The following is a 110624-nucleotide window of genomic DNA, read 5'->3' as shown; positions in this document are numbered from 1 at the left end:
ATGGGTCGAAGCGAAGTCCGACAAGACGGTGGACGTCATCAACCCCGCCACCGAGGCCGTCGCCGGCCGGGTGACCCTGGGTTCGGTGGAGGACGTGGACCTGGCCGTCCGCGCCGCCCGCAAGGCCTTCGCCAGCTTCTCCCAGACCAGCCGCGAAGAGCGCATCGACCTGCTCGAGCGGATCATCGCCGAGTACCAGAAGCGCTTCGAGGACATGGCGAAAGCCATCACCGAGGAGATGGGCGCCCCCGCGTGGCTGGCCCAGCGCGCCCAGGCGGCCATGGGCGTCGCCCACGTCCAGACCGCGCTGCAGGTGCTGAAGGACTACAGGTTCGAGGAAGATCGCGGCACCACGCGTCTCGTGAAGGAGCCGATCGGCGTCTGCGCCTTCATCACGCCGTGGAACTGGCCGGTGAACCAGATCGCCTGCAAGGTCGCGCCCGCCCTGGCCGTCGGCTGCACCATGGTGCTGAAGCCCTCGGAGATCGCGCCGTTCTCGGCCTGGGTGTGGACCGAGATCCTGGAAGCCGCCGGCGTGCCGGCCGGCGTCTTCAACCTGGTCAACGGCGACGGCCCGACCGTCGGCGCGGCCCTGTCCAGCCATCCTGAAGTCGATATGGTGTCGTTCACCGGCTCCACCCGCGCCGGCATCGAGGTGGCCAGGAACGCCGCCCCCACCGTCAAGCGCGTGCACCAGGAACTGGGCGGCAAGAGCCCCAACATCATCCTCGACGACGCCGACTTCCAGCGCGCGGTCGGCGGCGGCGTGGCCTCGGTGATGATGAACTCGGGCCAGTCGTGCAACGCCCCCACCCGCATGCTGGTCCCGGCCAAGCGCATGGACGAGGTGATCGCCATCGCCAAGGCCGCCGCCGAGGCCCACACGGTCGGCGACCCCAGCGGCAATTCCAAGCTGGGTCCGGTGGTGTCCGAAGTGCAGTGGACCAAGATCCAGGGCCTGATCCAGAAGGGCGTCGACGAGGGCGCGACCCTGGTCGCCGGCGGTCCGGGCAAGCCGGAAGGGCTGGAGACCGGCTACTACGTCAAGCCGACCGTCTTCGCCAACGTCACCCCCGACATGACCATCGCCAAGGAAGAGATCTTCGGCCCGGTTCTGTCGATCCTCGGCTACGACAGCGTCGACCAGGCCGTCGAGATCGGCAACGACACCGAATACGGCCTGGCGGCCTACGTCTCGGGCGGCGATCCGGAGGGTGTCCGCAAGGTCGCCTCCAAGCTCCGCGCCGGTCAGGTCAACCTCAATGGCGCCAGCCCCGACCTGATGGCGCCCTTCGGCGGCTACAAGATGAGCGGCAACGGCCGCGAATGGGGCGACCACGCCTTCGGGGAATTCCTCGAAACCAAGGCCATCCTGGGTTACGCGCCGAAGCAGGCGGCGGAGTAGTCCTTCTCCCTCTGAGCTCCCCTTCTCCCATAGGGAGAAGGAGGGGCCCAAGCCGCAGGCTTGGGAGGATGAGGGGTTACGAGGCCGGCCGGCGTGCCGGCACGATCTAGGGTAATGCGGTGAGGGCGTACCCCCTCACCCTCCCACCGCTGCGCGGCGGGCCCCTCCCTCTCCCCATGGGAGAGGTTTTCCGAAACGGATCACCACTTCACACTCGCCCGGGTCAGCACCAGGGTCTTGTCCGACAGGCCCCAGGCCATCAGCCCGTCGGGCTTGGCCCCCGGCGACGGCGTGGCGCGGGGCCAGCCTTCGCGGACCTCCAGGGCGGCGGCCTCGACGTGGCCGGAGCCGTTCAGGCGGCTGAAGCTGAGGGTCACGCCGCTGGGGTCGGGGGCGTGGTAGGTCAGGCTGGTCCACTCGCCGCGCTTGGTGACCAGAGGCACGGGGCGGCCGTTGAGGCGGGCGCCGGCCAGCATGCCGTCCGGCCTGATCCGCACCGTGACGTATTCGGCGCCGGGACCGGGGATCACCCGCACCAGCAGCCGCTCGCCGGCCTGTTCGAGCACCAGTTGCGGCGGATCCAGCGGCACGGGGCGGGCGTCGGCCAGCCAGGCCTTGGACTTGAAGAACGGAACCAGTTCCTGCTGCACGGGCGTGCCGCCCTGGGCGGTGAGGGCCGCGCGCGACCAGGCGTCCAGCCGCGGCAGGGTCGAGATCCGGTAGGCGCGGCCGGTCGACAGGTCCGACAGGTGGGCGGCCTCGGTCAGCTCCGGCCGCGTGGCGCTGGCCCCGGCCAGCACGGCGTAGGCGACGAGCGCTGCGCCCAGGCCGGCGACCAGGGTGGCGGGGATGGCCGCCAGCTTCAGGGCCGAGAAGTCGTGGGCCAGGGGGATCAGGGCGGGCAGGGCCAGCAGGCCGAACGCCGCCAGGATCGCCGGCAGCTCGACGCCGAGGCCGGCGAAGGTCCAGCCGCCCCAGGCGCCGACCTGGGCCACCACGGCCACGGCCGCCAGCGCCACGAAGAAGGTCAGGGCCAGGGCCACGCGCTTGTTGCGGGTGCCGCCCTTGGCCAGCACCAGCACCGCCGCCAGGGCCGCGACCAGCAGCGGCCAGGTGGTCATCACCGAGCCGCCGGGCAGCAGCACCATGGTCGCGATCGCTATGGCCAGCAGGCCGAACAGCGCCCCGATCCAGGCCCCCAGCACGCCCACCGGCTTGCCCAGGGAGGCCCAGACCAGCACGGCGGCGGCGACGCCCAATCCGAAACCGATCGGATCCAGCGCCGGCGGGCCACCGATCAGGCAAGTCAGGCCGCCGGCGGCCAGGGCCAGCAGGCTGGGCCAGATCCGCGCCGCGCCCTTGGCCTGGCCGATCACCACGGCCAGGGCCGTGCCGACCAGCAAGGCCGTGGCGCCCAGCAGCAGCGGGTTGAACCGGCCCAGCAGGGCGTAGTGCCCCTGCAAATCGACGATGCCCAGCAGCTTGCCGGCCAGATGCAGCACCAGGCCGCCCGAGACGCCCACCAGCAGGAAGCCGCAAAGGCCCTTCAGCAGCTCGACGACGCTGGTCCCCTTGATCATCAGGCCGCGCACCAGGGCGTAGAGCACCAGCGCGCCGGCCAGGGCCAGCAGGCCCCAGGCGACTTCGACCGGATAGCTGACCATCACCAGGCCGAAGAGGTCCGAATAGACCGCGTTGGGGGCCTTGGCCGGCAGGTCGGCGGCGGTCGCCAGGGCGCGCACCGTGGGCAGCACCTGGTCGCCCAGGTGTTGCAGGCTGCCCTGGTCCAGGTGGTCGGCGCGGGCCAGGGGCGTGTGATAGGCTAGCTGGTCGTCGATGAACGCGAAGTTCAGCCCCGGCAGGCCGGCCTTCACCGCGTGGGTGAAGTCGGTGTCGTTGGGCATCTTCTCGTAGACCGCCGCGGCCAGGGAATTGGCCGCCGGCCGGCGGGCCTCGCGGGCGAAGAGGTGCATCAGGGCGCCGTTGCCGGGGCCGGTCTGGAACATGGCCGCGCGGCCGGAATCGCCGCGCGCCTCCATGTTGATCACCAGGCCCACCCGCTCGCGCAGCGGGTCGCGGGCGAAGAAAGCGTCGGCGCCCAGCAGGCCCTGCTCCTCGCCGTCGGTGAACAGGAAGATCACGTCGCGGGCCGGTTTGGGTCCCGCCTTCAGCGCGCGGGCCACCTCGAGGGCGGCGGCCACGCCGGCCGCGTCGTCGGCCGCGCCGGGCGAGTTGGCCACCGAGTCGTAGTGGCTCATCACCAGCACGGCGGGCTTGCTGCGATCCGCCCCCGGCAGCACGCCGATGACGTTCTGCACCGCCCCGGCGGCGAGCGACCGGCCTTCGTTGCGGGCCGGCGCATAGCCCTCGTCGGCGCGCACGGCCAGCTCCAGTCCCAGCGACGAGATCCGGCTCATCAGGTGCTCGCGCACCCGCACGATGTCGGTCGAGCCGGTGGGGTGGGGACGCAGGGCGATGGTCCGTACGTCGGCCATAGCGCGGGTGGCGGAGAAGGCGTCGGGCGGGGCGGTGGCGGGCAGGGGTGGCGGCGCGCGCTGGGCCAGGGCGGCCAGGGCCAGGCCCAGCAGCAGGCAGATCCAGAACCCCAGGAGTCTGATCGCTTTCATTCGCGCCTCGCCCTCGCGTCCTTCCGGCGGTTCGCCCCGCTTCGAGGGTGGGGGTGTTCGCGCGATGGGGAAACGGGAAAAGGCGGGCGTGCGGAGCGAAAATGCCGTGGCCGACCCACCGCCTTTCGTTGGGCGTCCGCCGCGACGGCGCTATTGGGTTACGATGGGACGTTCGTGGACGAAAGCAAGTCGGCGGCCATCGGCGCTGTCGCTCCGGATGCTTCCGATTTCACCCGCATCCACTCGTTTCGCAGTAGCGCTTGAGCCTTCGTGATCAAGCGCTGCATGGCGTCCTTGTGCGCCTGGTCCCTGGCCGTTGAGACAGCGACGACTTCGTTCCAGAGGTCGACATGCGACGACTTTTTGGGGTTCAGGCGAAGTTGTATGCGGCGGTAATAGGTACGGCGCGTGATCGAGGCCTGGGCCACTACTTCTTGCCGCTTTCCCGTTTCGAGGCGCGTTATGGAATTCTCTTCCCCGGAGATGTCATTGACGAGAACGGTGTCCGCGGCAATGAATTCGGCCAGATCTTCCCTGAGGGCGTCTACCCACTTTTGTCGGTTCGTAGAGACGACGCTGGCCCACGACGCCCTTGCGGCCAGTTCCCTCTGAAGGCTTTGAGCCCTTTCAGCGATGTCGCGTTGCGTATTCAGCTGATCGATCAAATTTTCTCTATTGGCCTTGATGCTGCGTATCACGAAGCGGCCCGCGATGATCGAGGCGACGATTGCGGCGAAGCCCGTAAAGAACGGCGCGTAGGTTGCGATGTCTGGAGCCTTGGGGAGCACGCCGACGGTTGCAGTCGCCGTTGCGGCGCTTTGGTCCGGGTGTGGTGTGGCTACGGTCGCGGTAGCCGTTATCGGATTGGCCATGGTGCGCAATCGCACCTAAGGTAAAGCTTCGCAAGCGCAATCAACCAGTAATAGGATTTTGGCTCGGGCGGAAAGTTGTGTCGCCGTCTAGCCGAAAGCCAAAAAGGGCGGCCCGCGAAGGCCGCCCTTTCCGTGTTTCCCCAGGTCGATCGGGGCCGTCGTCGGGCCCCGGCCGACCGTCGATCAGAACTTCGCCCGCAGGGTCACGCCGTAGGTGCGCGGCGCGCCGAGGAAGGCGTCGTAGGTGATGGTGTCCTTGGAGGCCGCGTAGGTCGGCGAGGTCGCCGACAGGCCCGACGAGCCTTGCAGCGGCCCGTTGAACACCACCTGGTAGTACTCTTCGTCGAACAGGTTCTGGGCCCACAGTTCGGCGGTCCACTTGTCGTCCGCGTCGCCGATGCCGATGCGGGCGTTGACCACCGTGTAGGCGTCCTGGTGCTTCAGCGGGAACAGGTCCGAGCCGGTGTTGTAGTCCGACACGTACTTGGCGCCGATGTTGTACTTGGCCTTCAGGGTCGCGCCGACCGGGTGGCTGTAGCTGATCGAGGCCGAACCCGACCATTCCGGCGCGAACGACACCTGGCTGCCGGGCAGCAGCGACAGGGCGTTGTTCGGGTCGTTCGGGATCGCCTGGTCGCCGTACTCGGTCTTGGCGTAGGTCAGGCCGCTCTGGATGGTCAGGCCGCGCAGCGGGGTGAACCACAGGAAGTCGGCGTCGACGCCCTTGGAGGTCACTTCCGGCACCGAGCGCACCGCGAACGAGGTGCCCAGGAAGGTGTTCAGCTGGAAGTCGGTGAACTTCTGGTAGAAGCCCGTGAAGTTCAGCAGCACCGAGCGGTTGAACAGGGTGTTCTTGACGCCGATTTCATAGCTGTCGACGAACTCGGCCGGGAACGAGGTGTCGTAGATCGGCACCACGCCGTTGCCGCCGCTCTGCGTGCCGTTCGACGACTGGGTGCGGTCGAGGTTGTAACCGCCGCCCTTGTAGCCGCGGGCCGCCGAGGCATAGGCGAACACCGACGGGTTGAAGCGGTAGGAGGCCTTGATCGTGCCGGTCCACTCGCGGTCGGTGCGGCTTTGCTGGGTGCCGCGGCCGTTGAAGGCCGGGTTGGCCCAGGGCAGGCACATGTTGCCGACGACGGTCGAGACCAGGGTGGTGCCGGTCGAGGTGGCGAACAGGGCCGCGGGCACGCCGCGGGCGACCAGCTGCTGGGCGACGCGGGTCTGGCCGGCGGTGGTCAGCAGGGCCGCGCAGCCCGGCGCGAAGCCGGTCTGGTAGGTGTCCAGGTCCTTGCTCTCGGCGGTGTAGCGCAGGCCCAGGGTGATATCGAAGGCGTCGGTGACCTTCAGGGTGTTGTTGGTGAACAGCGCCACGGTCTTGGAGCGCTGGTTGTAGGTGTCGTGCAGGCCGGTGCCGGTCGGGAACGACGAACCGTAGGTCAGGGCCGTCACCTGCGAGGCGAACAGCGCGCTGTTGGCCTGGTTGACGGTGATCCCGGCGGTGGCCAGTGAGCTGGCGATGCCCGACAGGATGATCGTCGACATGTAGGCTTCGTAGTCGGCCCCGAACTTGAAGTTGGCTTCGTTGTCGAGGCGCTCGTCGGCCAGGAAGGCGCCGACCAGCCAGTTCAGGCGCTCGGTGTTCCCCGCCAGGCGCAGTTCCTGGGTGTAGGTGGTGAACTCGGCGTAGTTGGTGCCGTCGTTGGCGCGGTAGGTGATGTCGGCGGCGGTGAAGTCGCTGTCCTGGCCGGTGTCGGTGCGCCAGTTACGAATGGCGCTGATCGAGGTCAGGGTGCCGATCGGCAGGTCGATGTCGGCCTGCAGCGAGATGCCCTTGTCTTCCACTTCCTGCGGCGAGCCGCGGTTGGAATAGGCCACGCGCTTGAACGGGTCGGCCGGATTGGCGATGCCCGTGCCGGTGCTGAGCGCGTTGACCACGGCGTAGGTCGGGCCGGTGCGGATCTGCACGGCGCCGCAGCAGTTCTCGTCGCGCTTGGTGTAGTCGGCGATCAGCTTGAAGGTGGCGTTGTCGTCCGGCACGAACAGCAGCTGGCCGCGCACGGTGTAGAAGTTCTGGTCGGCGTCTTCCTTCTCGGTGCTGGGGCCCTCGCCCGTCACCACCGTGTTGAAGCCGTCGCGCTTGCGGGCGGCGGCGTACAGGCGCCCGGCCCACTTGTCGCTGCCGAACAGGGGACCGGTGATCGAACCGGCCAGGCCCTTGGCGTCGTAGTTGCCGACCGTGGCCTCGACATTGGCCCCGAAGCCGAACTCCGGCTCCTTGGTGATGATGTTGATGACGCCGGCCGAGGTGTTCTTGCCGAACAGGGTGCCTTGCGGGCCCTTCAGCACCTCGATGCGCTCCATTTCGCCCAGGTCGCCGAACGACACGCCGTTGCGGGGGCGATAGACGCCGTCGATCACCACGCCGACCGAGCTTTCCAGGCCGGGGTTGTCGCCGACCGTGCCGACGCCGCGGATGCGGGCGGTGGTCGAGGCTTCCGACGTGGTCGAGGTCACGGTCAGGCCCGGGGTCAGGATCGTCAGGTCCTTGATGTCCTTGACGCCGGTGTCCTGCAGCAGCTTGGCGCCGACCGCGGTGACCACCACCGGGGTGTCCTGCAGGTTCTGCTCGCGCTTCTGGGCGGTGACGATGATGCTGTCGACGGTGAGGGTTTCGGGCTCCTGGGCGGCCGCCGCGGCCGTGTCCTGAGCATGGGCGACGCCGATCGCGGCGACGCCCGCGAGCACGACGGCGGAGGCCGTGCCGCGAAGCACCTGGGTAAAGCGCATTTCCTACCTCGGTTCGTTATGACGAGAGCGCTTGCACCGCCCCCGCCGGCTTTTTGATTGGCCTACACCCGAACGATTGTTCGAATGGACAGCCAATGGTTATGGGCGGTCCGGATGCTCGGCAAGCGAAATCCTTGCTGGAACACGGATCGGGAGTTGCTGTTGCGAAACTGCGACAGCGTTATGTGAACATCCGCGCTTTCTTAAAACCGCGCGACGAGGGCGGACTTCTTGCGCGCAGGCGGCGCCGGGCGCATCTGGCGCAGATGCCGGTCTTAGAACGCTATCGCCCCGATCCCCGATTCGCCGACCTCGTCGCGCAGGCGGGCGAGTTCGCAGACCCCGTCGCCCCGGCCGACTTTCCTGAAACGATCCTGCGCTTCCGCAACGATCGCGCCGCCGCCACCGTGGGCCTCGCGGGCCTGACCGACGCCGAGTGGATCGCCCACTTCGCAAGATTCCAGGCCCTGCCGGACAACCAGTCCCGGCCCCTGGCCATGCGCTATCACGGCCACCAGTTCCGCTCGTACAATCCCGAGCTCGGCGACGGTCGCGGCTTCCTGTTCGCGCAGCTTAGGGAGGCGGGGACCGACCGCCTGCTCGACCTGGCCACCAAGGGCTCGGGCCAGACGCCCTGGTCGCGCCACGGCGACGGCCGGCTGACGCTGAAGGGCGGGGTGCGCGAGATCCTGGCCGCCGGCCTGCTGGAGGCCCTGGGCGTGCCCACCTCGCGCGCCTTCTCCCTGGTCGAGACCGGCGAGGCCCTGACCCGCGGCGACGAGCCCAGCCCCACCCGCTCGGCGGTGCTGACCAGGCTCTCGCACAGCCACATCCGCTTCGGCACCTTCCAGCGCCTGGCCTATTTCGAGCGCGCCGACCTGATCTCGGCGATGGTCGACCACGTGGTCGAGACCTATTTCCCGCACCTGATCGACGCCCCCGACCGACCGACGGCGATGTTCCAGGAGGTGGTGACCCGCACCGCCCGCCTGGTCGCCCGCTGGATGGCCGCCGGCTTCGTGCACGGGGTGCTCAACACCGACAACATGGTCGTCACCGGCGAGAGCTTCGACTACGGCCCCTGGCGCTTCCTGCCAGGCAACGATCCCAACTTCACGGCCGCCTATTTCGACCATTCGGGCCTCTACAGCTTCGGCCGCCAGCCGGAGGCGGGCTTCTGGAATCTGCAGCAGCTCGCCGCCTGCCTCGTTTTGATCTGTCCCGACCAGTCGGGCCTGATCGCCGCCCTCAACGGTTTCTCGGCCGCCTATCGCGAGGGCCTGCGCGAAGCGATGGTCGCCCGTCTGGCCGTGAAGAGCCGGGGCGAGGAGGCCGACGTCGAGCTGGTCAACGCCGCCTTCAAGGCCCTGGCGGAAGGGACCAAGCTCGCCGGCGGCGAGGCCCTGCGCTGGGAGCCGTTCTTCTTCGACTGGTTCGGCGGCGAGGCCTCGGAGCGGCGCGCCCTGGAGGGGCCGCGCGGCGCGCTCTACCAGGACCCGGTCTTCGCCGACTTCCGCGCCCGCCTCTCCGGCTTCGAGCCGGATCGTCCGGAGCGCCTGGAAAACCCCGTGTTCGGACGAACCGAGCCCGAGGAGCTGCTGATCGACGAGGTCGAGGCCCTGTGGGCCCCGATCGCCGAGGCCGACGACTGGGCGCCGCTGAACGACAAACTCGCGCGGATCGAGACCTCGAGGCTGGCCTACAACCTCGACCAGTGACATAAGTTTGAGGCAATTATGCCGCATGCTGAGTTTTCCGGCGAGCCGGCCGGAACAAACGTCACGCTAGCGGTTTAAGCGTCCTGGACGGCGGTCTATCAACCCCGCGGCCGACCCCCGGCGGGCGAGGCGGGCTCAGAGGTGGAGAAAAACGCATGCGCATCTTCCAACCGATCATGCTGGTCTGCGCCGTGGCCCTGTCGTTCATCGGCGCCCTCGGCATCCCCGGCTGCGCCCGCGCCATCGGCGAAGCGCTCTCGGACGGCCCGGAACTGGCTTGAGCGCCAGGATGCTCCCCCTGAAGGGGGAGCTGTCGCGAAGCGACTGAGGGGGAAGTCGCTGTTGAATCAGCGACACCGCGACGTCTGCATGTGCTTCCCCCTCCGGCCCTTCGGGCCACCTCCCCCTTCAGGGGGAGGATCTTGTCATCGACCCCTCACCCGACCCCGCGCCGCGGGGCCACCCTCTCCCGCAAGGGGAGAGGGACAAATTTACCACACCGCCCGCAACTTCCGCGCGCGCCGCTCGCGCGGCCTCTGGCGCGGGTTCGCATAACCCTGTAATCGCCCGCCTCCCGATGAGGACTTCGAAGACCATGGCGCGCAAAGCCCCAGTCATGACCGTCAGCTACCAACTGGACCGCCAGGTCGAGGGTAATGACGCGCGCGTGTCGGAGGGGAAGACGGCCTAGGTCCAAGCGGACTTCGGGAAGTACGGAAAAACCCCTCCTGGCCTTGGCCGGAGGGGTTTTTCGTTTTGCGCGGAAATTCCTCCGACCATGACGCCGGGAGGGGCGGATTGGAAAGGAGAAGCCCATGAGCGGCTTCACGCACATCGAAAGCGAAGGCGCGCCGATCAAGGCGTGGACCCAAGGCGTGCCGATCGAGGAGTCGGCGCTCAAGCAGCTGCGCAACGTCGCCAGCCTGCCGTTCATCCACAAGCACGTGGCGGTGATGCCTGACGTGCACTGGGGGATGGGGGCCACCGTCGGCTCGGTGATCCCGACCTACAAGGCGATCATCCCGGCCGCCGTGGGCGTCGACATCGGCTGCGGCATGATGGCGGTGCGCACCTCGATCCGCGCCGAGCACCTGCCCGACAACCTGTTCGGCGTGCGCTCGGCCATCGAGGCCGCCGTGCCGCACGGCCGCACCGACAACGGCGGGCGCAACGACAAGGGCGCCTGGCAGACCGAGCCCCCGGCGATCGCCGCGGCGAAGTGGGCGGAGCTGAAGGAGGGCTACGACGACGTCGTCGCGCGCAACCCCAAGGCCGGCCACCCGCGCGGCTACGGGCACCTCGGCACGCTGGGCACGGGCAACCACTTCGTCGAGCTCTGCCTCGACGAGGCTGGCGACGTCTGGGTGATGCTGCACTCGGGCTCGCGCGGGGTGGGCAACCGCTTCGGCACGTTCTTCATCGAGCGGGCCAAGCACGAGATGCGCCGCTGGTTCGTCAACCTGCCCGACGAGGACCTGGCCTACTTCGCCGAGGGCTCCGACGGCTTTGTCGACTACGTGCGGGCCGTGGCTTGGGCCCAGAAGTACGCCCGGGCCAACCGCGAGGTGATGATGCATGAGGTGCTGGGGGTGCTGCGCGCGCACTTCCCGGACCTGGTGGTGACGGAGGAAGCGGTGAACTGCCACCACAACTACGTCAGTAAAGAGAAGCACTTCGGCAAGGAGGTCTACCTCACCCGCAAGGGCGCGGTGTCGGCCAAGGCCGGGGAGCTGGGCATCATCCCCGGCTCGATGGGCGCCAAGTCGTTCATCGTGCGCGGCAAGGGCAACCCGGACTCGTTCTGCACCTGCTCCCACGGGGCCGGGCGGGCGATGAGCCGCAACGAAGCCAAGCGCCGGTTCACCGTGGCCGACCACATGGCCGCCACGGCCGGCGTGGAATGCCGCAAGGACGAAGGCGTGATCGACGAAACCCCGATGGCCTACAAGGACATCGACGCCGTCATGGCCGCCCAGAGCGACCTGGTGGAAATCGTCCACACCCTGCGCCAGGTGGTGTGCGTGAAGGGCTGAGCGCGTGACGGCCGAAAGTGTTCGCGGTTTCGGCGCTCGTCACGCGCCCTTGCAAGAGACGCCCGCTCGCGGGCGTTGACGCCGTCCGGTCGAGAGACCGGGCGGCGTTTCTGCGTGGGGAACCAGGCTCCCGCGGCTGGACCTGGGCGACGCCGCCGTCGACGGCGACGTCCGCGCCTTCATCGCCCATCCTGCTCCAGCGGATGTTGCCAAGTCGAGCTCAACCTTGTTTAGATCCGGCCCAGAGTTTTCTTGTGTAGGTTGGGGGTTTGAGTGGCCGTTATTTCGGGTGCGGAGAGCGCCGATCAGCTGACAGGGACGGCTGCGGCCGACACCATCAACGGTCAGGGCGGCGATGATTTCATAATCGGCCTGCAGGGTGACGACACCCTGTACGGCGGCGCCGGGAATGACACCCTGCACGGCGAGAACGTGTTCGGGGATCCGCTGCTAGGCCCGTCCAACGACATTCTGGACGGCGGTGACGGCGACGACGTCCTGGCCGGCGGCCAGGGCGACGACGTGCTGATCGGCGGGGCGGGCGACGACAAGCTGTTCTCCGGCCGGACCACGTTTGTCGGCGGTTCCTGGGGCGGCGCTTCGGGCACAACGGCGGGCGGCTACGACACCTTCGACGGCGGCGCGGGCGTCGACATGGGCTTTCTGGCCCTCGCCGACGAGACCGGAAATCTGTTCTTCACGGCCTCCAACCAGAGCCTCGTGCAGAACTACACCGTCAATGGCGTCGTGGTGGGATCGGTGACCGGGCTGGAGTCCGTCCAGGTCTTCGCCGGCTCCGGAAACGACGAAATCATCGGCAGCGGCGGCGACGACTACCTCTCCGGCGGGCGCGGTTCCAACCGCCTGGTCGGGGGCGGCGGCAATGACACGCTCGACGGCAAGGACGGCTTCAGCGTCATGGACGGCGGCGACGGCGACGACGTCTTCTTCATCGGCGCCCTTGGCGGCGAGGTGGACGGCGGCGCCGGCGTCGACACGCTGCGTCTTACGACCCTGTCCAGTGTGGTCACCGTGGATCTGCGTGACCAGACCCTGACGAGCGCGGCCGTGGCCTCGCTGACGCTGCGCGGGATCGAGAACGCCGAAGGGGCCGACGGCAGGGACATTCTGCGCGGCTCCGACGGGGTCAACCTCCTGCGGGGCTGGGGCGGAAACGACCTTCTGGAGGGTCGCGGCGGCGCCGATGAACTCGACGGCGGCGATGGCGACGATGTCCTGGACGGTGGTGACGGCGACGACAACCTGTACGCCGGCGCGGGCGCGGACACCCTCATCGGCGGTAACGGCGACGACACCCTGGACGGCGGCTGGGACGCGGATGTTCTGACCGGAGGGCTCGGCGACGACACCTATGTCATCGGCCGGGAGATTTTTTACGACCGCGCCGTCGTCGCCGACACGCTGGTGGAGCGCGCTGGCGAGGGCGTCGATACGGTCCGGACCTATGTCGACTACACCCTGCTCGACAATTTCGAGCGACTGGAGTTGCTGGTCGGCGGTGATCCCTCGGCCGGGCTGGGCGCGCGCAACGGCGTCGGTAACGCCGCGAACAACACGCTCATCGGCAACGTCTACGACAATCACCTGCGGGGCCTGGGCGGCGACGACACGCTGGCGGGCGGCCTGGGCGCCGACATCCTGGAGGGCGGGGCGGGCGCCGACACCTACCAGGGCCGGGCCGACGAGCTCGACGGCGACACCATCGTCGGGTTCACCCGCGATGACCGCATTCATATTTCAGGCGCGGATCTCGCGACGTTCAGCTTCACCTACGAGGATGGCGTCCTGACCTATGGCGCGGGTTCGCGCCTGGAGATCCAACAAAGCGATTCGAATCGTATCGTCGCCGTCCAGGCCGTGAACGGCGTGGACCTGATCCTCGCGCCGCGTGCGGCCGCCAACGACTTCAATGGCGACGGCGCCAGCGATCTCTTGTGGCGTGGAGGATCGACGTTCGCCACCTGGAGCCTGTCGCTGCCTTCGGTCGAACGGGACAGCTACGTGAACGGCGGCGTCAGCCAGGACTGGAAGTTGACGGCGACCGCCGATTTCAACGGCGACGGGGCGACCGATCTTCTCTGGCGCCATGCGAGCGGCGTGTTCACGGTGTGGCGCGCCAACGGCGACTCCTTCACGCCGAACGTCGTGGTGAACGGCAGCGTGTCGAACGCCTGGGCGCTCGCCGCCACGGGCGATTTCAACGGCGACGGGGCCGCGGACCTGATCTGGCGACATGCCAGTGGTACGATCACGGAATGGCGCGCAGCCGGCGACGGCTTCGTTCAAAACGTCCTTGTCACCAACAAGGACCCGGCGGCGAACCTTCTCGGCTCGGGAGATTTCAACGGCGATGGTCGTGACGACCTGATCTGGCGAGACGCCGATGGCGCGCTGTCGGTCTGGATTTCGGACCAGGCGGGCTTCACCGCGCGTGCGCCGACCGATCGGGTGAGTTCGGCCTGGAGCGTGGGCGCGCTCGCCGACTTCAACGGCGACGGCATGACCGATGTGCTCTGGCGCCATGAGGGCGGCACGTTCAGCATCTGGCAGGCCACGGGGTCCGGTTTCCAGCAGAACGTCTATGTCGACGGATCGGTCTCTTCGAGCTGGCGAATTCAGGGCTCGGGCGACTATGACGGCGACGGGCTGGCCGACCTGCTCTGGCGCAATGAACAGGGTGTTTTCACCATCTGGAGCTCGACGGGCCACGGGTTCACCCAGAACGTGCTGGTCGACGGCACGGTCGGTTCGCAACTGACCTTGTCCCCGACGGACTTCTTCCTCTGAACGACCGGCGCGGGGGCCTTCAGGGGCCTTCCGCGCGGTTGACCCGCCCCTCCCAGTCCGCCGTGGCCCCCGCGCGCGCCAGGTTCCCCAGCAGGCGCTGCAGATTGCTCTGGTTGGCGCGGGCCAGTTCCGCCAGCCGGGGGCGCAGGGCGTCGGGGACGGTCACGGCGACGCCGTCCTTGTCGCGCCGGCAGAAGCCCAGGGTCTCCAGCGTCGCCAGGTGGCGGCGGGCGGTTTCGCGCGGCAGGTTGAGGGCGGCAGCCAGGGTGGCGGCGCGGACAGGGCGGCCGACCAGCGCGCCGCCCTGGGCGACCAGGGCCTCGGTCGACAGCGGCCGGGCGCTGGCCAGGGCCAGTTCCATCAGCACGCGGCTGGTCACGACGTCGCCGGTCAGGGCGATCAGGTCGGCGCAGGCGCGCAGGGTGTATTCGGAGAGCGCCCAGTTGGCGGCGCGCACCGGCGGCTCGGCTCCAGGCGCGGCCACGGCTTCGAAGGCGGGCAGGGCGCCCAGGGCCTTCAGGGTCTCGTAGAAGCGCCGGGCGCGGTCGTAGCGCGCCCGCTGGTCGGCGACATAGGACGGCGAGGTGGTCAGGCTGTGGGGCGCGACCATGCCCTGCGGGCCGATCACGCAGAGGCCGGCCTTGGCGAGCCTGCGCACCCGCCGGCGGACGGTCTCGAACGGCAGGTTCAGCGACTGGGCCACGGCGTTGACGCTGACCGGCCGGCGCAGGTCGTCCGGGGCCGAGACGCTGGGGCCGCCATAGGCCTGGCGCAGGTCGGGCGCGCGCTTGACCGGGGCCATGTTGGCGTCCAGCGCGGCGGTCAGGATCAGGGCGTCGAGCAGCTCGTGGTCGCCGCGGGTGATCTCGACCGTGTCGCGCACATGCTCGAGGCTGGCGCGGGCGACGGCCCAGAAGCGGTGGTCGTCGAGCGGCAGGACGGCGGTCGCGGGCGGGGAAGCGGACATCTGACGCTGAACGGGGGTGGGGCTGAGCGGGGGGGGGCTGGCCGGAGTAATACCCATTTTGGGTCGCGGCCACTTACAGATTTTACGGGTATTGCTAAACCCGCCCTTCGGGGTTGATCGGGGAGGCGCGCCATGGCCCAGGAAATCCTGTTTCCGGACGAGCCGTTCTTCATCGTCTCCAGTCTCGACCATACCGGCCTGGCGCTGTCGCTGGACAAGGCGGGCAAGCTGGTTCTGGCGCCGCTGCTGGGCGCACCCGGCCAGCGCTGGGTCGCCGAGCGCGATCGGCGCGGCGGCGCCCTGCTGCGCCACGTGGCCAGCGGCCTGGCCCTGACCTGCAAGGTCCGGCGCGGCGGGCCGAGCGGCCTGGACGTCGCCATCGACGGTCCCGAGGCGCTGATCTTCGCCGCGCCGCCCGGCCAGCCGGACCTCGCCCAGCGCTGGCGGGCCGAGACCCTGGGCTTCTGGACCTGCCTCAACAGCCAGATGGACTGGGAATACAAGCTCAACGTCTTCGGCGGCGACAAGACGGGCCGGATCGGCGTGCGTCGCTGGGAGAACGGCGCGCCCCAGGAATGCTGGCTCCTGCCGACCGAGGCCGGTGTGATCGCGCTGCAGTACGTTCGCTACGACCTCGACCGGGCCGTGGCCGAGCACCTGCCGCCGACCCCGGCGGACCCGGCCCTGATCGTCGACAATCGCGCCGGCGCGGAACCGCTGGAGAAGCGCATCGTCCTTATCCGCACCTGCCTCTCCGAGCGCGGTTGCAGGCTGGAGCCGGCCGATCGCGAGCGCCTGGCCGGCGCGACGATCCATGAAGACGAGGTCTCGGTCGGCGTGGTGCTCACCGACCAGGGGGACTGCGTCGAGCGCGAGATGGCGCCGACCCGGCTGGACGATCCGGATCCGCATCAGACGGTGTCGGAGGAGCGGGTCGAGGTCGCGGTCCATGTGCCGCCCGGCAGGGTCTACAGCTACCAGGCGCTGGTTCGCCACGCGAGGGTGCGGGCGCCGTTCACGGCTCGCCTGTTGTTCCACGGGCAGGGAGTGGGCGTGGAGTCGCGCGCATTCGAGGTGGCGGGCGTCTTCACCGGCGTCAATCCGGTGGAGACCAGGATCCAGGTCCGCGACCTCACCCCCAAGGACGGAGACATGCGAGCGGTGGAGCAGGGCGAGGAACCGCCGGTGATCGCGGAACTGTCGCCGGCCTGACCGGCGCTTTCCGCAACGAGCTCGTCGACGCGCGTGGGGGCGCGCGTCCGGGAGAGGGGGAGGCCTGACCCGCCGTCAGGCTTCCCCCTTGCTCCCGCCCGAGCGCTGGAAGAGCTGCAGGGTGCGCAGCATCGCCAGCCGGGCGCTGTCGGCATGGTGGCCGCTGGGGGCCACGAAGGCGTGGCCGGCCTCGTACTGGAAGATCGGCAGGTCCGGATGGGTCCCGGCGATGGCCTCGACGTCGGCCAGGGGGATCATCTCGTCGGTCTTGCCGAAGTGCAGGATGGTCGGGACCTTCGGCGTCTCGTCGCGATACCTGACGATGTCGCCGCCGTAGAAGGCCGAGACCGCCGTGACCCCGGTCGCCCGCGTGGCCGCCAGCCAGGCGGTGGTGCCGCCGAAGCAGAAGCCGATCACGAACACCGGCCCACCCTCCAGGGCGTCGATCGCGGCCTGCACGCGCGGCAGGCAGGCCGCGCCCCAGCCGGCTTGTTCGCCGAGAGACATCCGCTCGTCGAGGATGGCCGGCTCGGTGTTGACCTCCGGCCAGGCGCCGTCGGCGGCGTCCAGCAGGTCGGGGGCGATCACCTCGTAGCCGTGCTCGGCCAGGCTTTCGCTGAATTCGCGGATGTGCGGGGTGATCCCCCAGATGGCGTGCAGCACCACCACGCCCCCGCGCCGCGCCTCGCCGGGCGGCACGCGCCAGGCGCTGAACGGGCCGCCCTCGCGATCGGCCAGGGCGATGCGGGTTCCGGCGGTGGTCATGCGCCGGCTCCATTCGCCTCAAACAGCGCGACCGTGCGCTCGCGGGCCAGTTCGGCGTCGGAAAGGTCGCTGTCGGGGCGGCCGTCGTTGTTGAAGCCGTGGCCGCTGTTTTCATAGACGTAGACGGGCAGGTCCGGATGCGACGTCCAGACGGCCGCCTTGACGGCCTCGGCGTCGATATGGCCGTCCTTGGCCCCCAGGTGGACGATTACCGGGCAGTTCAGCGGCAGGGCCGCGTTGGCCCCCACCTGGCTGCCGTAATAGCTGGAGCCGGCCGCCAGGCCTTCCAGCTTCGAGGCCGCCACCCATACCAGCGAGCCGCCCATGCAGTAGCCGACGGCGAACACCGGGCCCTTGTCCTTAAGGGCGTCGATGCAGGCCTGGATGTCCGAGAGCATGGCGGGAAAGCCCACCTGGCCGACGGCGGCGATCCCGCTCTGGAAGCCCTCCGGATCGTGCTCGGCCACGTAGCCCGGGGTGACGCGATCGAACAGCGAGGGCGCGATCGTCTCGTAGCCGCGCGCGGCCCAGCGCGCGACGTCGGCCTGGACGTATTGGTCGATGCCGAAGATCTCCTGGATCACCACCACCCCGCCCTTGCGCGGCCCCTGCGGCGCGGCGTGCAGGGCGGAGAACGCGAAGCCGTCGACGGCGGAGGTCAGGGTGATGGTGTCGGACATGGGCGGCTCCCGGCTCGGTTTGGCGCGCATCCAGACCCGCGCCGCCCTTCCGGTCAAGGCGCTCAGTCGTCGAACTCGATCAGCGAGACGTGCGGGGCGATCGCCCGGACGATGTCGGGCAGGTCCTGGCCCCACGGGCTCTGGCCGCTCAGCGAGATCGAGGCCCGCACGCTCTCGGGTCCCGTGATGTCCAGCTCCAGCCAGCCGGTGTCGTGATGGCGAAGGTCGGCGCGGTAGCCGACGCTGCGCAACTGGCTCCACGGGGTGAAGCGCAGGGGCTTGCCGGGGTTGGTCCGCCAATGCAGGCCGTCATGGTCGAGCACCAGGCGGGGCCGGCGATCGAGCATGCCCACGAGGCTGACGAGCGCCACGATCACGAGGAACGTTCCCCCCAGCAGCATGGCGGCCGGCTTCAGGGTCTCCGAGCCGACCAGGAACATGCCCACGATGAAGACGACGGCGAACCCGAAACCGATCCAGGGCTTCAGCAGCGACGGCCGGACGGCGAGCGGCAGGCGCGGGGCCTCGATCGTCTCGCTCATCGCCCGCGCCGCGCGGCTGGCGCGAAGAGGTGCGGTGCGCGCCGGTGGATCTCGGCCTTCAGGTCGCGGGTCTCGATGTCGAGATGATCGAGATCGATGTCGACGGGCGCGGACCCGTACCAGTCGGAGGCGACCCGCTCCAGGGCGGGGGGCTCCCCCAGGATCAGGCGCAGGCTCTCGCCCTCCTCTTCGTGCGACCGGACGACGGCCGAGGCGATCCTTGTCCAGGGCAGGAAGTAGAGCGGTCCGTCGCGGCCCTCGCGCCAGCGGATGCCGTCGAAGGCGACGATCAGGCGGGGCGTCTTGTCGCGCAGGACGAAGGGCAGCCGTCCGATCAGGACGGCGGCGATCGCCAGGGGCAGCAGCGAAAACCAGGCCGTCTCCGAGATCGGCCACGACCACGCCTTCGCGACCCAGGCCTTCCAGGACCAGATCGCATCGGCGTCGAACGCCTGCGTCCAGGCCGCCACGCCGGCGAAGGCGGCCAGCATCACCGCGAGCGCGGCGTGCATGGCCACGATGCGCTTCAGGTCGGGGCGGATCACGACGGAGGAGGTGTCGATCGTCTGGCTCACGGCGTGATCCTCACCGCCGCGCCGTCGCGCACCAGCGTCCAGACGTCTTCTATCTCGGGATCGGTGACGGCTATGCAGCCGTCGGTCCAGTCGCGGCCCGCGTAGAGCGCCGACAGGGCGCCGCGGCCGTTGGGCAGGCCGTGGATCATGATGTCGCCGCCGGGCGAGACGCCGGCAGCCCGGGCCGCGGCGACCTGGGCCGGGGTCGGATAGCCGATGCGCAGGGACAGGTGATAGCGGCTGTTCGGGTTGCGGCCGGTGATCCGGTAGTCGCCCTCGGGCGTGCGCCGGTCGCCTTCGCGGGTCTTGGGCGCCAGGCCGCCGGCCCCCAGAGAGACCTTATAGGTGCGCACCAGCCGCTGGCCCGCATAGAGGCTCATGCGGTGGGCGGCCTTCTCGATCACGATCCGGTCGACCGAGCCTTGGACCGCTGGCGGCTGGGCCGTGGCCGTGCCGCAAGCTGTCAGCGCCGGGGCGGTCAGCAGCAGGAGCGCGAGGGTGATGTCCGGGCGTCGCATCACTCAGAATCCCGGCTGGGCGGTCGCGGGGGGCGGCGTGACGATATCGACCTCGGCCGCGTCGGGCCGGCCCGGCACGGGCCGCAGTCGCATTCGGCCGTCCAGGGCCAGCAGCGTCGCCGCGCCGTCCGCGCCCGGCATCAGGATGCGCCGCTCGATCGCCGCCGGTCCGTCTCCGGCGTCGAGCGTGACATCGACCTTGGCGCCCTCGGCCGTCCAGCCGGCGAAGGTGAAGGCCAGGCGCAGCGGCGGCAGGCCTTCGATCGGGCCAGGCTCGACGAGGACCTGCGCGACCATCGGCGTCTTGGGCGTCAGGGTCGGGATTTTCGGATAGATCCAGGGCGAGGCGGGGACCCAGCGCTGGAGGCCTCCGATGATCGGCATGCAGGTCGTCTCGCGACGCTGGCGATCGCGGGGCGCGGCCACGCACCATGTGGTCTGGTTGCCGCCCGGCTGCACCTCGCCGTACACGCCCCGGCGACGCTGGTCCTTGGTCTGCGTCACGCGGACGAACGCGTTGCGGATGCCGAAGACGCGGGTTCCGGCCGGCAGAACGGTGCGGCCGTCGCGCTGGACGTCCAGGGTCAGGACGCCGGTCAGGGCGTGGCGGACGGGCAGGGCGAGCAGAACATCGCCGGCGACCGCGCGGCTCGCGGGGCGAACCTCCGGCGGGCCGTCGCTCTTCAGGGCATGGACGGCTTCACCGCCGGTCGGCCGCGGGACGGGCGCCAGGATCTCCTGGCCCAGGGCCGGGAACGATTGAAGCGCGAGCGCCAGGGCGCCCAACAAAATCCGCGATCTCACGCCCGGTCGAACTCCGCCTGAACGCGGCGAAGCTCGGCCATGGCGAGATTTATTTCAAGCCTGCGATCAGACGTTGAAGCGGAAGTGCATCACGTCGCCGTCCTTGACGACGTAATCCTTGCCCTCGGCCCGCATCTTGCCGGCTTCCTTGGCGCCGTTTTCGCCGCCCAGCTTGACGAAGTCCTCGAAGGCGATGGTCTCGGCGCGGATGTAGCCCTTCTCGAAGTCGGTGTGGATGACGCCGGCCGCCTGCGGGCCGGTGTCGCCGACATGGATGGTCCAGGCGCGGGCTTCCTTGGGGCCGACCGTGAAATAGGTCTGCAGGTCGAGCAGCTTGTAGGCTTCGCGGATCAGGCGGTTGAGGCCCGGCTCCTCGAGGCCCAGGGTCTCCAGGAACTCGGCGCGCTCCTCGGCGTCGAGCAGGGCGATCTCGCTCTCGATCTGGGCCGAGATGACCACGCTCTTGGCGTTGTCCTTGGCGGCGCGTTCGGTCACCAGGTCGCTGTACTTGTTGCCCTTGTCGGCGCTGCCTTCGTCGACGTTGCAGACATAGAGGGCCGGCAGCGAGGTCAGCAGCTGCAGCATGTGCCAGGCCTTCTCGTCGTCGGCGTCGATCTTGGCGGCGCGGGCCGGGCGGCCTTCGCGCAGCAGGGCCAGCGCGACATTGGCCAGGCGCAGGGTGTTGGCGCTTTCCTTGTCGGCGCCGACCTTGGCGCGCTTCTCCAGGGCGGGAACGCGCTTTTCCAGGCTCTCCAGGTCGGCCAGCATCAGCTCCATCTCGATGATCTCGAGATCGCTGAGCGGGTCGATGCGGCCTTCCACGTGGACGATGTCGCCGTCCTCGAAGCAGCGGGCCACGAAGGCCACGGCGTCGCAGTCGCGGATGTTGGCCAGGAACTGGTTGCCCAGGCCCTCGCCCTTCGAAGCGCCGCGCACCAGGCCGGCGATGTCGACGAAGGTGATCCGGGCCGGGATGATCTCCTTGGAGCCGGCGATCTTGGCCAGGGCGTCCAGGCGAGGCTCCGGCACGGCGACTTCGCCGGTGTTGGGCTCGATCGTGCAGAACGGATAGTTGGCGGCCTGGGCCGACGCCGTCTGGGTCAGGGCGTTGAACAGGGTGGACTTGCCGACGTTGGGCAGGCCGACGATGGCGACTTTCAGGGCCATGGAACTCTCGTGAATTTCGTTGGCCGGGCGCTTAGCACGGATCGCGCGGGAAGTCGCGGGGCGCTGGGGCGGGGCGGCCGCCTGATCCGACGCGACCGTTCCTGTCGCAGCCGCGATGCAATCTGCGGATGCCGACGCGACGGCCCGATCGGGCGGCGGCGGATTTTTTCAGATCCTTTATTTCAAGGCATTTCCAATGATCATCAACGTCAAGAACGCGCCCTACAACGCCGTCGGCGACGGCGTGACCGACGACACGGCCGCCATCCAGGCCGCCATCAACGCGTCGGGCGTCAATCAGGTCTACCTGCCCTCGGGCACCTACCGCACCACGGCCACCCTGGTGATCGAAAAGCACGGCGTCACGCTGTGCGGCGACTCCCAGTGCGGCTATCCGTTCGTCTCGACCTCGCAGAGCGGGATCTACGGCTCGGTCATCTCGCCCGACCCGGACGTCGTGGTCGGCCTGCGCATCGGCGGGGCGAGCATCAGCCCCAGCTTCGTGACCCTGCGCGACCTGGCCGTCATCCGCGCCAAGACCACCTCGGCGCCGATCCGCACCGACAGCATCGGCATCCTGTGGCAGAGCTTCAACTACGGCCGCGAGCAGCGCGTGCTGTCCAGCCGCCACGCCTTCGGCCGGGTGATCACCGGCACGAGCGCCTCGGCGATCTCGATCGGCTATGAGGCGACCAACATCTCCACCTCGGTCTGCCCGCTGGCCTACATGCGGATCGAGGAGGCGGCCGGGATCAAGGTCGCCCAGAGCGACTTCGGCCTCAACGGCGGCGAGGAGGGCGTGATCCCCAACGTGCTCGTCCAGATCGGCGGTTCGGCCAACGACGTCAGCTTCGTCGACGTCAACGCCTTCCCGACCGCGGCCGGGGCCGGCGACACCGCCACGGTCCTCGGCTTCTTCAACCTGGCCAGCGCGACGGGGATCTACACCTTCGTCAACTGGAACTCCGAGAACGTGAGGTCGGCGATCATCGACAGCGGCACGTCCGAGATCGTCGCCCTGTCGATCATCGGCGGCCGCTGGACGGGCGCGAGCACGGGCGACTTCTTCACCCAGGGCGCGGCCACCCGCTACAAGGCTCTGTCGATGAGCGGGATCAATGTCGGCGGCTTCACCGGCTTCACGCTCCACAACCCTACCTGGAGCAAGATCACCGGCGGCTTCTTCGGCGTCCCGGTGTCGCTGGTGGCGGGCACGGACGCCGACATGGCCTTCGTCGGCAATGTCGTGGCCGACGCCGCCTACCTGACGGGCGACTGGCGCTCGCTCGCGGTGACGGGCAACTGCCTCCTGAACGGGGGCGGCAAGAACGTCACCGGCGCCGTCGCCATCAGCGCCAACACCCCGTTCAACTTCTGACGGGGGAAGAAGGAGGGCGGCCGTCGGCCGTCCTCCACGTCTTCGTTTTCGTTTTCGGCGAGCCGCGCCGTTCGCCTCAGAACGCCAGGCTCAGCAGCACCTCCGCCGTTCCCGAGCGGAACGACCCGTCCAGCGAGTCGCGATAGGCGTAGTAGGCGTTGAGGAACCCCCACCGGCCGGTGCGCACATAGGCGCCGAGCTTGGCGTAGGCCAGCGGCGGATCCGAAGCGGGGCCTGGCGCGGTGTCGCGGAACGGCGCCTCGCCGCCCAGCTCGACGAAGGGGGCGATGCGGCCGGGGCGCAGCTCGTCCTTCTGCAGGCGGGCGCTGACCATCACCTCGCCGTAGTCCTGGGCCCCGCCGGCCTCGAACACGCCCAGGCTGTTGACCGAGTCGGCCACGTCCTTGCGCTGGAAGATCAGCCGCCCGGCCGGGCGCAGGCTCCAGCCCTCGGGCGCCACGGTCCAGTCCCTGTTCTGCACCAGGCCGAGAACGCCCAGCTGCACATAGGTGCGCGGAGCGTCGGCCTTGTCGGTCAGCGCCAGGCCGCCGCCCAGGGGGATGGTCGCGGTCGAGGTCCCGTTCGTCCACAGCACTTTGGCGGCGAAGCCGGCGTGGGCGCCCAGGCGTTGGAGCAGGTCGAAGCGCAGGCCCGCGCCCGGCGCCTCGATCCGGCCGCCGCCCTCCAGGTCGACCTTGGCCTTCTCGTAGGTGACGCCCAGGCCGATCAGCGTGCCCGGCCGGGGCCGGTAGTGCAGCTGGGCCAGGGCCGACTGCGTGGCCGAGCGCGACAGGCGCTCCCCGTGCGAGCTGGCCTCGGCGTCGATGTCGGAGGCGGCCAGCTTGACGAACCAGCGGGCGTCCTGCGTCAGGGCGAAGGTGGCGTTCACCGGAACCACGGTGTTGGTCAGCCGCAGCGCCGGGTCGGTGTCGCCGGCGTCGAGCGCCGTATAGGCCCCGACCCGCGCCTGCACCGCGCCGAAATACTCCTCGCTGTTCAGCTCGGCGGTCAGGCCGACGGCCCCGAACTCGCGGGCCAGGACCTGGGTGGGCGAGGGCGCGTCCTCGGCCCGGGCGAAATGGGGCGCCGCGAACGCCGCGGCCGTCCCCAGGAGGGCGCAAAGGCGCCCCCGAAGCTTACCTGAACGAATGGTCCTCTACCTACGCTTTGGCCGTCGGCCTGTTGTCGTTAGGCTTTCGGCTACAAGCGCGATTTGGGCGCACAATGACGGGCTCAGGCGTTTGAAGCGGCCGCGCCGCCGAATCTATCGCCTGGGAGATCCCCCGGGATGCGGCCGGGCGGCGGCGCCCGCGAAACGATCGTTCAGGCTTCGAGGATGGCCCGCAGTTCGGGGAGCATTCCGCCCGACGAACCGTCGCCGATCCGGTCCAGGGCCAATTGGGCGAAATCACGCGCAGCTTCAAGATGACCATCCGCCTGACGCATCTGGGCGAGGGTGTAGGCCAGCCCCGTTCCCAGAACCCAGAAGCCGTGCAGGTCGTACGCGCCTTCGGCAAGGCTCGCCGCCGTCATCGTGTGCAGCGGCGTCGCCGGGCCGATGAAGGGCGCAAACATCTGCCGGCCGCGCACGGCATAGACGGCCGCGGCGTCGGCGACGGCGGCGTCCATGCTGGCTTGGCTGGAGTCATGGGGCCACCACTGGTCGCCGCCATCGAGGCTGAGGCGCCGGCGGAGCATGCAGTCGGCCTCCGTCATCTTGCGGGGATCGGGGCAGGCATCCATCGGGACGCTGACCGGATGGACGCCGAGATTGACCGCGAACTGGCCGCCATAGCTCGACCCCTGCACTCGGACGACGTGAGCTATCCCGTCGCCGAACCGGCGAAACGTCCGTCCCGAGCCGGTGAAGCCGTCCTCGCGGAGCAAAGGCGCGAGATGGGCGCGGATCGACTTCTCCAGCGTGTGCGGGGGCTGGACCTTGTCGTCCACAGCGATGGGTGGCTGGGGCTTCCCCAGAAGTTTCGAAAGCCAGTTCATCGCCTCACCACATCGGATCCACTTCCGCCCCATGCAGCGCCTCGGCGATGCGCTGGCGGGTGGCGGCGGTGACGTCGTCGGGCAGGGCGTCGGGGTGATGCCAGGCGATCTCGTGGATCTCGCCCTGGGCCGAGGCCTCGCAGGGCTCCCAGGCGTGGACGCGGTAGACCAGCACGTGGTCGCCCGGATGGCGCGGTTCATTGCTGTGCACCGACAGCAGGGTGGGGCGGCCCAGCACCCGAACGCCCGCTTCCTCCTGAAGCTCGCGCGCCAGGGCGGTCTCGGCCGTCTCGCGCCGCTCCACCCCGCCGCCAGGCAGGTACCAGCCGGGCACGTAGGTGTGCTGGATCATCAGCACCCGGCCTTGCGCGTCGGTCACCAAGCCGCGCACGCCCAGGGTCAGGCCCCGGCTCCAGCGGAACCAGGCGAAGATGAAGGGGCGGGCGAACGGTTCGACCTTGCGGCGCCAGAGCATGGCTGCGAGCCTAGAGCGTTTCGAGGGATCGTGGCAGAGCCTTGCTCCATCGAACATTGACCGCTAAAGCCGCTGACAGAGGAAACTACAGAACAACAAGCGGAGATACGCCCATGCTCGCGATCCTGATCATCGCCATCTTCCTGGGCGTCATCGTTGGCCTCAACGCCTTCGAATTCGGCCGCATCGACTAAGCCTATTCCCTCTCTCTGAGAGAGAGGGAGGGACTTGAAGGCTGCTTCCCACCCTTCGTGGACTCTCGATGCATCCGCTAGCAGGCGAGTGTCGTTAGCGGTGAAGGCCCCCGCCACAAGGGCGGGAATGACGGGCGAAGGGGGAGAGAGGGCGTTTCTCCCTAACCCTCCCCCAGCCGCGCCATCAGCCGCCGGCCGCCGGCGCGCATCAGCCAGCGGGTCTCGGCGTTGGCCGGGATGCGGGGATCGTCCCACAGCGCCAGTTGCAGCCAGGCCTCGACGCGCAGGCGGCGGGTGAGGCCGCGCGCCGTCTCGAAGGCGTCGCCCAGCTCGCGCACCGTGCGGGCCTCGACCGCCTGGGCCACGGCCTCGCCGTCGCTCAGCATTGGGTCGGCATGCGCCAGAACCCAGTCGCGGACGTCCTCACGGGCCTCGATGGGCGGGGCCAGGTCGCGGGCGAAGAACAGCGGCCAGTGGGCCAGCGGGCGGCGGCCGGCCTCCAGGTCCTGCGCCGCCAGTTCCAGGGCGCGGCTGAGCAGCTGGTCGCGGGCCAGGGGCGAGCTGGCCAGCTCCTCGGCGTGCAGCGACAGGCGCACGACCGCCTCGCGGGCCGGCTTGCGGGTCCAGGCGTCCTCGACCACGTCGGCCGCCGCGATCAGGGCCGCCGCCGCGGCGGTGGACAGGCCCTGGCCGGGGCTGGGGCACGGTCCGGGATCGTCGAGGTCGAGCGTTACGACATCTGGAGGCATGACGTCTGGGGGAGGGGCGTCACGCGTCATTGCGCACCGCCAGGATCTCGATGGTCCGCGCGCGGCCGTCGGCCTGGGTCCATGAGAACCGCTGGCCGGGCGACAGGCCCAGCAGCGCCGCCCCGATCGGAGCGGTGACTGACACGCTCCCCTCGTCATGGGCGGCGTGGGGCAGGGCCAGGACCACGGTGCGCACGCGGTCGCGGTCGAGGTCACGATAGGTCGCCTGCGAGCCCAGCCGCACGCGGTCGGCGGCCGGCGCGCCCTCGACCAGGGCGGCGCGTTCGAGCTCGGCGGCCAGCAGAGCGTGGCCCGGCGCGGCGTGCGGGCCGCCGGCCACCAGCAGGGCCAGGCGGTCGTAGTCCTCGCCGCAGACGGCGATCGGCGGGCGGTCTTCAGGCTCGCGGGCGGGGATGGGCGCAGGCATGGGCGCTCCTTTGCGGACGCGCGGCCGCGGCCCTCCCGGCGGCCATGCGTCATCGCATGGCGCGGCCCTGGATCAGGTCGCGACGCAGTAATCGGATGAAAGGCGCAAGATCGCGAAGCCTCGAACAGCGATGCTCGAAGTCTTGCGCAACGAAAATGTCGCGTTGATTTTCGTCCCGAGCCCGACGTCTAGCCGTCGATAGGGGCTCGGGACTAGGCTCCTGCGATGAGGTGGCCCGCCCGATGCTGGTCGCGATTGAACAATTCGATCCGATACATGGCGAGAAGCATCATAGGCGCGGCAGCGCTGCTGTCAAATCGATCAACAGGCGCCGGCTTTTCGAGCGCCGTTCGGTGAGAGGGCGCCGAGAGGCGTTGCGACGGCGCGCGGCTCGGCTAAACCGATGCGTTCACCAGCCGTGCGTCTCGCCCAAGGAGTTGCATGATGTTCCGCCGCCTCTTCGCCCTCGCATCGGCCGCCCTCGTGTCAGGCGCCCTGCTGGCCGGTCCGGCCCTGGCCCAGGATCCCGCCGCCCCGCCGCCGACCGAGGCCCACTACGCCACGGCCCGGGCGCTGATCGCCGACCGCCAGAAGATCGTGACCCCCAACGGCATCCAGGTCGCCGAGCAGGTGACGCTCAACGGCCTGCCGCAGTGGATCAGCATCCGCGGCGCCGACCGCGCCAATCCGGTGATCATCTATGTGCACGGCGGCCCGGGCGCGACCGAGATGGGTCGCAGCTGGCCCTACCAGCAGGGCTGGGAGGACTGGTTCACCGTCGTTCAGTGGGACCAGCCGGGCGCCGGCAAGACCCTGCGCTCGGCCGGCGAGGCGGCCAACCGCGCCCACCTCTCCCGCGCCCAGATGACCAGCGACCTGCTGGCGCTGATCGACAATGTGCGCGGCCGCGTCGGGGCGCGGAAGGTCATCCTGCTCGGCCACTCCTGGGGCAATGTCATCGCCATGGACGCGGCCATGGCCCGGCCCGACCTGGTGGCGGCCTATGTCGGCGTCGGCCCGCTGTTCTCGCTGCGCGCCAACGAGGCGGCCCAGTACCAGGCGCTGCTGAAGATGGCCGCCGAGCGCAAGGACGAGACGGCCCTGGCCGAGCTGAAGGCCCTGGCCCCCTATCCCGGCGACGGCGACATCCCGTTCGACAAGGTCAATGTGGTGCGCAAGTGGGTGAAGGCCTACGGGGGTCTCGCCGCCTATCGCGACAACGCCGACTTCTATTTCCGCGCCGCCCGGCTTTCGCCGCTCTACGACTACGCCGACCGCCTGGCCATCGACCAGGGCGGCCAGCTGTCGGTGCCGGCCCTGCTGCCCGACATGGCGGCGGTGGACCACACCAGGATCGCCGCGACCAAGTTCCCGGTCTTCATGTTCCTGGGCCGCCACGACATCACCACCCCCTCGTCGGTCATCGAGCCCTGGCTCACCCGCCTGAAGGCCCCGAAGAAGGAGCTGGTCTGGTTCGAAAACTCCGCCCACCTGCCGCCGCACGAGGAGCCGGGCAAGTTCCTGGTCGCCCTGGTCGAGAAGGTGCGGCCGCTGGCGGTGGAGAAGAAGTAGACGCACTCCCGCGTCCATCGCAAAGGATCGCATCCGGCGCTATGAACGCCGTCCGTCCCAGGCTGTCCCGAGACCCGCATGCCAACGCCTTCCTCCCCCCCATCCCCCCGCGGCGGCGCGCTGGTCACCGGCGCGGGGCGTCGGATCGGGCGGGTGTTGGCGCTGGAGGCGGCGCGGGCGGGGTATGATGTGGCCGTGCACTACCGCTCGGCGCGGGACGAGGCCGACGAGGTCGTGGCCGAGATCGCCGCCCTGGGCCGCCGGGCCGTCGCCGTGCAGGGGGAGCTGTCGGATCCCGAGATCGGCGCGGCCCTGGTCGGGGCGGCTTCCGAAGCGATCGGGCCGCTGACCCTGCTGGTCAATTCCGCCTCGACCTTCGAGGACGACCGCATCGGCGCTGTCACCGCCGACAGCTGGGACCGCCACATGGACGCCAACCTGCGCGCGCCGGTGCTGCTGGCTCAGGCCTTCGCGGGCGCCTTGCCGGCGGGCGTCAAGGGCCTGGTGGTCAATCTGGTCGACCAGAGGGTGCTGAAACCCAACCCGCAGTTCTTCAGCTACACCGTCTCGAAAGCGGGCCTCTGGTGGGCGACCCAGACCCTGGCCCAGGCCCTGGCGCCGGCCGTGCGGGTCAATGCGATCGGGCCTGGACCGGTGCTGGCCTCGGTGCATCAGGCCCCCGGCGAGTTCGAGGCCGAGGCCGCAGCCACCCCCCTGGGCGCGGCCGTCGATCCGGCCGAACTGGCCGCCGCCATGCGCTATCTCATTGACGCGGCTTCGGTCACGGGCCAGATGATCGCGGTCGACGGCGGCCAGCACCTGGCCTGGCGCACGCCCGACGTCCTCGGTTCCTGAAGGCCCCCGCCGTGTCCGTCTCCCCCCTCTCCGACAAGCCGTTCGCGGCTTCCGCCCCCGCCCCCGTGGTCAAGGTCATCGTGACCAAGGTCTTCGTGCGCGGCCTCAAGGTCGAGGCCGAGATCGGCGTCTACGACCACGAGCACGGCCGCGTGCAGCCGCTGGTCATCGACGTCGAGCTCGACGTCGCCGCCGTGCACTGCGAGCAACTGGGCGACACGGTGAACTACGAGACCATCCGCAACGCCGCCCAGGACATCGCCGCCGCCGGCCATATCGACCTGGTCGAGACCTTCGCCGAGCGCCTGGCCCAGGCCTCCTTCGACGACCATCGCGTCACCCGCGCCCGGGTGCGGGTGGAAAAGCCCCTGGCCCTGGCCCCGCACGCCGCCGCCGCCGGCGTCGAGATCACCGCCGTCCGCGGGTGAAAGGGCCGACACACAGCGCTCGCCTCGCCCCGTTCCAGCCCGAGACGGCCTGGAGCCTGGAGGGCGGCACGCTGGTGGAACGGCGCGGCGGCCGCGAACGCCGCTTCGACCTCGAGCACCTGACCCGCTACCGCCTGGCCATGCCGCGCGGCGGCGGTCGCCAGCGCGCCCTGATCCTCAGCTTCGGCCGTCGCAAGCTGGCAATCGCCTCGCAGAGCTGGCGCGGCCCCGGCCGCTTCGACGACCGGCTGGAGAGCTTCTCGCTGCTGGCCCGCGCGCTCGCCGCCGTCGGCGCCGACCTTTCGCCCCGCGCCCGCTTCGAGACCGCCGGCTTCAAGCTGGCCGACGCCGTGAGCCTGGTGGCCGGCCTGCTGGCGATCGGCACCATCGCCCTGCTGCTGCTGGCCGTGTCGTCCTCGATGCGCGGCATGGCCATCGACGTCGCCGCCCGCATGGCCTTCCTGCTCCTGCTGCTGTTCGCCGCGGTCCCGTGGCTGCCGAAGGGCGAGACGCTGGATCCGCACGACCTGCCGGCGCGGTGGTTGCCTTAAGAAGGCGAGCGCGGCGGACTCTTCTTATCCGCCGCAAATATTCATCGTCATCCCGGCCGCAGCGAAGCGGAGAGCCGGGACCCAGGGGCCGCCGCAGTGCAGTGGCCCCTGGGTCCCGGGTCTGCGGTCCGCTGCGCGGCCCTTCGCCCGGGATGACGAACTGATTTGATCAACCGAGATCGTGGCTCTCGCCTCATCCCAGGCCACCTCTCCGAACCTTCATTTGCATCGCCGCGCGTTTTTGGCGAGCATCCGGAAAACATCGCTTTTCAACGAAGGACGCCCGTGACCGATCCCGTGCAAGACCAAACCGTCCCGCCCGCCCTGCAGGACGACAAGACCATGGCGATCGTCGTCTACGCCTGCTACCTGGCCGGCTGGGTGACGGGCTTCTCGCCGATCGTCGGCCTGGTGCTGGCCTATGTCTCGAAGGGTTCGGCGCCGGAATGGCTGCAGAGCCACTACGTCTTTTCCATCCGCACCTTCTGGCTGTCGCTGCTGTTCGCGGTGATCGGCGTCCTGACCCTGATCATCGGCGTCGGCGCCCTGATCCTGGTGGCTGTCGGCATCTGGGTGACGGTGCGCGCCGCCGTCGGCCTGTCGTGGCTGCTGAAGGGCCAGGCCTATCCCACGCCGCGCAACTGGATGCTGTGAGCCGATGAGCGACTTCATCCAGGCCGACCTCGATCCGGGCGCGGAGCGTCACTCGGAAGACAAGATCCTGCCGGGGGTGGTCTACGGCCTCTACCTGCTGGGCTTCACCAACGGCCTGACCTTCTTCATCGGCCTGATCGTCGCCTATGTGCAGCGCGGGTCGGCCGGGCCGGTCAACGAGAGCCACTATACCTTCGCGATCCGCACCTTCTGGCTGTCGATCGCCTGGTTCCTCGTGGGCCTGGGGCTGGTGCTGTTCGGCATTCCGCTGTCGCTGGTGCTGATCGGCATCCCGATGCTGATCGCCGGGGTGGTGATCCTGTCGGCGATCAGCCTGTGGTTCGTGGTCCGCTGCATCGCCGGCATCGCCTATCTGGTGAGGGGCGAGGCCTATCCGCGTCCGCGCGCGTGGCTGATTTAGAGGCAGACGGCGCCGTGGGCGCCTGCACGGGCGTCGTACAGGTTATCGGTGTTCCCCTGACAGGCGAGCAGGCTCGACGCGCCCCCCTCGCTCCTATGACTTTCCGCCCCTGGCGGACGGACGTCGTGGAGGGGGCGACATGCTGGCTCGCATCGTAGGGATCATCTTGGGGCTGATCCTGACGACGTCGGGATACGTGATTGCAGGTCTGGGCGCGCTGGGGACGTGGGCCGCGGACTGGGATCTCGGCCCGTTCGAGCCGCACCGGCCGTTCGCCGGTTGGGCGGCGATGACGATAGGGGGGATCCTTCTCGTCGCCGCCCTAACTCCGCGAAAGGGTGCGAGCCGCGCCAAGTCGCGGACCAAGAGGAGCGCCCGTGGGGACGGGCGCTCCTCGGCCGGTCCGGCCGTGCTGGATCTGGGGGAGCCGGTCGCGACCCCGGCCGTGGCCGTCGAGCCGGCGCCGGCCGCGACCCCGGTCGTGCAAGCCGAACCCGCCATCGAGCCTGAGTCCGTTCAGCCCGAGCCGGTCCAGCCCGAGCCCGTCGCGGTCGTCGCGCCGGCGCCGCCTGTCGCGCCTGCGCCGACGCCGGTCGTCCTGCCCCCCGCCGAAGCCGACTTCGAGACCCTGCGCGCCGAGCTTCTGAGCCTCACCGCCGCCGAATCCTGGAACCCGGCCGCCCGCGTGCTGGCCCGGATGGTCCGCGTCGCCCGCACCGACCGCGAGCGCGCCGTCGCCCATCGTGACCTGGGCGACTTCGCCGCCGGCCAGGGCCGCCACGACGACGCCGCCGAGGCCTATGAGGAAGCCGTCTCCTACGCCCGTTCGGTCCGCAAGGCCTCGCCGGGCGATCCGTCGGCGGACGAACTGCTGGCCGGCGCCCTGGCCGGGATCGGCGACGTCGCCGAGGCCGAGGGCCGCCTGAACGAGGCCTTGTCGGCCTTCGAGGAAGCCCTGGCCCTGCGTCGCTCGCCCGGCGGCCGCGAAGCCGCCGACCCCGGCGCCCAGCGCGCCCTGTCGGTGGCGCTGGAGCGCCTGGCCGACCTGCGCGAGGACCGCGGCCACCGCATGCGCGCGCTCGACCTCTATCGCGAAAGCTACGACGTCACCGCCCGCCTCGCCGCCGCCGACCCGGCCCGCTTCGGCCTCGACCTCGCCGCCACCCGCGCGAGGCTGGCCGAGATCGAGGCCAAGGTGGCGGGCTGAGAGTTTCCCTCTCTCTGTGAGAGAGGGAGGGGCCCACGCCGCAGGCGTGGGAGGGTGAGAGGTAACAAACTCTCCGATATCCCCACTATCGTCATCCCGGCCGCACGCCCGCGAAGGCGGGCGGAAGAGCCGGGACCCAGGAGACTGGGCGCGGCGTCTGGGTTCTCGGTCCGGCGTTGGCCGACGCATGGCCGGCGGCCCCTGGGTCCCGGCTCTACGGTCCGCTTCGCGAACCTTCGGCCGGGATGACGAGGAAAGAGCATCAAGGTTTTTCGGCCGCCGGTGAAACCTCTCACCCTCCCACCGCTTCGCGGCGGGCCCCTCCCTCTCTCAAAGAGAGAGGGAATATCATTGCGGCTCCGCACGCGTGGCGACGTCTAACCCTGGTCTGGTAAACTCCCGGGGGAAATCGCGATGGTCTACATGCGCTGGCGACGGTTCGTCGAAATGGCGTCGCTGGACCGCCCGTGGCTGGGCGACCTGATGGAGAAGCGCAAGGGCGAGGCCTTTCGCGCAGCGCCCGTCGAGCGCTGGGACCAGGAATATCGCGACGGCGTCTACGACCGCCTGCACCGCTCCGACCAGCGCCACCATCACCGCCTGCTGGCCGCCATGATCGCCGACCGCTGGCCGGGGGCGCGGGTGCTCGAGATCGGGGCCGGCGAGGGGGTGTTCTTCGAGGCCCTGCGCGCCCACGGCCCGGCCCGCTATGTCGGCGTCGACTTCTCCGCTCCCGCCGTGGCCAAGGGCGTCGAGCGCCTCTCGGCCGAGATCGCCGCCGGCCAAGTCGAACTGCTGCTGGGCGACGGCCGCAGCTTCGAGATCGACGAACAGTTCGACGTGGTGGTGTTCTCCGAGTGCATCGAGCACCTGGGCGAGGTCGAGCCGCTGATCGCCCACTACCGCCCGATGCTGGTCCCCGGTGGCGCGGTGGGCCTGACCATGTGGCTGTCGCTCAAGCCGCTTCGCCTGTGGCGGCGGTTGAAGGCCCTGGGCGCGGTGCTGGACGAGGCGGTGGTCAACACGCCCTGGGGCGGCGGTTGGCTGGTGGCGACGGTGGGGGTGAGGGGCTGAGGTAAGGAACCTCCCCCCTCTGGGGGAGGCGATCGCGCAGCGATCGGTGGGGGGGAGTGATAGCGAAGCCGGCCGACGTCTCGGAAGCTGAAAACGGCCCCCCACCGGCCTTCGGCCGCCTCCCCCAGAGGGGGAGGTTTCAAAGAAAAACCCCGGAGCATCGCCCCGGGGTCTCTCGATCTCAAAGCTCGAAGCCCAGCCCTTACGCCGGCACGACCTCTTCGCGACGCACGAGGGCCGCATAGGCGTCCATCAGGCTCAGCGACAGCTTGCCGGGCGTGAAGGTGAACTCGCCGATCTCGGCGACCGGGGTCACCTCGGCGGCGGTGCCGACGATGAAGCATTCGGTGAAGCCCGAGAGCTCCTGCTTCTCGATGTGGCGCTCGACCACCTCGATTCCCTTGCCCTTGGCGATCTCGATCACCGTGCGGCGGGTGATGCCGTCCAGGAAGCAGTCGGGCTTGGGCGTGTGCAGCATGCCGTCCTTGACGAAGAACACGTTGGCGCCGGTCGCCTCGGCCACATAGCCGCGGTAGTCCAGCATCATCGCGTCGGTGTAGCCGTCCTTCTCCGCGGCGTGCTTGGAGATGGTGCAGATCATGTAGAGGCCGGCGGCCTTGGCGGCGACGGGGGCCGTCTTCGGATCGGGGCGGTTGTACTTGGCCCAGGTCAGACGGATGCCCTTGGCCTTCAGCGCCGGGTCGAAGTAGCTGGGCCAGTCCCACACGGCGATGGCCACGTGGATCTTGGTCTGCTGCGCCGAGACGCCGATCATCTCGCTGCCTCGCCAGGCGATCGGGCGCACATAGCAGTCCGACAGGCCGTTCTTGGCGGCCGTCGCCTTGCAGGCCTCGTCGATCTCGGCCACCGTGTAGGGGATTTCGAAGTCGAGGATTTCGGCCGACTTGAACAGGCGCTCGGTATGCTCGGTCAGCTTGAAGATCTCGCCGCCGTACATGCGTTCGCCCTCGAACACCGACGAGGCGTAGTGCAGGCCGTGCGTCAATACGTGCACCTTCGCCTCGCGCCAGGGAACGAACTGGCCGTCCAGCCAGATCCATCCGTCGCGATCATCGAAGGGAACGAGAGACATCGGTCCAAGACCTCCTTATTTGGAACCCGGTCCTTAGACGCCCGAGGAGCCGGAAGGTCAAACAAAATGGACGCGCCCGCATGACGCCGCACGCCGATCCCCGCCTGATCCTGCGCGAGGAGGAGCTCGATGGAGGCCTGGAGTTGATTCTCCTGGCCGAGGCGGCGCTGTGGGCGGCGGTCGACGGGGTGCTGGAGACCGAAGGGCCGGGCCTGGGGCGCTCGCACTGGCGCGCGGCCTTCCTGCTGCGCCGGCGCCCTGGCATCGGGGTGCAGGACCTTTCGAAGCTGACCAGCCTGTCGAAACAGGCCGCCAGCAAGACCCTTTCGGACCTGCAGAAGCTGGGCCTGGCCGAGAAGGCCGCCGGCGATCTCGACGCCCGTCGCCGGCCCGCCGTGCTGACCGAGGCCGGGCGCGCCTTCGAGGCCCGGGTCAGCGAGCGCCTGCGCGCCTTGCTCGGCCGCGCCTATCGCACCGGCGGCCTCGACGGCGTGCCCGGCGCGCGGCGGATCCTGGCGGCCCTGGCCGGTCCGCGCCAGGGCGTCGGCGTCAATCGGAGGGAGGCGCTGTGAGCCCCGAGGAAAGACGCGAACGTCATCTCCTGGTGGTCGACGACGACGACCGCATCCGCGACCTGCTCAAGCAGTTCCTCAGCCGCGCCGGCTTCCGGGTCAGCGCCGCGGCCGACGCCGCCCATGCCGACCGGCTGGTGGCGGTGATGGACTTTGATCTGCTGGTGCTCGACGTGATGATGCCCGGCGAGGACGGGTTCTCGTTCACCAAGCGCCTGCGGGCCAAGGGCGGCGAGGTCGGCAAGGTGCCGATCCTGATGCTGACCGCCCGCGACCAGACCGGCGACCGCATCGAAGGCCTGACCCACGGCGCCGACGACTACCTGGCCAAGCCGTTCGAGCCGCAGGAACTGTTGCTGCGCATCGAGTCGATCCTGCGCCGGGCCGCGCCCAAGCCGATCGGCCCGCGCGAGATCGTCATGGGGGACTGCGCCTTCGCCCCCGATCGCGGCGAGTTGACCCGCGCGGGCGTCCCGGTGCGCCTGACCGAGGCCGAGGTCGCCCTGCTGCGGCGCCTCGCCCGCGCCCTGCACGAACCCGTCGACCGCCTGGAACTGGCCCGCGACACCGCCGACGCCACCGGCCGCGCGGTCGACGTCCAGGTCACCCGCCTGCGCCGCAAGATCGAACCGGACCCCAAGAACCCCCGCTACCTGCAGACCGTGCGCGGGGTGGGCTATCGGCTGGCGCCGGATTGATGGCTAGGCATCAGGGAACCTCCCCCCCTGGGGGAGGCGGCCGTAGGCCGGTGGGGGGGCGTTTTCAGCTTCCGCCGCGCTTGGCCGATCTCGCAAGAACTCCCCCCACCGATCGCTGCGCGATCGCCTCCCCCATGGGGGGAGGTTCCTTGCTCAAGATCCTCCCCCTGAAGGGGGAGGTGGCGCGAAGCGCCGGAGGGGGAAGTGTCTGCGGAGCCGGGGAAGTCACTTCCCCCTCCGTCGGCGGAGTTTATCCTCGGGCCGGCCAGAGGCCGGACCCGGGGGCGGCCACCTCCCCCTTCAGGGGGAGGGTCTAGGTCATGCGCCTGCGCACCCGCCTGTTCATTCCGCGCCAGATCAAGCGCTGGCTGCCGACCTCGCTGTTCGGCCGGTCGCTGCTGATCATCGTCCTGCCGGTGGCGGTGATGCAGATCGCCGTCACCTGGGGGTTCTTCGACGCCCACTGGGAGACGGTAAACAGCCGCCTGTCCGAAGGGCTGGCCGGCGACATCGCCTGGGCCGTGGCCACCTACCAGGACGATCCCAGCCCCGACGCCGTGGCCCGCATGGCCGATCGCGCCGAGCAGACCATGGACCTGTCCATCGCCCTGCTGAAGGGCCGCGAACTGCCCACGGGCAAGCGGCCGGCGATGTTCGCCTCGCTCGACCGCTCGATGCAGCGGGCGCTGGAGGAGCGGCTGGACGAGCCCTTCTGGTTCGACGCCTCCAACCGCTACGCCGCCCACGTCGAGATCCGGGTGAAGGTCAAGGAAGGCACCTTGCGGATCTTCGCCCCGCGCGACCGCGCCTTCGCCACGCAAGGCCACATCTTCATCCTGTGGATGGTGGTGGCGACCATGCTGCTGACGGCGATCGCCATCCTGTTCATCCGAAACCAGGTGCGGGCCATCGAGCGCCTGGCCGACGCCGCCGACGCCTTCGGGCGCGGGGCCGAGCACGAGTTCAAGCCGCACGGCGCGCGCGAGGTGCGCCAGGCGGCCCAGGCCTTCCTGTCCATGAAGGCCCGCATCCAGCGCCACATCGAGCAGCGCACGGCCCTGCTGGCCAGCGTCAGCCACGACCTGCGCACCCCGCTCACCCGGCTGAAGCTGGAGATGGCCCTGGCCGAGCCCGGCCCGCAGGTCGAGGCCATCAAGCGCGATCTCTCCGAAATGGAGCACATGATCGACGAGTACCTGGCCTTCGCCCGGGGGGAGGGCGGCGAGGCCCTTCAGGCCGTCGAGCTGGCGCCGCTGATCGCCGGGGTCTGCGCCGGGGCCGAGCGCGGCGGGGCCAGCGTCGAGACGGTGCTGGAGCAGGGGCTGAGCGCCAACCTGCGCCCCAGCGCCTTCAAGCGGGCCCTGGCCAACCTCGTGGACAACGCCGCCGCCCATGGCGACACCGTCCGCGTCACCCTGGAGCCGCGCCTGACCGGCGGGGTGCTGATCATGGTCGACGACGACGGCCCCGGCATTCCCGAGGACCGCTACGAAGAGGCCTTCAAGCCCTTCAACCGCCTCGACGAGTCGCGGAACCAGAACGAGAAGGGCGTGGGCCTCGGTTTGGCCCTGGCCCGCGACATGGCCCGGGGCCTGGGCGGCGACCTGGTGCTGGAGCGCTCGCCCATGGGCGGACTGCGGGCCGTGATGCGCCTGCCGGGGTAGACCCGGTCAGTGGCCCAGGGCTATCGCATATGGATTTTGGACGTGGGTTAGGTTCCAAAGAAACCGCTTTCCTGGGCCTTGTGCCCAGGATCCATGGTTCAGCTCTCGTTGAATTTGGCTTGGCCCTCGGACTTTCGGCTTCGCGAGACGTCAAAATCACAGCCTGCCGCCGATATGGATCCTGGGCACAAGGCCCAGGAAGGCAGCTTCAATTTCATATGCGTAGCCCTGCCTAGTGGCCGAAGCCGGCCCGCCAGGTGATCGGCAGGGTGATCCAGCGGCCATCGACCGGCTTGCCGTCGCGGTCCACGGGCTTCATCCTGAACAGCCGCGACAGCTTCAGGGCCGCGTCGCCGACGCCCTTGTCGACCGGGGTCTCGCTGGTCACCGTGCAGGACGAGAGGGCGCCGGCCGCGTCGAGCTGGCACTCCAGCACGCCCTTGGCGACCGCGCCGTGCAGGGCCTTGGGATAGAGGCGGGTCATGTCGTCGACGCTCGGCGTGCGCACCCAGACCGGCTTGGCCACATAGTCGCGCGCCTGCGCCGCGGCCTGCCCACCGATCGCCAGCGTCGCGACCGCCAGCAGCGCGCCGCACCCCAGACCCGTCCAAATCTTCATTTCGAATCCCCGACCATATTGCGCCGCGACTATGGAGCGCCCGGCGCGGGGTTTTCAACCACAGGGCGGCCTGGCCGGGGCGCGACCGCTTCCGACGCAGCGGTGATGTAAGGATTGCGGGCAATCCGTGAAATACACTCCATGATTGACTCGTGGCGCGGCTTGTCGTTCGGATAACACCGCTACGCGACGGAGTTGCGGTCATGAAAATCAAGGACATACAGCAGCAGCTGGCGGCGCGCGGCTATACGCCCGGGCCGATCGACGGGGTGTGGGGACGGGCCACGGTGGCCGCCGTCCGCCGCTTCCAGCTCAAGCACGGGCTCGAGCCCGACGGGGTGGTCGGCCCCCTGACCCTGGCGGCCCTGTTCCAGGGCGCCCCGGCGGTCAACGCCCCCACGCCCCTGACCCTGGCCGATTTCGACGACCCGGGCCTCGTCTGGTTCCAGGAGGCCCGCCGGCTGATCGGCACCCGCGAGAAGCCTGGCCGGGGCGATAATCCCGAGATCATCGACTGGGCCTCCGACCAGGGGCTCAAGAGCATCTACACCGGCGACGACGTGCCCTGGTGCGGCCTCTTCGTGGGTCACTGCGTCTCGGCCACCCTCGACCGCGAGCCGACCCCGGCCGGCCTGCTGTCGGCCCGCGCCTGGGAGCGTTTCGGCATCCCCACCGCCCCGACGCCGGGCGCGGTGATGGTGTTCTGGCGCGACGGCCGTGGCAGCGGCAAGGGCCATGTCGGCTTCTACGCCGGCGAGGACGACGGGGCCTATCGCATCCTCGGCGGCAACCAGTCCGACAGCGTCTCCCTGGCCTGGCTGACCAAGGAACGCTTCGTCGCCGCCCGCTGGCCCGCCACCGTGCCCCCGCCCGTCGCCCGCGCGATCAAGGTGGCCCGCAACAGCAGCCTGTCGTGGAACGAGGCTTAGGGGGAACGAGGCTTAGGCCTGATCGTCATTCACCAGCCTGAGCTCATTTTTCACCGAGCATCCCCGCGAAGGCGGGGATCCAAGCCGAGGTGGCGGTTGATCCACGGCCGAGCCTCATCCTGAAATCCAGCTTGGATCCCCGCCTTCGCGGGGAGAGGCGGATTTGAAGGTCGCGAACAGCTGAATGTCGATACGGCTTAAGCCGCGACCAGCGGCTTGATCGCTTCCAGGTCGGCGCGGCGCTCGATCACCGTCCGGGACAGGTCGTGCTGGGCCTGCAGGTTCATCCAGAACCGGGCGTCCATGGAAAACACCCGCTCCAGCCGCAGAGCCGTGTCGGGCGTCACGGGCTGGGCCTCGCGGGCCAGGCGCTCGATCCGCGTTCGGTCCTTCAGCCCCATCGCCTTGGCCAGCGCGCCCGCCGTCAGGCCCATCGGCGCCATGAAGTCTTCGCGCAGGATCTCGCCGGGGTGCGGCAGCGGCGAGACGAAGTCGAGATCGAGGAAGGTGTCGCTCATCGTCCGTGTCCTTTGCATCCATGCGCTCAGTGATAGTCGCCGAACCAGACGTCTTCCGGTCCGTCGTCGCCCCACCGGAAGGTGATCCGGAACTGGTCGTTCACGCTGACCGACCACTCGCCGGCCCGATCCCCGTCCAGGGCGTGCAGGCGATTGCCGGGCGGTATGCGCATCTGCGCCGCCTCGGTGACCGCGTTCAGCTGGGTCAGCACTCGACGGGCTCGCCGCACGAGATTGGCGGGAAAGCCCTTGGGCGAATGTCCCAGGAATACGGCTTTGGCGGCGTCGCTCTTCCAGCTTTGGATCATCAATGTCCGCCATCATGTGTAGCGTATCGCGCTACGAATGTCGAGCGGAATGTAGCGCAGTGCGCTACGGTCGCTCGCCGACGATCAAACTTAACCTTGGCGGGAGTTTATGGGCAATGACGCGCCTATAGATTGCGCCCCCTAGAACCCCGCGCCCACCTTGCCCAGCTGCTCGGCCATCTGCTTCAGGCGCTTGTCGAGTTCGGCCATGGTGCGGTTCAGGGCGCCTTCGTCGTCGCGCCAGACCTGCAGGGCGCGAGCCCAGACGGCGGTCATGGCCGCAAGGCGCACGGGCGTGGCCTCGACGCTCGCCGCCTCCAGGATCGCCCGGGCGGTCTTGGGGAAGCGGGCGGCCGAGCGGGGCAGGCCTTCGGACTTGGCGATCGCGATCAGGGCGTGGCGGTGCGGCTCCATGGCCTCGATGCGGGCCATGGCGGCGTCGAACAGGCGGTCGTGGGCGGCCGCGCCCTCGCCGGCGTCGGCGTTCAGCGCCGCCTGGTCGAAGCGGCGCGACAGGTGGCTGAGCACCTTGGCCTTGCTGTCGGCCTTCACATAGAGCTCGGCGAACGGCGCGCCCGCCGCCACGGCGATGTCGCGCAGGGCGATCTGCGGCCAGGGACGGTCGGCGGCCAGCGACAGGGCCGCGGCGGCCGCGCGGTCGAGCAGGTCTTCGGCGGGCGTGGTCATGATCAAAGAGATGGCCGTGCGGAGGAGGCATGGCAAGGGCGGGCCTTGCCCCGCGCGGCGCGGCGGGGGAAAGGAGCGGCCATGAGCCTTTCCCACTACCGCTGCGACTGGACCCACGACCACGCCGACGAGCCCGTCACCCTGTTCTACGAGGTCGACGAGGACGGCCGCGTGCTGCGCATGGTCGACGTCTTCCGCGACGGCCGCCGCGAGCGCGACAGCGTCGCCAACTATTTCGGCCCCGAGGCCGACAACCTGACCGACGGCGACTTCTACGAGAGCACCGAGAACCTGCGGGCCGGCTACGAGGCCGTCGAGGGCGACGAGCGGATGTCGCTGGTCCAGGTCGAGGCGGCCGCGTTCGAGGCCGCCTGGCGGCCGGACGCCTGAGGGGGTCTTTCTCAGCGCCCTTTCACCGTCATCCCGGAAAGCGCGCAGCGCTTATCCGGGACCCAGGGGACTGGGCTCGGCGCCTTGTCTGGCCGCCAGGGGTGTTGGCCGCCGCATTGCCGCCCGCCCCTGGGTCCCGGCTCTTCGCTTCGCTGCGGCCGGGATGACGGGCTTGGGAGGGGGCGAGCCCTACCCCATCAGCCACCGCAGCCCGCCGGCCGCGACGATGCCGATCGGCACCACGGCTAGCATCGGCAGGCGCAGGGCCGCTGCGAACGTGATCGCCAGGGCCAGCAGGTCGGCCGGGCGCGGCGAGACGAAGTGCGGGGCGATCACCGCGATCAGCACGCAGCCGGGGGCGGCCTCCATCACCGCCGTGGCGCGCGGCCCCAGCGTGCGGTTCCTCAGCATCAGATAGCCGCCGATGCGGGTCAGGTAGGTGACGCCGGCCATGGCCAGGATCGTCAGCAGGACGGGCAGGGAGATCAGCGAGGTCATTGGGCGGCCTCTTCTTCGGTCTTGCCGGCCCACACCCAGGCGCTCAGCAGGCCCGCCAGGGCGCCGGCCGCCACGGTCCAGGCCCCCGGCGCCAGCAGGTGGCCGGTCGCGGCGACCACCAGGCTGACCAGCCACGGCCGGGCCGCCGAAAAGCTCTTCCACATGCCGCGCAGCAGCACGAGGAAGATCGCCGGAAAGGCCATGTCGAAGCCCAGGGTCTCGACGTTCCCCAGCACCGGTCCCACCATCGCGCCCAGGGCGGTGAAGGCGATCCAGGCCAGCCACATCGGCAGGGCCACGCCTAGGTAGTGGGCCAAGCTGAAGGTCCCGCGCGCTTTCGCATCCGCCAGGGCCATGGCCCAGCTCTCGTCGCACATCAGGAACAGGGCCGGCAGCACGCGGCGCTTGGGCAAACCCTTGAGGAACGGCGTCAGGGCCGCGCCCATCAAGAGGTGGCGGCTGTTGATCATCAGCGTCACGGCGGTGATCAGCAGCAGGTGCGGCGGCGAGGTCCACAGGCCGATGACCGCGAACTCCGAGCCGCCGGCGAAGTTGAGGCCCGTCATCAGCGGCGTCTCGGCGACGCTCAGGCCCTTGTGGGCGGCCTGGGCGCCCAGCACCAGGGCGAACGGTACGAAGCCGGCCGTCACCGGCAGCGAGGCGACGAGGCCTCTGGTGAATTCGGCCCTGGATTCAGAGCGCAGTTCGGAGGGCCCGTCGCCAGGCATGGCGGCGGGAGCGCAGGTTTCGATTGTCATGGGCGACCGGAGGAGGAGCGGTTGCGGGAAGGATTGGCAGCCTAGCGCAAACCTCGCGCAATCGGGTTGCGATCATGCTCCCATATGATCAATGATTGGCATCCAGGCGATGCTGATCGCCAGATCCTGGCAGCAGATTCCATGAAGCTCGACGACATCGACCGCCGCATCCTGCGCGAACTGCAGAAGGACGGCCGCATCCAGAACGCCGAGCTGGCCAAGCGCGTCGGCCTGTCGCCTTCGCCCTGCCTGCGGCGGGTGCGGATCCTGGAGGAGTCGGGGATCATCGAGCGCTATGTGGCGGTGATCGACGCGGCCAAGGTGGGCCGGGGCCAGACCTTCTTCACCCGCATCTGGCTGAACTCGCAGAACGAGGACGCCGTCGAGCACTTCGTCGCCGAGATCGAAAAGATGCCCGAGGTGGTCGAGTGCTACGTCATGCTCGGCGACTGCGACCTGCTGCTGCGCGTGGTCGCCGCCGACATCGCCGCCTACCGCCGCTTCCAGGCCGACCACCTGACCCGCATCCGCGGCGTGCTCAACGTCAAGACCGACATCCCGGCCCAGACCATGAAGCAGACCTACGCGGTGCCGCTTTAGATCCCCTCTCCCGTCCCCAAGGTCGTCATCCCGGCCGGAGCGAAGCGCAGAGCCGGGACCCAGGGGCTAGCGACGTGACGTCGGCGGCGGCTGAAGGCGCCAGCCAAACCCCGATGCGCCGACCCCTGGGTCCCGGATAAGCCCTGCGGGCTTTCCGGGATGACGAGGTTTGGAGGGGGAGAAGGTCTCCTTACTCCGCCGCCGCCGCCAGCTCCGCCGCCGGACGATACTTGTCCAGCCAGTGGGCATAGGGCGCCGGCAGGGTCGCCCAGGTGGGACGCTCGACGCCCAGTTCCTGGGCCAGCTCGTAGGCGTAGTGCGGATTGGCGAGATGGGCGCGGCCGATCATCACCAGGTCCATCTGCTCCTCGGCCACCAGGCTTTCCGCCAGCTTCGGCGCGTCCAGGCCCCAGGACGAGGCCACCGGCAGGCCGGCCTCCTCGCGCACCCGGCGGGCGATCGGACCCAGGAACGGCGTGCCCCACGGGATGTTGGTGTTCGGGATGGTGAAGCCGACGCTGACGTTCAGCAGGTCGAGGCCCCCGGCCTTCATCCGGCGGGTCAGGTCGATGGAGTCGACCAGGGTCTCCTCGTCGTGGCCGTCATATTCCAGCACGCCGAAGCGGGCGGTCAGCGGCAGGTTCTCCGGCCATTCGGCGCGGACGGCCGCCAGGGTCTCTTCCATGAACCGACCGCGCGCCAGGGCGTCGCCACCGTACTGGTCGGTGCGGTGGTTGGAATGGCGCGAGAAGAAGCTCTGGGCCAGGTAGCCGTGGGCGAAGTGCAGCTCCAGCCACTCGAAGCCGGCCTCGCGGGCGCGGCGGGCGGCGGCGGCGAAGTCGGCCTTCACCCGCTCGATGTCGGCCAGGGTCATCTCGCGCGGAACCTTGGGCAGGCCCTGGCCGTAGGCGATGGCCGACGGGGCGATCGTCTGCCAGCCGCGCGGGTCGCCCTCGGCGATGTGGTCGTCGCCTTCCCACGGACGGTTGGCGCTGGCCTTGCGGCCGGCGTGGGCGATCTGGATGCCGGGCACGGACCCGGCCGCCTTGATGGCCGCGGCGATCTTGGCCAGGCCTTCAGCCTGCTCGTCGGTCCAGATGCCGGTGCAGCCGGGCGAGATGCGGCCCTCGGGCGACACCGCCGTCGCCTCGACGATCACCAGCCCCGCCCCGCCGCGCGCCAGGCCGGCATAGTGCGGCAGGTGCCAGTCGGTCGTGACGCCGTCCTCGGCGCTGTACTGGCACATCGGCGGGATGGCGATGCGGTTGCGAAGGGCGGCGTCCTTCAGGCGGAAGGGCGTGAACAGGGCGGACATGAAGGGCGTGCTCTTTCGACGGGGAGGAAGGGCGCAGATGTGGGCGCGGGCGGAGCGGCTCAAGGGCGATGGTGGAAAAGCAGCTGTGCCTTGGGGGCACAGGCGGCGGTAGATGCTCCCCCTCTGGGGGAGCTGTCGCGAAGCGACTGAGGGGGTCTTGCGCCGGCGCTGGCCCCCTCCGGCCCTCCGGGCCACCTCCCCCAGAGGGGGAGGATCTTTACGCTCGCGCCGCTTTCGCCAGGCCGTCGAGCCACGCCTGGTGGGCGTTGAGCATCGGGTTGGGCAGGGTCGCGGCCAGGTCCCGCGCCGGCTGACCGTTCTGCGTCTCCTGGGTCAGGATCCGCACGCGGCCGCCGTCGAGATCCTCGACCAGCCAGGCGTGGTGAACGTCGAGCCGCTCGGTCGCGTCGCCCTCGACCCAGCCGTGCCAGGCGATGCGGGCCGGCGCGCCCTCGGTCGGCGGAACGAACTCCACGACCTTCCCCTCCACGAGGAAGCCGAAGGTGGTGAAGCGGAAGCGCGCGCCGGCGGAAAGTTCCGGACCCGGAACGTCATGGAACGCGATGTCCGACGCGTTCTCGTAATAGGTCGGCCAGGCCGTCGCCGTGGCCAGCAGCGGCCAGACCTGGGCGGCGGTCAGGCCGGGGACGATGATCTCGTTGGAGACGAAGTTGTCGGTGGTCCCGGGCAGGTAGCCTTCGGGCCAGTGGATGGCGTGCATGGGGAAACCTCGATAGGCGGGGACGGGGGCGTCCCTGGACGAGGTGTCAGATGCGCTTCGCCGCGCTATAAGGCCAATCGCCATTCGGTATCGGATCCATAACGATGCGCGATATCAAGACGCTCGACCTCAATCTGCTGAAGACGCTGGACGCCCTGCTCGACACCCGCAGCGTCACCGCCGCCGCCGATCGCCTGGGCCTGACCCAGCCGGCGGTCAGCGGCATGCTGGCTCGCCTGCGCGACGCCTTCGACGACCCGCTGTTCGTCCGCGCCCGCCGGGGCGTGACGCCGACCGATCGCGCCCTGGCCCTTGCCGGCCCGGTGCGCGAGGTGCTGGCGGGCGTCGAGGCCCTGCTGCGCCCGGCCGCCTTCGACCCGGCCACCGCGGCCTTCACCCTGACCCTGGCGGCCACCGACTATGCGCTGGAAGCCATCGTCGCCCCGTTCATGGCCGCCTTGCGCCGCCGCGCCCCGAACCTGGTCGTCGCCGTCAAGCCGCTGGACGACGCCCGCGTGCTGGGCCAGTTCGAGCGCGGCGAGGTCGACATCGCCTTCATGACGCCGCAGACCAGCCCGCCCGAACTGCACGCCCGCGCCCTGTTCGACGAGACCTACGTCTGCGCCCTGCGCGCCGATCATCCGGACGCGCGAAAGCCCCTGTCGCTCGACCGCTTCTGCGCCCTGGACCACGCCCTGGTGTCCTATTCGGGCGAGCCGTTCTTCGGCGTCACCGACGCGGCCCTGGCTCAGCTCGGCCGCACGCGGCGGGTGGCCCTGTCGGTGACCAGCTTCCTGATCCTGCTGAAGCTCCTGCGCACCACCGACCTGATCGCCGTGGCGCCCCGCCGGCTGGTCGAGGACGCGCCGGGCCTGGTCTTCCGCGACCCGCCGATCGAGATCCCCGGCTTCACCAAGACCGCCGTCTGGCACGACCGCACCCACCGCGACCCCGGCCGCCGCTGGGCCCGCGACCTGCTGTTCGAGACGGCGGCGGCGAGCGTCGGCTAACCGACCAAGCCGGCCCCGCGTTTCTGATATGACCGTTTCTCCGAGGGCGCGGCGTCGCCCCGGGGAGGGGCGGCCATGGTCGAGCGCGACTTCTGGTCCTGGAACGTCGGCTGCGAGGCCTGCGGCACGCGCGGGCGCGTCGATCTATCCGAGTGGGACGATCCTCTGGCCGAGCCCTACGGCTTCCGGGTCGACGTCGTCTCCCCCGGCTTCGTGATCAAGCACTACGGCCAGACCGGCCTCGACACCGCCATCGCCTGCGCCTCGTGCGGCGCGATCGTCCGGGACGTGCTGGGGCGACCGGGGGCGCTTTAAGCGCGTTTCTCAGCGCAACTCAAAAGTCGTCATCCCGGCCGCAGTGAAGCGGAGAGCCGGGACCCAGGGGCGACCGCAGTGCGCCGGCCCCTGGGTCCCGGATAAGCCCTTCGGGCTTTCCGGGATGACGATGATTTCGTCGGCTTGGCGGACGGCGGCCTTACGCCACCTTCACCCGGGCGGCGCTTTCCGGCAGGTCCTGGCCGAAGGCCCGCTGGTAGAACTCGGCGACGGTCGGGCGCTCCAGTTCGTCGCACTTGTTGAGGAAGGTCAGGCGGAAGGCCAGGCCGATGTCGCCGTCGAAGATCTCGGCGTTCTGGGCCCAGGTGATCACCGTGCGCGGGCTCATGACGGTCGAGATGTCGCCGTTCATGAAGGCGTTGCGGGTCATGTCGGCCACGCGGACCATGGCCGCCAGGGTGCGCTTGCCCTCGGCGTTGTCGTAGGACGGGTTCTTGGCCAGCACGATGGCCGCCTCGACGTCGTGGTCGAGGTAGTTCAGCGTGGTGACGATCGACCAGCGGTCCATCTGGCCTTGGTTGATCTGCTGGGTGCCGTGATAGAGCCCGGTGGTGTCGCCAAGACCGATGGTGTTGGTCGTCGAGAACAGCCGGAAATACGGGTTGGCGCGGATGACGCGGTTCTGGTCGAGCAGGGTCAGCTTGCCGCCGGCCTCCAGCACGCGCTGGATGACGAACATCACGTCCGGACGGCCCGCGTCGTACTCGTCGAACACCAGGGCGATCGGGCGCTGCAGCGACCAGGGCAGAATGCCTTCGCGGAATTCGGTGACCTGCTTGCCGTCCTTCAGGACGATGGCGTCCTTGCCGACCAGGTCGATCCGCGACACGTGGCTGTCGAGGTTCACGCGCACCAGCGGCCAGTTCAGGCGGGCGGCGATCTGCTCGATATGGGTCGACTTGCCGGTGCCGTGATAGCCCTGGACCATCACCCGGCGGTCCTTGGCGAAGCCCGCGCAGATGGCCTTGGTCGTCTGCGGATCGAAGCGGTAGGCGCTGTCGATCTCCGGCACGTGGCTGTCGCGATGGCTGAAGGCCGGAACCTTCATGTCGCTGTCCACGCCGAAGGCGTCGCGAAGCGTCACCCACTTGTCCGGGGCCAGGGTGATCAGGGGATCGGCGGCGTGGCTGTCGGTCAGTTCGGGCATGTTTTCCGATTAGCGCTTCGACCCCCGGGAGGGGAAGGGGGAATTGCGGAAATGGGGAGGCCAGATCATCAAGGAACCTCCCCCTGTGGGGGAGGCGATCGCGTAGCGATCGGTGGGGGGAGGCGTTGCAAGGACGATCCGCTGTCTCGGAAGCTGAAACCGTCCCCCCTCCGGCCTTCGGCCGCCTCCCCCACGGGGGGAGGTTCCGCGCACGCGAAAAGGGCGGCGGATCGCTCCGCCGCCCCTCGCGTGGGACTGGAAAGTCCTTAGTGGTTGGCGATGATCACCGAGGCGATCAGGCCGGTGGCGACGGCGGCCAGGACGTACTGGTCGTTCACGCGCTGCCAGCGGTAACCGCGGGGCGGCTGGCGCAGGCCGTGACGGCGGTAGTCCTTCACGTAGTAGCCGTCGCCGCGATAGCGGGCGTCGAGGCGTTGGCCCTTGGCCCAGCGGCGGGCTTCGCGGCGATCGTCGCGACGGTCGTCACGGCGTTCCTGGCGGGCCTGGTCCTTGCGGCCCTGCTCGTAGGCGCGCTGTTGCTGATAGCGGTCGTCGTGACGGGGCTGGGCCATGGCCGTCCCCGACAGGGCGGTCCCGGCCAGCAGGGAGGCGGCGACGGCGGTGATGATGAGACGCTTCATGGCGTAGTCCTTTCCTTCGATGTCCCCACCTTAGACAGGTCGTTTTGGACTGGTGATGAACGGCGAAGATCAGGAACGGTTCATGTTTCATTCATGAAATATTGTAGCAATACCTGCGCTATTCGAGTTGCGCCGATCGGCGATTTCGCGCGTTGAGTGCGCATGACCCTGAAGCTTCGTCCCAAGCTCCGTTTCAACCCCCGCCGCGACCTGCCGCTGCTGCTGAAGACCGCCCGGCGCGAACTGGCCGCCACCGCCGCCCTGCTGGTGGCGGGCCTGGGTCTGCTGGCCTTCCTGAACATCGCCGACGAGGTGGTCGAGGGCGACACCCGCCGGCTCGACCTGCAGGTCCTGCAGGCCCTGCGCCTGCCCGGCCAACCGCACCAGCTGGTCGGCCCCGAATGGCTGCACACGGCCGCCGCCGACGTCACCGCGCTTGGTTCGGTGACGGTGCTGACCCTGCTGGTGATCCTGGCCCTGGCGGCCCTGGCCAGCCTGCGCCGCTGGGCCGAGGCCCTGGTGGTGCTGGTCGGGGCGGCCGGCGGGGTGGCGATCAGCCAGGGCCTCAAGCACCTTTTCCTGCGCGAGCGCCCCGACCTTGTCTACCGCGCCGTCGAGGCCGCCAACCCCAGCTTCCCGAGCGGCCACGCCATGCTGTCGGCGGTGGTGTTCCTGACCCTCGGGGCGTTGGCCGCGCGGTTTTCGGTCAAGCGCCGGCTGAAGGCCCTGGCGCTGGGGGCGGCGGTGTTCTTCTCGGTGCTGGTGGGATTGAGCCGGATCTATCTCGGCGTCCACTGGGCCAGCGATGTCCTGGCCGGCTGGTGCGTCGGCGCCGCCTGGGCCATGGCCTGCTGGCTGGCCGCGTGGGGGTGGTCGAGACTACTTCCTTCTCCCCTTGCGGGAGAAGGTGGCGGCGAAGCCGACGGATGAGGGGTCTCTCAGAAGAAAGCCGCGTCCGGTCGTTCAGCCATCGCGGCTGACAGGCCTTTCGACCCCTCACCCGACCCCCGCCTTCGCGGGGGCCACCCTCTCCCGCAAGGGGAGAGGGAAGAGGTCAGGCCGCCGCCACGGCCCCCGTCTTGCGCCGCATGCGCCAGAACCGGATCGTCCGCAGGGCGCTCTCGCGGGGCAGGGCGGCGTAGAGTTCGCCGTAGGCCTTGGCCTTGCCCATCACCTCGTCCGACGGATCCAGGATCAGCAGGGCGAAGGTCAGGAACAGGGCGCGGTCGAAGTCGGCCGCCTTGCAGACCACGGCCAGGCCGTCGAGCTCCTTGCGCTCGAGGATCTTGCGGGCGGTGTGGAAGTCGATCTCGGCCATGTCCGACAGGGCGCCGAGGAACAGGGTGGTCTGCTTGGCGCGCAGCATGCCGGCCAGGGCCTGGGGCGTGACGCCGCCGCGGGCCTTGATCTTGGCGAACTCGGCCATGGCCGCGTCGTAGTCGGCCGGCAGGGCGCCGTCGCGGGCGGCCAGGCGGTTGCGGCCGGCGGCCAGGGCCGCCTCCAGCACCGCCGGGTCCAGCGCCTCGTTGCGGGCCATGATCCGGTCGCGCAGCCGGGCCTCGGCCACGAAATACATCTCGTTCAGCAGGTCGACCGGCAGGCTCTGGCGGTCGATCACCGCCTCGTGCAGGGCCGGATTGGCCTGGGCGCGGTCGACCACGGTCTCGTGCGCCGCGCGCGACAGCTCCGCGCCCTCGTTGCGGATCAAGACGCCCAGGGTGTCGTCGTCGCCACGCGCCACGATGGCGTCGGAGACGGCGCTCGACACGCGGGCCCGGCTGGAGATCGCCCGCAGGTGCTCCTGGCCCTGCGTCTGGGCCACGTGCAGCAGGTCGGCGTCCGACAGCGTCGCGGCGCCCGACAGGATCGGGCTGGCGACGGCGATGCTGTCGCTGATCAGGTTGCGGGTCAGGGCCGGCGGCGGGCTGGCCGACTGGCCCAGGCGCTCGGCCAGCTCGACCCGGACGGCCTCTTCCATCTCGCCGGCCAGCTGGCCCATGACCTGGTCGAACAGGCCCATCTCGACGGCCCCATGGTCGTCGGCGGTGAAGAACAGATCGGTCACCCCGCGCAGCAGGTCGCGGCGGCGGGCGCTGGACGGCTCGTCGGCGAGGGCGATCAGGTCGTGCAACCGCGATTGCAGCATCAGAGGTCGCTCTCCTCGGCGGTCTTTTTCTTCTTCGTCGGCGCGTCGCGGCCGGCCTCCTGGGCGGCCTCCGCCAGCCACGCGGCCGAGCCGTGGTCGGGCTCGCCGTCATCCGCCGGGGCGGTGGCGACGGCGGCCGGGTCGACGGCCATCAGCACGGTGTTGGGCGGGCCGGGGGCCTCGATGCGGTCGGGCGTCAGGCCGAACATCCGGCCGACCGAATAGGTGCGCGGGGCGAGACCATCCGGAGCGCGGGCGTTGGCGGCGTAGGTGGTGGTCTGGGCCTGCACGGGCGGCGCGGGCGGACCGCCGGCCAGCTCGCGCGGCGCGGCGGGCGGGATCGCGGCCGAAGCCACGGGCGGCGAATAGAGGCTGGTCGGCAGGGCGCCCTGCTGGGGCGCCGGCTGGACGGCCTGCGGAACCGGCGGAGCGTAGACCGGAGCGGGGGCGGTCCGCTGTGGCGCGGGGGCGGCGTTGGCGTAGCCGGCCCAGGCGGCGACCGGAGCGGGACGGCCGTTCGTGCGCGGGTCCTGCGCGTCGGGCGTCGGGGCGGCGGCCTTGCCGGTCCAGCTCAGGGTCGGACCGGTATAGTCGGCGCGGGCGGCGGCCTCCACGCGCTGGCTGCGCGGCCCGTAGCGGCTTTCACGCGCGTCCTCTGCGCGCGCCGGAAGGGCGACGCTGGCGAGCAGCAGCAGGGACAGAACGAGGCGCATGCCGGTCCGGGCGTGGGTATTGCAGTCTGCAACCCTTAGCCGACGCCGCTTAATCGCCGCCTAACGGCATGGCTCCAGCGTCGGGCGTGCGACATTTTGGGTGGAGCGGTCCGGCGCCTCGTCCTCTGCCGCCATCCCTTTCTCTCCCGTCATTCCCGCCCTTGTGGCGGGAACCCCTCGTTCCGCTCGCAGGTGAAGCGCAAGCGACGTGCTGAGCACGTCGCCACTACCGTCCTTGCGGCTGACATAGGGTTTCCCGCCACAAGGGCGGGAATGACGGGAGTTATAGGTGGGGGAAGGGAGCGTCCTACCGCCCTCGCCACCACGCCAGCAACCGCCGCTCGGCCGCCGCCAGGGCCGCGTGCAAGGCCACGCCCAGCAGGGCCAGCACCGCCAGGGCCGCGAAGCCGCGCGCCGTCTGCAGGCGGTTGAAGCTTTCCAGCATCCGCCAGGCCAGGCCCTGGCTCGAGCCCGACCCGGCCACGAACTCGGCCGCCACCGCGCCCACCAGGGCCAGTCCCGCCGCCACCTTGATCCCCTCCAGAATCGCCGGCAGGGCCGAGGGCAGGCGCAGGCGGACAAGGCGCTGCCAGGCGCTGGCGCCATAGAGGTCGAACAATCGCGACAGGTCCGGATCGGCGGCCTTCAGGCCCGCCACGGCCCCCGAATAGATCGGGAAGAAGGCGATCACCGCCGCCAGCGCCGTCACCGCCCGGCCCGGATGGTCGATGCCGGCCCAGATCGTCACCAGCGGCGCGATGGCGATCACCGGCGTCACCTGCAGGATGGCCGCGACGGGTCGGAACGCGTCCTCGACCACCGGCCTCAGGGCCGCGGCGAACGCCAGGGCCAGGGCGACCAGGGCGGCCAGCACGAGGCCGGCCAACGCGGTGGAAAGCGTGCCCCAGGCGCTCAGCGCCAGCAGGGGGCCTGCCTCGACCAGGGCCTTGGCGATCTCCGACGGGGCCGGCAGCAGATAGGCCGGCACGTGCAGGAGGCGGCAGGCGCCTTCCCAGGCGGCCAGCAGGAAGGCGATGAACAGGACGGGGGCGAGGAGGCGGGTCATGGCGCGGACCCCCTCCGGCCCTCTGGGCCACCTCCCCCAGAGGGGGAGGATTTAAGATGCTCCCCCTCTGGGGGAGCTGTCGGCGGAGCCGACTGAGGGGGCCGCGCGAGCAGCGCGGACACGGCCTCCACCGTCTCGCGGAACGCGGCCGTCGTCCGGAACCCCGCCGGCCGCACCAGCGGCCCCTCCACGACGACCTCGCCCGCCACCACCCCCGGCCCCGGCGTCAGCACCACCACGCGGCCGGCCATGTAGACGGCCTCCTCGACATTGTGGGTGACGAACACCACGGCCGGCGAAAGCTCGGCGCACAGGGCCAGCACGTCGTCGGCCAGGGCGCGGCGGGTGATCTCGTCCAGGGCCGCGAAGGGCTCGTCCAGCAGCAGCAGGCGCGGCCGGGTGACCAGCGCCCTCGCCAGCGACGCCCGCATGGCCATGCCACCCGACAGCTGCGCCGGCCGGGCGTCCTGCGCCCCGTCGAGACCGACCTGCGCCAGGGCTTCGCGCGCCTTGCCGCGGGCCTCCCGCGCCGGAACGCCCGCCAGCTCCAGCGGCAGCGCCACATTGGCCGCCGCGCTCATCCACGGCGCCAGGGTCGGCGCCTGGAACACCACCGAAGTCTCGCCCTTGCCCGCCGCCCGGGTGACGCTCCCCCGCGTCGGGCTTTCGAGCCCCGCCAGCAACCGCAAGGCCGTCGACTTCCCGCACCCCGACGGCCCCACCAGCGCCACTACTTCGCCGGCGGAAAGCGCCAGGTCCACGGGACCAAGGGCGCGGCCGCGCGGATAGTCGACTTCGACCTGATGGAGGGAGGCGATGGTGTTCACGCTCACTTCTCCTCCCCCGCATCGCGGGGGAGGGGGACCAGCGAAGCTGGTGGAGGGGGCGACCGCCACTCAGACCCAGGCCGCACTCCGCCCACGCGCTCGGCCGCGACGGTCCAAACGCCCAGCGCCAGTTCGTCCGGATCCCGCAAGAAGTCGCCGGCGGCGATGCGCATGACCTCGATCCCCTGCGACGCGAGCCACGCGTCCCTGCGCGCGTCATGCCTCGCCTGATCGGCCGTGTCATGCCCCGCGCCGTCGATCTCCACCGCCAATCGCGCCGCCGAACAATAGAAGTCGAGGATGTAGGCGCCGACAGGATGCTGGCGACGGAAGGTGGGGCCTTCGCCCCGACGGCGCAGACGCTGCCAGAGCATGGTCTCGGGCAGCGTCATTTCGCGGCGCAGGCGGCGGGCGCGTTTCAGCGTCAGGACTGGTGAGCGCATGTGCGGCGGTCGCCCCCTCCACCCCTTCGGGGTCCCCCTCCCCCGTTTCACGGGGGAGGAACTATTTCGGCAGGAAGCCCAGGCTGTAGGCCTTCCTGTAATCCAGGCCCTTGTCGTAGACTCCCTGGTCGGCCGCCACCTGGAAGAACTCGGCCCAGCGGGCGTCGGTCATGGCGCCGATCCCGTCCTTGGGCACGATGCCGTAGGACCGCATCTTGTCCCGGGCCTGGTCGAGCAGATCCTGGGTCATTTCGGGGTTGTCCTTGAGGATGGCCGCGTCGCCCGGCTTGGCGTCGCCGTAGAGATAGCTCTTCCAGCCGGCCGCCAGGGCGTCGCTGATCGCCTGCACCTGGGCGGGCTTGGCCTGGATCATCTGGTCGGTCACCAGGGCGAACGAGGCGTAGGCCGGATAGCCGTCGTCAGCCAGCAGGAACACCGCCGGCTTCTCGCCGGCCGCCTTCTCGATCAGGTAGGGCTCCGACGTCGCATAGCCCTGCTGGATCAGGCTTTTGTCGGCCAGGAACGGGGCGACCGAGTAATTGTATTTCCGCACCTGGGCGTCGGTGAAGCCGTGCTTGGCCTTCAGCCACACCCAGAAGGCCGTCACCGAGGCGTCCGACAGCAGGATCGGCTTGCCCTTCATGTCGGCGATGCTGGCGATCCCCTGGCCGGGGTGGGCGATCAGCACCTGCGGGTCCTTGTCCATGTAGGCGGCGACGGCTTTGACCGGCACGTTCTCCTTGGCGAGATTCAGCACGATGAAGCTGTTGGAGCCGACGCCGATGTCCACCGCCCCGGTGGCCAGCAACTGGGGCACGTTCACGCCGGGGCCGCCCTGGACGATGCTGACGTCCAGCCCGCGCTTGGTGAACTCGCCGGTGGCCACGGCCTGGTAATAGCCGCCCAGCTCCGCCTGCGCCCGCCAGTCGGTGGCCAGCTTCAGCTTGGTCAGGCCCGGGGCCGCGTCCTTCTTCGCCGGCGAACAGGCGCTGGCCAGCAGGGCGAGGCCCGCGGCGGTCACGGCGCGGCGCGAAAAGGTCATGGCGGATCCCCCGGTACGATACGGCGCGGAGGTTAGCGGCGTGTGCGGTCTATCGCCAAGCCCGTCCATCTAATCTCCCGTCATTCCCGCCCTTGTGGCGGGAACCCCTCTGTCAGTCGCAAGGGCAGGAGGGGCGACGTGCTCAGCACGTCGCTTGCGCCTCACGTGTCAGCGGAACCAGGGGTTCCCGCCACAAGGGCGGGAATGACGGGAGTGAAAATGGGCGACGTGAACAAAAAGTGAACTTAAGGTTGTGGCGATCGTTCAGCGAGCGGACGCCATGGACCTCAACACCGCCTGGATCGCCGTCTACATCATGAGCGACGGCTACCGTCGCACGCTCTACATCGGCGTCACCGCCGACTTCCAGACCCGGATCGTTCAACACCGTGAAGGCACCGGTTCAGGCTTCACCCGTCGCTACGGGCTCAAGCGGCTCGTCTGGTATGAGGTCCACGAAACCATGGCCGAAGCCATCCGGCGCGAGACCTCCCTCAAGCGCTGGCCACGCCAGTGGAAGATCAATCTGATCGAGCGCGACAATCTGCGTTGGGACGATCTCTATTCGGCCGTTTTCGAGTGGACGCCCGTCCCGCGCCAGGTTTGACGGCCGCCCAACCCAAGCTCCCGTCATTCCCACCCTTTCCTCCCGTCATTCCCGCCCTTGTGGCGGGAAACCCTCTGTCAGCCGCAAGGGCAGAAGGGGCGGACTGCTGAGCAGTCCGCTGGCGCTTCACGTGCGTACGGAACCAGGGGTTCCCGCCACAAGGGCGGGAATGACGGGAGAATAGGGGAGGCGCCGCTGCTTCGCCGCCGCCCGCCCCCGCCTACTCCCCCGCCTCCAGCCACCGCCCGATCTTGGCGTACAGCACTTCGCGCTGCACGGGCTTGGCGATGTGGTCGACCATGCCGGCGGCGAAGCAGCGTTCCACCTGCTGGGGCAGGGCGTCGGCGCTCATGGCGATGATCGGTACGCGGCCGGCCTCGCCTTCCAGGCCGCGGATGGCCCGGGTGGCGGCCAGGCCGTCCATCTCGGGCATGTGGATGTCCATCAGGATGATGTCGAAATGGCCGCGCGCCGCCGCCGCCAGGGCCTGGCGGCCGTTCTCGGCGGTCTCGACATGGCAGCCGGCCAGGCGCAGCAACCCGACCCCGATCTCGCGGTTCATCGGATGGTCGTCGACCAGCAGGATCCGGGCGGCCCGGGGATCGCGCGCGGCCTCGGGCGCGGGCGTCTCCAGCGGCTCGGCCTCGGCGGCCGGCAGTTCGAACCAGAAGCACGAGCCGTGACCCGGGGCGCTGTCGGCCCCGATCCGCCCGCCCATCAGCTCGACCAGCGACTTGCTGATCGCCAGGCCCAGGCCCGCGCCGCCGTAGGCCCGGGTGGCCCCGCTGTCGAGCTGGACGAACCGCTGGAACAGCCGCGCCTGGTCCTCGATCGGCACGCCCACCCCGGTGTCGATCACCTCGAAGCGCAGCCGGTCCTCGACCTCGCCCGGCTCGACGACCAGGCGGGCGACGATCTTGCCGCGCTCGGTGAACTTCACGGCGTTGTTGAGCAGGTTCAGCAGCACCTGGCGCAGGCGCAGGGCGTCCAGGTCGTGCAGGCCCTCGACCGGGTCGATGACGTCGATCTCGACGGTGAGGTTCTTGCCCTCGGCTTCGGACTGCACGATGCCGACCGCGTCGTGCAGCACGGCGCTGGCCGAGGCCGGCTGCAGCAGGAGTTCGACCTGGCCGGAATCCACCCGCGAGACGTCGAGGATGTCGCTGACCACGGTCAGCAGGGCCGCGCCAGCGGTGTCGATCATGCCGACCTGGCGGTGGGCGTCGGCCGGCAGGTCCTCGCGGCTGGCCAAGAGCTGGGCGAAGCCGAGGATGGAGTTCAGCGGCGTGCGGATCTCGTGGCTCATGGTGGCCAGGAACTCGGTCTTGGCCTCGGCCGCCGCCAGCGCCCGGGCCCGGGCCGAGCGGGTCAGTTGCTCGCGCCGCACCAGCAGGCGCCGCAGCCGCTCCTGCTGGGCGAGCGCCAGGCCCGCCGCCAGGGCGGTGACGAACACCACGGTGACGAAGCACTGGATCAGCCGCGTCATCTGCGGCGGGTTCCAGGGCGCCAGCAGGTGGCCCTGCCAGATGTTCCACACCCCCAGCGGCAGGGAGACGACGGCGATGGTCAGGGCCGCCTCGGCCGCCCCGCGCGGCCCCAGCCGGAAGGCGCAGAGGATGGCGGCCGGGAACAGCACGAAGGGCAGGGGCGCGCGGGTGTCGTGGAACACCGCCGCCGTCAGCACCGCCATCAGCAGGAAAAGCCCGGCCCGCTCGCCGGCCGAGCGGTGGAAGGTGCGCCGGTGCTCGGAGTCGATCAGCACCAGCACCGCCGGCACGATCAGCGCCATGCCCAGCGCGCCGCTGACGAACCAGTCGCGCCACAGGCCCAGGAACGGCTGGTGCTCCAGCAGGCTCAGCAGGGCGGCGGCGATCCCGGCCGTGACCGCCACCACCGGGGCGATCACCGTCACCAGCAGGGCCAGTTGGCGCATGGTCCGCACCCGGGGCGGCCCGCCGAACGCCCGCCGCACGGCCTCGCGCGCGCCCCAGGCCTCGGCCAGGTTGACGGCGGTGAAGATCAGCGCCCGTTCCGGGGCGTCGCCCAGGGCCAGGCAGATGGCGACATGGGCGATCCCGACCACCACCGTCAGGATCAGCCGACGCGGCGGCCCCAGGGCCATCAGGCCGACGGCCAGCAGGGCGGTGCAGGGCCAGAGGGCGGCGACGCCGTTGGGGCCACGGGTCAGGGCGTCGCTGAACAGCTGGGTCGCGACGAAGGCGAGCGCCAGCACGACCAGCAGCGTCGTCTGTCGCCCCGTTTCCTGTAAGGCGGCGCTTCGCGTCATCCCGTTCCCGTTCCCCCGGACGGAAAACTTACGCCGAACGGCGGTTTCAGTTTCGGCAGCAATGCATTCTGTGACGCTATGCCGCAATCCATTTCAGTAGCGTCGACTACCCGACGGAGGGGCGCCGGCGACGGCTACCCCTTTGATCTGCAACGGTTGGCTATCGCATAAATTGCGCGCTTTCTCCTAGTTGCGCTATGGCTGAGCTTCGGCTCAACTGGCGTTGCACCAGGGCGGCGGGGGCCAGATGAGTGAGAACACCGGCGGGGTGGTCGCGGAGGTCGAGCAGGACGACGATCTTCCAGCCACCGAGATCGTCGCCAAACTGTTCGGAGAACAGATCGAGCGGCTGAAGGCCCTGCTCGAATCCAACGAACTCAACACGATCTGCGTCGATGGTCTGACCGACCTGGGCTGCCCTCGGATCGTCGCGCCGACGGTGTTCGCGGGCGTCAAGGTTCTGGCCATCAAGGCCATCGAGCTGGGGCCCGACCTCGCCAGCCAGTCCATCCAGACGGGCCTTCTGCGGCTCATGGCGCGCATTCCGGCGCTGGATCGCCTGTTGCGGATGCTTACCCGGGTTCTCGGTCGGTTCGAGGACAAGGCCAAGCTGCGCCAGGCGATGATCGACGACATCAAGCGGTCGGGCCTCACGCCGTTCGGCATCGAGGTGAACCAGGTCACGCCCACGGAGGTCGTCGAGGCGCTCCATGCGGAGGTGGACCAGCACAAGCTGACCCGCAGGTTCGAGGATCTGCTCGGCCAGCTCGCGGCCGTGCTGGAAGCGCGGATCAACGACCTCACCGAGCTGCGCCTGAACTGGCCCGATACGGTGGGAACGACCACCAGCGTCATCGACACCCTGTACTATGGCGCGCTGCACGACGATTTCGTCGGGCGCGACGAGGAAATGGCCCTGCTGCGGGCGTTTCTCGGCGACCCGGACGACGTGAAGGCGCAACCGTTCTCCTGGCTGCTGGTGACGGGGCGCGGCGGCGAGGGCAAGAGCCGCCTGGCCTTCGAGCTGGTGCGGTCCTCACGCGCGCGCTGGCGGGCGGGGCGACTGGTGGAGGCCGATCTGGCCTGGCTGCTGAACAACAACTGGCGGCCGCGCAAGCCGACGCTGATGGTGATCGACTACGCGCTCGATTGGCCGGATGCGCTCAGGCGCCTGCTGGCGGCCTTCGCGCAGCGCTGCGTGGACTTCGAATACCCCCTGCGTGTCCTGCTGATCGCGCGGGAAGGCGGCCGTTCTCTCGTCGAGCAACTGGTGGGGCCGGGAGGCGACACCATCCGGCCGCGCCTCTACAAGGCCGCGGGGTGCGAGAAGGGCGTCCTGGGCCTGCGGCCTGTCTCGCGCGAAGCGGTCATCGGCCTGATGCAGCGCCGGCTTCGCCAGCACGTTGAGGATCTGCCGCCCGACGACCTGCTGATCGTCGCGGCCAAGCGGCTGGACCAGGCGACGGCGCTTGGCGAGCAGACCCCGCGTCCCCTGTTCGCGGCGATCGCCGCCGAAGCCCTGGCCTCGATGATCGCCGATCGCGGCGGGCCGGGACCGACGGGCTGGCAGGATCTGGTGTTCCGGATCGAGAAGGACCAGACCCTGGCGGGGCTGATCCAGCGCGACCGCCAGCTGTTCTGGCGTCAGACGTCGGCGACCGACGCGTTGATCGAGACCCAGCGCGAGGCGCTGCACGAGAACCTGCTCTGCCTTTCCACGTTCACGCTCGGGCACGTGACGCAGGACGCGCTCGACGAAGCCATCAAGGACGTCGCGCCCAAGGACGTCGAGCTGGCCGCCAAGGTGTTGCCTTCCTTCGCCCTGGGCCCGTACGCCTTCGACGGCGAGCGCTTCCAGCGCATGACCAGCCGCGCGAACCATGAAACCCTCGGCGCGCTGGAGCCCGACATCCTCGGGGCCTTCTTCGTGCTGCAGCGGCTCGACCCCGAGCAGCACGAACTGACCGCCAGGCAGCGAAGCTTCCTGGTCGATACGGCCTGGGGGGTGGCCGCGCGCGACGCGGCCGCCTTCGTCCGACGCACGTTCAGCGATTTCCCGATCCGCGTCGCGGCCTGCGGCGACCTGCTGCCGTCGGCCGGCGTCGCGGACGACTGGGTCATCGAGTTGCTCCGGTCGCTGATCGCCGACCTCGGCGCGGCGGCGCGCCTGCTGGTCAAGGAGGCCGAAAGTCCGGGGCTCACCTCGGGCCACCAGCAGGCCCTGGCCGACGAGCACCTGCGCCTGGCCGGCGAGGCGCTGCGGCTGGCCTCCCGGCTGAGGCTCTACGCCGGGCGGATCGAGGCTCTCGGCGAAGACGTCGTGACCTCGATCGCCACGGCCCTGAAGGAGGCCGCCTACGTCGCCAGCACCGCCTATCACAAGGAGCTTGTCGAGAGCGACCCGCGCTATGCGCCGCAGTTCCTGGGCAGCAGCGTCATCGAGCCGCCGCAGATCGCCTCGCCGCTGTCCGACACCTTCAACGCCGCGGCGACCTTCTTCACGGTGGGCTCCAGCGCCGACATCATCGGCTTCGCGCCCCCGCCGGTTCCCATCCCGTCGGGTTCAGATCAGGCCTGTCCCCGCCGCGAGATCATCCAGGAGGTCATGCGTCTGGAGGAGGAACTCCTGGCGCTGCGCCCCGCCGCGGAAATCCGCGCGACGCTCCTGACGGCGGAGCGCGACCTGATGTTCGTGCTCGACGCCCTGGGCGATCCCGACGCGGTCGCGACCATGATCCGGCGGGCCTGGGAGCGCCTGCGTGAAGAAGACGACGACGAGGTGCTCTTCCGGATCATGCGTCATCTGTCGGGGTGCACCTATCTCGACGGGAAAAGATCGGGAGACCAGGACGGCGCGACCGCGCTGGCACGTCTTCGCGAAGTCGGCGAGACGATCCCGAATCTGCCGCCATGGCTGCTGGCGCGCCCAAAGCCGCAACAGCCGCTGACGACCACCCTGCTGAACATCGCCTATGGCCTGTCGGAGGGGGGCGACCTCTACATCGCCTTGGGAGATTTCGTTTTCCGCCTGGCCAAGGAAGACACGGCGACGATCGATATCACCTATGGCCTGGTGCAGCTTTCCGCGAACGAGGTGTGGCGGGCGCTGGATACTGTGTTCAACCAGGACTCCGCCGAAAAGGTCCGGACGGCCCTGTCTCCGCAGGACCAGGAGCGGCTCGGAGAGTGGATCCGGGTGGTGCGGGAGGGACTACGGCGCGGCCTGGTCAGCGATCCGTCGGCGGGCGCGGATGGCGGGGCGGCGCGAAAGAAGTTCATCCAGTCGCGCGTCCTGTGGATCGTGGCCCTCCTCGCGAGTTTCGCCGGATCGGGTGAAGCGGCGGACGCTCATCTGGCCGACTTCCTGTCCATGGCGCAGTCCGACGGGGTCGACTGGAAAGACCCCGATCTCATGACCCTGATCGGCCAGGCCGGCGGCCTTCTTGCGGGGGTGACCACCCAGGCCTCCGCCGACCTGCGTCTCGAGACCCTGGAGACGGTCTGCCGCGACGCCGCGGTGGAGGTGATCCGAGGGCTGGCCAGCAGCCTCTATAGCATCGTTCCGCATGAAGGAGCGGTTCCGGCGGCGACAGCCGAATTCCTGCGCGAGACTTTCGCGCGGCGGCTGGCGGCTCCCGACGTCCTGACCCAAGGCGAGGCCTACAGCCTGCACGAATTGATCGCCGATGCGACCGTGGCCATGGCCGGTCAGGCCTATGTGAACGGCGACGCTCCCACGCTGAAGGACTGGAGCGCTCTCTTCGAGGTCGAACGCGGGGCGTCGGACCGCGATCTCCATGAGCAGCGGCTGCACATTAATTGCCTGCTGGCTCCGCTCCTCACTCCCGAGGGAATGCTTCAGGCCATGCCCCTCGCGCTGGCCAACGAGTCCGGAAAGGACGTTTCGTCGCTTCTGACGACCATCGCCATCATCGCCGATCAACGAGGCGACTGGACCATATTGAACCTCATCCTCGAACACATTTCCGGGCAGGCCACGCAATGAGCCTCGAAGCTGAACTCTATCCTGATCAACGGCTCTTCGTGGTCTTCACCCGGCTCATGTATCGCGCCGCGAACGAGGGGCGATGGAGCGACATCGCCGCCATGGCGAGCCGCATGGACCCCCTCGTCGGGCGACTGGGCCGAGAGCACGCCACGCTCTTCGCGGACTTGTCCTTCCAGCTGGCGCGGGCCTGTCCCGACGGCGAGGCGGTGAAGCATCCCCTCGTCGCAACGGCCCATCGGTACCAGATTTACCGCGGAGCCCAGGCTCAGTCAGACCAGGGTAACAGGGCGGTCGCCGCCGCGGAGCCGCCTCATGGCGAGATGTCGCATCCAAGCACCCTGAGCGTGGGTGAGGTGGTCAGCGGTGAGCAGTCTCACAACGACATCAACTCGATCCTGAGACATCAGCCCCAGTTCGCGTTGGCGATCGAAAAACGGCGGATCGCCTGGTCGTGCGAAACGATCTCGTTCGTGCCCGGATGGCGCCTGGTCGAGGCCATGCTCATCGATGAAGAGAAGATTCCGATGGCGGCCAAGGCCTTCATCGTCAGCGACAACGAGTTCGCCTCGATCGGCCCGTCGGCTGGGGCGTTCCTCCAACTGGGACAACGTGGAAGCCTGGCCTTGGACACTCCCGAACTGGCGGCGGACTATGTGCGCGCCTGGGTGGCGTTGTTCCAGGCCAATGAAGCCGGCCGTGGGGGCGTGGTGCTCGAACCCGGCCGGGCGATGCCCTTCTCGCCTGATCTTCGGGCCGAAGGCCGCGACCTCCTGCGCGCCGCGGTGCGTCCGCTGAAAGTCGAGGCCGAGGATGACGGCTATCTGGCGACCGGGACCATGGGCATTTTCGGAGAGCTCTATGAACTGATCGCGCGCTTGACGCCGGACGGTCAGGTTGACCTGAGCGCGTCCAAGCCGCTCGAGGTCCCGGGTCTGTCCGATTTTCTCCCGTCCGGGGAGCGGCCGCTGTTCGAGCATCGGATCAATCCCTTCGGTTGGCGCGTGCTTCGACGCTGTCGGCGGCAGTCGGATCTGGATACCTGGCCTTCCCGCCTGCCGGACGACACGGTTCCGGCGGAACAGCGTTTCAAGACGGTCGTGTCGCCCGTGGATATCGAGACCTTCGCCGGCGTGCCGCTCCGCGCGGTCGCGGAAGAGGAGCGGGCCAGGCTGCAGCGGGCGCAGGAGGCCGTCGTGACGGCGAACGGCGGAGCGCCCTCCGAGGATCGAAGCCGGATCGCGGACCTGGTCTTCCTGCCCGAGACGTCCCTGGTGCTGGTCGCGATCGAGGGGCGCGACTACCTGACGCCGGTCTTCGCCAGCGACGAGCGCGCGGAACTGGCGATGGCCGAAAGAAGCTGGCTCTACAACCTCGTTCGGGGGGCGGAGCGGCCGCCCACCACGGAGACGGCGACAGCGTTCATCCGGCTGTTCCTGGCCTTCATCATCGGGCCGCACGGGCGGTTCACCCTGCTCGAAACCATCGATAGCGCGCCTTGGTCGGAGGCGGCGACCCAGGCCGATCGCGAGCGCGTCTCCAGCCTCGTCGCCCCTATCAATTTCCTGGGAAGGACGACCGACGAGGACCTGCTCTACTCGTTCTTCGTCGCCTTCCAGACGGCCGTGTTCCGGGTCACCTGTCGTCTGAGGCCCAACTGGGAAGTCGATTTGCGGGAGAACGACATGGTGCTGACGGACCTGCCGTTCCGGGTGGGACCCGCGATCGACTTCGTGGTCCGCGAGTAGGCGCCCGCCCCTAAGCCGCCGCGCTCTCCCGGCCGATCCACTGGTTCAGGGCCGTGATCAGGGCGTCGCGCTGGATCGGCTTGGCGACGTGGTCGACCATGCCGGCCTGGCGGCAGCGTTCGATCTGGTGGGGCATGACGTCGGCCGAGAGGGCGATGATCGGCACGCGGGCGGCGGGACCGTCCAGGGCGCGGATGGCGCGGGCGGCGGCCAGGCCGTCCATGCGCGGCATGTGGATGTCCATCAGGATGACGTCGAAACCGCCGTCGGCGGCGATGCGCACGGCCTCGTCGCCGTCCTCGGCGGTCTGCACCGCGCAGCCGGCCAGGACCAGCATGGCCGCGCCCAGTTCGCGGTTCATCGGGTGGTCGTCGACCAGCAGCACCCGGGCGGCGGCCTCCTGCTCGACCCGGGCGGCGTCGGCGGCGCGGGCCGGGACGGCGGGGACGGTGAACCAGAAGGTCGCGCCCTGGCCCAGGGCGCTGTCGACGCCGATCTCGCCGCCCATGCGGGTGACCAGGGTCTTGCTGATCGCCAGGCCCAGGCCCGCCCCGCCGAACGCCCGGCTGATCGAACCGTCGGCCTGGCTGAACCGCTGGAAGAGCCGGTCCTGCACCTCGGGCGCGATGCCGATGCCGGTGTCGGCGATGGTGAAGCGCAGGCGCTCGGCGCCGTCCGCGCTCCCATCCGCGCCGGTTTCAAGGGCCACGCTCGCCCGCACCCCGCCGCCGGCGGTGAACTTCACGGCGTTGTTGAGCAGGTTCAGCAGCACCTGGCGCAGGCGGGCCGGATCGAGCGCGTAGTCGCAGGCCGCTTCCAGGTCGGCCTCGACCGACAGCGACAGGCCCTTGGACTGGGCCGACAGGGCGATGATCGAGGCGGCGTCGGCCAGCAGGGCGGCCGGGTCCACGGCCTCGGGGCGTAGCTCCACACGGCCGGCCTCCAGACGCGAGAAGTCGAGAATGTCGTCGACGATGGTGGCCAGCGAGCCGCCGGCCTGGGCGATCAATTCGAGCTTCCGACGGCCGGCGGGGGAGAGTCCGTCCTCGGTCTCGGCCAGCAGGCCCGCGAAGCCCAGCACGCTGTTCAGCGGGGTGCGGATCTCGTGGCTCATGGTCGCCAGGAAGTCGGTGCGGGCGCGGCCGGCGGCCTGGGCGCGGGCCCGGGCGGCGCGGGCGGCGGCGCTGCGGCGGGCCATCAGGGTCTTCAGCCGCGCCTCCTTGTAGAGCGACAGGGCCGCGGCCAGCGAGGTGAAGAACACCGTGGTCACGAAGGCCTGGACCATGCGGATGCGGTCGACCTCGTCCCAGCGTGGGGCGATCCGCGCCACGCCTTCGCTGCCGATGGTCAGCGGGGCGGTGACGGCGATGATCACCACGGCGCTCCAGGCCGCCCCGCGCGGCCCCAGCTGGAAGGCCGCCAGCATGGCCGCCGGGAAGATCAGGAACGGCATCGGCGTGCGGGTCTTCAGGAAGGCGAAGGCGGTGACCGCCGCCACCAGGCCGTACAGCGAAAGCCGCACCGGCAGCGGCCGGCGGAAGGCCAGGTCCGGCGTGCGGTCCAGGATGATCAGGGCGGCGGGCAGGGTGATGATCATGCCCATGCCGTTGGCCGAGGCCCAGCCGGCGAAGAAGTTGGCCAGGTTCGCCCCGACCATCGGCGCGGTCAGGCTCGAGCCGACGGCCGCGGCGGTCAGGGTGATGGGCAGGATGGCGGCCACCAGCACCAGGGCGTGGCGGACGCTGCGGATCGAGGCCCGGGGGCCGCGCAGGCGGCGGGCGACGGCCGCGGCGGCCAGGCTCTCGGCCATGTCGCAGGCCGCGTAGATGACGATGACCAGCCATGGGTCGCCGGCCAGGCGATGGACCACGGCGTTGGTGACCAGGGCCAGGGTCAGCATGATCCGCCGCTGCACCGGTCCCAGGTGCAGCAGGGCCGCCGCCAGTATGGCGTTCATCGGCCACAGCGAGGGCATGCCGTTGGAGTCGCGGGTCAGGAGGTCGCTGAAGGCGAACGAGATCACGAACGCCGCGGCGAGCCCGGCCAGCCGCAGCCATGGCGCGGCGGCGCTCTCACGTCCTGGTGCGGCTGTTGCGTCCAAGGCCCCGTCTTCCCCCTCCGGCCGCGCGGGCGACCGGGTGTTCCCATCGATCACGCCGAACCGGAAAAAGGGTTAAGGCAGAACGCTTTTTCCGTATGCGGCCAAGTTCTGCGACGTTCCGTCGCGCTCCGGTTGCTCGTGCGTGCGGCGCTCGCCCTCGCGGGCCTCCTTCGGCCCCTCGGCCAGGGCGCGCGACACGGCGGCCATCAGCTCCTCGCGGCGGATCGGCTTGGGCACATGGCCGTCCATGCCGGCGGCGCGGCAGCGGGCCACCTGCTCGGGCAGGACGTCGGCGCTGAGCGCCAGGATCGGCGTCGCGCCGGCCGGCCCGTCGAAGGCGCGAATGGCGCGGGCGGCGGCCAGGCCGTCCATTCCCGGCATGTGCACGTCCATCAGGATCAGGTCGAAGCCGCCGCTGCGGGCGGCCTCCACGGCCTGGAAGCCGTCCTCGGCGGTGAACACCTGGCAGCCGGCCAGGGTCAGCAAGGCGTCGCCCAGCTCGCGGTTCATCGGGTGGTCGTCGACCAGCAGCACGCGGGCGGCGGCCGGGGCGGGCAGGGCCTCGTCGGCGACCGGGGCGGCGGCGGCCGGCTCGGCTGTCAGGGCGATGTGAAAAGCGGCCCCGGCCCCCAGCGCGCTCTCGACCCAGATCGCCCCGCCCATCTGGCCGACCAGGGCCTTGCTGATCGCCAGGCCCAGGCCGGTGCCGCCATAGGCGCGGCTGATCGAGCTGTCGGCCTGGGAAAAGCGCTGGAAGAGGCGGGCCTGCACCTGCGGGGCGATGCCGATGCCGGTGTCGGTCACCGAAAAGCGCAGGGCGCCGGTCTCGGGCCCCACCACCAGCCGGGCGGCGACCTGGCCCTGGGTGGTGAACTTCACGGCGTTGTTGAGCAGGTTCAGCAGCACCTGGCGCAGGCGGGTCTCGTCGAGGGCGAACAGGGCCTCGGCGTCCTGGCCGCCCAGCGCCTCCACGGAAACCGTCACGGTCAGACCCTTGGCCTGCGCTTCGGGGGCGATGATGGCGGCGGCGTCGCGCAGCAGGGCGGCGGGCGAGGTGGGCTCCGGCGTCAGCTCCAGGCGGCCGGCCTCGACCTTGGCGAAGTCCAGCAGGTCGCCGACGATCTCGGCCAGCGAGCGGCCGGCGCGGCCGACCAGGTCCAGGCGACGGCGGTTCTCGGCCGACAACTGCGCGTCCTCGGCCACCAGGCCGGTGAAGCCGAGGATGCTGTTCAGCGGGGTGCGGATCTCGTGGCTGATCGTGGCCAGGAACTCCGACTTGGCGGCGTTGGCGGCCTGGGCGCGGGCCTGGGCCGCGCGGGCGGCGGCCTGACGGCGCACCAGCAGGGCCGAAAGCCGCGCCTGGCGGCTCAGCGTCAGGGCCGCGGCCATGCTCACCGCATAGAGCACGACGTGGAACAGCAGCAGGTGGCGCATCGGCTCGGCCGCCGCCCGGGCGTCCAGCCCGACGATCGACAGCACCGCCGGAATGGCCGTGGCCAGGGCGACCATCACCGACAGGGCGGCCGCGCGCGGACCGCCGCGGAAGGCGGCCAGCACCACCGGCGCGAACACCAGCACCCGCAACTGCGGCGGGCCGGTGAACACCAGCCACGAGATCGCGCCGATCGCGGCCAGGCCGAAGGTCGGCTCCAGCCAGCCGCGCACCGGGAAGGCCTCGGCGTGGCGGCGGTCCATCAGGATCAGTATGGTAGGCAGGGCCACGGCCACGCCCAGCACGTTGCTGGTGGTCCAGCCGCTCCAGCCGGTCCAGAAGCCGCCGCCCTCGGCCATCGAGGCCAGGCCGTTGACGCCGATCGAGGTCGCCGCCGTGAACGCCGCCGACACCAGGGTCAGAACCAGCAGGCCGCGCATGCCGCGCACCCGTCCGGGCAGGCGCAGCAGCCGCAGGGCCAGGGCCGTCGAGGTGATCTGCACGGCGTCCAGCGCCGTCACGGCCACGGCGAAGGCCGACGACTTGCTGGTCAGCAGGCTGAGCACCAGATGCAGCGCCGTGCACACCACCAGCAGCCCGACGCCCCGGCGGCGGTCCAGCACCATCAGCCCGGCGATCAGCACGGCGTTGGCCGTCCAGATGGTGGCGATCTCCTGGGCCGCGCCGGTCAGGAACAGGCTGTAGGCCATCGACGCCAGATAGGCGATCGTCAGCCCCACGGGCCGACGCCAGCGGCGCACGGCCCATCGGCGCGCATCGGCGCGATCGATCGCGATGTCGAGGCGGTCGGTCCCCACGATATTCCCCAGCGCGCCCGGGGCCGAAGAGGCGGCCAGGGGCGCGGTCTGGCCGTACAATGCGGACGAAACGTCGGTTTTTGGTTAAGTGCGGTGACGTGGGGGAAGTTGCGGGGGCGTCCGCCGCCCCCTGATCGGTCCCTAGTGCGTCAGCGTCGCGTAGTAGGCGTTGAAGCCGATGAACATCACCACGGCCAGGATGGCGATGATCGCGATCGTCAGGCCCATGGCCTTGAACCGGGTGCGCTTGGGAGGCTTGGGCGTCGTGTCGGGCTGCATGGATCCATCCGGCTATCGGGACAGGTCGAACGCCCCTGCGGACCGATAGGCTCCTCATCCGATCTACATCGTCATCCCGGCCGAAGCGCAGCGTAGAGCCGGGACCCAGGGGACTGGTCGCTGCGTTTGGGTTCGCTTCCTGTCCGCTCGCCGTCGCCCTGCGCGTGGCCCCTGGGTCCCGGATAAGCCCTGCGGGCTTTCCGGGATGACGAGGAGAGGGTGGTCCTAACCCCGCACGAACAGGTTCCGGATCCACTGCGAGCCGGCCTTGGCCGCCTGGCCCCAGTCCTCGTCGTCCTCGACGGCGTCGGGCGCGTAGCCCCAAGGGTTGAACAGCTTCAGCCGGGCGACCTTGAAGGCGGCGACGTCGCGGGTGACCAGGGTCAGGCCGTGCTCCAGGGCGGTGGCGGCCAGCAGGGCGTCGCGGGGATCGGCCAGGGGAACCTTGGCGCGGGCCCGCACGACGGCGGCGTCGACGGCCAGGATCCGGCCCTCGAAGGCCGGCCCCACCTGCTCGTCCAGCCAGGTCCGCAGGGCCTTGCCGGCGATCTTGTCGCGCCGCTCGGCCTGGGCGACCTCGGTTTCCAGCTCCAGCAGGGTGATCGCCGAGATGAACAGGCCCGAGCGCGCCGCGCCCGCGGCCCAGCGCGCCAGGCCGGGATCCGTGCGTCCGGCCCTGGCCCCGCGCAGCTCCAGCACGATCTCGGTGTCGAGCAGGTGCATCAGCCGCGCTCCGGCTTGGCGGGCGACCGGCCCCAGGCGACCGACGACCTGGCGGGCTTGGCGTCCACCGGCACGGGCTCGTCCATGGCCAGCAGGTCGACGATGGTCTCGGCCTGGCCGGCCAGCTTGCGATAGGCCTCGACGCTCATCAGCACGTGGGTGGCCCGGCCGCGATCGGTGACGAACACCGGCTCGATTCTCGCCGCGCGCTTGGCCGCGCTGACGTCCTGATTGAACTCGCGGCTGCTGACCACCTTCATGAAGCGTCCGCTCCGACCCGAAATGACAGGGCTGTCGTGTAGGTACGTACCTACATAGTGGCGTTCGAGCAACGGATAATTCGCCAGCGAAAACAATCGAAAGCCGCGCGGCCGCGATCAACCTCCGACGCATTGCGCATTGGTCAGATCTCTGCGCGGCATAGGGGCAAGCGGCCCGCCGCAAAGAAACGATCCTAGGGGGAACGAACCGGTGTCAGACCTACTCGCGCAGACCATCGCCACGGCGGCGGACCTGCTCAACGCCCATGGGCCGGCCACCAAGGCCGCGGCCAAGAGCTTCACGCCCACCGATTTCAGCGTGCACTTCTTCCTGCAGCTGGCCGTCATCGTGCTGGCCTGCCGCGTGGTCGGCTGGCTGGGCCAGAAGTTCCTCAAGCAGCCCCAGGTGGTCGGCGAGATGATCGCCGGCGTGGTGCTGGGCCCGTCGCTGCTGGGCCTGCTGTTCCCGCACTTCCAGCTGGCCCTGTTCCCCAAGGAGACCAAGAACGTCCTGTACGTCGGCGCCCAGCTGGGCGTGGGCCTCTACATGTTCATGGTCGGCACCAGCTTCCAGGCCGGCCACTTCAAGGCAAAGGCCAAGAGCGCGATGAGCGTGTCGTTCGCCGGCATCGCCGCGCCGTTCCTGATCGCCGCCGCCATCACCCCGTTCCTGCTGAAGGTGCCGGGCCTCTTCGCCCCGACCATCGGCCAGGGTCCTGCCACCCTGTTCATGGGCGCCTGCATCGCCCTGACCGCCTTCCCGATGCTGGCCCGGATCATCAACGAGCGGGGCCTGGCCAAGACCTCGCTGGGCACCCTGTCGCTGACCGCCGGCGCCTTCGACGACGCCGTCTCCTGGTGCGTGCTGGCGGTGGTGCTGGCCACCTTCGGCGGCGGCCCGGGCGTGGCCCTGCTGGCCATCGGCGGCGGCCTGGCCTGGGTGGCGTTCGTCGTCCTGCTGGGTCCGAAGATCCTGGCCCCGCTGGGCCGCATCGTCGAGCGCGAGGGCGAGATGAGCACGGGCGTCCTGGCCCTGGTCATCCTGGCCTTCTGCATCTCGGCCTTCCTGATGGACGCCGTCGGCATCCACGCCATCTTCGGCGGCTTCATCCTCGGGGTCGTGATCCCGCGCGGCAAGCTGGTCGAGGAGCTGAAGAAGAAGGTCGAGCCGCTGGCCGTCGTGCTGCTGCTGCCGATGTTCTTCACCTATTCGGGCCTCAACACCCGGATGGACATGGTCAACTCGCCGGCCCTGCTGCTGATCGCCCTGGGGATCCTGGCCGCCTCGATCCTGGCCAAGTGGGGCGCCTGCTACCTCGCCGCCCGCGCCACCGGCGAGAACCACGCCACCGCCATGGGCATCGGCGCCCTGATGAACTCGCGCGGCCTGATGGAGCTGATCATCATCAACATCGGCCTGCAGAAGGGCATCATCGGCCCGACCCTGTTCTCGATGCTGGTGCTGATGGCGATCGTCACCACGGTGATGGCCAGCCCGCTGTTCGAGGTGGTCTACGGCAAGAAGGCCCGCGAAAGCGGCGAGCTGGACGCCGTGGACGCCCGAGTGGCGGAAGCGGCCTAACTTTTCTGACCCCTCTCTCTTTGAGAGAGGGAGGGGCCCGCGCCGCAAGGCGTGGGAGGGTGAGAGGTAACAAAGCCCGCCGATCCAGGCGCGAGGCTAAATACACCCGCCTCCCTAGGCCTTGTGCCTAGGGCCCAGAGTTTAGCCGCCGAGATCTCGGGCCGTTCGCGGCCACGCTGGCGGCGTCCAGTCTGAGGGCGCCGAGCCTGGCCCGGCCCTGGGTCCTCGCCACAGGGGCGAGGAAGGCGGGATTTGAGGACAAGGGCCGTCTCGAAAGGGGCGGCCCTTTTTCGTGCGAGGGCGGCCAAGAGCGTACCCTCTCACCCTCCCACTGCTGCGCGGCGGGCCCCTCCCTCTCTCCACGAGAGAGGGATTTTTACGCCGGCTCCAGGGGGCGGTCGAAGCCGAAGCGGTTGATCTGCGAGATCAGGTCGCGGTGGCTGGGCAGGTCGTGGGTGGCGCGTTCGCCGAAGGCGCGGATGCGGGCGAACTGCTTCTGGGCCGACTGCACGTCGGGGAACTCGCCCCGGCCCGGCGACAGGTCGGTTTTGAAGCCCATGCCGTAGAGAATGTACTGGTAGTTGAAGAAGGCGAAGGTCTCGAGATCGAGGATGAAGTCGTAGCGGCTGGGCGGGCGGTGACGCCATTGTTCCAGCAGCTCGGCCAGCCGCTCGGGGATCGAGGCGGGGTCTGCGTTGTCGCGCCAGAACGGCTCGGTGCGCCGGCTCAGGCAGTAGTGCAGCTTCAGGAAGGCGATGATGTTGTCGTAGCGGGCGCTCATCAGCTGGTTGAAGCGCCGGGCCGGGGCGTCGATCGGACCGTTGTGCGGGAAAAGCTCGGCGATGATCGCCACCGCCGCCTCGATCAGCACCACGCCGGTCGATTCCAGAGGCTCCAGGAACCCCGCCGACAGGCCCACCGCCACGCAGTTTTTCACCCACTGCCGCTCGCGATAGCCGGCCTCGAAGCTGATCGCCTTGGGGGTGATCTCGACGTTTTCGCCCAGATGCGCGCGCAGGATCGCCTCGGCGCGATCGTCGTCCATGTGGTCGCTGGAATAGACGCAGCCGACGCCGCGCGCGCCGGCCAGGCCGATGTCCCAGATCCAGCCGGCTTCGTGGGCGGTGGCGACGGTGAAGCTCTGGATCGGCGCGTCGGGCCGCTCGTAGGGAACCCGGCAGGCCAGGGCGCGGTCGGTGAACAGCACCGGCCGGGTCGACTTGAACGGCGCCTGCAGGGCCTGGCCGATCAGTTCGGCGCGGAAACCGGTGCAGTCGATGTAGAGGTCGGCCTCCAGCCGGCCGTGCTCGGCGCAGGCGACGTGGTCGATGCTCCCGTCGGCGTCGAGGGCGACGCTTGTCATCAGCCCCTCCAGCCGCTCCACGCCCAGTTCCCGGGCGCGGTCGGCCAGCACCTGGGCCAGCTTGGCGGCGTCGAAATGGTAGGCGTAGTTCAGCGGCCCGGCGAAGTTGCCCTCGTGCGGCCGCTTGGGCGCGCGCTGGGCGCCGGCCACCCGCGCCTGGATGGTCATGGCCTCGGCGAACGGCGGGCGCGTGGCCTCGTCCTGCAGCAGCCAGTAGGGCGCCAGACTGGCCCCGTCGGCTGAGAACGGCGCCTCGAACGGGTGGAAGTACTGGTGGCGCTGGCCGCCTTCCGGCGCGTGCCCCCAGTCGACGAAGCGGATGCCCTGCTTGAAGGTGGCCGAGGTCTCGCGGATGAACCGCGTCTCGTCGATGCCTAAGAACTGCAAGGTCGTGCGGATTGTGGGGAAGGTCGCCTCGCCCACGCCGATGATGCCGATGTCGGGCGACTCCAGCACCGTGATGCGCAGATGGTCCTGCTCGGCGATGCGCAGGCTCTTGGCCAGATAGGCGGCCGTCAGCCACCCGGCCGTCCCGCCGCCGACGATGAGGATGCTGCGCCCACGCTCCATGGGTCCGTGCATAGCGCGTTTCGGAGGCGGTGGGCATCACCCACAAACCTTCGTCATCCCGGAAAGCCCGCAGGGCTTATCCGGGACCCAGGGGACCGGGCGCCGCGCGTGATCCCGCCGCCCTGCCGTGGCCGGCGCTGTGCGGCGGCCCCTGGGTCCCGGCTCTGCGCTTCGCTCCGGCCGGGATGACGAGAAAGAGTGTGGAGGGAACCTACCCCAGCCGCAGCAGCGCCGCCCCGTGCGGGGCCACCGTCCGCTCCACCCGGCCCGACACGCGGCCCAGGTCCTCGCCGCTCCACAGGTCGCGGGCCGAGACCGAGCCGGCCAGCCCCAGGTCCCGCAGCGGCAGGCCCACGGCCTTCGGCTTCTCGGTGGTGTTGAACAGCGCCACGTAGCGATCCTTCGGCGCCCCCTCCGGCCGGGCCGACCAGATCCGCATGCCGTCGGCGATGAAGTGCGGCTGGTTGCCGGTGCTGGCCTGGTTCACCGCCAGCACGGCGCGGTTGGTCAACAGGCTGAGCGTCGGCTCATCCAGGTGGCGCAGGTCGCCGCCCATGATCAGGGGCGAGCGGGCGATGGCCCACAGGGTCATCAGGGTGCGCTGCTCGTCGGGCGTGAACTTGGTGTCGCGCTTGCCCAGCGCCAGCCGCCCCAGCGGCAGCATGTCGGCGTCGGGCCAGCCGCCGATCACGCGGTGCTCGTTCCAGTTCTCCAGCCGGGTGAACTGGGCTTCCAGCATGGACCACTCGTCCCAGAAGTCGTCCGAGATCCGCCACATCTGGGCGTAGCGGCGCACGTGGGCGGCCCGCGCCACCGGCGTCTCGCCCGGCGACAGGCTCAGCACGATCGGCCGCCCGGTGGCCGCGATCGCCTTGTGCGCCGCCTCGATCTCGGGCGCATGGGCGTCGTAGGGACGGCTCATGTCGTCCATCTTCACGAAGTCGACGCCCCAGTCGGCCAGCAGCCTGAACACGCTGTCGTAATAGGCCTGGGCGCCGGGCTTGGTCATGTCGACGCCGTACATGTCCGGGTTCCAGGTGCAGAGGCTGGCGGTGTCGGCGATGTCGGCGGCGCGGACCTTGGTCCCCAGCACCGGCAGATTGGCCTTCACCGCCGCGCGCGGGATCCCGCGCATCAGGTGCACCCCGAACTTCAGGCCCATCGCATGAACCTGGTCGGCCAGGGCCTTGAAGCCCTTGCCCCCGGCGCTGGACGGAAAGCGGTTGGGCGCGGGGATCAGCCGCCCGAAGCCGTCCATCGCCGGCTGGGGATTGCGGTTGTACTCGTAGCTGGCGGCCTCGGGCTCGTACCACTGGATGTCGACCGTGAAGACGTCGTAGCCGAACGGCAGCAGTTTCGAGGCCATGATCCGCGCCGTCTCCAGCGACTGGGCCTCGGTGATGGTGGTGGCGAAGCTGTTCCAGCTGTTCCAGCCCATCGGCGGCCGCGGGGCCAGCAGGGCGGGGGCCTTCTTGGGCTTGGCGGCCGGCTTGGTCGCGGCGGCGGAAGCGGTGGTCGAGGCCGCGCCGGCCATCAGTCCGGCGGCCAGCAGGCCGCGCCGGTGCAGATCCAGGGTCACTCGCATCCTCCCATGTTTTTGCTCTTGTCAGACAATATGACCGGTCTGGCAAGCGGGTGGAGCGGGATCCATTCCCCTCTCCGTAAAATCCCCGCGAAAGCGGGGACCCAGGCTTTTTCTGAAAGGCAGGGCGCTCGACGATAAAACGCCTGGGTCCCCGCTTTCGCGGGGATTTTACGGGGGGAGGAGGGCCGCCGACTTGAGCCCCGCCACCCATCATGCTCTCTTGCCTGCAATAGTCAGACAAATAATCCGGGGAAGAACGCCATGGACCCGCACAAACCGAGCCGCCGCGCCTTCCTGCTGGCCACCAGCGCCCTGGCCTTCGCCGCGACCGCCGCCGCCGCCAAGCCGGTCGAGCAAAGCCCCCGGATCGTCGCGACCCCCGTGCCGGCCCGCCACATCGCCCTGAAGGCCTCGTATCACCAGCGCGCCGCCGACGCGAACCGCGCCTATCTGGCCTCGCTGTCGGCCGACCGCCTGCTGCACAACTTCCACCAGGGCGCGGGCCTGCCGGTGAAGGCCCCGGTCTATGGCGGCTGGGAAGCCCGCGCCATCGCCGGCCACACCCTCGGCCACTATCTCACCGCCTGCTCGCTGCAGGTGGCCCACACCGGCGATCCGGAACTGCGTGACCGGCTGGCCTACATCGTCGCCGAACTGGCCCGCGTGCAGGCCGCCCACGGCGACGGCTATGTCGGCGGAACCACCCGCGCCGACGGCGACGACGCCACCACCGGCAAGCAGGTGTTCGAGGAGCTGCGCCGGGGCGACATCCGGTCCTCGCGCTTCCGGCTCAACGACGGCTGGGTGCCGATCTACACCTGGCACAAGGTGCATGCCGGCCTGCTCGACGCCCACCGCCTGGCCGCCACGCCGGGCGCCCTTGACGTCGCCACGGGCCTGGCCGGCTATTTCGCCACGATCATCGAGGGCCTCAGCGACGAGCAGGTGCAGCAGATCCTGGTGGCCGAGCACGGCGGCCTCAACGAGGCCTATGCCGAGACCTACGCCCTGACCGGCGACGAGCGCTGGCTGAAGATCGCCCGCCGCCTGCGCCACCGCGCGGTGCTCGACCCGATCGCGGCCCAGCGCGACGAGCTGGCCGGCCTGCACGCCAACACCCAGATCCCCAAGGTCATCGGTCTGGCGCGTCTGTACGAGGTCGGCGGCGATCCGGCCGAGGCGACGACGGCGCGGTTCTTCCACACGGCCGTGACCCGCGACCACAGCTACGTCATCGGCGGCAACTCCGACCGCGAGCACTTCGGCAAGCCGCGCGAGATCGCCCGCCACATGGCCGAGACCACCTGCGAGGCCTGCAACAGCTACAACATGCTGAAGCTGACCCGCCATCTGTGGAGCTGGCAGCCCGACGGCGCCCTGTTCGACTATTACGAACGCACCCAGCTCAACCACATCCTGGCTCACCAGAACCCGGCCGACGGCCGCTTCGTCTATTTCATGCCGATGGCCGCCGGCGGCCGGCGCAGCTACTCCACCTACGAGGACAGCTTCTGGTGCTGCGTCGGCAGCGGCATGGAAAGCCACGCCAAGCACGCCGACAGCATCTGGTGGCGGGGGGGCGATCGGGGCCGCGACACCCTGTGGCTGAACCTCTTAATCGCTTCAAAGCTGGACCTGGGCGAGGGCGACTTCGCCATCGATCTCGACACCCAGTATCCCAGCTTCGGCCACGTCACCCTGACCATCGAGCGCGCCCCGAAGGGCGAGCGCGAACTGGCCCTGCGCCTGCCGGCCTGGAGCATCAAGCCGACCCTGGAGCTCAACGGCCAGCCGGTCGCGATCCAGACCCGGGGCGACGGCTACGCCCGGATCTCGCGCCGCTGGAAGGCCGGCGACCGCCTGAAGCTGACCCTGCCGATGACCGTGCGGGCCGAGCCGACGCCGGACGATCCCAACCTCGTGGCCCTGCTGTCGGGGCCGCTGGTGCTGTCGGCCGACCTTGGTCCCGCCGACCGGCCGTTCGACCGTCCGGCGCCGGCCCTGCTGGGGCAGGGCGATCCGGCCGCCCTGCTGCGGGTCACGCGGGCTCATCCGCACAATTTCGACGCCCCCCTGGCCCAGGGCGGACGGGTCGAGCTGTCGCCGTTCTTCACCGGCTACAACCGCCGCTCGGCCGTCTATCTGCCGATGTTCACCCCGGCCCGCTGGACGGCCGAGGGGCCGGCCTACCTGGCCGCCGAGAAGCAGCGCATCGACACCGTCGCCCGTACGGTCGACACCGTCTATCTGGGCGAGCAGCAGCCCGAGGTCGATCACGCGGTCGCCGCCGGGGCCGGCGCGATCCTGCAGGTGAACGGCCGCAGCAGCCGCAGGATCGCCCGCGGCGGCTGGCTGGAAATGACGCTGAAGCGCCGCGCCGGGCCGCTGACCCTGCAACTGGTCTACTGGGGCGGCGACGCCGGCCAGTCGGCGAAGGTGCTGGCCGACGGCGTCGAGATCGGCCGCTTCACCACCCCCGCCGACCGCCGCGACGGCTTCTTCACCGTGGATGTCCCGCTGCCGGCGGGCGAGGGGCCGACGCGGGTGCGGGTCGAGGCGGGGGACAAGTCCGCGATCGTCTACGAGGTGCGGGTGCTGGCGGCGGCGGCGGCCACGGCTTAAGGGCGCCGTCCGTCTACAGTCGCTTCCCTCGCCCTTGTGGCGAGGGCCCATGCCAGCGACCGCTCAGACCTAGGCCGTTCTGCGAAGGTCTGAGCGGCTGAACGATGGATCCTGGGCACAAGGCCCAGGAAGGCGATGAAGGGGAACGAGCCCCATCCCCCACAACGCGCTAAAGCCCGCGTTAATCCTCTGGCAAGATGGTGCGCGCACCGACCAACCGGCAGGAGAGCCATGGCTTCGCGACACAACCGCCCCGCTCCCGCCCGGTCCGCCCCAGCGAAGGCCGCCCCCAAGCCCGTCTCGGCCAGCGCCCTGGCTCTGGGCCAGGAGGCCGCGCCGGCCGCCGCCTATGTCGGCTTCAAGGCCGCGCCCGTCGGCGACTCCGCCTCCAAGGAGGCCCTGGCCCGGCTGAAGCAGGCCACTCAAGGGGTGCGCGACAGCGCCCAGGGCCGCCTGCTCGACCAGGCCATCCTGGCCGTGCGCCGCCACGACTACGCCAAGGCCGAGCAGCTGGCCCAGAAGGCCCTGGCGCAGGACCAGGGCCTGGGCGTGGCCTGGCACGTGCTGGCCGTGGCCCGCGAGAAGCTGGGCGACTTCGCCGCCTCGATGCAATGCTACGAGGCCGCCCTGAAGCTCCTGCCCAACCAGGACGCGGTGGCCGCCGACGTCGGCCGCCTGGCCTATCGCATGGGCATGCCCGACATCGCCGCCAAGCTGTTCCGCCTGCACCTGGCCCACCAGCCGGGCGACGTGGCCGGCCTCAACAACCTGGCCAGCGCCCTGCGCGACCTCAACGCCGAGTCCGAGGCGATCGAGGTGCTGAAACCCGCCATCGGCGCCCATCCCGAGCAGCCGATCCTGTGGAACACGCTGGGCACGGTGATGTGCAGCCTGGGCGACGGCGCCACCGCCCTGACCTTCTTCGACGAGGCCATCCGGCTCGATCCCGCCTTCGCCAAGGCCTATCACAACCGCGCCTACGCCCGGCTCGACCTGGGCGACGCCGAAGGCGCGCTGGCCGACTGCGACCAGGCCATCCGCCACAGCGTCGCCCGCGAGGATGTCGCCACCATCCAGTTCGCCCGCTCGACCATCCTGCTGGCCCTGGGCCGCGTCGCCGAGGGCTGGGCCGCCTACGAGGCGCGCACCTCGCCCGACCTGCCCGACGCCCCGCGCTTCGTGCTGGAAGGCCGCCAGCTGGCCGCCGGCGAGCCCCTGGCCGGCAAGCGCCTGCTGGTCATGGCCGAGCAGGGCCTGGGCGACGAGGTGATGTTCGCGGGCCTGCTGCCCGACGTCGCCGACGCCCTCGGCCCCGACGGCAAGCTCTCCCTGGTGGTCGAGCGCCGCCTCGTGCCCCTGTTCGCCCGCAGCTTCCCGGACGCCGACGTCACCCGCCACCGCACCGTCGCTCTCGAAGGCCGCGTCTACCGCACCGCCCCCGAGATCGAGCGCTGGGACCAGTTCGACGCCTGGACCCCGATCGCCTCGCTGCTTCAGACCCTGCGTCCCACGGCTGAGAGCTTCCCCGCCCGTGAGCGCTTCCTGACCCCCGACCCCGACCGCGTCGCCCACTGGCGCAAAGTGCTGGCCAACCGCCCGGGCCTGAAGGTCGGGGTGCTTTGGAAGAGCCTCAAGCTCGACGGCGAGCGCGCCCGCCTGTTCTCGCCCTTCCGCCTGTGGGAGCCGGTGCTGCGCACCCCCGGCGTCAGCTTCGTCAACATCCAGTACGGCGACTGCGACGAGGAGATCCGCATCGCCCGCGAAGAGTTCGGCGTCGACCTGTGGACCCCGCCGGGCATCGACCTGAAGGAAGACCTCGACGACATCGCCGCCCTGACCAGCGCGCTCGACCTGACGGTCGGCTTCTCCAACGCCACCATCAACCTGGCCGGGGCCTGCGGCGCGCCGATCTGGATCGTCACCGCCGCCGCGGCCTGGACCCGCCTGGGCACCGACCGCTACCCCTGGTACCCGCAGGCTCGCGCCTTCATCACCGAGAACCTGCAGAGCTGGGGCGGGGTGATGGACGAGGTGGCCCAAGCCCTCGCCGAAAAGGCCCGCGCATGATCGCCGCCGTCCTCCAGGCCCGGATGAGTTCCACCCGCCTGCCGGGCAAGGTGCTGGCCGACGTGGTCGGCGCGCCGATGATCCTGCGGCAGATCGAGCGCCTGCGCCGCATCCCCTCGCTCGACCGCCTGATCGTCGCCACCTCCGACGACGCCAGCGACGACGTCCTGGCCGACACGCTGGAGACCGCCGGCGTCGAGGCCTTCCGCGGCCCGCTCGACGACGTCCTGGCCCGCTTCGCCGGCGCGGTGGCGGGCCTGGCCGACGACGACCTCGTCCTGCGCCTGACCGCCGACTGCCCCCTGGCCGACCCCGCGCTGATCCAGCGCCTGCTCGATCACCACCGGGCCGTCGGCGCCGACTACTCGGCCACCACCCACCCGGCGCGCACCTACCCCATCGGCCTCGACGCCGAACTGACCAGCGCCGGCCTCCTGCGCCTGGCCGCCTCCGAGGCCGCCGACCCCTACGAACGCGAACACGTCACCCCGTTCTTCTACCGCAACCCCGACCGCTTCGTGCTCGACGGGGTGATGCAGGCGGTGGACGAAAGCGCCGTCCGCTGGACGGTCGACCTGCCGTCGGACCTGGCTTTCGTGCGCGAAGTCTACGTGGCGCTGTACGCGGAGAACCCGACGTTCACGTCGGACGACGTGCGGGCGCTGGTGGCGGGGCGGGAGGATCTGCGGACGCTGGGGGATTTCGCGCGGGGGTAGGTCGCCGCTCTCCACCGTCATCCCGGCTGAAGCACAGCGTAGAGCCGGGACCCCGGCTCAGCGTCAGTTTCCTGAGCATTTGGCCTGTCGGCGCCCAGCCTGGCCCCCGCGCCGGGTCCACGCCGTCAAAATGGCGCTGGCGGACCCGCTGAAGGCCATCGTCGGGGCGCGGCCGCCCGAGGCGGCGCCGGCGCGGACGAACCGCGGGTCATCGACCGATCTGCTCACGTTCAAGACGTTCATATGAAACTTGCAACTATAGCTTGACCTTTGGAAGCTATGGCGCACACTCGACCTGTCGACGGCGCTTTCCCCAACGTGTCGGGCTGAGCTGGGGGCCGTCCAACGCCAAGGATCCGGGCCACGTCCCGATCCCAGTGCTCTGCGTCCTTAGTGGTCACGTCGCCTCATCGTTACATCGTCTCATCACGCATCGTCTCGTCGCACATCGAGGGCGCGCGCGCCCATGGGGAGGGTTTGATGGAGTTGGAGCAGGATTTCGTCTTTCGTCCGTTGCCGCCGATCGAAGAGCCGCAGGCGCGGCTCATGGCCATCGCGGACGTCTCGCCGCTGGGCGACCTGGAAGCGCTGCTGGGAAGGTGGAGCGGTCCCGGATTCAATACGATCTGGCGGCCGTTCTTCTCGCCGGACCAGGGGCATTTTCTGGAACTCAACCTCACCCACGAGATCCTGGAGTTCACCGAGATCCAGGGCGCCATTCCCAATCGCGGCCTGCTGCAGCCGGACATCGAGATGTTCGGGGTGACCTATCTCCAGCAGATCAAGGACTCCAACAACGGCGCCGGCCTGCATATCGAACCGGGCATCTGGGCCACGGTGCCCGCGACCAGCGATCCGCTGGTCGATCCGACCGTCGTGCGGATGGCGTCGATCCCGCACGGGACCACCATGGTGGCTCAGGGGGTGACCATCCCGCCGGTCGCCGGCGGTCCGTTCATCGTCCCCGTCGACATCACGGCGTTCCAGATCGGCAGTCCAACGCGGAAGGTCAAGTTCCCCGAAACCAACCTGTCGATCCCAACACCGTTCCGGTCGCCGCCCGGAGATCTGGTCGGCGTCACCCAGGCGATGGTCGACAACCCCAACTCCGTCCTCACGGACGCCATCGCCGGGCAGACCATCACCCGAACCGTGGTGCTGGACGTCTCCTCCAGCACCCAGATCGCCGGCGGGGGAACCTCGAACACGGCGTTCCTGCAGGGCGTCAACGCCCGGCCCAACGCCGTGGCCTCGCTGGTCACCTCGACCTTCTGGATCGAGACCGTGGAGGAGAACGGCGAGAGCTTCCTGCAGCTGCAGTACACCCAGACCGTCCTGCTGGATTTCGCCGGACTGAGCTGGCCCCACGTCACGGTGGGCACGCTGCGCAAGGAACCCGTCTAGCAGGCAGGGGCGCCGGTTCGACGGCGCCCCTGCCTCGCACGGCCTGAATCCCGCGAAGGGGAACGTCATGGCTCAGGACCAGACAATCACGGATATCGAGACGCTGAAGGCCTATCTGCAGGCGGCCATCGAACTCGAGCACACGACCATTCCGCCCTATCTGACGGCGCTCTATTCGTTGCGCCCGGGCACGAACGCGGCGTCGCGCGACATCATCCTTTCGGTCGTGCTCGAGGAAATGCTTCACATGGCCCTGGCGGCCAACGTCCTGAACGCCATCGGCGGTCGTCCGTCCCTGCTGCACCCCGGCTTCGTGCCGGTCTATCCGGCGACCCTGCCGGTCGGGCGCGGACAGCCGGTCGAGGTGGGGCTGAGGCGCTTCTCGCCGCAGACGATCGCGGTTTTCCTGGAGATCGAATATCCCCGGCAGGCGGTTGCGGCCCCAGCCCCCGCTGCCGCCATTCCGAACCCGCCGCCAGGCGCGCTCGCGGCGGCCGTACGGCGTGGAGATCTCTTTGCGTCGATCGGAGACTTCTACGAGGTCATCATCGAGGGGCTCCGTCGTCTGGAGGCCGAGGCCCAGGCCGCGGGCGGCACGATCTTCCTCGGCGACCCGGCGCGCCAACTCGATGACCAGTGGTACGGCGGGGCCGGTGTCGACGGAGGCGGCAGGCTCATTGTCGTTGGAGACCTGGCGACGGCGCTGGCGGCGATCGACGAGATCGTCAATCAGGGCGAGGGGTACGGCGATACCCTCGGGGATGGCGACGACGTCACCTCCCAGCAGCCGTTCGACGTCGCCCACTACTATCGTTTCAACCAGATCGCCGTAGGCCGCTTCTACGGGGCCGGCGACAAGCCCGACGACCCGCCGACAGGCGCGCCTCTGGCCGTGGACTTCGGTCCGAGCGGGGTCTGGCCCATGGTCGATGATCCCGATCCCGCCACGTTCGGCGATCCGCAAAGCGAGGCCTTGGCGGCGAATTTCAATGTGCTTTACGCCGCCATGCTCGCGGAGCTTCAGAGCGCTTTCGATGGTCTTCCGACGGCGATGGACCCCGCGACGACAGGAATGTTGCGGATGAAGGGCGTGATCAAGGACCTCGTTAAGCGCCAGCTCCCCGGGCGGGACGTCAACGCCGGACCCAACTTCCGTCCCTGAGCGCTGGCTTCGGAGCGCTGCTCACGCCACTTCGAAACCCTTGGCCGCCAGCTTCCCGCGCGCCGTCTCTCGCTCCCCGGCTTCCCAGTCGGCCTTCAGCAGCCCCAGCCCCACCACGTTCAGGGCCACGCCGCCCTTGATCACGTGCGCGCGGTAGAGGGCCTCGCGTTGGAAGCCGAAGGTCAGGTGGAGGCGCCAGACGGGTTCGTTGTCTTCGAGGACTTCGCACCAGAGCTTCTCCAGGCCCAGGTCGTTGAAGACGTGCTCGATGACCCAGTATTCGACGAAGCTGCCGACCCCCAGGCCCCGCACGGCCGGGTCGGCCAGGTAGTAGGCCCAGGTGCAGCGGCGGTTGGCGCGGTCGATGTCGACGACATTGGCCAGGCCGACGGGCAGGCCGTCCAGCGCGATGATCCAGTAGCGGCGCGAGGGATCCTCGCCGATGCGGGCGAACCAGGCGGCGTGCTCGGCCGGGGTGATGGCGTGGTCGCTGTACATGTAGGGGGCGACGGCGGGCGAGTTGCGCCAGGCCAGCAGCCGGTCGTGATCCTGCGCCGCCACGGGGCGAAGCCTGACGTCGGGCATGTTCGAGCCTCCCCGGATGATCTCACCCTTCTGGCTAGCGCCGCCCGGGGACGAGCTCAAGGGTTCAGGCGCGCCAGGAACCGCTCGGCCACCCGCGCCGCGCCGCGTCCGTCGCAGACCGCGGCGGCGGCGGCCGACATCGCCGCGCGGCCGGGAGCGTCGGCGGCCAGGGCGGCGAAGGCGTCGGCCAGGGCCTCGTCCGGCGCGGCGGCGTCGAGGGCCTGGTGCGCGCCCAGGGCCGAAAGGGCCCCGGCGGCCTGCCGCTGGTTGTCGGCCAGCACCAGCGACACGGTCGGCAGGCCCAGCACGCAGCGCTCCCAGCTGCTCGACCCGGCCGCGCCGATGGCGAGGTCGGCGGCGGCCGTCAGGGCGGCCATGTCGCGGCTGTCGATATGCAGGGTCAGGCGCGGGTCGGCGGCGGCCAGGGCGCGCAGGGCCGGCAGGCTGGGCGCCTGGCCGCCGACCACGACGTCCAGCGTCCGTTCGCCCAGCGCCGGGAGCAGGGCGGCGACCACACGGGCGGTGATCCCGCCGACGTCGGTCAGGCCCAGCGAGACCAGCACGCGCCGGACCTCGGAAGTGGTCGAACGGCGGGCCAGGGCCGTCTCGCGCAGGGCGGCGAAGGCGGGCGACAGGGCGGCGTGCGACGGGCCCAGCAGCAGCTGCGCGTCCGGTGGGACGAGCTGGGCATAGTCCTCGGCGCGCCGCGAGATCCCGGCGTCGACCACCAGGCCGGCGGCCAGCGGCCGGTCGGCCAGATCGTCCACCGCCAGGGCCGGGCGCCCGCCGGCGACGGCGCGATGGTCGGGCGCGGAAAGGCCGTAGTGGTCGAAGACCACGGCGTCGAAGCCGTCCGCCAGGGCGGCGCTGCCCGCGACCAGGGCCTCACGCGTCTCGAAGATCCCGGCCGGCTTGGCCCCGGGCGCGAAGGCGGCCGTCAGGCCCTCCAGCGCCGGCGGCCCGGCGAAGGCCCAGGCGGCGCCCTCCGCCTCCAGGGCTCGCGCCAGGTTGAGGCTGCGGATGAAGTGGCCGCCGCCGACCCGTGGGCCCGCGTCGACGACGAACAGGATGCGCGGTCCGGGCATGGGGGTCTCGCGGGCGCGGGGCGGAGGCGCCGAGTGTGTGCTGGGATTCGTCCCCCTCGCCACCCCCTATCGCCGCCCCCTATCGCCGTCTCGCGCGGCGCGGGGGACGAGGTCTGAAAAGCGCCGGGACGAGTTTCGCTCATCAAATCGCATTGGTCCTCTTTTGTCTGACAAATGAATCCACCATGCTAGGGCGACAGCGTCCGACCAACGGGACGCGGGTAGAGGGAGGCGTGCATGCGGAAGATCCTGGCGGCCGGCGCGGCGATGACGGTTCTGGCGGCGGCGGCAGGGGCGTTCGCCCAGCCCAAGGTCGATCCCGTTCAGGTCGATTCCTCCCGCCCCGACTGGGAGAACCCGGCGGTCAACGCCCGCGGCAAGATGCCGGCCAGCGCCAGCCACTTCCCGTTCGAAAGCCGCGCCGCCGCCCTGGCCGGAGACATGACCAAGTCCGCCCGCTACCTGTCGCTCGACGGCCAGTGGGCCTTCCACTTCAGCCCGTCCTCCGACGACGTCCCCAACGGCTTCGAAAAGTCGGACTACGACGCCTCGTCGTGGAAGGACATCAAGGTGCCGGCCATGTGGCAGGCCGAGGGTTACGACCAGGCCCGCTACAACAACATCACCTACCCGTTCCCGGCCAACCGTCCGCTGATCCCGCACGCGACCAACCCGGTCGGTTCCTACCGCCGCACGATCGAGATCCCGGCCGGCTGGTCGGGGCAGGACGTGATCCTGCACATCGGCGCGGCCGGGGCGGCCTACCGCGTCTGGGTCAACGGAGCGGAGGTCGGCTACTACGAGGACTCCAAGCTGCCGGCCGAGTTCGACGTCACCAAATGGGTCAAGCCGGGCACGAACCTCGTCGCCATCCAGGTGCACCGCTGGGCCGACGGCTCCTATCTGGAAGACCAGGACTTCTGGCGGGTCTCGGGGATCGAGCGCTCGGTCTATCTGAAGGCCGTGCCCCAGGCGCGCACGGCCGACGTCTTCGTCCACGCCGGCCTCGACAAGGCCTATCGCGACGGCCTCCTTTCCACCGACCTTTCCCTGACCGCCCGCAAGACCCCGCTGACCGCACGGATGACCCTGCTCGACGGCGACAAGGAAATCCTCAAGACCGAGACCAAGGTCGCCGCTGGCGCGGCCCGCACCGTTTCGCTGAACGCGACCGTCCCCGGCGTACGCCAATGGACCGCCGAGACGCCCAACCTCTACACCCTGCTGGTCGAACTGATCGACGCCAAGGGCGAGGTCGTACAGGCCACGCCGCAGCGGATCGGCTTCCGCACCGTCGAGATCAAGGACGGCAAGGTGATGGTCAACGGCCGCCCGATCATCATCCGCGGCGTCAATCGCCACGAGCACGACCCGGAGACCTTCCACGTCATCTCCGAAGCCTCGATGCGCCGCGACATCGAGCTGATGAAGAAGGCCAACATCAACGCGGTGCGTACCTCGCACTACCCCAATGACGAGCGCTGGTACGCCCTGGCCGACGAGTACGGCCTCTATGTGATGGACGAGGCCAATATCGAGAGCCACGCCTACATGGACTACGGCAACAAGCACCCGGAGCTGCGCGAAAGCCTGCAGCTGGGCTTCGACCCGGCCTGGGAGGCGGCCCACCGCGACCGGGTGCTGAACATGGTCGAGCGCGACAAGAACCACCCGTCGGTGATCTTCTGGTCGCTGGGCAACGAGGCCGGCATCGGCCCCAATTTCGCCAAGGCCGCCGCCGCCGCCCGCAAGCGCGATCCCAGCCGCCTGATCTCCTATCTCGGCTGGGGCACGCTGGACTGGGAGCACCAGCCCAACGCCTATGTCGACATCTACGCGCCCATGTACGACGACATCGAGAAGATGGTCGACTGGGCCACCGATCCGTCGCGCACTCAGCCGATGATCCAGTGCGAATACGCCCACATGCAGGGCAACGGCGGCGGAAACTTCAAGGACTATTGGGACACCATCTACGCCTACGACAAGCTGCAGGGCGGCTTCGTCTGGGACTGGGTGGACCAGTCGATGTACCGCTACGCCAAGGACGGCCGCCGCTACTGGGGCGACGGCGGCGAATATGGCCCCAACCCCGGCGGCGACATCGAGTTCGGCGACGGCATGATCCAGCCGGATCGCACGCCCAATCCGCACTATTACGAGGTGCGCAAGGTGCTCTCGCCGATCCAGTTCGGCGGCTTCGACCCGGCCACCGGCAAGGTGACCATCACCAACCGCCACGACTTCCGCGACCTGTCGGGCTTCGACTTCGAGTGGGTGCTGGAGGGCGACGGCGTCGAGGTCGCCTCGGGCGCCCTGCCGGCGCTCTCGACCAAGGCCCGGGGCGTCGAGACCGTGACCCTGCCGCTGCCGGCCATCGCGACCAAGCCCGGCGTCGAGTACTTCGTCACCGTCCGCGCCAAGGCGAAGGCCGGCGCCGTGCCGATGACCCCGACCGGCTTCGTGGTCGGCTGGGAGCAGTTCGCGGTCTCCGCCACCCCCAAGCCCGCCGTCGCCCGTTCGGGCGCGGTGGCCCTGACCGACGGCAAGGACGCCGTCGTGCTGGAGGCGGCCGGCGCGCGCCTGACCATCGACCGCGCCACCGGCCTCGTCTCGGCCTACGCCAAGGGCGGGACGGTGCTGGCCCAGGGCGGAGCCCCCAACTTCTTCCGGGCCGAGACCGACAACGACACCGCCACCGGCACGGTCGCCCAGCAGAAGCCCTGGCGCGTCATGACCGACGTGCGCCAGGTGCGCAGCCTCACCGCCCGCAAGCTGGAGGGCGGCCTGGCGCAGGTGGTCGTCGAGCACGCCCTGGGCGCCGGCGCGGCGAAGTTCGTCACCACCTACGTCATGGCCGGCGACGGCTCTGTGGCGGTGACCGGCGACCTCACCCCGCTGAAGGATGATCTGCCGCCGCCGGTGCGCGTGGGCCTGTGGTTCACCCTGCCCGACCAGCCCAGGACGGTGGAATGGCTGGGCCGCGGCCCGCACGAAAGCTACGTCGACCGCCTGACCTCGGCCCCGATCGGGCTTTGGCGCGGCGCCCTGGCCGACCAGAACCACGACTACATGCGGCCCCAGGACACCGGCAACAAGACCGGCGTGCGCTGGCTGGAACTGTCGGGCGGCCAGGGCGTCGCGGCGCAGGGCCTGCGGGTCGAGGCCGCCGGCGTCCCCCTGATGATGAACGCCCTGGCCTTCCCCTACCAGGACCTCTACCGCCGCGCGCCCGGAACCTGGAAATCCACCGACATTGTCCCCCACGACGCCGGAACCCTCCTCATCGACGCCGCCCAATGGGGCGTCGGCGGCGACACCACCTGGAACTTCGTCGGCCAGCCGCACGTGAAGTACCGGACGCGGCTGGAACCGACGCGGGTCAGCTTCCGGCTGGAGCCGTTCACGGGGGCGGGGACGGAGGTGGAGAAGGCGCGGCCGGCGAGGGCGACGGAGGTGGAGTGAGGGGAGGGCAGCATCATTGACTGTTGCTTGGCGTCGCAAGAGTTAGATCAGCGAAAACCGGTGATTGGCCAGGCTGTGGACGAGTGAGGGGGGCTGTGCGAGAACTCTCGCATTGCGGAGCCTTTATGCGGGCTTCAACCTCTAGCCTAGAGTGTCGGCCGGTATGCCGCTTCCAACTCCGGTCCAGAGACAGCGCGAGGTCGTCTGCCTTCCCGCGAGGGGGCATCAGGTCGTCTTGGGTGCGGCGGGCAGCGGCAAGACGACAATGGCGATCTTGCGCTCCGCCTTCCTGAGCGATCCGGATTTGCCTGAGGGCGGACCGACTCTCCTGCTCACGTTCAACAAGGGTCTTAGCGCCTACATTCGGTCGATGGCCGATGGCGCGCTTGCCAATGTTCGCGTCGAACACTTCCACAAGTTCGCGCGCGGCTATCTCGCTAGCCAGGGGCTGATGGGCCAGAACGCCATCGCGCAGGGGCGGGAGCTGAGTGAGCTGGTCGAGGGCGCGGTCGTCGCGGTAAGAGACGGGCACGAGGCGCATCCGTTCTTCGACAAGCCAAGTGGTTTCTTCGCCGCCGAGATCGCTTGGCTCGCCGCGAATGGTATTTCCAGCGTGCAGGAGTATGTGGACGCGCGCCGGACCGGTCGTGCGGATGCGCGGCTGGAAACCGACTTGCGCCCCCTGATGTGGGAGGTTCGGGAAGCGTATCGAGCCTTGCGCGCGGAGGCGGGAAGGTCGTTCGATTGGGATGATATCGCCACGGCCGTAACCGTCCAGCTCGGCAAGGATTCCGCTCCTCGGCATTACAAGCATATCGTTATCGACGAGGGGCAGGACTTCAGCCCCGAAATGCTGAGGGCGCTGGCCAAGGCGATCCCCGAGGACGGCTCTCTGACCTTTTTCGGCGACGTGGCCCAGCAGGTCTATGGGCACCGAATGTCCTGGCGGTCAGCGGGACTGAAGCCGGTGAAGATCTGGCATTTCCAGGAGAATTACCGAAACACCGCCGAAATCGCCGCGCTTGGTTTGGCAATCGCATCGATGCCCTATTATGAGGGCGTTCCCGACATGGTCTCTCCAACAGCGCCGAAGGCTGAGGGGCCAAAGCCAACCTTGGTGGAGTGCGCCGATCTGGCGGCCGAAATCAAGCTCGTGGCCGATCAGGCGAACCGGCTGTCACAGACGCAATCGGTTGCAATTCTGGCCAGGACCGTAAAGCAGTATGAGAAAGTCCTGCCTTTTCTCAAGGGCGCGGCAAAAACCCTGCGCACGGATGCGCTGTCCTGGGTCGAGGGGCCGGGAGTATATTACGGCACCTACCATTCCGCGAAGGGACTGGAGTTTGATGCGGTCATCTTGCCCTTCGTGTCGGATGAAGAGTTACCGGATCCGCAGTTTGTCTTGGATTTCGGGGAACCCGAGGCCGCCGCCAACGATGGCAGGCTCCTCTATGTTGGTGTGACGCGAGCCAGGCGTGCGCTGATCGTCACCTACAGCAGTGGGCCAAGTTCACTTCTTCCAGTCAGAGACGCCCTCTACACCAGGGTGCGTTCATGAACCGGCAAATCGAGGCAAGCGCTAAAGCCAAGGGAATTTCGAGACTTTGCCATTTCACGCCTTCGCGCAATCTGCAGCATATCGCTGCGGGAAGAACCGGAGTTCTCTCGACTAGCCAACTGACAGCTGAAGAAAGGGCGTCCTATAATGCAACGGATTTGGAGCGCTATGACCAGCACACAGGTCATGTATGCTGTTCCATACAATTTCCGAATGCATGGTATTTTCGCAAGGCGCGCGACAAGGAGCTGATTTTCCCTGATTGGGTCGTTCTCCTTTTTCAGCCTGACTATCTTTGGCGCGAAGGCACCCTTTTCTCTCCACGGAATGCGGCGGCGGCAAACGGCGCCGCGTTGAAGCCGGGCGCCGACGGCTTCGAAGCGATGTTTGCGCCTACCGTCGTCGGCGCATATGGCAGGAACTATGTCCGCTCGCCAAAACAGCTTTCGGCTTGTCCCACGGATCAGCAGGCCGAAGTGCTCGTCGAAGATAAGCTGCGGCTTGAGGACGTGATCGCGGTCGCCGTCAAGGATGACGCCCAGGCTCGGACGGAGCGCGTACGATTGAAGGTGAACGGGATGGACCCAGACCAGTTCAGTTTTGTGATCGCTCCCCACATGTTCAGCGCGTCATCGTTGGACAATATCGTTCGTTGCGGATTGTCTGCTCCCGAAGTGACATACCTCCCCCCGACGGTTGAATGACCGCGATGATGTCCGAAATCAGGATCCCGTTTACGGATAGGGCCGTAGGCGCGCTATGGGGGGCCGCCTTGGGCGACGCCCTGGGCTGGCCTCAGGAGGAGCGCGCGCGCAAGGTGCGCGAAGCGGGCATAGGTCTGACCTCGTGGACCAAGCGCTCGGGCGGGCGCTTCAATCCATATGAGGAAACGATTGAGGCCGGCGACTATAGCGATGATACGCAACTGATCCTCGCAGTCTCGCGCGCGCGGCTTAGTGGAGCCAAGTGGGCGAAAAATCTTGCGACGGTCGAGCTTCCCCTTTGGCCGACCTACGAACGTGGCGGTGGGGGCGCGACACTCCGCGCCGCTCGGCTTCTGCAGAAGGGCGTGCTGCCCTGGGACGCATCGCCGGCCGATCGTGACAAGTATTTCGAGGCCGGTGGAAACGGCGTGGCGATGCGCATTCTCCCGCACGTCGTATACGGAATGGCGCAAGGCGATTTCGCTCCCATTGCCGAGGCCGTCATGGCTGATGGCGTGCTGACGCATGGACATCCCAGGGCCTTGGTGGGGGCGCTGATCTACGCCTATGCCTTGTGGCGAGCGTTCCTTAGCAGGGCGACGCTACGCTATGGGCAATTGCTGGATGAAGTAAGCCGCGACGTTTCGGCCTGGGCGAAGATCCCGGATGTAAGCGCTTACTGGCCGAGTTGGCGTCCTGCCCTCGATCAATATCGGGGCTCGTTTCTCGATCTATGGGACGATATCGTCGGTGAGATACGCGATGCGCTTGAAGTTGCGCGGGGCGGACTGAGAACTGGCGCCCTCGCCCTGGACGAGGAAACGCTGGATCAGCTTGGGTGTTTCGACCGCAAAAGGAATGGCGCGGGCAGCGTCGCTGCTATCGCATCGATCTTTCTGGCCTCGAAGCACGCCGTCTCGCCGTTCGAGGGGGTGGCGCGCGCTGCGCTGGCGAAAGGCGCGGACACGGATACCCTTGCCTCGATGACTGGCGCACTGGCTGGCGCCGTGAGCGGCTCGGCTTGGATTCGAGAGCGGTATCTGAAGGTGCAGGACGCCAAATATATCGTGGATATAGCGCGCCAATTGGCGGCGAATTATTCTACGGATTTCAATGGTCACCCCTTGCGAGCTCGCGATATCGAGCCTTTTCTTGACCATGTGGCCCGTCACAAGACGATCGTTATGCCCTTTGGTGATGAAGCCAGCATCACGCATCATGAAGGGCTGAGGTCTCTTTCGCCGAACCTGAATATCGAATCCTGGAAGCTTGAAACCAGCGCCGGGCAGACCCTGTTCGCGAAAAGACTGCGCAGGCCTGTCGCCGACAAGGGGGCTCTCGATCAAGAGCGTCCGCCTGCACGCAAGGCCCCGGCCACCGTCTTCGCCGGGATAACCCTTTGGGTTCGTTCCATACCTAGCTCGCGGAAGTTGTATTGCGACGCGCTTGGTCTTGTTCCGACCCGTGAGAGCGCCACGACCATTCATTTTGGCGACCACCTTGCCTTGCGGCAACGAGCCGGGGGGGCTTCGCCCGACGCCGGCGTGGTGATCTATCTCAAGGTATTCGATTTGCTCGGAAGCTTTGGCAGGGCTGCGAAAATCGATCGCTCCAGACTTTCGGGCATCGCGGACAAATCGGGTCGAAAAGCTTTCACCTGCGTCGACGACGATGGACACGTTCTGGAGGTGTTCGAGGGGTAGGCTGGCGTTGCCGATTTTCGGAAAGGGCCGATAGGCGCCTTTGATTTGAAATCTGTGCAGCCACCCCTCAGCCTCCTCCCCTCAGCCCCCAGCAACGCCTGGATCACCGTCGCCCCCTGAGCGGCGGCGAGCGTGCGGGCGGTTTGGCCCGTGGCGTCGGGGCGGGTGGGGGAGGCGCCTTTGGCGAGGAGGAGGCGGACCTGGGTTTCGCGGCCGAACAGGCTGGCCAGCATCAGGGCGGTCTGGCCCTGGGCGTTGGCCTGGTCGACCGGGCAGGCGGTCTCGTCGAGCAGCAGGCGGGCGACCGCGTCGTCGCCCTTGAAGGCCGCGCCCATCAGGGCGGTGTTTCCCCTCGCATCGCCGGCGCAGGCGTCGGCGCCGCGCTTGATCAGGGTGCGGACGAGGTCGGTCTTGCCGTTGTAGGCGGCCAGGGTCAGGGCGGTGTAGCCGCGTTCGTCGCGGGCGTTGAGCGGGGCGCCGGCGTCGAGCAGGGCGACGACGATGTCGGCCCGGCCCTCGCGGGCGGCGGCGAAGAAGGCGGCCTTGGGGTCGGGCGCGGCCTGGGCGGGAGCGGCGGCGGGCGCGCCTTGCAGGGCGGCGGCCAGGACGATGGCGGTGAGCATGTGGAGGATCCGAAAGAAGAGCGGACCCAGCCGTTTCCGACCGGGTCCTGAGCGGTGTTTTAGTTGCTGGCCAGCTTGGCGGCTTCCAGCGCCTTGGCGGCGCGGGCCTTCACCGCCGCCAGGTCGACCTTGGTCGCGGCCGCCAGGCGCGCGCCGTACTCGGGATCGGCCGCGTAGAAGTGGCTGACCATGATCTCCTTGATCTCCGGAACCGTGACGCCGTTGAGGTCGCCCGACAGGTTGCGGATCAGGGCCGCCTTCTGGTCTTCCGGCAGGCGCTTCCAGAAGAGGCCCGCCTGGACGAACGGCTCCTGCTTTGAGATCGCCTTCTGCTGGATCGTGGTCGTCACCTCATAGGGGCTGAGCTTGTAGGCGGCCGTGTCGGCATAGACGCCCGCGTCGGTGCGGCGCGAGGGCTGGTAGTTGACGTCGCCGACGCGCGGCACGGTGTTCATCGCGCCGTCCTGGGCGCCGTTCTTCACGGCGACCTTGGGGGCGTTGACCGCCAGCTGCTGGTAGTTCGGGCCCAGGCGGTGGCGCTGGGTGTCGGCGTAGCTGAAGAGGCGGCCTTGCAGCAGGCGGTCGGGCGAGGGCTCGATGCCCGGCACCAGGACGCCCGGCGAGAAGGCGCTCATCTCGGTCGACTGGAAGAAGTTCTCCGGCATGCGGTTCAAGGTCATGGTGCCGACCTTGATCTCGGGCATGTCGTACCAGTCCTTGGTGGCGTCGAACGGGTTGTAGCCCAGCTTGGCGATGTCCTCGGGGCGCAGGATCTTGACGTAGAGATCCCAGCTGGCCGGCTGGCCCTTGCCGATCGTGGCGTAGAGGTCGTCGGTCAGGTAGTTGAAGCCGGCCTTCTGGGCCTCGTCGGGGGTGTAGTTTTTGATCCCCTGCTGGCTCTTCCAGTGGAACTTGGCGAACACCACCTTGCCGTCTTCGTCGACCAGCTTCAGGGCGTGCACCCCGTTGCCGTCCATGGTGCGGTAGCTCTGCGGCGTGCCCAGGTCGGTATAGAGCTGGGTGATCATGTGGGTGCTTTCCGGCTGGTGACTGAAGAAGTCGAACAGCCGCGTCGGGTCCTGCTTGTTGGTCACCGGCGAGGGCTTCAGCGAGTGCACCATGTCGGGGAACTTCATGGCGTCGCGGATGAAGAACACCGGCAGGTTGTTGCCCACCAGGTCCCAGTTGCCCTCGCTGGAATAGAACTTGGTGGCGAAGCCGTGCGGGTCGCGCAGATATTCCGGCGAGCCCTGCGGGTGGATCACGGTCGAGAAGCGCACGAACACCGGGGTGGTGACGCCGGCCTTGAACAGGGCGGCCTTGGTGTACTTGTCGAGTTCGCCGTTGGAGACGAACTGGCCTTCCGCGCCCGTGCCGCGGGCGTGGACCACGCGCTCGGGGATGCGCTCGCGGTCGAAGCGGGCCAGCTTCTCGATGAGGTGGAAGTCCTCCAGCATCACCCCGCCCCATTCGCCGGCGGTCTTGGAGTTCTGGTTGTCGCCCACCGGGGCGCCGCTGTCCTGAGTCTGGCGGGGCGTGTCGGCGGCTTGGGAAGCGGCGGCGCCGCTGGCCGTCAGGACGAGGGCGGCGAGGATGGCGGTGGAGGGGCGGGACGTCATCGGGTCTCCTGTCGGCCAGTCTTGGCGATGTCTTTGGCGATGCGTCCTTTCGAATAGGGACGGGGCCTGACCGACGGAAACGAATAGAATCTCGGGCCTTGATCGACTGGGCCGATCAGCCGGCCAGGCTCTGGCGCCGGGGGCGCGCGGCGTCCGCCAGGCTCTGGCGCCCAGGGGGCGGAGCCCCCGCCAAGCTCTGACGAATGTGCTGGGCCAGCAGGGCGAACTCCTCGGCGCGGGGGGTGTTGCGCCGCCAGGCCAGGGCGATGGTGCGGTGCGCCCGGGGCGCGTCGAGCGGACGGGTGACGATCGGCGCGCCGTCGATGACCCCGGCCTCGACGGCGATGGCCGGGATCAGGCTGACGCCCATCCGCGCCTCGACCAACTGGACCAGGGTGTGCACCCCGGCCCCGCGCCCAGGCGCGCGGTCGAGATCGCGGCGCTCGCAGGCGTCCAGAGCATGGTCGCGCAGGCAGTGGCCGTCGTCGAGCAGCAGCAGGCGCTCGGCCGGCAGGTCGCGGGGCGCGATCGACGGGCGCCGGGCCAGCGGGTCGTCGGCGTGCAGGGCGACCAGGATCTCGTCCTCGAACAGGGTGACGTGGTCGAGGCCGTCGCAAGGATAGGGCAGGGCCAGCACCAGGCAGTCGCGCGCGCCCCGGCTGAGGGACTCGCAGGCCCAGTGGCTCATCTCCTCGTGCAGCACCACCTGCAGCGCGGGGCAGCTCTTCTCCAGCGCCGGCAGCAGGCGCGGCAGCAGGAAGGGGGCGATGGTGGGGATCACCGACAGCCGCAGCGCCCCGCTCAGCGGCGTGGCCGGGGCCCCGGCCAGGGCGGCCAGGTCGCGGGCCTGGGCCAGCATGTCCTGGGCCCGCATCGCCGCCCGCACGCCCAGCGGTGTGAAGATCGTCACCCGCCGGGTGCGCTCGACCAGCCGCGCGCCGAGGATGGTCTCCAGCTCCTTCAGACCGGCCGAAAGCGTGGACTGGGTGACGTTGCAGGCGTCGGCCGCCCGGCTGAAGTGCATGTGTTCGTGCAGACTGACCAAGTACTGCAGCTGCCGCAGGGTGGGCAGGATCATCGGCGAGCGCCCGCCATCGCCGTTTCGGGCGCGCGGGAAAGGACGACGGGCGGGCCGTCGAGCGGGCGGGGTGTCATGCGGGAGCTCCTCGGCTCCCAGACTTCACCGCGCCGGTCGATAAGGCGAATTGATAGTTTTCATCGGCTCGATAGGGAGGGTCGATGGTGGGGCTTTAGCCACGGCCCCGCGCCTCAAGAATTGCTTCCCTCGCCCTCGTGGCGAGGGCCCATGTTGGCGACCGCTCAGACCCTGGCCGACCTCGAAAGGTCTGAGCGGCTGAACGATGGATCCTGGGCACAAGGCCCAGGAAAGCAAATTTAGTGGAGAAGGAGAGGGCTAAACCCTCACCCCGCCAGCGCTTCCCGCTTCTCCTCCAGCGCCAGCCAGTCCTCCTCGGCCTGGGCCAGGTCCGCGCGGGCCTTGTCGAGCGACTTCATGATCTTGTCGAAGCCGGCCGGGTCGCGGGCGTAGAGGTTGGGGTCGTCCAGCTTCTTCTCGAGGTCGGCCAGGATCTTGGGGGAATTGGCGATCAGGGCCTCGCATTCCTCCAGCCGGCGCTGGTCCTTGTAGGACAGCTTGACGGCCTTCTTGGGCGGCGGCGGGGCGGCGGGGGTGACGATGGCCTTGTGCGAGCCGGTTCCGGTGGCGAAGTCGCCGGCCGCGCCGCGCGCGCCCTTGAAGAAGTCCGGGGCCTGGTCGATCAGGTCGCTCCAGCCGCCGGGGGTCTCCAGCACCTGGCCGTGGCCGTTCATGGCGATGGTCGAGCTGGCCAGGCGGTCGATGAAGTCGCGATCGTGGCTGACAAGAATGAGGGTTCCCTCGAAATCAGCCAGCAGCTCTTCCAGCAGGTCGAGCGTGTCCATGTCGAGGTCGTTGGTCGGCTCGTCGAGCACCATCAGGTTCATCGGCGTGGCCAGCGCCCGGGCCAGCAGCAGGCGGTTGCGCTCGCCGCCCGACAGGCTGGTGACCGGCTGGCGCAGCTGGGCCTCGGTGAACAGGAACTCCTTGGCGTAGCCGGCCACGTGTTTGGGCTGGCCGCGCACCAGGATGGAGTCGCCGCCCGACGGGGTCAGGAAGTCCCAGACGGTGATCTTTTCCGACAGGGCCATGCGGTTCTGGTCGACATAGGCGACCTCGAGATTGGTGCCCAGCTGCACCGTGCCGGCGTCGGCCTCCAGCTCGCCCAGCAGCAGGCGCACCAGGGTGGTCTTGCCCGCGCCGTTGGGGCCGACCAGGGCGACGCGGTCGCCGCGCAGGATGCGGGTCGAGAAGTTCTCGACGATGGTGCGCTCGCCGAATTTCTTGGTCAGGCCCTTGGCCTCGACCACGCGCTTGCCCGAGGTTCCCGAGCTCTCGACGGCCATGGTCATCGAGCCGCGCTTGTCGGCGACGATGTCGCGCTTCTGGGCGCGCAGGTCCATCAGGGCGCGGCGGCGGCCTTCATTGCGGGCCCGGCGGCCCTGGACGCCGCGGGCCAGCCAGGCGTTTTCCTTCTCCAGCTGCTTGTTCAGCCGGCGCTCCTCGTCGGCCTCGGCGGCCAGCACCTGCTCGCTCCAGGTCTCGAACTCGGCGAAGCCCTTGTCGAGGCGGCGCACCTTGCGGTGCTCCAGCCAGAAGGTGCGCTGGGTGACGCGGTTGAGGAAGGCGCGGTCGTGGCTGACGATCAGGGCCGCGCACTTGGAATTGGCCAGCTCCTCTTCCAGCGTCTGGATGGCGAAGATGTCCAGGTGGTTGGTCGGCTCGTCGAGCAGCAGCACGTCGGGCTGTTCGGCGAACGCCCGGGCCAGGGCCGCGCGGCGGCGCTCGCCGCCCGACAGGCCTTGGGTGCTCTTCTGGAAGTCCAGGCCGAAGTCGGCCAGGGTCGCGTGGGCCTCGTAGTCCTGGGCGCCGCCGGCCGTGCAGTAGTCGAGCAGGGTCTCGCCGGTGATGTCCGGCTCCTGGCTGACGAACACCACCTTGGCGCCCGGCTGCACGGCGCGCTCGCCGCTGTCGGCCTCGGCGCCCTGGGCGGCCAGAACCTTCAGGAGGGTCGACTTGCCGGCGCCGTTGCGGCCGACCAGGCAGGCGCGGACGCGCGGCTCCAGGGCCAGGTCCACGCCGTCGAACAGCGGCTTGGCGCCGTCGGCGAGACGAACGTCCTTGAGGGCGAGCACGGGGGCGCGGGCGGGGGCGGCCATGGAGCGGTCTTTACGTCTGGGAGGGCGGCGAGGCGGGGGAGGCGAAGGAGATGGGGCCTATAGCAGGGCGCGGGGAGGGGGAAGGCGGAAAGTTATTGAGGGCGTGAGCTGGACGGCGGCGCGCCCGGGAAACCTCCCCCTGTGGGGGAGGCGATCGCGTAGCGATCGGTGGGGGGAGTCGATGCGAAATCTGGGCGCCGCCTGGCCAGTTGAAAACGACCCCCCACCGGCCTTCGGCCGCCTCCCCCACAGGGGGAGGTTCCTTGTGGCTAAGCCGCCAGTCTCTGCTCCGCCGCCGCCGCCGGGACCGGCTTCCGCAGCACCCGCTCGCGCAGGCGCAGGAAGGGGCGTTCGATCAGCAGCCACAGCAGGACGGCGGCCGCGACGTCGGCGGCGAGATAGGCGCCAAGGCCGGTCCAGCCGCGCAGCAGGGTGTCGCCCAGGGCCTCGCGCAGCATGTGCTGCACCGGCTTGTGGACGAGGTAGAGGCTGTAGGCGAGGGTCGCCACGGCGGTGACGGGCTGGAGCGGCAGCCGTTGCAGGGCCGGCTCCAGGTCGAGCAGGGCGCAGAGCAGCAGGGCCGTGGCCAGGCACGCCAGCGGATAGAGGAAGACCGCGCCGGTCAGGTTCAGCGCCACGCCGTCGGCGGTTAGCCGGCACAGGATAACGGTGGCGGCTGCGGCGGCCAGGCCGAGCGGTCCGGTGACGGTTGGCGGCAGCCAGCGGGCGACCTGGGCGGGGCGGAAGATCCGGGCGGCGGCCAGCAGCACGCCCAGGGCCAGGCCGTCCAGCCGGGTCCAGGTCGGGTAGTAGATCAGCCGCAGGAAGTCGGCCGGCCGGGTGGACGGATCGGCGGCCGGGCCGTGCCAGATCCCCCAGCGCAGGGCCATGCCGCCGAGGATCAGGGCCGCGCCGACGGCGACGCTGGGTCCCCACCCCTTGAAGCGGGCCAGGACGAGGACCAGCGGCGGCAGGAGCCAGTAGAAGTGCTCCTCGACGCACAGCGACCAGGCCGAGGTGAAGGCGCCGGTGACGCGGTAGTCGAGGCCGAGGTTCATGGTGAAGGTCAGGAACCGCCACAGCGGCTGGATCGCCTTGCCGTCCGAGAAGCCGGGCAGCAGGAAATAGAGCGCCAGCACCACCAGGAAGGCCGGCAGGATGCGGAAGGCGCGGCTGGTCCAGAAGCGCTTGAAGTCCACGCCGGCGCCCGCCGCGATCCCCTTCAGCAACTGGGCGCCGATCAGGTAGCCGCTGAGCACGAAGAACACGTCCACCCCCAGCCAGCCGAACGGCTGGACGGTGAGCAGCGGTTCGGGCCGGGCGGGCTTGGGCATGTGCCAGGCCATGACCATCAGGATGGCGGCGGCGCGCAGCAGGTCGGGTCCGTAGGCGCGCTTGTGGGTGTCGCGCGACGGGGCGAAGAGGGCGACAAGGGCCCTGGAGACGGCGTTCATGATGGTCCTGGAGGCCGCCGGGAGGCTAGGGCGGCGGCCTGGGAGGATGGTGCGTGATCAACCTTGAGTCGTCACGGGGCGGAGGGTGGAAATTGTTGGAAATGTCGGGCGAAAGGGTTGGGAACCTCCCCCTGTGGGGGAGGTGATCGCGTAGCGATCGGTGGGGGGAGTTTTTGCGTAATCACCCACCGCCTCGAAAGCTGAAAACGGCCCCCCACCGGCCTTCGGCCGCCTCCCCCAGAGGGGGAGGTTTCTTACGCCCCCGCCAGCCGCCACACGGCGAAATCCTTGAACCGCAGCCGGCTCCAGGTGGTGCGCAGGCCGAACCAGCCGCTGCGATAGGGATCCTGGTCGGCCAGCTCGAACAGTTTCCGCCCGTCGGCCCAGTACTGGATCAGGCCGTCATAGGCGACCAGCTGCACGGCGACCCAGCGGTTGGGCTGGAGCAGGGCGCGGGCGTCCTTGAGGTCGTGTTGGGGCAGCATGGGGCGGTCGCCGGCGCGGCCGACATAGCGGCGCAGGCGGGTGCTGGAATTGTAGTTGCCGCCCTGGCCCACATAGTAGGTCTTGAGCAGGTCGTAGTCGGCGAAGGCGCCGCTGCGGGGGCTGGCGAAGAGGTTGTCCGGGGAGCGGACGTCGGTCGCCATCCAGAAGGCGTTGAGGTCGCTGATCCGGTCGTTGCGGCCGCCTTCGTAGACGGCCAGGGCCTGGTATTCGATCAGCAGCGGGCCTTGCAGGCGCGGCTTGAACCAGGCGGTGATCCCGGCCGGGGCGTCGAGCTCGAGCACGCCGTTTTGCGCCTTGGCGAGGGAGGGTTTCTCGGCCTCGATCGTCCAGTTGGCCAGGCCCTGGGTGAAATCATCCGTATAGAGACGTTCTGCCTTGCGCCAGGGCTCGGGGGCTTGGGCCCGGGCGGCGTTGGCCAGCGGCAGGGCGAGGGCGGACAGGGCGAGGGCGCGGCGGGTGAGCATGGGGGGAGGCTTAACCCGGGGCTGGCTTTCAAGGAACCTCCCCCTGTGGGGGAGGCGATCGCAAAGCGATCGGTGGGGGGAGGCCTGCCGATGCCTCGAAAGCTGAAAACGACCCCCCTCCGGCGCTTCGCGCCACCTCCCCCAGAGGGGGAGGATCCTGATGTGCAGGCCTCCTCCCCGAAGGATCTAGTCTTCCGGCTCATACGGCCAGTCGCCCTTGTCGACCATCAGGTCGACAGCGACGAAGTCCATGGCGTCTTCGGGGTCGTCGAGGCTGGTTTCGCTGATGGTCTGGTCGCGGATCGAGATCCCGGCCTTGTGGGGGCTGTCGGGGTCGCCAGTGATCAGCGGGTGCCACTGGGGCAGGGTCTTGCCCTCGTGCAGGCGGCGATAGGCGCAGGAGGGGGGCATCCACTCCAGGTCCTCGATGTTGTGCGGCGTCAGCTTGATGCAGTCGGGGACGGTCTTGCGGCGATTGGGGTAGTCGCTGCAGCGGCAAAGATGGGCGTCGAGCAGCTGGCAGTGCACCCGTGTGGGGATCACTTCGCCCGTATCTTCGTCTTCGAAGCGAACCAGGCAGCAAAGGCCGCAGCCGTCGCATAGACTCTCCCACTCGGGGACGGTCATCTGGTGAAGGGATTTCGTCTCCCAGAAAGGTTTGCGCGCCATCATCGGGGCGTCCTAAACCCAATCGGCCCGAAGACCAACTGGACGCAACACCGCACGTGAACGACTGGACGCTGCCGCCCTACAAGTTCGACGACACGCCCGCGCGCCCGACGCCGCCGGCGCAGGGCGGATTCGCGCCTGTTCCGCCGTCGCCGCCCGAGCCTCCGTCGCAGCCGCCGCAACGCCCGCCCGAGGAGCCGTTCCGCGCCGACCTGAAGCCGCCGCGCAGGAAGGGCGGCTGGGGCTGGGTGTGGATCACCCTGCTGGTCAGCGCCCTGATCGGCTTCATCGCCGTGGGCGGGGGCGCGGCCTATGTGTGGTTCAAGTACCTGAAGGACACGCCGGAGCTGCCCAGCCGGGAGGCCCTGTTCGCCATCAACCGCGCGCCGGGCGTGCGGTTCGAGGACCGCAGCGGCCAGGTGATCGCCACGCGCGGCCCGCGCTACGGCCAGCGGGTGACGGTCAATACGGTGCCGGGCTACGTGCCGCTGGCCTTCCTGGCGGCCGAGGACAAGCGCTTCTACAAGCACGGCCCGATCGACCTCTACGGCATCATGCGCGCGGCTTACGTCAACTGGCGGGCCGGGCGCACGGTGCAGGGCGCCTCGACCCTCAGCCAGCAGCTGGCCAAGGGCCTGTTCCTGACGCCGGACCGCACGGTCGAGCGCAAGCTGCAGGAAATGCTGATGGCCTGGCGGCTCGAGCAGGTGCTGACCAAGGACGAGGTGCTGGAGCTCTATCTCAACCGCGTGTTCTTCGGGGCCAACACCTATGGTGTCGATGGCGCGGCGCGGACCTATTTCGGCAAGCCGGCCAGCCAGCTGACGCTGTCTGAAGCGGCCCTACTGGCCTCGCTGCCCAAGGCGCCGTCGCGCCTGGCCCTGACCCGCGACATGGAAGGGGCCCTGGCCCGCTCGCGGCTGGTCTTGGCCAACATGAAGAAGGAAGGCTGGATCACCGCCGAGGAGGAGGCCAAGGCGCTGGACGACACCCCGCGCCTGTCGCCCGACGCCGTCAGCGACGAGGGCGACTACGGCTGGGTGCTGGACTACGCCACCACCGAGGCGATCCGCATCGCCGGCCAGAACGCGCCTGATCTCGTCGTGCGCCTGACCATCGACAGCCGTTTGCAGAAGGCGGGCGCCGACATCGTGCGCCAGGCCATCGCCCTGGGCGGCGAGCATGCGGGCGCCAGCCAGGCGGCGCTGCTGTCGATCTCGGCCGACGGGGCGATCCGGGCCATGGTGGGCGGCACGGACTATATCGCCAGCCCCTTCAACCGCGCTGTGCAGGCGCGTCGCCAGCCGGGCTCGACCTTCAAGCCGTTCGTCTATGCCGCGGCCCTGGAGAAGGGCGTGCTGCCCACCGACATCCGCGTCGACGCCCCGGTGCAGTTCGGCGACTGGAAGCCGGAGAACTACGGCGGCGACTATCGCGGGCCAATGACCGTCGAACAGGCCCTGGTGACCTCGACCAACACTATCGCCGTCAAGCTGGCCCAGGAGGCCGGCGGTTCGCGGGTGGCCGATCTGGCCCGCCGGTTCGGCGTGACCAGCCTGCCCGAGCGGCCGGATCTTTCGGTGGCGCTGGGGGCCTATGAGGTCAATCTGCTGCAGATGACCTCGGGCTTCCAGGTGTTCCAGCTGGGCGGCCAGCGCGTGGCGCCTTACGTCATCGAGAGCATCGCCGCCCAGGACGGCCGGCCGATCTACAGCCGCGGGCCGCTGGCCCCGACCCAGGTCTACGACGTCGCCAAGGCCAGCATGATGGTCAAGATGATGAAGAAGGTGGTCGATCAGGGCACGGCCAAGCGGGCGGCCTTCGGCTGGCCGGCGGCGGGCAAGACCGGCACCAGCCAGAACTGGCGCGACGCCTGGTTCGTGGGCTTCACCCCCGACTTCGTGACCGGCGTCTGGGTGGGCAACGACGACGACAAGCCGATGAACAAGGTGGTCGGCGGCGACATCCCGGCCAGCATCTGGCGGCGGTTCATGCTGGCCGCGCACCAGAACCTGGCGATCCGCGACTTCCCGTGGCTGCTGCCCGATCCGGAGCCGAGGACGTCGCCGGATCCGCGCAACGGCTTCTACGAGACCCTGTCGTCGGAATTCGCGCGCACGGCCTCGGAGCTGGAAGCCGACGCCGCGCCCGATGAGCCGCCGCCGGGGGCGGGGCCGCAACCGCAGACGCCGCCGGAGCTGCCTTACTGAGGGGCCAAGATTGGTCCCTCTCTCTTCGAGAGAGGGAGGGGCCCGCGCCGCAAGGCGTGGGAGGGTGAGAGGTTTCACCGTTGGCCGGCTCGAAGCGCGGCCAGTACATCGTCGGTGACCCCGCCGGGGTCAACCAGGACCCGTTCATTGGGAAACCTCAGGACCAGATAGCCGAACAGTTCCAGCACCTGGGTTCGGCGGTCGTCGTGATCCTCCCGCTCTTCATGCGCGGCGCCATCCAGTTCCACGATCAGTTTGCCCGCTTCGCAGACGAAATCGGCGAAGTAGCGATCGATCGGAACCTGCCGCAGAAACCTGAAGCCGCTGAGGCGGCGGTTGCGAACAAGCTTCCAGAGAGCCTTCTCGGCCAGGGTCTGGTTTCGGCGAAGGCTGCGGGCTTTGGCGGTCGCGTCCATGGAGCAAGGCGGACACGGTCAGCAGGGACCTGCAACGGAAGGAATTGGGGTTTCCCTGGAGAGGGTGAAACCTCTCACCCTCCCACCGCTTCGCGGTGGGCCCCTCCCTCTCTCAAAGAGAGAGGGTTTGGGATGGCGACCGCCGACGGGGATAGAGCGCCGTGGATCCCCGGTTCGTTGCTGAAAAAGTCACGTGATTCCCGTGGTTTGCAACTTTATCAGCGTCGTGGATCAGACGCGTTCGCTGGCGCCGTACACTTCTGTCATGGCCGAGAAAAGCGACATCGTAGAGCTGCTGGACACGACCCTGGCCTTCGCGGCCTGCGTCTGTGCGGCGGCCTCGCGGAAGATCCTGGATCAGGCGGCGGACAAGCCGCCGGAGGCCCAGGTCGCCGCCACCAATGAAATCGGGCGGACCATCCGGACGCTGAAGCTGGCTGTTGTCGCTGGCCGTAGGGCCGGGGCGGATCTTTCCCGCCTGCTCAAGGCGCCCGCCGCCACGGCGGCCGGCGAGGAGGTTGCGATGAATGACGGTGGACCCTGGACCCCCGAACGAATGGGCGAGCTTCGAGCCGATCTCGAGCGTCGAATGGAAGCGTTTAAGTCAGGGCTCGAATTTAAGCGCCTGGATGGACAGTGCGCCCCCGCGGGTGATCGCGCGGGCGACACGAAACTGGCGGCCGAGGCTCAATCATCAACTGCCGCCGGACGACCCGTGGGCGACCTGGCTGATGCTGGGCGGACGCGGGGCCGGCAAGACCTTCGCCGGGGCGAGCTGGCTGCTGGAGCAGGTCACGCGGCCCTGTCGGCTGGCGTTGGTGGGACCGACCTTCCACGACGTTCGTGAGGTGATGATCGAAGGGCCGTCGGGCCTGAAGGCGCTTTCGTACGAGACCGACCGCCCGCGCTGGGAGACATCGCGCCGGCGGCTGGTTTGGAAGAGCGGCGCTGAGGCCTACGCCTTCTCGGCGGAGGATCCCGACAGTCTGCGCGGGCCGCAGTTTCACGCCGCCTGGGCCGACGAGTTCTGCGCCTGGCCCAAGGCCAGCGAGACCCTGGCCATGCTGCGGTTCGGGCTGCGGCTGGGGGAGGATCCCCGGCTGGTGGTCACGACGACGCCGCGTCCGACCCGGGCGCTGAAGGTGTTGATGGCCGAGCCCGGCGTGGCGACCACGCGGGCGGGGACGGCGGCCAACGCCGGCAACCTGGCGCCCCGGTTCCTGGCCAGCCTGGAGGCGCTGTACGGCGGCACCCGGCTGGCGGCCCAGGAGCTGGAGGGGATCGTCGTCGAGACCGACGGCGGCCTGTTCCGGGCCGAGGACCTGGCCAGGTGTCGCGGGGCGCCGCCGGCGAAGTTCGACCGGGTGGTGGTGGCGGTCGATCCGCCGGCCACGGCGCGCGGCGACGCCTGCGGAGTGGTGGTCGCGGGCCGCCGCGACGGCCGGGCCTATGTGTTGGCCGACCGCACGGCGCGGGGCCTGTCGCCCAACGGCTGGGCCAGCCTGGCCGTGGCTGCGGCGGTGGACTTCGACGCCGCCGCCCTGGTGGCCGAGGCCAACCAGGGCGGCGAGATGGTGCGCTCGGTGCTGGCCCAGGCCGCGCCGCCGTGCCCGATCAAGCTGGTGCGGGCCTCGGTGGGCAAGCGGGCGCGGGCCGAGCCGGTGGCGGCCTTGTACGAGCAGGGCCGGGTTGTGCACTGCGGCGCGTTCCCGGCGCTGGAGGAGGAACTGATGGGGCTGGGCGACGGGGATTTGGGGCACAGTCCGGACCGGGCGGATGCGCTGGTCTGGGCGTTGAGCGAGCTGATGCTGGGCGGGGGGAAGGAGCCGAGGTTGAGGGTGGTTTAGACATCCTGGTCGGCATCGCGCCAAAGATCCTCCCCCTGAAGGGGGAGGTGGCCCGGAGGGCCGGAGGGGGAAGTGTCTGCGATCGCGGCGAGTATGGTCGCCAAGGTATCGTCCACCGAGGCCAGCACCTCGACCGCCGGTATGCGCAATGTGCGCACGCCGCGTTCGGCGAGGCGCGCGTCGCGGATGCGGTCCATCTCCGGCCGGTTTCCGGTTTCGTGCACGTAGCTGTCGATCTCGACCACCAGAAGGGCTTCGGGACAGTAGAAATCCAGCACGTAAGGCCCGGCGGGGTGCTGCCGGCGGAATTTCCAGCCTTCCAGGCGCCCACCTTTCAAGCCCTGCCATAGCAGGACTTCCGGCAGGGACATTTCTCGCCTGAGCCTTCTGGCCCTCGCGATGCGGGATTTGGGCGGCGGCATCGACTTCCCCCTCCGTCGCTTCGCGACACCTCCCCCTTCAGGGGGAGGATCTTGGCGAGCGACAGCCACTATAAATTGTTCTTCATTTGTTCTCAATCTCCAGGAGCGGTCATGCCTCTCTTCGCGCGGCGGTCTACGCCGGAAACCAAGGACTCCCGCGCCGCGAGGCTGGTCGCCCTGACCAGCGGCGGGCGGGCGCAGTGGACGCCTCGGGACTATGGGGCGCTGGCGGCGGAGGGGTTCGCGAAGAACCCCGTGGCCTATCGCTGCGTGCGGATGATCGCGGAAGCCGCGGCCGCCGTGCCGCTGGCGGTGTTTCATGACGGGCGGCGCAGCGACGACCATCCGCTGGCGAAACTGCTGGCCCGGCCCAATCCCGAGCAGGGCGGGCCGGACCTGATGGAGCAGTTCTTCGGGCATCTGCAGGTGGCCGGGAACGGCTATCTGGAGGCGGCCGGGGAGCAGCCGGAGGAGCTTTATGCGCTGCGGCCCGACCGGATGGCGGTGGTTCCGGGGCCGCGGGGATGGCCGGCGGCCTATGACTACCAGGCCGGCGGGCGGACGGCGCGGATCGCGCGCGACGCCGACGGCTGGCTGCCGGTGCTGCACCTGAAGCTTTTCAACCCGACCAGCGACCACTACGGGGCCTCGCCGCTGGAAGCGGCCGCCTTCGCCATCGACGTGCACAACGCCTCGGGGGCGTGGAACAAGGCGCTGCTGGACAACGCCGCGCGGCCGTCGGGGGCGCTGGTCTATGGCGGGCGCGACGGGGACAGGCTTTCCGAGGAGCAGTTCGAGCGGCTGAAGGCCGAGCTGGCGGGGGTCCACGCCGGCGCAGACAACGCCGGGCGGCCGCTGCTGCTGGAAGGCGGGCTGGAGTGGAAGCCGATGTCGCTGACCCCGGCCGACCTGGATTTCGTCGAGGGCAAGCACGCGGCGGCGCGGGAGATCGCCCTGGCGTTCGGGGTTCCGCCGCAGCTGCTGGGGATCCCGGGCGACAACACCTACGCCAACTATCGCGAGGCCAATGGCGCGTTCTGGCGGCACACGGTGGTTCCGCTGGCCGAACGGGCGGCGCGGGCGCTGACGGCGTGGCTGGGGGTGAAGTTCCCCGGCGCGCGGGTGGCGTGCGACCTGGACGCCGTGCCGGCGCTGAGCGCCGAGCGGGACGCCCTGTGGGCGCGGCTGGAGGCGGCGAGTTTTCTGACCGAGGAGGAGCGGAGAAGGCTGGCGGGGGTGGAACTTTAGAGAACCTCCCCCTGTGGGGGAGGCGATCGCGTAGCGATCGGAGGGGGCGTCAGACGAAATCGGCCGCCGCCTCGCAAGCTGAAAACGTCCCCCCACCGGCCTTCGGCCGCCTCCCCCACGGGGGGAGGTTCCTGGAAATTGGAGAGGCTGATGACGACAACCAACCGCTGGCGGCTGGACCGCCAGGTCTCGGCCGCCGTGCTGGTGGCGGTGGTGCTGCAGGCGGCGGCCGCCTTGATGTGGGCCGGGCGGGCCAGCGCGCGGATCGACGATCTGACGCGGCGGCTGGAGGCCCAGGCGCCGGTGGCCGAGCGGCTGGCGCGGCTGGAAGCCCAGGCCGACGCCACGCGCGCGGCGCTGGTGCGCATCGAGGCCAAGCTGGATGGAGGGGAGCGATGACGGATCTCCGCATCGAGGGCTACGCGTCCCTCTTCTGGACGCGCGACCTCAACGACGACGTCACCGCCGCCGGGGCCTTCAAGGCGAGCCTGGAAAACGGCGGGGCGGGCGCGATCCGCATGCTGCACCAGCACGACGAGGCCGAGCCCGTCGGCGTCTGGGACGAGGCGTTCGAGGACGCGCGCGGCCTATTCGTCCGTGGGCGGATCATAACCGCGACGCCGCGCGGGCGACTGGTAGCGGCGCTGGTCTCGGCGGGGGCGCTGGACGGGCTGTCGATCGGCTTCCGGCAGGTCAAGGCGCGGACGGACGGGCCGCTGCGGGTGCTCTCCCGCGTCGATCTCTGGGAGGTGTCGATCGTGACCTTCCCGATGCTGCCGGGGGCGCGGTTGAAGGTGGCGTCGAAGGCGTCCTAGGCGGGCGCTCTAGCGCGGCGGGGCGTTCAGCATGGCTTCGAGTTCGTCGTGGAGGCCATCGCCTTGGCCCGTCCACGTCTGACTAAGATGGACACGCTCCTTGGCGTCCCTGAGGTGCATGCCGTGATGGTGGACCAGCACCCACATCGTTTGGATCATCGACAGCCCCTCGGCATGCAGAAAGGCGATCGCCTCGTCGAGGTCGGCGGGGCAGCGGCGCAGGATGCGCGGGTCGATGACGGGCGGCATGCGGGTCAGCGCCCGAAAGGCAGCGGCGCGCCGTGCTCGCCGAGCACGCGGACGTAGTGGTCGCGCAGTCCGCGCAACTGGTCGCGCAGTTCCTCGATCTCGTCGCGGGCGGGGTGGTCAGGCGCGAGGGCGGCACAGGCCTGTTCGGCCAACAGGCAGAGTCCGTTCAGCGTGTCGCCCTGGACGAGGACGCCAGGAAATTTGCGGCCCGGATGCCGCATCACCGCGGCGTTGGAGGCGTCACTGTAGATGTCGACGGAGATCGTGCGCATGACGCCAGCTTGGCCGTCCGCCGCGTGCGGGGTCAAGGGCAGCCGGGGCCGACGTCGTTCTCGAACAGGGCGTCGTGGGCGGCGATGGCGGTCTTGAGGTCGGCATGCCAGTCGCAGGCGTCGAGCTGGCCTTCGAGCAGCAGTTCGAGGCGCAGGCGGGCCTGGCCGGCGTCGTCGTGCGGCAGGCGAACGAAATCGGCGAGCTGGACGCAGAAGCGGCCGGTGTCGAGGTCTTCGAAGCAGGCGTAGCGGATCGCCTCGGTCGGCGCGATGCGGCGCCAGACGACGATCTCTCGATAGAGCGTGGACATGAGGTCTGCCGCTGAAGCGGCGGGCGGCGAGCCGGTGCGGCTCGCGCGGACCTAAGCAGAGGCGCCCCCAAGGAGCAAGGGCGCCGAACAAGATCCTCCCCCGCTGGGGGAGGTGGCCCGAAGGGCCGGAGGGGGTCTGCCGCCGCGCCGGCCCCCTCAGTCGCTCCGCGACAGCTCCCCCAGAGGGGGAGCATCTGAACTCCAACTGGAGAACTTCATGAAGGAAACCAAACAGGTTCCGGCCTCGCCGGAGGCCCGGGCGGCGTTCGCCGAGGTGCTGGCGGCGTTCGAGGGCTTCAAGGCGGCCAACGACCAGCGGCTGAGCGCGATCGAGAGCAAGGCGGCCGACGTGCTGCTGGAGGAGAAGGTCTCGCGCATCGATGCGGCCGTCTCCGCCGCGCAGGATCGCCTGGACCGCATCCTGGCCGAGAGCCGGCGTCCGGCCCTGGCCGGCGAGGCCCCGGCCGCGCGGGTCGACGAGCGCAAGGCCGCCTTCGACCGCTATGTGAAGACCGGCGAGACGGGCGGTCTTCTGGAGGCCAAGGGGCTGTCGGAGGGCACGGCCACGGCCGGCGGCTATGTGGCGCCGCCGGAGCTGGAGCGGCAGATCCTGCGCCGCCTGGCCGCCACCAGCCCGATGCGCGAGATCTGCCAGGTGCGCACGATCGGCGGCGGGACCTTCCGCAAGCCGGTGAGCCCCGCCGGCCTGGCCGCCGCCTGGGTGGCCGAGACGGCCGCCCGTCCGGAGACCACGGCCCCGACGCTGGACGTGATCGACTTCCCGGCCGGCGAGCTCTACGCCAGCCCGGCCGCGACCCAGGCCCTGCTCGACGACGCCTATGTCAGCATCGACGAATGGCTGGCGGAAGAAGTGCAGGACGCCTTCGCCGCCCAGGAGACCAGCGCCTTCGTTTCGGGCGACGGGGTCAACAAGCCCAAGGGCCTTCTGGCCTACACCGCCGCGGCCGACGCGTCGTACGCCTGGGGTCAGCTGGGCTATCTGGCCACCGGCGTCGCCGGCGCCTGGCCGGCCAGCAACCCGACCGACAAGCTGATCGACCTGATCTACGCGGCCAAGACCCAGTACCGCCAGAACGGCCGCTTCGTGATGAACCGCCGCACGGTCAGCGCCGTGCGCAAGTTCAAGGACGCCCAGGGCAACTACATCTGGAACGCGGCCCTGCAGCCGGGGCAGTCGGCCAGCCTGCTGGGCTTCCCGGTGACCGAGATCGAGGCCATGCCGGACGTGGCGGCCAACAGCCTGGCGGTGGCGTTCGGCGACTTCGATAAGGGTTATCTGATCGTCGACCGCGCCGGGGTGCGGGTGCTGCGCGACCCCTATTCGGCCAAGCCGCACGTGCTGTTCTACACCACGAAAAGGGTGGGCGGCGGGGTGCAGAACTTCGACGCGGTGAAGCTGCTGAAGTTCGCGGCGAGCTAGCCAAGGAAGGCCCTTCTCAGGCGCTTCGGGAACCTCCCCCCGTGGGGGAGGCGGCCCGGAGGGCCGGAGGGGGGACGTTTTCAGCTTTCGGGGCGGCGGCTTGGTTCGCAGGTACGCCCCCCACCGATCGCTGGCGCGATCGCCTCCCCCACGGGGGGAGGTTCCTGAAGGTCGAAGCTGCGGCCTTCCTTTCAAAATCATCGGAACATCCCCATGCCCAATTCCGTGACCCTGGCCGAGGCCAAGGGGTTCTTGCGCGTGGGCGGGAGCGGCGAGGACGCGCTGGTTTCCCTGCTGATCGACGCCGCCGAGGCGCGGGTCGGGCAGGCGGCCGGCGTGGTGCTCAACGCCGCCGCTCCCGCGCCGCTGCGCCTGGCCGTGCTGGTCCTGGCCTGCCACGCCTACGAGCACCGCGACGGCGAGAAGCCGCCGCCGCTGTCGCTGGTCGAGCCCTGGCTCGCGCCTTATCGCGAGGCGCGCTTATGAGCGGGCTCGAGAGCGACCTGGCCGCCGCCCTGGCCGAGGCGCTGGCGGCGGCGCCGGCGGTGAGCGCCATCGTCGGCGGGCGCATCCACGCCGATCCGCCGCGGATGCTGACCTATCCCTGCATCAGCGTCGGCCGCATCGAGAGCCGGCCGGTGGGCGAGGACCTGCTTGAGCACGTGGTGACCGTCACCTGCGCCTCGCGGTTCGGCGGGCCGGAGGAGGCGCGGGCGATGACGGCGGCCGCGCGGCTGGCGCTGCACGACGCGGTCCTGACCGCGCCGGGGCGGCGGCTGGCCTCGTGCCGGGTGCGCTACGCCGACGTGTTCGCCGCCTCTGACGAGGAGCTGACCCTGGGGATCCTGCGCGTGAGGGCCGTCAGCGAGCCGGCCTGACCCTTTCCCTTTTCTCAAACGATGGAGGCGTCCATGGCCGCGCAAGCCGGCAAGGACATGCTGCTGAAGATCGGCGACGGCGGGTCGCCCCAGACCTTCGTGACGGTGGCGGGGCTGCGGGCCCGGACCATCAGCCTGAACGCCCGCACGGTCGACGCCACCGACGGCGACAGCGCCGGCCGCTGGCGCGAGCTGCTGGCCGGGGCGGGCGTGCGCTCGGCCGCTGTGTCGGGCAGCGGGGTGTTCCGCGACGCGGCCTCGGACGCGGCGGTGCGCGACAGCTTCTTTTCCCAGACCGCCAGGACCTGGCGGCTGGTGATCCCCGACTTCGCCCAGCTGGAGGGGCCGTTCCTGGTCTCGGCGCTGGAATACGCCGGCCAGCACGACGGCGAGGCGGCCTTCGCCCTGACCCTGGCCTCGGCCGGTCAGGTGAGCTTCACGGCGATCTAGAGGAGCAACGAGGATGACGATGCACAACCCCGGCCGCGGCGAGGTGACGGCCGTGCTGGCCGGGACGACGCGGACCCTGTGCCTGACCCTGGGCGCCCTGGCGCGGATCGAGGAGGCGCTGGGCCTGGAGGACTGGAGCCAGCTGCCGGCGCGGATCGCCAGGATGTCGGCGCGCGACCTGCTGGTGGTGCTGCAGGCGCTGCTGGACGAGGACGGCCCGCCGCTGGACATGGCGCGGCTGGACGTGCGCGAGGCCGCCGCCGCGGTGGCCAAGGCGCTGGCGGCCGCGGCGTGACGGGCTGGAACGAGATGCTGGCCCGGGCGGCGCGGGAGTTCTGCGTGCCGCCAGCGGCGTTCTGGCGGCTGTCGCTGCCGGAATGGCGAGCGCTGGCGGGACCGCCGGCCTCGCCCGCTTTGCCGCGTCCGGCGCTGGAGGCGCTGATGGCGCGGTTTCCGGACCATGAGGAGGACGCGGTGTGAGCGGCTTCGACGACATGACGATCCAGGCGGCCGAGGCCGGCGAAGCCCTGGCGGCGCTGGAGGCCCCGGCGCGGGCGGCGGCGCGCTCGATCGAGGACGCCTTCTCGGCGGCGGGGACGAGTCTCGCCCGTTCGCTGGCGCGGGCGGCGGCCGACGGCGAGGTGTCGCTGGCCGAACTGGCGCGGGCGGTGCTGGCGGCCGTGCAGGCGGCGGCCGGCGGAAGCGGCGGCGGGGGTCTGGGCGAGGCGCTGGGAACGGCGCTGAGCTCGGCCTTCTCGGGCGCGCGGGCCGACGGCGGGGCGGTGACCGGCGGCGGGGCCTATCTGGTCGGCGAGCGCGGGCCGGAGGTGTTCCG

General features: G+C 69.7%; 102 protein-coding genes and 5 pseudogenes (2 of these 107 running past the window's edge). 51 read left to right on the top strand and 56 right to left on the bottom strand.

Annotation, left to right across the window (positions count from 1 at the left end):
* A protein-coding gene (locus tag AC07NS_RS02870) for an aldehyde dehydrogenase family protein (RefSeq protein ID WP_494601294.1) crosses the window boundary here: on the top strand, positions 1-1405 show its 3' portion. It extends 35 nt beyond the left edge of the window; 1405 of the gene's 1440 nt are visible here — the last part of the coding sequence; the start codon falls outside the window, past its left edge; the stop codon is at positions 1403-1405.
* Between the two features lie 200 nt (positions 1406-1605).
* Here the strand turns inward: AC07NS_RS02870 and AC07NS_RS02865 are convergent, their stop codons facing one another.
* From AC07NS_RS02865 to AC07NS_RS02855, 3 genes are all read right to left on the bottom strand, one after another.
* Complete coding sequence (locus tag AC07NS_RS02865; protein WP_494601292.1) at positions 1606-4032, bottom strand: M20/M25/M40 family metallo-hydrolase; 2427 nt, start codon at positions 4030-4032, stop codon at positions 1606-1608.
* Between the two features lie 158 nt (positions 4033-4190).
* Entirely contained in the window at positions 4191-4904 is a 714-nt protein-coding gene (locus AC07NS_RS02860; protein ID WP_494601290.1) for a hypothetical protein, read from the bottom strand.
* A 183-nt stretch (positions 4905-5087) separates the two neighbouring features.
* The gene (locus AC07NS_RS02855; protein ID WP_494601289.1) at positions 5088-7694 is read right to left on the bottom strand and encodes a TonB-dependent receptor; all 2607 of its coding nucleotides are present in this window, start codon (positions 7692-7694) and stop codon (positions 5088-5090) included.
* Between the two features lie 266 nt (positions 7695-7960).
* Here AC07NS_RS02855 and AC07NS_RS02850 point away from each other — a divergent pair, with 266 nt between their 5' ends.
* From AC07NS_RS02850 to AC07NS_RS02835, 4 genes are all read left to right on the top strand, one after another.
* Positions 7961-9412: a protein adenylyltransferase SelO gene (locus tag AC07NS_RS02850; protein WP_494601287.1), complete on the top strand. Its 1452-nt coding sequence runs from the start codon at positions 7961-7963 to the stop codon at positions 9410-9412.
* 155 nt (positions 9413-9567) lie between these two features.
* Positions 9568-9693, top strand: coding sequence for a hypothetical protein (locus AC07NS_RS02845; RefSeq protein WP_494601286.1), 126 nt, complete (start codon positions 9568-9570; stop codon positions 9691-9693).
* 534 nt (positions 9694-10227) lie between these two features.
* Positions 10228-11445 (top strand): RtcB family protein, encoded by a 1218-nt coding sequence (locus tag AC07NS_RS02840; RefSeq protein WP_494601284.1) that lies wholly within the window; start codon positions 10228-10230, stop codon positions 11443-11445.
* 273 nt (positions 11446-11718) lie between these two features.
* Positions 11719-14253, top strand: a complete 2535-nt coding sequence (locus AC07NS_RS02835) for an FG-GAP-like repeat-containing protein (protein ID WP_494601282.1) — start codon at positions 11719-11721, stop codon at positions 14251-14253.
* A gap of 19 nt (positions 14254-14272) precedes the next feature.
* Here AC07NS_RS02835 and AC07NS_RS02830 read toward each other — a convergent pair whose 3' ends face one another.
* Complete coding sequence (locus AC07NS_RS02830; protein WP_494601281.1) at positions 14273-15220, bottom strand: helix-turn-helix domain-containing protein; 948 nt, start codon at positions 15218-15220, stop codon at positions 14273-14275.
* A gap of 132 nt (positions 15221-15352) precedes the next feature.
* Here AC07NS_RS02830 and AC07NS_RS02825 point away from each other — a divergent pair, with 132 nt between their 5' ends.
* Positions 15353-16432 (top strand): hypothetical protein, encoded by a 1080-nt coding sequence (locus tag AC07NS_RS02825; RefSeq protein WP_494601279.1) that lies wholly within the window; start codon positions 15353-15355, stop codon positions 16430-16432.
* A gap of 75 nt (positions 16433-16507) precedes the next feature.
* On the opposite strand, the gene AC07NS_RS02820 is transcribed toward AC07NS_RS02825, so the two are convergent.
* The 7 genes from AC07NS_RS02820 to ychF all read right to left on the bottom strand — a co-directional run bounded on the left by AC07NS_RS02820 (position 16508) and on the right by ychF (position 21483).
* Positions 16508-17197 (bottom strand): dienelactone hydrolase family protein, encoded by a 690-nt coding sequence (locus tag AC07NS_RS02820; protein ID WP_494601277.1) that lies wholly within the window; start codon positions 17195-17197, stop codon positions 16508-16510.
* Complete coding sequence (locus AC07NS_RS02815) at positions 17194-17877, bottom strand: dienelactone hydrolase family protein (protein WP_494601275.1); 684 nt, start codon at positions 17875-17877, stop codon at positions 17194-17196. Before AC07NS_RS02815 ends, AC07NS_RS02820 begins: the two co-directional genes overlap by 4 nt.
* Positions 17878-17939: 62 nt before the next feature.
* Entirely contained in the window at positions 17940-18419 is a 480-nt protein-coding gene (locus AC07NS_RS02810; protein WP_494601274.1) for a hypothetical protein, read from the bottom strand.
* The gene (locus AC07NS_RS02805) at positions 18416-18994 is read right to left on the bottom strand and encodes a hypothetical protein (protein ID WP_494601272.1); all 579 of its coding nucleotides are present in this window, start codon (positions 18992-18994) and stop codon (positions 18416-18418) included. The genes AC07NS_RS02810 and AC07NS_RS02805 overlap by 4 nt, the downstream gene beginning before the upstream one ends.
* Positions 18991-19512, bottom strand: coding sequence for a L,D-transpeptidase family protein (locus tag AC07NS_RS02800; protein ID WP_494601270.1), 522 nt, complete (start codon positions 19510-19512; stop codon positions 18991-18993). The genes AC07NS_RS02805 and AC07NS_RS02800 overlap by 4 nt, the downstream gene beginning before the upstream one ends.
* A gap of 3 nt (positions 19513-19515) precedes the next feature.
* Positions 19516-20316: a hypothetical protein gene (locus AC07NS_RS02795; protein ID WP_494601269.1), complete on the bottom strand. Its 801-nt coding sequence runs from the start codon at positions 20314-20316 to the stop codon at positions 19516-19518.
* Positions 20317-20382: 66 nt separating this feature from the next.
* Positions 20383-21483 carry a redox-regulated ATPase YchF gene (ychF, locus tag AC07NS_RS02790; RefSeq protein WP_494601267.1) on the bottom strand — a complete coding sequence of 367 codons (1101 nt, stop codon included), beginning with the start codon at positions 21481-21483 and terminating at the stop codon, positions 20383-20385.
* 196 nt (positions 21484-21679) lie between these two features.
* Between ychF and AC07NS_RS02785 the strand changes: the two genes are divergently transcribed.
* Complete coding sequence (locus AC07NS_RS02785; RefSeq protein ID WP_494601265.1) at positions 21680-22861, top strand: glycosyl hydrolase family 28-related protein; 1182 nt, start codon at positions 21680-21682, stop codon at positions 22859-22861.
* A 76-nt stretch (positions 22862-22937) separates the two neighbouring features.
* Here AC07NS_RS02785 and AC07NS_RS02780 read toward each other — a convergent pair whose 3' ends face one another.
* The 5 genes from AC07NS_RS02780 to AC07NS_RS02760 form a co-directional block, all read right to left on the bottom strand.
* Positions 22938-23834, bottom strand: coding sequence for a hypothetical protein (locus AC07NS_RS02780; protein ID WP_494601264.1), 897 nt, complete (start codon positions 23832-23834; stop codon positions 22938-22940).
* 350 nt (positions 23835-24184) lie between these two features.
* Positions 24185-24859, bottom strand: a complete 675-nt coding sequence (locus AC07NS_RS02775) for a DUF4304 domain-containing protein (RefSeq protein ID WP_494601263.1) — start codon at positions 24857-24859, stop codon at positions 24185-24187.
* Between the two features lie 4 nt (positions 24860-24863).
* Positions 24864-25334, bottom strand: coding sequence for an NUDIX domain-containing protein (locus AC07NS_RS02770; protein WP_494601262.1), 471 nt, complete (start codon positions 25332-25334; stop codon positions 24864-24866).
* A gap of 355 nt (positions 25335-25689) precedes the next feature.
* On the bottom strand, positions 25690-26277 hold the full coding sequence (locus AC07NS_RS02765) for a hypothetical protein (RefSeq protein WP_494601261.1): 588 nt from the start codon (positions 26275-26277) through the stop codon (positions 25690-25692).
* 19 nt (positions 26278-26296) lie between these two features.
* Entirely contained in the window at positions 26297-26704 is a 408-nt protein-coding gene (locus tag AC07NS_RS02760; RefSeq protein WP_494601260.1) for a GreA/GreB family elongation factor, read from the bottom strand.
* A gap of 444 nt (positions 26705-27148) precedes the next feature.
* On the opposite strand from AC07NS_RS02760, the gene AC07NS_RS02755 reads away from it, so the two are divergent.
* The 4 genes from AC07NS_RS02755 (at position 27149) to AC07NS_RS02740 (ending at position 30110) form a co-directional block, all read left to right on the top strand.
* Complete coding sequence (locus tag AC07NS_RS02755) at positions 27149-28276, top strand: alpha/beta fold hydrolase (RefSeq protein WP_494601258.1); 1128 nt, start codon at positions 27149-27151, stop codon at positions 28274-28276.
* Positions 28277-28354: 78 nt separating this feature from the next.
* Complete coding sequence (locus AC07NS_RS02750; protein ID WP_494601257.1) at positions 28355-29131, top strand: SDR family oxidoreductase; 777 nt, start codon at positions 28355-28357, stop codon at positions 29129-29131.
* An 11-nt stretch (positions 29132-29142) separates the two neighbouring features.
* Entirely contained in the window at positions 29143-29559 is a 417-nt protein-coding gene (gene folB / locus AC07NS_RS02745; RefSeq protein WP_494601255.1) for a dihydroneopterin aldolase, read from the top strand.
* Positions 29556-30110: a hypothetical protein gene (locus tag AC07NS_RS02740; protein WP_494601254.1), complete on the top strand. Its 555-nt coding sequence runs from the start codon at positions 29556-29558 to the stop codon at positions 30108-30110. Before folB ends, AC07NS_RS02740 begins: the two co-directional genes overlap by 4 nt.
* Positions 30111-30156: 46 nt before the next feature.
* Here AC07NS_RS02740 and AC07NS_RS02735 read toward each other — a convergent pair.
* Positions 30157-30246: pseudogene (locus AC07NS_RS02735) on the bottom strand (hypothetical protein); the annotation flags it as partial.
* Positions 30247-30395: 149 nt separating this feature from the next.
* Between AC07NS_RS02735 and AC07NS_RS02730 the strand changes: the two are divergent.
* The 4 genes from AC07NS_RS02730 (at position 30396) to AC07NS_RS02715 (ending at position 33466) form a co-directional block, all read left to right on the top strand.
* A complete protein-coding gene (locus AC07NS_RS02730; protein WP_494601253.1) occupies positions 30396-30764 on the top strand; it encodes a DUF4870 family protein in 369 nt (122 codons plus the stop codon).
* A 4-nt stretch (positions 30765-30768) separates the two neighbouring features.
* On the top strand, positions 30769-31185 hold the full coding sequence (locus AC07NS_RS02725; RefSeq protein ID WP_494601252.1) for a DUF4870 family protein: 417 nt from the start codon (positions 30769-30771) through the stop codon (positions 31183-31185).
* A 139-nt stretch (positions 31186-31324) separates the two neighbouring features.
* Positions 31325-32392, top strand: a complete 1068-nt coding sequence (locus AC07NS_RS02720; protein WP_494601251.1) for a tetratricopeptide repeat protein — start codon at positions 31325-31327, stop codon at positions 32390-32392.
* 414 nt (positions 32393-32806) lie between these two features.
* Positions 32807-33466, top strand: coding sequence for an SAM-dependent methyltransferase (locus tag AC07NS_RS02715; protein ID WP_494601250.1), 660 nt, complete (start codon positions 32807-32809; stop codon positions 33464-33466).
* 202 nt (positions 33467-33668) lie between these two features.
* Here AC07NS_RS02715 and AC07NS_RS02710 read toward each other — a convergent pair whose 3' ends face one another.
* Positions 33669-34559 carry a branched-chain amino acid aminotransferase gene (locus tag AC07NS_RS02710; RefSeq protein ID WP_494601249.1) on the bottom strand — a complete coding sequence of 297 codons (891 nt, stop codon included), beginning with the start codon at positions 34557-34559 and terminating at the stop codon, positions 33669-33671.
* Between the two features lie 80 nt (positions 34560-34639).
* Here AC07NS_RS02710 and AC07NS_RS02705 point away from each other — a divergent pair, with 80 nt between their 5' ends.
* The 3 genes from AC07NS_RS02705 (at position 34640) to AC07NS_RS02695 (ending at position 37493) form a co-directional block, all read left to right on the top strand.
* Positions 34640-35131, top strand: coding sequence for a MarR family winged helix-turn-helix transcriptional regulator (locus AC07NS_RS02705; RefSeq protein ID WP_110133232.1), 492 nt, complete (start codon positions 34640-34642; stop codon positions 35129-35131).
* The gene (locus AC07NS_RS02700; RefSeq protein ID WP_494601248.1) at positions 35128-35829 is read left to right on the top strand and encodes a response regulator; all 702 of its coding nucleotides are present in this window, start codon (positions 35128-35130) and stop codon (positions 35827-35829) included. The genes AC07NS_RS02705 and AC07NS_RS02700 overlap by 4 nt, the downstream gene beginning before the upstream one ends.
* Positions 35830-36149: 320 nt before the next feature.
* A complete protein-coding gene (locus AC07NS_RS02695) occupies positions 36150-37493 on the top strand; it encodes an ATP-binding protein (protein WP_494601247.1) in 1344 nt (447 codons plus the stop codon).
* A 232-nt stretch (positions 37494-37725) separates the two neighbouring features.
* Here the strand turns inward: AC07NS_RS02695 and AC07NS_RS02690 are convergent, their stop codons facing one another.
* Positions 37726-38112 carry an energy transducer TonB gene (locus tag AC07NS_RS02690; RefSeq protein ID WP_494601245.1) on the bottom strand — a complete coding sequence of 129 codons (387 nt, stop codon included), beginning with the start codon at positions 38110-38112 and terminating at the stop codon, positions 37726-37728.
* 203 nt (positions 38113-38315) lie between these two features.
* On the opposite strand from AC07NS_RS02690, the gene AC07NS_RS02685 reads away from it, so the two are divergent.
* Complete coding sequence (locus tag AC07NS_RS02685) at positions 38316-39041, top strand: NlpC/P60 family protein (protein WP_110120604.1); 726 nt, start codon at positions 38316-38318, stop codon at positions 39039-39041.
* A 197-nt stretch (positions 39042-39238) separates the two neighbouring features.
* Here AC07NS_RS02685 and AC07NS_RS02680 read toward each other — a convergent pair whose 3' ends face one another.
* The 3 genes from AC07NS_RS02680 to AC07NS_RS02670 form a co-directional block, all read right to left on the bottom strand.
* Complete coding sequence (locus tag AC07NS_RS02680) at positions 39239-39559, bottom strand: HigA family addiction module antitoxin (protein ID WP_494601243.1); 321 nt, start codon at positions 39557-39559, stop codon at positions 39239-39241.
* A 26-nt stretch (positions 39560-39585) separates the two neighbouring features.
* Complete coding sequence (locus tag AC07NS_RS02675; protein WP_494601242.1) at positions 39586-39867, bottom strand: type II toxin-antitoxin system RelE/ParE family toxin; 282 nt, start codon at positions 39865-39867, stop codon at positions 39586-39588.
* A gap of 141 nt (positions 39868-40008) precedes the next feature.
* Complete coding sequence (locus AC07NS_RS02670) at positions 40009-40554, bottom strand: TetR family transcriptional regulator (RefSeq protein ID WP_494601240.1); 546 nt, start codon at positions 40552-40554, stop codon at positions 40009-40011.
* A gap of 81 nt (positions 40555-40635) precedes the next feature.
* Between AC07NS_RS02670 and AC07NS_RS02665 the strand changes: the two genes are divergently transcribed.
* On the top strand, positions 40636-40944 hold the full coding sequence (locus AC07NS_RS02665; protein WP_494601239.1) for a DUF6881 domain-containing protein: 309 nt from the start codon (positions 40636-40638) through the stop codon (positions 40942-40944).
* A gap of 189 nt (positions 40945-41133) precedes the next feature.
* On the opposite strand, the gene AC07NS_RS02660 is transcribed toward AC07NS_RS02665, so the two are convergent.
* Both AC07NS_RS02660 and AC07NS_RS02655 read right to left on the bottom strand, forming a co-directional pair.
* Positions 41134-41442, bottom strand: coding sequence for an AzlD family protein (locus AC07NS_RS02660; protein ID WP_494601237.1), 309 nt, complete (start codon positions 41440-41442; stop codon positions 41134-41136).
* Positions 41439-42200, bottom strand: coding sequence for an AzlC family ABC transporter permease (locus tag AC07NS_RS02655; protein ID WP_494601235.1), 762 nt, complete (start codon positions 42198-42200; stop codon positions 41439-41441). The genes AC07NS_RS02660 and AC07NS_RS02655 overlap by 4 nt, the downstream gene beginning before the upstream one ends.
* Positions 42201-42341: 141 nt before the next feature.
* On the opposite strand from AC07NS_RS02655, the gene AC07NS_RS02650 reads away from it, so the two are divergent.
* The gene (locus AC07NS_RS02650; RefSeq protein WP_494601233.1) at positions 42342-42800 is read left to right on the top strand and encodes an Lrp/AsnC family transcriptional regulator; all 459 of its coding nucleotides are present in this window, start codon (positions 42342-42344) and stop codon (positions 42798-42800) included.
* 190 nt (positions 42801-42990) lie between these two features.
* On the opposite strand, the gene AC07NS_RS02645 is transcribed toward AC07NS_RS02650, so the two are convergent.
* Positions 42991-44115, bottom strand: coding sequence for an NADH:flavin oxidoreductase/NADH oxidase (locus tag AC07NS_RS02645; protein ID WP_494601232.1), 1125 nt, complete (start codon positions 44113-44115; stop codon positions 42991-42993).
* A 217-nt stretch (positions 44116-44332) separates the two neighbouring features.
* Complete coding sequence (locus AC07NS_RS02640) at positions 44333-44836, bottom strand: SRPBCC domain-containing protein (RefSeq protein ID WP_494601230.1); 504 nt, start codon at positions 44834-44836, stop codon at positions 44333-44335.
* Between the two features lie 104 nt (positions 44837-44940).
* On the opposite strand from AC07NS_RS02640, the gene AC07NS_RS02635 reads away from it, so the two are divergent.
* The 3 genes and pseudogenes from AC07NS_RS02635 to AC07NS_RS02625 all read left to right on the top strand — a co-directional run.
* Positions 44941-45846, top strand: coding sequence for a LysR family transcriptional regulator (locus tag AC07NS_RS02635; RefSeq protein WP_494601229.1), 906 nt, complete (start codon positions 44941-44943; stop codon positions 45844-45846).
* A gap of 75 nt (positions 45847-45921) precedes the next feature.
* Positions 45922-46161, top strand: coding sequence for a hypothetical protein (locus tag AC07NS_RS02630; RefSeq protein ID WP_494601227.1), 240 nt, complete (start codon positions 45922-45924; stop codon positions 46159-46161).
* A 27-nt stretch (positions 46162-46188) separates the two neighbouring features.
* Positions 46189-46263, top strand: a pseudogene (locus tag AC07NS_RS02625) (hypothetical protein); the annotation flags it as partial.
* Between the two features lie 58 nt (positions 46264-46321).
* Here AC07NS_RS02625 and cobS read toward each other — a convergent pair.
* A complete protein-coding gene (gene cobS, locus AC07NS_RS02620; RefSeq protein ID WP_110120590.1) occupies positions 46322-47329 on the bottom strand; it encodes a cobaltochelatase subunit CobS in 1008 nt (335 codons plus the stop codon).
* A 266-nt stretch (positions 47330-47595) separates the two neighbouring features.
* Positions 47596-47970, bottom strand: coding sequence for an RcnB family protein (locus tag AC07NS_RS02615; RefSeq protein ID WP_494601225.1), 375 nt, complete (start codon positions 47968-47970; stop codon positions 47596-47598).
* Positions 47971-48132: 162 nt separating this feature from the next.
* Between AC07NS_RS02615 and AC07NS_RS02610 the strand changes: the two genes are divergently transcribed.
* Positions 48133-48900 (top strand): phosphatase PAP2 family protein, encoded by a 768-nt coding sequence (locus AC07NS_RS02610; protein ID WP_494601223.1) that lies wholly within the window; start codon positions 48133-48135, stop codon positions 48898-48900.
* Positions 48901-49024: 124 nt separating this feature from the next.
* On the opposite strand, the gene AC07NS_RS02605 is transcribed toward AC07NS_RS02610, so the two are convergent.
* The 6 genes and pseudogenes from AC07NS_RS02605 to AC07NS_RS02580 all read right to left on the bottom strand — a co-directional run bounded on the left by AC07NS_RS02605 (position 49025) and on the right by AC07NS_RS02580 (position 54207).
* Entirely contained in the window at positions 49025-50116 is a 1092-nt protein-coding gene (locus tag AC07NS_RS02605) for a DUF2336 domain-containing protein (RefSeq protein WP_110133351.1), read from the bottom strand.
* A complete protein-coding gene (locus tag AC07NS_RS02600) occupies positions 50116-50829 on the bottom strand; it encodes a hypothetical protein (protein WP_494601221.1) in 714 nt (237 codons plus the stop codon). Before AC07NS_RS02600 ends, AC07NS_RS02605 begins: the two co-directional genes overlap by 1 nt.
* 307 nt (positions 50830-51136) lie before the next feature.
* The gene (locus AC07NS_RS02595) at positions 51137-51895 is read right to left on the bottom strand and encodes an ABC transporter permease (protein ID WP_492853868.1); all 759 of its coding nucleotides are present in this window, start codon (positions 51893-51895) and stop codon (positions 51137-51139) included.
* An 86-nt stretch (positions 51896-51981) separates the two neighbouring features.
* A pseudogene (locus AC07NS_RS02590) lies at positions 51982-52722 on the bottom strand (ABC transporter ATP-binding protein); the annotation flags it as partial.
* Positions 52723-52724: 2 nt separating this feature from the next.
* On the bottom strand, positions 52725-53165 hold the full coding sequence (locus tag AC07NS_RS02585) for an endonuclease domain-containing protein (RefSeq protein WP_494601219.1): 441 nt from the start codon (positions 53163-53165) through the stop codon (positions 52725-52727).
* A gap of 61 nt (positions 53166-53226) precedes the next feature.
* Positions 53227-54207, bottom strand: coding sequence for an ABC transporter substrate-binding protein (locus AC07NS_RS02580; protein WP_494601217.1), 981 nt, complete (start codon positions 54205-54207; stop codon positions 53227-53229).
* Positions 54208-54487: 280 nt separating this feature from the next.
* On the opposite strand from AC07NS_RS02580, the gene AC07NS_RS02575 reads away from it, so the two are divergent.
* Positions 54488-54814, top strand: coding sequence for a GIY-YIG nuclease family protein (locus tag AC07NS_RS02575; RefSeq protein WP_494601216.1), 327 nt, complete (start codon positions 54488-54490; stop codon positions 54812-54814).
* A 220-nt stretch (positions 54815-55034) separates the two neighbouring features.
* On the opposite strand, the gene AC07NS_RS02570 is transcribed toward AC07NS_RS02575, so the two are convergent.
* A complete protein-coding gene (locus AC07NS_RS02570; RefSeq protein WP_494601214.1) occupies positions 55035-57101 on the bottom strand; it encodes a hybrid sensor histidine kinase/response regulator in 2067 nt (688 codons plus the stop codon).
* Positions 57102-57369: 268 nt separating this feature from the next.
* Between AC07NS_RS02570 and AC07NS_RS02565 the strand changes: the two genes are divergently transcribed.
* On the top strand, positions 57370-61107 hold the full coding sequence (locus AC07NS_RS02565; RefSeq protein WP_494601212.1) for a hypothetical protein: 3738 nt from the start codon (positions 57370-57372) through the stop codon (positions 61105-61107).
* A complete protein-coding gene (locus AC07NS_RS02560; protein WP_494601210.1) occupies positions 61104-62855 on the top strand; it encodes a hypothetical protein in 1752 nt (583 codons plus the stop codon). The genes AC07NS_RS02565 and AC07NS_RS02560 overlap by 4 nt, the downstream gene beginning before the upstream one ends.
* 10 nt (positions 62856-62865) lie before the next feature.
* On the opposite strand, the gene AC07NS_RS02555 is transcribed toward AC07NS_RS02560, so the two are convergent.
* The 5 genes from AC07NS_RS02555 to AC07NS_RS02535 all read right to left on the bottom strand — a co-directional run bounded on the left by AC07NS_RS02555 (position 62866) and on the right by AC07NS_RS02535 (position 68468).
* Positions 62866-64956: an ATP-binding protein gene (locus AC07NS_RS02555; RefSeq protein WP_494601209.1), complete on the bottom strand. Its 2091-nt coding sequence runs from the start codon at positions 64954-64956 to the stop codon at positions 62866-62868.
* A gap of 72 nt (positions 64957-65028) precedes the next feature.
* Positions 65029-67206 (bottom strand): ATP-binding protein, encoded by a 2178-nt coding sequence (locus tag AC07NS_RS02550; RefSeq protein WP_494601208.1) that lies wholly within the window; start codon positions 67204-67206, stop codon positions 65029-65031.
* A gap of 141 nt (positions 67207-67347) precedes the next feature.
* A complete protein-coding gene (locus AC07NS_RS02545; protein ID WP_494601207.1) occupies positions 67348-67485 on the bottom strand; it encodes a hypothetical protein in 138 nt (45 codons plus the stop codon).
* Positions 67486-67710: 225 nt separating this feature from the next.
* Positions 67711-68208 carry a type II toxin-antitoxin system VapC family toxin gene (locus AC07NS_RS02540; protein WP_494601206.1) on the bottom strand — a complete coding sequence of 166 codons (498 nt, stop codon included), beginning with the start codon at positions 68206-68208 and terminating at the stop codon, positions 67711-67713.
* On the bottom strand, positions 68208-68468 hold the full coding sequence (locus tag AC07NS_RS02535) for a type II toxin-antitoxin system Phd/YefM family antitoxin (protein WP_494601205.1): 261 nt from the start codon (positions 68466-68468) through the stop codon (positions 68208-68210). Before AC07NS_RS02535 ends, AC07NS_RS02540 begins: the two co-directional genes overlap by 1 nt.
* A gap of 211 nt (positions 68469-68679) precedes the next feature.
* On the opposite strand from AC07NS_RS02535, the gene AC07NS_RS02530 reads away from it, so the two are divergent.
* On the top strand, positions 68680-70050 hold the full coding sequence (locus AC07NS_RS02530) for a cation:proton antiporter (protein WP_494601204.1): 1371 nt from the start codon (positions 68680-68682) through the stop codon (positions 70048-70050).
* A 376-nt stretch (positions 70051-70426) separates the two neighbouring features.
* Here AC07NS_RS02530 and AC07NS_RS02525 read toward each other — a convergent pair whose 3' ends face one another.
* Both AC07NS_RS02525 and AC07NS_RS02520 read right to left on the bottom strand, forming a co-directional pair.
* Positions 70427-71995 carry a tryptophan halogenase family protein gene (locus tag AC07NS_RS02525; protein WP_494601203.1) on the bottom strand — a complete coding sequence of 523 codons (1569 nt, stop codon included), beginning with the start codon at positions 71993-71995 and terminating at the stop codon, positions 70427-70429.
* A gap of 199 nt (positions 71996-72194) precedes the next feature.
* On the bottom strand, positions 72195-73568 hold the full coding sequence (locus AC07NS_RS02520) for a glycoside hydrolase family 27 protein (protein WP_494601202.1): 1374 nt from the start codon (positions 73566-73568) through the stop codon (positions 72195-72197).
* A gap of 261 nt (positions 73569-73829) precedes the next feature.
* Here AC07NS_RS02520 and AC07NS_RS02515 point away from each other — a divergent pair, with 261 nt between their 5' ends.
* From AC07NS_RS02515 to AC07NS_RS02495, 5 genes are all read left to right on the top strand, one after another.
* Positions 73830-76190, top strand: coding sequence for a beta-L-arabinofuranosidase domain-containing protein (locus AC07NS_RS02515; RefSeq protein ID WP_494601201.1), 2361 nt, complete (start codon positions 73830-73832; stop codon positions 76188-76190).
* A gap of 231 nt (positions 76191-76421) precedes the next feature.
* A complete protein-coding gene (locus AC07NS_RS02510; RefSeq protein ID WP_494601199.1) occupies positions 76422-78257 on the top strand; it encodes a tetratricopeptide repeat protein in 1836 nt (611 codons plus the stop codon).
* Positions 78254-78973, top strand: a complete 720-nt coding sequence (locus AC07NS_RS02505) for a cytidylyltransferase domain-containing protein (protein WP_494601197.1) — start codon at positions 78254-78256, stop codon at positions 78971-78973. Before AC07NS_RS02510 ends, AC07NS_RS02505 begins: the two co-directional genes overlap by 4 nt.
* 480 nt (positions 78974-79453) lie before the next feature.
* A complete protein-coding gene (locus AC07NS_RS02500; RefSeq protein WP_494601195.1) occupies positions 79454-80377 on the top strand; it encodes a heme-binding protein in 924 nt (307 codons plus the stop codon).
* A 67-nt stretch (positions 80378-80444) separates the two neighbouring features.
* Positions 80445-81539, top strand: coding sequence for a ferritin-like domain-containing protein (locus tag AC07NS_RS02495; protein ID WP_494601194.1), 1095 nt, complete (start codon positions 80445-80447; stop codon positions 81537-81539).
* A 21-nt stretch (positions 81540-81560) separates the two neighbouring features.
* Here AC07NS_RS02495 and pseH read toward each other — a convergent pair whose 3' ends face one another.
* The gene (gene pseH / locus AC07NS_RS02490; RefSeq protein WP_494601192.1) at positions 81561-82124 is read right to left on the bottom strand and encodes a UDP-4-amino-4,6-dideoxy-N-acetyl-beta-L-altrosamine N-acetyltransferase; all 564 of its coding nucleotides are present in this window, start codon (positions 82122-82124) and stop codon (positions 81561-81563) included.
* A gap of 56 nt (positions 82125-82180) precedes the next feature.
* On the bottom strand, positions 82181-83209 hold the full coding sequence (gene pseG, locus AC07NS_RS02485) for a UDP-2,4-diacetamido-2,4,6-trideoxy-beta-L-altropyranose hydrolase (RefSeq protein ID WP_494601191.1): 1029 nt from the start codon (positions 83207-83209) through the stop codon (positions 82181-82183).
* Between the two features lie 237 nt (positions 83210-83446).
* Between pseG and AC07NS_RS02480 the strand changes: the two genes are divergently transcribed.
* The 4 genes and pseudogenes from AC07NS_RS02480 to AC07NS_RS02465 form a co-directional block, all read left to right on the top strand.
* Positions 83447-86674, top strand: a complete 3228-nt coding sequence (locus AC07NS_RS02480; RefSeq protein WP_494601189.1) for a glycoside hydrolase family 2 TIM barrel-domain containing protein — start codon at positions 83447-83449, stop codon at positions 86672-86674.
* A gap of 163 nt (positions 86675-86837) precedes the next feature.
* Entirely contained in the window at positions 86838-88232 is a 1395-nt protein-coding gene (locus tag AC07NS_RS02475; RefSeq protein ID WP_494601851.1) for a 3'-5' exonuclease, read from the top strand.
* Positions 88229-88936: a DarT ssDNA thymidine ADP-ribosyltransferase family protein gene (locus AC07NS_RS02470; protein ID WP_494601188.1), complete on the top strand. Its 708-nt coding sequence runs from the start codon at positions 88229-88231 to the stop codon at positions 88934-88936. Before AC07NS_RS02475 ends, AC07NS_RS02470 begins: the two co-directional genes overlap by 4 nt.
* A pseudogene (locus AC07NS_RS02465) lies at positions 88933-90024 on the top strand (ADP-ribosylglycohydrolase family protein); the annotation flags it as partial. The gene AC07NS_RS02470 and the pseudogene AC07NS_RS02465, both read left to right, overlap by 4 nt.
* 464 nt (positions 90025-90488) lie before the next feature.
* Here AC07NS_RS02465 and AC07NS_RS02460 read toward each other — a convergent pair.
* From AC07NS_RS02460 to AC07NS_RS02430, 7 genes are all read right to left on the bottom strand, one after another.
* Positions 90489-91262 carry an ankyrin repeat domain-containing protein gene (locus tag AC07NS_RS02460; protein ID WP_494601186.1) on the bottom strand — a complete coding sequence of 258 codons (774 nt, stop codon included), beginning with the start codon at positions 91260-91262 and terminating at the stop codon, positions 90489-90491.
* A 59-nt stretch (positions 91263-91321) separates the two neighbouring features.
* Positions 91322-92881: a catalase gene (locus AC07NS_RS02455; RefSeq protein ID WP_494601184.1), complete on the bottom strand. Its 1560-nt coding sequence runs from the start codon at positions 92879-92881 to the stop codon at positions 91322-91324.
* 115 nt (positions 92882-92996) lie between these two features.
* Positions 92997-93959 carry a hydrogen peroxide-inducible genes activator gene (locus AC07NS_RS02450; protein ID WP_494601182.1) on the bottom strand — a complete coding sequence of 321 codons (963 nt, stop codon included), beginning with the start codon at positions 93957-93959 and terminating at the stop codon, positions 92997-92999.
* 344 nt (positions 93960-94303) lie between these two features.
* Positions 94304-96136, bottom strand: a complete 1833-nt coding sequence (locus AC07NS_RS02445; RefSeq protein ID WP_494601180.1) for an ABC-F family ATP-binding cassette domain-containing protein — start codon at positions 96134-96136, stop codon at positions 94304-94306.
* 269 nt (positions 96137-96405) lie between these two features.
* A complete protein-coding gene (locus AC07NS_RS02440; protein WP_494601178.1) occupies positions 96406-97590 on the bottom strand; it encodes an acyltransferase family protein in 1185 nt (394 codons plus the stop codon).
* A 254-nt stretch (positions 97591-97844) separates the two neighbouring features.
* Complete coding sequence (locus AC07NS_RS02435; protein WP_494601176.1) at positions 97845-98561, bottom strand: DUF6250 domain-containing protein; 717 nt, start codon at positions 98559-98561, stop codon at positions 97845-97847.
* 186 nt (positions 98562-98747) lie between these two features.
* Positions 98748-99233 carry a YcgN family cysteine cluster protein gene (locus tag AC07NS_RS02430; RefSeq protein ID WP_494601174.1) on the bottom strand — a complete coding sequence of 162 codons (486 nt, stop codon included), beginning with the start codon at positions 99231-99233 and terminating at the stop codon, positions 98748-98750.
* 53 nt (positions 99234-99286) lie between these two features.
* Here AC07NS_RS02430 and pbpC point away from each other — a divergent pair, with 53 nt between their 5' ends.
* A complete protein-coding gene (gene pbpC / locus AC07NS_RS02425; protein WP_494601172.1) occupies positions 99287-101440 on the top strand; it encodes a multimodular transpeptidase-transglycosylase PbpC in 2154 nt (717 codons plus the stop codon).
* 74 nt (positions 101441-101514) lie between these two features.
* Here pbpC and AC07NS_RS02420 read toward each other — a convergent pair whose 3' ends face one another.
* The gene (locus tag AC07NS_RS02420; RefSeq protein WP_494601171.1) at positions 101515-101856 is read right to left on the bottom strand and encodes an endonuclease domain-containing protein; all 342 of its coding nucleotides are present in this window, start codon (positions 101854-101856) and stop codon (positions 101515-101517) included.
* Between the two features lie 193 nt (positions 101857-102049).
* Between AC07NS_RS02420 and AC07NS_RS02415 the strand changes: the two genes are divergently transcribed.
* Together AC07NS_RS02415 and AC07NS_RS02410 are read left to right on the top strand one after the other, a co-directional pair.
* Positions 102050-102703: a hypothetical protein gene (locus tag AC07NS_RS02415; protein WP_494601169.1), complete on the top strand. Its 654-nt coding sequence runs from the start codon at positions 102050-102052 to the stop codon at positions 102701-102703.
* A complete protein-coding gene (locus AC07NS_RS02410) occupies positions 102588-103703 on the top strand; it encodes a DNA-packaging protein (RefSeq protein ID WP_494601167.1) in 1116 nt (371 codons plus the stop codon). Before AC07NS_RS02415 ends, AC07NS_RS02410 begins: the two co-directional genes overlap by 116 nt.
* On the opposite strand, the gene AC07NS_RS02405 is transcribed toward AC07NS_RS02410, so the two are convergent.
* Positions 103700-104074 carry an endonuclease domain-containing protein gene (locus tag AC07NS_RS02405; RefSeq protein ID WP_494601166.1) on the bottom strand — a complete coding sequence of 125 codons (375 nt, stop codon included), beginning with the start codon at positions 104072-104074 and terminating at the stop codon, positions 103700-103702. The genes AC07NS_RS02410 and AC07NS_RS02405 overlap by 4 nt on opposite strands.
* Positions 104075-104102: 28 nt before the next feature.
* On the opposite strand from AC07NS_RS02405, the pseudogene AC07NS_RS02400 reads away from it, so the two are divergent.
* The 3 genes and pseudogenes from AC07NS_RS02400 (at position 104103) to AC07NS_RS02390 (ending at position 106188) form a co-directional block, all read left to right on the top strand.
* Positions 104103-105373 (top strand): annotated as a pseudogene (locus AC07NS_RS02400) (phage portal protein).
* 150 nt (positions 105374-105523) lie between these two features.
* The gene (locus AC07NS_RS02395) at positions 105524-105772 is read left to right on the top strand and encodes a hypothetical protein (protein WP_494601165.1); all 249 of its coding nucleotides are present in this window, start codon (positions 105524-105526) and stop codon (positions 105770-105772) included.
* Entirely contained in the window at positions 105769-106188 is a 420-nt protein-coding gene (locus AC07NS_RS02390) for an HK97 family phage prohead protease (RefSeq protein WP_494601164.1), read from the top strand. Before AC07NS_RS02395 ends, AC07NS_RS02390 begins: the two co-directional genes overlap by 4 nt.
* Before the next feature lie 9 nt (positions 106189-106197).
* Here AC07NS_RS02390 and AC07NS_RS02385 read toward each other — a convergent pair whose 3' ends face one another.
* Genes AC07NS_RS02385 through AC07NS_RS02375 form a run of 3 tightly spaced genes read right to left on the bottom strand, consistent with a single transcriptional unit; the run spans position 106198 to position 107020 of the window.
* Positions 106198-106437: a hypothetical protein gene (locus tag AC07NS_RS02385; protein ID WP_494601163.1), complete on the bottom strand. Its 240-nt coding sequence runs from the start codon at positions 106435-106437 to the stop codon at positions 106198-106200.
* Between the two features lie 5 nt (positions 106438-106442).
* Positions 106443-106709, bottom strand: coding sequence for a DUF6959 family protein (locus AC07NS_RS02380; protein ID WP_494601161.1), 267 nt, complete (start codon positions 106707-106709; stop codon positions 106443-106445).
* Positions 106710-106741: 32 nt separating this feature from the next.
* Positions 106742-107020: a hypothetical protein gene (locus tag AC07NS_RS02375; RefSeq protein WP_494601159.1), complete on the bottom strand. Its 279-nt coding sequence runs from the start codon at positions 107018-107020 to the stop codon at positions 106742-106744.
* Between the two features lie 217 nt (positions 107021-107237).
* Here AC07NS_RS02375 and AC07NS_RS02370 point away from each other — a divergent pair, with 217 nt between their 5' ends.
* The 7 genes from AC07NS_RS02370 to AC07NS_RS02340 form a co-directional block, all read left to right on the top strand.
* Positions 107238-108461, top strand: a complete 1224-nt coding sequence (locus AC07NS_RS02370; protein WP_494601158.1) for a phage major capsid protein — start codon at positions 107238-107240, stop codon at positions 108459-108461.
* 213 nt (positions 108462-108674) lie between these two features.
* Positions 108675-108947, top strand: coding sequence for a head-tail connector protein (locus AC07NS_RS02365; RefSeq protein WP_494601157.1), 273 nt, complete (start codon positions 108675-108677; stop codon positions 108945-108947).
* Positions 108944-109339 carry a DUF3168 domain-containing protein gene (locus AC07NS_RS02360; protein ID WP_494601155.1) on the top strand — a complete coding sequence of 132 codons (396 nt, stop codon included), beginning with the start codon at positions 108944-108946 and terminating at the stop codon, positions 109337-109339. The genes AC07NS_RS02365 and AC07NS_RS02360 overlap by 4 nt, the downstream gene beginning before the upstream one ends.
* A 33-nt stretch (positions 109340-109372) precedes the next feature.
* Complete coding sequence (locus tag AC07NS_RS02355; RefSeq protein WP_494601154.1) at positions 109373-109789, top strand: phage major tail protein, TP901-1 family; 417 nt, start codon at positions 109373-109375, stop codon at positions 109787-109789.
* Positions 109790-109802: 13 nt separating this feature from the next.
* Entirely contained in the window at positions 109803-110084 is a 282-nt protein-coding gene (locus AC07NS_RS02350; RefSeq protein ID WP_494601153.1) for a GTA-gp10 family protein, read from the top strand.
* Positions 110081-110269: a phage tail assembly chaperone gene (locus AC07NS_RS02345; RefSeq protein ID WP_494601151.1), complete on the top strand. Its 189-nt coding sequence runs from the start codon at positions 110081-110083 to the stop codon at positions 110267-110269. The genes AC07NS_RS02350 and AC07NS_RS02345 overlap by 4 nt, the downstream gene beginning before the upstream one ends.
* Positions 110270-110283: 14 nt before the next feature.
* Positions 110284-110624, top strand: the 5' portion of a protein-coding gene (locus AC07NS_RS02340) for a phage tail tape measure protein (RefSeq protein WP_494601850.1). It continues 157 nt past the right edge of the window; only the first 341 of its 498 coding nucleotides appear in the window; its start codon is at positions 110284-110286; the stop codon falls past the right edge of the window.

The sequence above is a fragment of the Caulobacter sp. GW821-FHT10A10 genome (genome assembly GCF_059415745.1).
Note: the sequence above shows the minus strand (reverse complement) of the source record. Positions and strands in the feature narration are given on the sequence as shown.

What these genes read in the sequence shown, in the direction of transcription:
- AC07NS_RS02865 (WP_494601292.1), bottom strand. Translation starts at nt 4,032, where the DNA reads ATGAAAGCGATCAGACTCCTGGGGTTCTGGATCTGCCTGCTGCTGGGC.
- AC07NS_RS02860 (WP_494601290.1), bottom strand. Translation starts at nt 4,904, where the DNA reads ATGGCCAATCCGATAACGGCTACCGCGACCGTAGCCACACCACACCCG.
- AC07NS_RS02855 (WP_494601289.1), bottom strand. Translation starts at nt 7,694, where the DNA reads ATGCGCTTTACCCAGGTGCTTCGCGGCACGGCCTCCGCCGTCGTGCTC.
- AC07NS_RS02850 (WP_494601287.1), top strand. Translation starts at nt 7,961, where the DNA reads ATGCCGGTCTTAGAACGCTATCGCCCCGATCCCCGATTCGCCGACCTC.
- AC07NS_RS02845 (WP_494601286.1), top strand. Translation starts at nt 9,568, where the DNA reads ATGCGCATCTTCCAACCGATCATGCTGGTCTGCGCCGTGGCCCTGTCG.
- AC07NS_RS02840 (WP_494601284.1), top strand. Translation starts at nt 10,228, where the DNA reads ATGAGCGGCTTCACGCACATCGAAAGCGAAGGCGCGCCGATCAAGGCG.
- AC07NS_RS02830 (WP_494601281.1), bottom strand. Translation starts at nt 15,220, where the DNA reads ATGTCCGCTTCCCCGCCCGCGACCGCCGTCCTGCCGCTCGACGACCAC.
- AC07NS_RS02825 (WP_494601279.1), top strand. Translation starts at nt 15,353, where the DNA reads ATGGCCCAGGAAATCCTGTTTCCGGACGAGCCGTTCTTCATCGTCTCC.
- AC07NS_RS02820 (WP_494601277.1), bottom strand. Translation starts at nt 17,197, where the DNA reads ATGACCACCGCCGGAACCCGCATCGCCCTGGCCGATCGCGAGGGCGGC.
- AC07NS_RS02815 (WP_494601275.1), bottom strand. Translation starts at nt 17,877, where the DNA reads ATGTCCGACACCATCACCCTGACCTCCGCCGTCGACGGCTTCGCGTTC.
- AC07NS_RS02810 (WP_494601274.1), bottom strand. Translation starts at nt 18,419, where the DNA reads ATGAGCGAGACGATCGAGGCCCCGCGCCTGCCGCTCGCCGTCCGGCCG.
- AC07NS_RS02800 (WP_494601270.1), bottom strand. Translation starts at nt 19,512, where the DNA reads ATGCGACGCCCGGACATCACCCTCGCGCTCCTGCTGCTGACCGCCCCG.
- ychF (WP_494601267.1), bottom strand. Translation starts at nt 21,483, where the DNA reads ATGGCCCTGAAAGTCGCCATCGTCGGCCTGCCCAACGTCGGCAAGTCC.
- AC07NS_RS02785 (WP_494601265.1), top strand. Translation starts at nt 21,680, where the DNA reads ATGATCATCAACGTCAAGAACGCGCCCTACAACGCCGTCGGCGACGGC.
- AC07NS_RS02775 (WP_494601263.1), bottom strand. Translation starts at nt 24,859, where the DNA reads ATGAACTGGCTTTCGAAACTTCTGGGGAAGCCCCAGCCACCCATCGCT.
- AC07NS_RS02770 (WP_494601262.1), bottom strand. Translation starts at nt 25,334, where the DNA reads ATGCTCTGGCGCCGCAAGGTCGAACCGTTCGCCCGCCCCTTCATCTTC.
- AC07NS_RS02765 (WP_494601261.1), bottom strand. Translation starts at nt 26,277, where the DNA reads ATGCCTCCAGATGTCGTAACGCTCGACCTCGACGATCCCGGACCGTGC.
- AC07NS_RS02760 (WP_494601260.1), bottom strand. Translation starts at nt 26,704, where the DNA reads ATGCCTGCGCCCATCCCCGCCCGCGAGCCTGAAGACCGCCCGCCGATC.
- AC07NS_RS02755 (WP_494601258.1), top strand. Translation starts at nt 27,149, where the DNA reads ATGTTCCGCCGCCTCTTCGCCCTCGCATCGGCCGCCCTCGTGTCAGGC.
- AC07NS_RS02750 (WP_494601257.1), top strand. Translation starts at nt 28,355, where the DNA reads ATGCCAACGCCTTCCTCCCCCCCATCCCCCCGCGGCGGCGCGCTGGTC.
- AC07NS_RS02725 (WP_494601252.1), top strand. Translation starts at nt 30,769, where the DNA reads ATGAGCGACTTCATCCAGGCCGACCTCGATCCGGGCGCGGAGCGTCAC.
- AC07NS_RS02720 (WP_494601251.1), top strand. Translation starts at nt 31,325, where the DNA reads ATGCTGGCTCGCATCGTAGGGATCATCTTGGGGCTGATCCTGACGACG.
- AC07NS_RS02715 (WP_494601250.1), top strand. Translation starts at nt 32,807, where the DNA reads ATGGTCTACATGCGCTGGCGACGGTTCGTCGAAATGGCGTCGCTGGAC.
- AC07NS_RS02710 (WP_494601249.1), bottom strand. Translation starts at nt 34,559, where the DNA reads ATGTCTCTCGTTCCCTTCGATGATCGCGACGGATGGATCTGGCTGGAC.
- AC07NS_RS02705 (WP_110133232.1), top strand. Translation starts at nt 34,640, where the DNA reads ATGACGCCGCACGCCGATCCCCGCCTGATCCTGCGCGAGGAGGAGCTC.
- AC07NS_RS02695 (WP_494601247.1), top strand. Translation starts at nt 36,150, where the DNA reads ATGCGCCTGCGCACCCGCCTGTTCATTCCGCGCCAGATCAAGCGCTGG.
- AC07NS_RS02690 (WP_494601245.1), bottom strand. Translation starts at nt 38,112, where the DNA reads ATGAAGATTTGGACGGGTCTGGGGTGCGGCGCGCTGCTGGCGGTCGCG.
- AC07NS_RS02685 (WP_110120604.1), top strand. Translation starts at nt 38,316, where the DNA reads ATGAAAATCAAGGACATACAGCAGCAGCTGGCGGCGCGCGGCTATACG.
- AC07NS_RS02680 (WP_494601243.1), bottom strand. Translation starts at nt 39,559, where the DNA reads ATGAGCGACACCTTCCTCGATCTCGACTTCGTCTCGCCGCTGCCGCAC.
- AC07NS_RS02675 (WP_494601242.1), bottom strand. Translation starts at nt 39,867, where the DNA reads ATGATCCAAAGCTGGAAGAGCGACGCCGCCAAAGCCGTATTCCTGGGA.
- AC07NS_RS02670 (WP_494601240.1), bottom strand. Translation starts at nt 40,554, where the DNA reads ATGACCACGCCCGCCGAAGACCTGCTCGACCGCGCGGCCGCCGCGGCC.
- AC07NS_RS02665 (WP_494601239.1), top strand. Translation starts at nt 40,636, where the DNA reads ATGAGCCTTTCCCACTACCGCTGCGACTGGACCCACGACCACGCCGAC.
- AC07NS_RS02660 (WP_494601237.1), bottom strand. Translation starts at nt 41,442, where the DNA reads ATGACCTCGCTGATCTCCCTGCCCGTCCTGCTGACGATCCTGGCCATG.
- AC07NS_RS02655 (WP_494601235.1), bottom strand. Translation starts at nt 42,200, where the DNA reads ATGACAATCGAAACCTGCGCTCCCGCCGCCATGCCTGGCGACGGGCCC.
- AC07NS_RS02650 (WP_494601233.1), top strand. Translation starts at nt 42,342, where the DNA reads ATGAAGCTCGACGACATCGACCGCCGCATCCTGCGCGAACTGCAGAAG.
- AC07NS_RS02645 (WP_494601232.1), bottom strand. Translation starts at nt 44,115, where the DNA reads ATGTCCGCCCTGTTCACGCCCTTCCGCCTGAAGGACGCCGCCCTTCGC.
- AC07NS_RS02640 (WP_494601230.1), bottom strand. Translation starts at nt 44,836, where the DNA reads ATGCACGCCATCCACTGGCCCGAAGGCTACCTGCCCGGGACCACCGAC.
- AC07NS_RS02635 (WP_494601229.1), top strand. Translation starts at nt 44,941, where the DNA reads ATGCGCGATATCAAGACGCTCGACCTCAATCTGCTGAAGACGCTGGAC.
- AC07NS_RS02630 (WP_494601227.1), top strand. Translation starts at nt 45,922, where the DNA reads ATGGTCGAGCGCGACTTCTGGTCCTGGAACGTCGGCTGCGAGGCCTGC.
- cobS (WP_110120590.1), bottom strand. Translation starts at nt 47,329, where the DNA reads ATGCCCGAACTGACCGACAGCCACGCCGCCGATCCCCTGATCACCCTG.
- AC07NS_RS02615 (WP_494601225.1), bottom strand. Translation starts at nt 47,970, where the DNA reads ATGAAGCGTCTCATCATCACCGCCGTCGCCGCCTCCCTGCTGGCCGGG.
- AC07NS_RS02610 (WP_494601223.1), top strand. Translation starts at nt 48,133, where the DNA reads ATGACCCTGAAGCTTCGTCCCAAGCTCCGTTTCAACCCCCGCCGCGAC.
- AC07NS_RS02605 (WP_110133351.1), bottom strand. Translation starts at nt 50,116, where the DNA reads ATGCTGCAATCGCGGTTGCACGACCTGATCGCCCTCGCCGACGAGCCG.
- AC07NS_RS02600 (WP_494601221.1), bottom strand. Translation starts at nt 50,829, where the DNA reads ATGCGCCTCGTTCTGTCCCTGCTGCTGCTCGCCAGCGTCGCCCTTCCG.
- AC07NS_RS02595 (WP_492853868.1), bottom strand. Translation starts at nt 51,895, where the DNA reads ATGACCCGCCTCCTCGCCCCCGTCCTGTTCATCGCCTTCCTGCTGGCC.
- AC07NS_RS02585 (WP_494601219.1), bottom strand. Translation starts at nt 53,165, where the DNA reads ATGCGCTCACCAGTCCTGACGCTGAAACGCGCCCGCCGCCTGCGCCGC.
- AC07NS_RS02580 (WP_494601217.1), bottom strand. Translation starts at nt 54,207, where the DNA reads ATGACCTTTTCGCGCCGCGCCGTGACCGCCGCGGGCCTCGCCCTGCTG.
- AC07NS_RS02575 (WP_494601216.1), top strand. Translation starts at nt 54,488, where the DNA reads ATGGACCTCAACACCGCCTGGATCGCCGTCTACATCATGAGCGACGGC.
- AC07NS_RS02570 (WP_494601214.1), bottom strand. Translation starts at nt 57,101, where the DNA reads ATGACGCGAAGCGCCGCCTTACAGGAAACGGGGCGACAGACGACGCTG.
- AC07NS_RS02560 (WP_494601210.1), top strand. Translation starts at nt 61,104, where the DNA reads ATGAGCCTCGAAGCTGAACTCTATCCTGATCAACGGCTCTTCGTGGTC.
- AC07NS_RS02545 (WP_494601207.1), bottom strand. Translation starts at nt 67,485, where the DNA reads ATGCAGCCCGACACGACGCCCAAGCCTCCCAAGCGCACCCGGTTCAAG.
- AC07NS_RS02540 (WP_494601206.1), bottom strand. Translation starts at nt 68,208, where the DNA reads ATGCACCTGCTCGACACCGAGATCGTGCTGGAGCTGCGCGGGGCCAGG.
- AC07NS_RS02535 (WP_494601205.1), bottom strand. Translation starts at nt 68,468, where the DNA reads ATGAAGGTGGTCAGCAGCCGCGAGTTCAATCAGGACGTCAGCGCGGCC.
- AC07NS_RS02525 (WP_494601203.1), bottom strand. Translation starts at nt 71,995, where the DNA reads ATGCACGGACCCATGGAGCGTGGGCGCAGCATCCTCATCGTCGGCGGC.
- AC07NS_RS02520 (WP_494601202.1), bottom strand. Translation starts at nt 73,568, where the DNA reads ATGCGAGTGACCCTGGATCTGCACCGGCGCGGCCTGCTGGCCGCCGGA.
- AC07NS_RS02515 (WP_494601201.1), top strand. Translation starts at nt 73,830, where the DNA reads ATGGACCCGCACAAACCGAGCCGCCGCGCCTTCCTGCTGGCCACCAGC.
- AC07NS_RS02510 (WP_494601199.1), top strand. Translation starts at nt 76,422, where the DNA reads ATGGCTTCGCGACACAACCGCCCCGCTCCCGCCCGGTCCGCCCCAGCG.
- AC07NS_RS02505 (WP_494601197.1), top strand. Translation starts at nt 78,254, where the DNA reads ATGATCGCCGCCGTCCTCCAGGCCCGGATGAGTTCCACCCGCCTGCCG.
- AC07NS_RS02500 (WP_494601195.1), top strand. Translation starts at nt 79,454, where the DNA reads ATGGAGTTGGAGCAGGATTTCGTCTTTCGTCCGTTGCCGCCGATCGAA.
- AC07NS_RS02495 (WP_494601194.1), top strand. Translation starts at nt 80,445, where the DNA reads ATGGCTCAGGACCAGACAATCACGGATATCGAGACGCTGAAGGCCTAT.
- pseH (WP_494601192.1), bottom strand. Translation starts at nt 82,124, where the DNA reads ATGCCCGACGTCAGGCTTCGCCCCGTGGCGGCGCAGGATCACGACCGG.
- pseG (WP_494601191.1), bottom strand. Translation starts at nt 83,209, where the DNA reads ATGCCCGGACCGCGCATCCTGTTCGTCGTCGACGCGGGCCCACGGGTC.
- AC07NS_RS02480 (WP_494601189.1), top strand. Translation starts at nt 83,447, where the DNA reads ATGCGGAAGATCCTGGCGGCCGGCGCGGCGATGACGGTTCTGGCGGCG.
- AC07NS_RS02475 (WP_494601851.1), top strand. Translation starts at nt 86,838, where the DNA reads ATGCCGCTTCCAACTCCGGTCCAGAGACAGCGCGAGGTCGTCTGCCTT.
- AC07NS_RS02470 (WP_494601188.1), top strand. Translation starts at nt 88,229, where the DNA reads ATGAACCGGCAAATCGAGGCAAGCGCTAAAGCCAAGGGAATTTCGAGA.
- AC07NS_RS02460 (WP_494601186.1), bottom strand. Translation starts at nt 91,262, where the DNA reads ATGCTCACCGCCATCGTCCTGGCCGCCGCCCTGCAAGGCGCGCCCGCC.
- AC07NS_RS02455 (WP_494601184.1), bottom strand. Translation starts at nt 92,881, where the DNA reads ATGACGTCCCGCCCCTCCACCGCCATCCTCGCCGCCCTCGTCCTGACG.
- AC07NS_RS02450 (WP_494601182.1), bottom strand. Translation starts at nt 93,959, where the DNA reads ATGATCCTGCCCACCCTGCGGCAGCTGCAGTACTTGGTCAGTCTGCAC.
- AC07NS_RS02445 (WP_494601180.1), bottom strand. Translation starts at nt 96,136, where the DNA reads ATGGCCGCCCCCGCCCGCGCCCCCGTGCTCGCCCTCAAGGACGTTCGT.
- AC07NS_RS02440 (WP_494601178.1), bottom strand. Translation starts at nt 97,590, where the DNA reads ATGAACGCCGTCTCCAGGGCCCTTGTCGCCCTCTTCGCCCCGTCGCGC.
- AC07NS_RS02435 (WP_494601176.1), bottom strand. Translation starts at nt 98,561, where the DNA reads ATGCTCACCCGCCGCGCCCTCGCCCTGTCCGCCCTCGCCCTGCCGCTG.
- AC07NS_RS02430 (WP_494601174.1), bottom strand. Translation starts at nt 99,233, where the DNA reads ATGATGGCGCGCAAACCTTTCTGGGAGACGAAATCCCTTCACCAGATG.
- AC07NS_RS02420 (WP_494601171.1), bottom strand. Translation starts at nt 101,856, where the DNA reads ATGGACGCGACCGCCAAAGCCCGCAGCCTTCGCCGAAACCAGACCCTG.
- AC07NS_RS02410 (WP_494601167.1), top strand. Translation starts at nt 102,588, where the DNA reads ATGCTGGGCGGACGCGGGGCCGGCAAGACCTTCGCCGGGGCGAGCTGG.
- AC07NS_RS02405 (WP_494601166.1), bottom strand. Translation starts at nt 104,074, where the DNA reads ATGTCCCTGCCGGAAGTCCTGCTATGGCAGGGCTTGAAAGGTGGGCGC.
- AC07NS_RS02395 (WP_494601165.1), top strand. Translation starts at nt 105,524, where the DNA reads ATGACGACAACCAACCGCTGGCGGCTGGACCGCCAGGTCTCGGCCGCC.
- AC07NS_RS02390 (WP_494601164.1), top strand. Translation starts at nt 105,769, where the DNA reads ATGACGGATCTCCGCATCGAGGGCTACGCGTCCCTCTTCTGGACGCGC.
- AC07NS_RS02385 (WP_494601163.1), bottom strand. Translation starts at nt 106,437, where the DNA reads ATGCCGCCCGTCATCGACCCGCGCATCCTGCGCCGCTGCCCCGCCGAC.
- AC07NS_RS02380 (WP_494601161.1), bottom strand. Translation starts at nt 106,709, where the DNA reads ATGCGCACGATCTCCGTCGACATCTACAGTGACGCCTCCAACGCCGCG.
- AC07NS_RS02375 (WP_494601159.1), bottom strand. Translation starts at nt 107,020, where the DNA reads ATGTCCACGCTCTATCGAGAGATCGTCGTCTGGCGCCGCATCGCGCCG.
- AC07NS_RS02370 (WP_494601158.1), top strand. Translation starts at nt 107,238, where the DNA reads ATGAAGGAAACCAAACAGGTTCCGGCCTCGCCGGAGGCCCGGGCGGCG.
- AC07NS_RS02365 (WP_494601157.1), top strand. Translation starts at nt 108,675, where the DNA reads ATGCCCAATTCCGTGACCCTGGCCGAGGCCAAGGGGTTCTTGCGCGTG.
- AC07NS_RS02360 (WP_494601155.1), top strand. Translation starts at nt 108,944, where the DNA reads ATGAGCGGGCTCGAGAGCGACCTGGCCGCCGCCCTGGCCGAGGCGCTG.
- AC07NS_RS02355 (WP_494601154.1), top strand. Translation starts at nt 109,373, where the DNA reads ATGGCCGCGCAAGCCGGCAAGGACATGCTGCTGAAGATCGGCGACGGC.
- AC07NS_RS02350 (WP_494601153.1), top strand. Translation starts at nt 109,803, where the DNA reads ATGACGATGCACAACCCCGGCCGCGGCGAGGTGACGGCCGTGCTGGCC.